This is a genomic window from Hymenobacter glaciei, from assembly GCF_039539585.1.
In the GTDB taxonomy this organism is placed as follows: domain Bacteria; phylum Bacteroidota; class Bacteroidia; order Cytophagales; family Hymenobacteraceae; genus Hymenobacter; species Hymenobacter glaciei.
In genome coordinates this window covers 1-101,723 of record NZ_BAABDK010000005.1, presented here as the reverse complement: position 1 = coordinate 101,723, position 101,723 = coordinate 1, and the positions used below count along the sequence as shown (strand labels likewise).

Below are 101,723 nucleotides of genomic sequence, written 5' to 3'. Positions count from 1 at the left end.
CAGTGCGCGCTGGACGATGACTACCGCCACCGCTGCCTCCAATTTTAATGCGTTTACCCTGGGGGAGAGCCCCAAACCCCCGCCGCCATGCCCAGGCTGAAGAAGCCCGGTCATCTGCCTCAGGTTCCGCAGCCTGAAAAAAGGCCGCTACACCCTCATAAGGTCGGCTTCGCCGAGTAACTAATGGGGGCCTCAGGCCGCCCCCCAAACCCCTTGGCCGAGGCATATAGGGTGTTCTGTCAGGTCGCCCGCGCTGGCCGCCAACTCTATCCCGCTTAGTGCCGCCTCAGTTCAGCGGCAGCAGCTCGCAGGGCCGCCCCAGCCGCCGCGCTGCCCGGTAGGCGCTCAGGGTGCCCTTGCTGCGCCAGTCCCACACCAGCAGCACCCGGCCGGCCCGGCTCACTATTTCGGCGTTGCGCACATGCGGCGCAGCGGCCCCGTGGGCGGCATAGTCGGGCCGTAGTTCCAGCAGCGCCACGCCGGCCCGCCGCGCCCACCCGGCCGCCAGCGTGTCCACGCCCGCCGCCCCGCCGCTCACCACCTGGTCCAGTTCCCCAGCCGCCAGCAGCGCATCCAGGCGCACCAGTAGGGCGGGGCAGCTGGCTACGCTTCGGCTGCCTACTACTGCCACGCTGTGCTTTTTATCTTTTTCCATGCTTAAAGATACGAATAATTAGCGTATAAAAGAACAACAACCTGCGCAAAATAAAAGAAAATATGTTGCTTATATGTACAGCAATTCAAGCGTTATAACGTATATTTGTATAGTAGTCCGGGATAGGCCCGGACGCCCGCAGTGCGGCAGGGCCCGGTCACACAGCACCCCCACGGCTAACACATACAGCCATGCAACCCAACCAACTTTTGCAGCTCGCCGCTGCCGCCTGGAAAGGCCCCGCCCTGTGCTCGTTCTCGGGCATTTACATTGCGCAGTCCGCCACCACCTATGGCAAGGGCGGCACCAGCTGGCACGTCATGCTCAGCCTGGCCCAACGGCCGGAGTGCCAGCCCTCGGGGGGCTTCGCCGGCTCTTCTCCCTGCCCGTTTGAGGCGCTGCGCCTGGCTTTCCGCGCCATGCGGGCCGCGCACCCCGGCTTTGCCTTCGCGGCCGTGTGGCAGGTTATCAAGGCCGAGGATGATTTTGCCGGCATCCCCACTCATGCCTAGCGTCGCCACTGCCCCAGCCGCGCCCATGGTGGGCGCGGCTGCCGGCAAGCTGGCCACCCTGCACGCCACTCTTGCCCGGCTGGAGGCCATGTTTCCGCCCCGCCCCCGGCCAGCACCCACGCCCATCGACCCGGCAGCCGTTGCTGCCCGCCACGCGCTGGCCCGTGCCCACTCCACCATGTTCGACGCCCGCGCTGCCAAGTATGCCCTTCGGGATGATTACCGCCCTCAGCCCGGCCGCTTTGCCCGGTTGCGCGCTGCCATCATCCGCTACCAGCAGGCCCGCGCCGCATACGCAACCGCTGCCGCCGCTTTCCACGCCAGCCCCGCCGGAGCCGCTTTGCAGGCCGCCCGCGCCAAGTACCCCCGCTTTTAGCCACCCGGCCCGCGCCCACATCGGCGCGGGCCACTAAGCCCCGCCAGCAATGCAATACGACCCGAAGGACGGCGCAAGCCAATCAACCGAGGCCGAGCTAAACGGCCTCAGCGGCGATGAAATGGCCGCTGATGAAGGCCAGGCCGCTTTCTACGAGCAGCAGGAGGAGTGGGAGCGCCAGGCCCACTACCACCACGAGCAGGAGCAGGAAGCGTGGGAGGAGGGCGAATACGAGCAGATGATTTTCGAGGTCGAAGGCTATTAGCGCCCGCCTCACCCAACCCATTCTTTCACCAGGGGCCGCCCCGCCGGGTGGCCCCACAGACAAGCCTCCATCATGCCTAAAACCGCTACTTCCTACCAGCCGCATTTGCTCGACCCGCACAGCGGCAACCCGCAGCCGGTCACGCCCAAAAACGGCCGCAGCTTCAAGCTGGCCGAGTTGTACGCCCTGCTGGATTGCCAGACCGTCGACGTGGTGCGCCTCACCGAGGAGCTGATTTTGATAATCGACGACGAGGGCAAGTTCAAGCACCCGGCTTACCTCAATCTGCTGGCCACCTACCTCTGGTACCAGCACCAGCCTGCCGCCCGTGGCCACGATAGCATCGTGGGCCGCGCCATCGTCTGCCACGACAAGCAATTCCGCTAAACCCCAACGGCGACGGGGCCGGCCGCCAACTGGCCCCACTTTTTTCACTCCCCAACCCATTTCTCATTATGGCAACCGCCACCACAACCCCCAAACAGGCCGCCAAGGCCGCTCCCGCCGCCCTCGTTACCGAGTCGGCCGCTACCCTCACCGCCAGCGCCCGTCCGGCCTACCTCGTGGCCAGCGTGGACGAAAGCACCGGCGAAGAAACCTGGTCGAACCGCTTCCGCTACCTGCCCGGCCACCCCCGCCAAGTGCGTTTCGACGCGAAGGCCGGCCAGTTCAACATCAACGGCACCGTGCCGTTGGGCAGCTCGATTAGCTTCATTCCCTTGGCGTGGCGCATTTTTCAGGACGACATTCTGAACATGGGCCGCAAGACGTGGGCCGAGCTGTATTTCGCCGACGACAAAGGCGCGGTTTGCGCCGTGCTGTTCCACGGTTACTCGGTTGAAAACCTGTACCGCCTGATTGAGCCGCTGTTTTACGACGACCTGACCCTGGCCGACGTGGTGGTAACCGTCACGGCCGCCAAGAAGGAGACGACCAAAGAAGGCAAGAAAGCCACCTATTTCATCGCCGAGTTCAGCTACACCGCCGCCGACCCTACCGAGGCCCAGGCCCGGAAAGACTTCGCCCGCGACTTTGAGCTGTGGCGCGCCGAAACCTACACCGGCCTGGCTGATGTGAAGCTGGCCCAGGGCTACACCGTGCCCCAACCCGACGCGCCGGCCCCGCGCTTGGGGCAGGAAACCGAACTCAAAGAAAGCATCAGCCAAGCCGCCTAATCAATCACCGGCCGCCCGCCCGCCGCGCTTTGTGGCGGGCGGGCTAGCCAAACTTTCCTCCTCATGCTACAACTCCCCGAACTCCGCCAGGAACTGCCCGCCAGTACGCCCGAAGAAGCCGCCCGCCTGACTGAGCTGGCCCAACTCCTCGCCACCATTGCTCCGCTGGCCGACCTGCGCGACCTCGCGCCCGCCGTGCGCCAGCTCTTCCCCGAACCGGCCTATGAAGTCGGCTGCGGCGGCTCCCACATCTGGCTGCACCGCGCCGACGAGCCCCAGCGCCTGGCCTGCGTCCTCGACCGCCATCAGTAAATCCTTTTGCCGCCATTAAACGCCCCGTCTCATGTTTACCAATGTCCAGCACCACCCCGCCCTGACCCAGGCCCAGCACCGCGCCTTACCCCACGTCAGCAACACGGACCTGAGCAACCTAAAAAACGAGCTGTTAGGCCTCACCCGCCGGCTCACCCGAAGGACAGCGCAAGCTAACCCCGTGGCCCTGGCCTACGGCTCCCACTTCCACACCGCCGTGCTGGAGCCCTTGCACTACGCCCGCACCGAGGAGCGCGGCATCAAGTGGGCCGACCTGGAGCAGCTGGCCCGCCAGGTACGCCGCCAACGCTACTGCCGCGACCTGCTGTATCGGGGCCAAGCCGAACAATCCTACACCGCCACCCACACGGCCACGGGGGTAGGGGTAAAGCTGCGCCCCGACCTGCTGGTACGCAGCCGCGCCGGCCGCCAGCTCACGCTCATCGACTTCAAAACCACCAGCAGCCCCGACCTGGCCCACTTCCTGGCTACCATCGAGAAGTACGACTACGACCGCCAGGCCGCCCTGTATCTGGACGTACTTGGGGCCACCCGCTTCCTCATCATCGGCGTGCAGAAGAAGGCCCCGCACGAAGTGTGGCGCGTCGAGCTGACCGCTACGCCCGGCCTCATCGAGCAGGGCCGCAAGAAGTACAACACCCTGCTGCGCCACCACGCCCGGCAAGCCCACCAGCTGCCCGAAGCCCCCGCGCCGTTTGAAACGCCCGCGCCGTTGGCGCTGGCCGCTTAACTTGCTGCTATTCATTTCACCCACTCTTTTTCTAAATGGCAACTTTCCAAATTTCCCGCACCAGCGGCCAGTACTGGTACCACCTGCGTGCTGACAATGGCGAAATTGTTCAATCCGGCGAGGGCTACACCAGCAAGGTCAGCTGCGAAACCGGTATCCAGAGCGTCAAAGCCAACTGCCATCCCCAGCGCTTCGATTCTTTCTTCAACGCTGGCCAGTACGGCTTCAACCAGATAGCCGCCAATGGCGAAATCATCGGCCGTAGCGAGAAGTACACCACCGCCCAGGCCCGCGACCACGGCCTCCAAGTCGTCATGCGCGAAGCTCCCGAGGCCCACGTTCAGGACATAGCCTAATACCAAGCCATTGCACATAAAAGAGCCCGCTGACAGCTTGTCAGCGGGCTCTTTAGGCTCTAAACAAATCCCTTTAGGGTACTACTCGCTTGCTTCCTCACGCAGCATCGACGCGCTAGTTACCGTCTTCGGCACTGGTGCCACGTCCTGTGCGGGCGCAGCATTCGGTACCAGTGCCTTTGCAGCCTGCGCGGGCAGCACAATCGGCGTACCCATCACCAACTCCCCAAAAAGTGGGTCATTAGGCAGGGGCTGCCCGCCGTTGCCATCCGGGACCTGGTTGAACAGTACCACTTCCTCACCGGGCGTGCTTTGCGCCAAATGGTCCTCCAGTACCTCCTGCCCGCTGTTGGCGTGCAGCGCCTGCGTGAGCAGCGTGTAGGTGCTCACGTCCACGTTGTAGAGCTGGTTCAGTGCATTCATCTGCATGGCCGCATCCTCGGCCGCGCCGATGGCATCCGAGAGCAGCTTGGTATAGCGCCGGGCTTTTTGGTCGGCTTTGGCCCGCAGGCTAATGGCGCGCTTCATGCGCCGCTTAAATTGTTGTTGATAGGCCGTAAGTGCCATGATAATGAAGGTGTAGAAGGTGAAATAAAAAACGGCCAGCCGCTGCCGACTGGCCGTTTCGTGCCGCAGGTGTCCCAGTTTAGGCCACGTACTCAATGGCCAGCGGGTTCGTGCTGTTGTTGTTGAGGGCGTAGAATTTGCCGTTAATCTGCTGGTAGAAGTTGATGCCCACCACACCCACTACCAGCGAAGCGGCCGCCGGAGCTGCCGGGAAGGTGGCCACCATCGCCTGGTTAGCCAGGGGTGCGCTGTTGATGGGCAGAATGCCCAGCGGCGCGGCCACCACGGCGTTGGTGTAAGTCAGCGTCTCCATGTCCAGCTCCGACGCAGCAAACACCACCTCGAAGTGCGTAGCGCCCTGCGGAGCCGCGATGTCCGATGCTGGATTCAGCGCCGGAATGCTCATCGTCACCTCCGAGCCGGCCCCCGTCACTTCATAGGGGAAGTACATGGTTTGGCCGATGCCCGAAGCCCCGTTGAAGTCGAAACCGAGCAGCGGAGCCGAGTTGCTGGCGTCAAAGACGCGCTGGCCCCGGTCGTTGGTGTCGTCGAGACCGATGACTTCGCGCATCACCTTCGTGAGCCGTGCGGCCAGGCGGCTGTCGCTGGCCGAGGCAATGGCCACGCGCAGCGAGTCGCGGAGCAGTTTGCTATACTTGGCAGCCAAGCCAAATTCAGCCGCATTTTCACGCGTACGGGCCCGGCTTGGGGCGCTGGCAAAAGCTGCTTTGTTGCTTTGCGGCTTCTGCGAAATGTTGCCATTTTTGTTGAACACCAAGCCACCCACGGTGCCCTGAATGCCTAAAATACCTGTCTGACGTGCCATTATAAAAGGTCGTTGTTAAGAGGTTATAGATTCGTTTTCGTCGTTGGCTGCTTGCGCTTATGCGACCTTGCTACCAGGTGCAGCCCACCCCGTAACGCCGCTGGTTTTTGTCGTTGAGTTTGCGCCGCTGGCTTATCGGCTGGCCGCGCCGCACGCTCCGTATCCGGCCGCTCATGTGCCCGCACCGTGCAGCCCCGTGGGGCCAGTTGGGCCACGCCGACCACCGCTGCGCCGCTACCCATCAGCAGGAGCAGCACCCGCGCAATCAGCCGAGCAATCCGTAAAAATTTCATGCCCCGAACCTACGGCCCCACGAGGAGGGTTGTATATTTGTCTAGCCAACTATACCCCACTAGTACCCACTATGCCCCAGGTTTGTATCTATCCCAAGGAAGCGGCGGCCGTCACCGGCAACGGGTACCAGGCCGGCAAGCGCCTCTTGCAGCGCATCCGGGTGCAACTCGGCAAGCCCACCCGCGCCCTGGTTTCCATCCAGGAATTTTGCGCCTACACCCACCTGCCCGAGCAAGAAGTGCGCGCTGCCCTCAACGCTAAATAAGCCGCCGCTGCACCGGGGCGCGACCGTAGCGGAAGCCTATCGGAAGCCTATCAGCAGTGGGAGCGAGGCCGCACCCGCCGCCCTTTGGCGAAAGCGCTAGCAGCCAATCCCACGAAAAAGAGCCACTCCCAGCCAGGAAGTGACCCCAAGTGCCGAAAAGATAGGTTGGCAACTGATGTCCCTCGGCAAAAGCAAAAGTATAATCAGCGTAGAATAAGCCAGAAATATCTTTCCTTTTCTAGCCCGGTCAAGCCCGACTGTCCGATATTCTGTCCGATATAAAAGCAAAAACCCCATTCACAAGCTGTGAATGGGGTTTTTCGTGGTCGTGTAAGGAGTCGAACCTTAAACCTTCTGATTCGTAGTCAGATGCTCTATCCAATTGAGCTACACAACCATTTTCCCCTGTTGGGAGCACAAAGGTAAGCGGAGAAAAACCGCCTGTGCAAGCTGCGTGCACATTTTGCCGCAAGAAAAATGGGCCAATGGCAGCAAGTGGCTAATAATCAGCCGGAGATTTTTTGCTCGTTTCCGGTGCTGCCCTGGCGCAATACCCGCTGCAAGGCTCTATTAAAGACGAAGTACAGGCCGAACAGCGAGGCCACCACCAGCCCCAGCAGCACTATCTTGCTCAGGGTACCTTCGTCGGGGTCTTTTAACAGGGCCAGCACGTCGGAGGCTTTGGTGCCCAGCCAGTAGAAGAACAGGCTGCGCGGCAGCATGCCCAGCACCGAAGCCGCCAGGAAGCGCTTACGCGGCACCCCCACAATGGCCAGCACAAAGGTCATGAGGGCAAACGGCAGCACCGGCGAGAGGCGCGTGAGCAGGATGAGCTGCCAACTCTGGTTCTGCAGCTCGCCCAGTACGGCCTCGGCCTTGGGGAAGAGGTGCAGAAAGTGCCGCAGCTTGCCGTGGTCGATGCGTTTGGCCAGCTCGTAGCCGATGGCAGAGGCCAGCGCATAGGCCAGCACCATGCCTAGCAGCCCCGGCCAGCCAAAGTAGTAGCCCGTTACGATGGCCACAAAAGTGGTAGGGGTAAGGGCAAATGCCATTGTGAAGGCAATAACCACGAAGTACAGCAGCGCCTGCCCGAGGCTGAGGTGCTCCAGCAAGTCCTGCTTTTCGTAGAGCAGCCCCAGCAGCGAGGCCGAGCCCAGCAGCGGCACAGCCACCAGCAGGAACATGGTGAGCAGTGTGGAAAAATTTTTCTTGAAAAGCTCGCGCAAAAATTTCATAGGCAGCGAAGGTAAGGGCAGGGCCGTCCATGCAAAGCTGCAATGCTCGGCCGGAGTAACTCCGTTTGTACCTGTACGCGCCACCCGGGTCGATGGCTACCCAGGCGAATGCTTATACCGTCCAGAGCCGCAGGCTCATCCAGCCATATGTGCCCAGCACGGCGGCCAACCAGCCCAGCGCGCCGTAGGTGAGTAGCAGGTACCAGGCCACCGCCGGGCGCTGAAACTGCTTAAAGTACCGCACCGTGAGCAGCACCCCGGCCAGGGTAAACGCCACGAACACCAACGGCCCCACCGAGGCAACCACGGCCGCCGTCGTCCCAAGCTCATTGGCGAAGCGCTGCAGCGCCAAGTTCGTAGCAACTAGGATGCCCAGCGCCAGTAGCGGCAGCAGGCGGGGGAGCAGCTGCGCCCGCGGAAGTTTGCGGCGCAGCACCCGTACCAAGCCTACTAGCGCCGCTAGGCTGCTGCTCACAATCAGCAGTGCGCTCAGGGCCAGCAGGGCCGAAGGCAGCCACCACCAGAAGCCCGCAGCCAGCGCGTAGCCGGCCTCGTTCAGGGGCATGGTGGTGACCAATATCCGCCGGCCTTCCCGGTCTTGTGCGAGGGCGGTGGTGGCAGCCAGCTCGTTGGGGCGGCGGAAGGTGAGCGGGCCGGTGGGCAGCAAGGTGTCGGTTTTGCCGATGAGGGGTTCCAGGAGCAGCAAATTTCCCTGCCGACGCAGGTTACGGCTGCCCACCAGGTAGTCGGTAATGCCAGCAAGCTCCTGCCGGGGCGCGGCGCCTCGGTAATGACCCAGATAGGGCGCCACGGCGGCGCCGTCGAGCGGCGCCGGGGGCGGCAACCGGCGCACGGGTAACTGCCGCAGCAGAAATGCCTGCACCAGTTGCTCCAGCTTCGGGACGCGCCGCTCCCCCCGGCCGTTGCTCGAGCAGGCGTAGCCCACGCCCAGCTCTCGGTTGTAGCCAAAGCCACTGATAAAGCCATTCATTGCGCCGCCGTGGCCCCGAAACAGGGCTTTGCCCAGCATGCCGAGCGGGTAATTAGCCAGGCCGTAGGCGGTGGGCAATCCGGTGCGGCTGGCCAGAGGCGAGTGGGCGGTTTCCAGCGCGCGCAGGCTGGCGGGCTGCAGCAGTGCCCGGCCGTTGGCGGTGCGTCCCTCGCGCAGAAAAAACCGCACCCACTGCGTCATGTCAGCCGCCGACGCACTCATCGAGCCGGCCGCGCCCGTATGAGTCGGCCGCAGAGGCAGCGACTCGTACTGGCCATTGGCATAGCGGTAACCTCGCGACATTTCGGGCCCCACGGTGAGGCGCCGGGCCGGGCTGGCGTCGGGCATGGCCAGCGGGCGCAGAAACTGCTCGGTCAGGTACTGCTCGTAGGGCTGGCCGCTGAATTTTTCCAGCAGGTAGCCGGCCGCTTCGTAGCCGGGATTGGAATAGCTTGTGCGCTCGCCGGGCCGCCAGCGGCAGCGCAGCTCCCGGCGGAACAGGGCCAGGCCGGCCAGTCCGTGCAGGTCGTTGGCAGTCAGGTTCTCAAAGTGGTTGGGGGCCATGTCGTTGAAGCCCGCCGTGTGCTCCAGCAGGTGCACCACGCGCACCGGGTCGGTGGCTTCCCAAGGGTTGTCTATAGGGATTTCGGGCGCGATTTTACGCACCTCGTCGTCCAGGCGCAGCTTGCCCTGCTCGATGAGCTGTAGCAAGCCAGCAGCGATGAACATTTTGGTAATGGAGCCGATGCGGAAGCGCGTGTGCGCCGTCACGGGCCGCTTGGCGGTCACGTCGGCCAGCCCCAGGCCGCCTTCAAATAGCACCGAGTCGTGGCTGACCAGCGTGAGCATGAGCCCCGGAATGTGCTCGCGGGCCATCACGTGGCGCAGCGAATCCTGCAGCTGCGCCAGCGAGCGAATGGCGGGAACGCCCGGCTGCGCCCAGGCCGGCACTGCCAGCAAAATGGCCAGCACGGCCATAAGTATTAGTTTGTTCATTGATGCAGAAAAAGGGAAGAAAAGAGTTTGCCAAAGCCATCAGCCAGCCGTAAGGCTGGGCCTGATCAAAAGCGTAGAATAATTCCAATATTACAAAGCCTAACACTGAGGAATGGCTGTTGCTTCGTTTCGGGCGCATTCCCCGACCTTTGTTGCCACGTTTGTTTTCACCGGCTCTCAGCCCCAACTGCCCACCCATGAAATTCGCCACCAAAGCCATTCACGCCGGCGTGCACCCCGACCCCGCCACCGGGGCCATCATGACGCCCATCTACCAGACTTCCACCTATGTGCAGTCCTCGCCCGGCAAAAACATGGGCTTCGAGTACTCGCGCACGCACAACCCCACCCGCTCGCAGCTGCAAGCCGCCGTGGCCGCCCTCGACAACGGCAAGCACGGCATCGCCTTCGCCTCGGGCATGGCCGCCATCGACTGCCTAATGAAGCTGCTGAAGCCCGGCGACGAGGTGATTTCGACCAACGACCTGTACGGCGGCAGCTACCGCCTCTTCACCAAAGTATACGAGCCCTACGGCATCAAATTCCACTTCGTGCCCATGCACGACATGGAAGCGGTGCGCGCTGTGGCCAACTCCAATACCAAGCTGATTTGGGTGGAAACGCCCACCAACCCGCTGCTCAACGTCATCGACATTGCGGCCGCCTCGGCCGTTGCCAAAGAGTGCGGCGCGCTGCTGGCCGTCGACAACACGTTCAGCACGCCCTACCTGCAAACCCCCATGGATTTGGGCGCCGATATCGTGATGTACTCGCTGACCAAGTACATGGCCGGCCACTCCGATACGGTGATGGGCGCACTGGTCGTGAACGACGACGAACTGCACGAGCGCCTGAGTTTCTACCAGAACGCCTGCGGCGGCACGCCCGGCCCCCAGGACTGCTTCCTGGTGCTGCGCGGCCTCAAAACCCTGCACATCCGCATGCAACGGCACTGCGAAAACGGCCGCGCCGTGGCCGAATACCTGCGCCAGCACCCCAAAGTGGAGAAGGTGTACTGGCCCGGCTTCGAAAACCACCCCAACCACGCCGTGGCGGCCAAGCAGATGCGCGACTTCGGCGGCATGTTGTCCTTCGTGCTGAAGGGCGACAACCAGGCCGACGCCATTGCCGTGCTCGAGAAGTTCCAGTACTTCACCCTGGCCGAAAGCCTGGGCGGCGTCGAAAGCCTGAGCGGCCACCCCGCCACCATGACGCACGCCAGCATTCCGGCCGAGCAGCGGCGCAAGTCGGGCCTCAGCGACTCGCTTATTCGTCTGAGCGTGGGCATCGAGGATGCCGAAGACCTGATTGCCGATTTGGCGCAAGCCATTGGCTAGCAATACCAGCTTCGGCTGATAAGGCGTTGGAAGCGCCGGGCTGCCTTTGCGGGCGGCCCGGCGCTTTTACATTTAGGCTTCCATCTTCTTTTCCTTTTTTCTGATGCGTCGTTTATTTCTGATGTTGCTGCTGCCGCTGGCGCAGCCGGTTGTTGCGCAGGTCGCGCCGCCTGCTCCCCCGCATACCATTCTGGTGCGCGGCGCGGCCGAACAGGAGTTGGAGCCCGAAAAGCTGGATTTGCTGCTCACCTACCGCTTTTCGGACAACGTGAAGGAAAGCGGCCGCACCCTGGAACAGGAGCAAGGCCTGCAGCAGGTGTTGAAGCAGGCCGGCATCGCCCCCGAAAAATTAGTGCTCGAAGATTTGAGCGCCAGCGGCTACGGCGGCTTCTCGAAAACCGGTAACACCAGCGTGGCCCTCACCAAAGTGTACCGCCTGAGCCTCGACAACCCCAAAATTCTCAACGACCTTATTCCGAAGCTGGTCCAAACCGGGGCCGACAATTTGCGGGTAACCAACCTGGAAAACACCCGGCTCGAAGCGGTGAAGGTGGAGGTAGCCGGCCGCGCTGCCGCCAATGCCCGCCAGAAAGCCCAGAGCGCGGTGAAGCTGGCCGGAGGCCAGCTGGTTGGTGTGGTGGCGATGGTAGAAATACTGTCCGATGACTCCGGCACCGACCCCTTAGCCAATTTCCGGCTGGGCTACGACAAGAAAAAGACACTTGGCAGCAGGTCCGATATGCAGGGAGAGACTGCCAGCATCTTTACTCCTAACCTGCGCAAAATCAAGGTGCAGGCAGTGTATGATGTTGTTTTCGAAATAAAGTAGCCCCGCCATCAGCCGGCCCGATAATGTCGCAAGCCCCGCCCATCGTCACCCTGCCGCTCTTCCCGGAGCTGGACCGCCTGCTGCTGGAACTGCTGTGGAGTCTGACCCCCGAGGACTGGCAGCGCCCCACCCTGGCCCGGCAGTGGACGGTGAAGGACGTAGCGGCTCACCTGCTCGATGGCAACCTGCGCACCCTCTCGATGCTACGCGACGGTTACTTCAGCGAAGCGCCCGACGACTCCAGCTACGCGGGCGTTGTGGCCTACCTCAACCGGCTGAACGCTGATTGGGTGCGAGCCGCCCGCCGCCTTAGCCCGGCTGTGCTGTTGGAACTGCTGGCACAGTCGGGAGCCGAGTACACGGCGTATCTGCACTCGCTCGACCCGTGGGCGCCGGCTGTTTTTTCGGTGGCCTGGGCCGGCGAAACCGAGTCGCTGAACTGGTTTCACATCGCCCGCGATTACACCGAAAAGTGGCACCACCAGCAGCAAATCCGCGCCGCCGTGGGCCAAACCGCGCCGCTGATGGCTCCGAAGTTCTTTCGGCCTTTCATCGAAACGATGATGCGCGGCTTGCCGCACGCCTACCGGGAAGTGCCCGCGCCGGTTGGCACCCGCGTGCAAGTATCGGTGAGGACAGACGCCGGCGGCACCTGGGAGCTGGTACGCGCCGCCGGGAGCTGGCAGTTGCAGGCCCCGGTAGCAGATGCGCCAGCCGCCGCTATCACGCTGGCGTCGGCCGATTCCTGGCAGCTCTTTACCAAGGGCTTGCGCGCGGCCGAAGCGCAGGAACGCGCCCAAATAACCGGCGATGAGCGCCTGGCGCTGGCTGCCCTCCGCCTGGTGGCCGTGATGGGGTAGGAGGGACGTACTTGGTGCTGAAGCGGCAATCTGGGGCCAGCGGTGTGGCGTAGGTGTGCCGGCTACTTCCCAACTGCTTATGGTTTTTCTGCGTCCGCTGCTGGTTTCATTGCTGCTTTTCTGCGGCAATAGTTGCGCCGTGCCGCCGTCGGCTACTACGAGCATGGCAGGCCCCGGCGTGTCGTTTCTGGCGCTGGGCGATTCCTACACCATTGGCGAGGGGGTGGCGGAAGCAGCGCGTTGGCCTGTGCAATTGGCTGCGCTGGCCCGGCAACAGGGCGTGGCCATGCAGCAGCCCACCATCATTGCCCGCACCGGCTGGACCACCGCCGAATTGCAGGACGCCACTGCCGAGGCCCGCCCTGCCCCGGCTTACGGGCTAGTCTCGCTGCTGATTGGGGTGAACAACCAGTACCGGGGGCAAGGTGTAGGCCGCTATCGGCCCGAGTTTCGGGCACTGCTGCACCAGGCCATTGGCTTTGCAGGCGGCCGGCCCGGGCGAGTAGTGGTACTGTCCATTCCCGACTGGGGCCAGTCGCCCTTCGGCCGGCGCCAGGGAGCCGACCCGGCCGCAACCGGCGCCGAAATCGACCAGTTCAACGCCGTGGCGCAGGATGAATGCCGCCAGGCCCACGTTGCGTACGTCAACATCACGACGCTGACCCGCGCCGCCACTACCGACCGCGACCAGTTCACCCGCAACGGCCTGCACTACTCCGGGGCGCAGATGCGGCAGTGGGCCGGGCGGGTGCTGCCGGTGGTGTTACCCATGCTGCGCTAAGCCCCCGCAACTGGTTTTTTGATGTAGGCACATTAAAAGGTCGTTAATCTCAAACCCTGCCGGGGCCGGCCTGGTATAAGGGCTGATTCTATTCAAATTCTGGTTTTTATTGACCTGCTTCGAGCCGGTTTTGCGCTTATGCTTTCCTTTATCAACTTGCGCCACTGGGCCCGAGTATTGCCCGGTGTTGCCTTACTAGGGCTTGCCGGTTGCGAACTAATTGAATTCAGCCCCAACGACCACCGAGTTGCTGAAGAATTCACCAACCTTACGGAGAAAAACCTGGCGAAGCTGGCTGCTCGGCCGTTGCCGGCCGGCGATACCCTCCGCTTCGTTTTTACCGGCGACTCGCAGCAGTTCTACGACGAAGCCGAGGCCCTGGTGGCCAGCGTGAACCAGCAGCCCGGCATCTCCTTATTGGTAGTAGCCGGCGACATTTCCGACTTCGGCCTGGCCCGCGAGATGCAGTGGGTGGATGAGAAGCTGCGCCGCCTGACGGTGCCCTACGTCACGGTTATCGGCAACCACGACCTCGTGGGCAATGGCCGCCCCGCATACCAGCACATTTTCGGGGCTTTCAACTACTCGTTTGTGTACGGCGACACCAAGTTTATACTGGTGGACACCAACGGCCGCGAATACAACTTCGACGGCACCGCGCCCGACATGGCCTGGCTCAACCCCCAGCTTGCCAGCTTCGATGGTGCGCGGCGCAAGGTGGTTATCTCGCACGTGCCGCCCAACAACGACGATTTCGACCCCGGCCTGCGGGTGCCCTACGTGCAGGCCCTGCGCGAAACCCCGGGCCTGGTGTTCGAGATGAACGGCCACAACCACTCCTACAGCATCTCGCAGCCTTATAACGACGGTGTAACCTACGTCAACTCCGACGCTTTTTCCGAGCGCCACTACCTGGTCGTTACCGTGTGGGGCGACAAGCAGTTTCGCATCAAACGGGTTAAGTTTTAATGAATACGCTGCTGCTTTCCGCCCTATTGCTAGCCGGCCTGTGCGCCGCTGCCAGCACCCCGCCCGATACTGCCGCGACTAGCCCGGCCACGCCTGCTCCCCGCGCTGCCGGTCGCCCTGGGCACCCCTGGTACCGCCCTACTCACCTGGCCCTGCAAACCGGCGGTGGCCTGGGCATGGTGGCCGCCGGGGCCGGCTACGAATTTTCGAAATCGCACCTCGAAGCCGACCTTCTCATTGGCTACGTACCGAAGCGTTATGCTGGCTCCACGCTCAGCCTGGCCTCGCTCAAGTTCCTGTATTCGCCCTTCCACCTGCCGGTGGGCGAAAAGCTGCAGGTGGTGCCGCTTACGGTGGGCGCGTACTTCAGCTACACCCACGGCACCCTCAACGACGAACTGAAAGGCCAGTATTCGAGCGACTACTACTGGTTTTCGACGGACACGCGCTACGGGCCGCTGCTGGGCAGCCGCGTCACGTTCCTGGCCCCGCCCATTGCCGCCACCGGCCAGCCGCGCAAAATCTCTCTGTACTACGAGTTGGGCAGCAACGACCTGTACCTGGCCAGCTACCTCAACAACCGCAACGGCGGCCTGGGCTTCGGCCAGCTGCTGACGTTGGCGCTGGGCCTGAAAGCCGACTTTTAGTAGGCGCAACCTTTTGGTGAAAGCACCGGTCAGGGAGGCAGCGGCGCAATTGCTGCTAGCATTAGTGCGTCCTTGCTTTCCGATGAAAAAGAATCTACTCCTGCCGCTGTTCCTGGTGGGGCTGGTGTTGCCGGCTGCGGCCCAAACCTGCGAGATTACGGGCCGGGCGGGCCTGGGCCTGATGCGCTTTGGTGGCCCCGATGCCCAGCCATCCTCACTCGTGCTGTATATACCGAATGAATCCGGCATCAGCTACACGAATAGCCCCTACGGTAGCCGGCTAGGCACTGGGGTGGCGCTGGGCCTGCGGGTGCAGCGCGTGGGCGAGCACCGAGGGCTGCTGGCGCTGGACCTGGGCTACGAGTGGCTGCGAAGCCGTACCAACATCACCCAAGTGGATTACTCACCAAGCGTGTACAGCTCGTTTCGGGGCACCTACAGCGCCGATGGTGCCACGTCTCTGTACTCCCAGAACCTGACGACTTTTCTGGGCCTGGGCCACCGGTTCGAGCTGGGAACCGTGGCCGTTGATGTCCTGGCAGGGCCGGAGCTGGCCTACGTTTTCAGCTTTCGCGAAAAAGGCAGCGGCACTTACGACGGCGGTAAGGGCTGGGCCACCGACCAGCGCGACCGCGCCTACAACCGCTTCGATGCCCGGTTGCGGGCCGATGCCACGGCCTGGTGCCACCGCTTGGGCTTCAACGCCAGCTATTCCCACGGCTTTATCAACTACCAAAGCGGCCTGAAAGGGGCCAGTCCGGAAGTGTACGCCCGCATCCTGCGCCTAGGGCTGGCCTACCGCCTGCATTAGGTGCGGCAAAATATGTGGGCCAACGCTGCGTCTTCAGCCGGAATGAGCCCCCAAACGACTTCCGCCCCGCGCCTGCAAGCCATTTACGATGGCAAAGCCTATCAGAATGCCGTGCCCACCACCGTGAGCCCACCCTCTGGCTACAGTGAGTTGCTGAAGCGCTGGCTGTTCGAGAAAGCCGAGCGGGAGCCCAAAAAGCCACTCGGTCCTTTCCCGGCCGACGCCAAAGCCCTGGCTGCGCCCGTGCCAGCCGCTGCCCTGCGCGCTACCTGGCTGGGCCACAGCACCGTGCTGCTCGAAATCGACGGCCACCGCATCCTCACCGACCCGGTGTGGAGCGAGCGGGTGTCGCCCACATCGTTTATGGGGCCGAAGCGGTTTTTTGCTCCCCCGCTGCCGCTGGCTGAGCTGCCGGAGCTGGATGCCGTGGTGCTCTCGCACGACCATTACGACCACCTCGACTCGGCCGCTATTCACTTCCTGGGGCGTACGGGTGTGCCGTTTTTCTGCCCGCTGGGCGTGGGCGCGCACCTGCGCCGCTGGGGCGTAGCGGCCGCCTGCATCACCGAGCTCAACTGGTGGGAGTCAGCCCAGCTGAGTGAGGATTTTACGATGGTGGCCACGCCGGCTCGCCACTTTTCGGGCCGGGGCCTCACCCGCAACGGTACGCTGTGGGCCTCGTGGTGCCTGCTGGGGCCCACACACAAGGTGTTTTTTGGCGGCGACTCGGGCCCGTTCGAAGAAGGCTTCCGGCAGATAGGGGAGGCCCACGGGCCGTTCGATTTAGTGATGTTGGAAATTGGCGCTTCCGACCCCGAGTGGGCCGACATTCACCTGGGGCCCGACAATGCGCTGGTGGCCCACCGGCTGCTGGGCGGCGGCCCGCTGCTACCGCTGCACTGGGGCACGTTCAACCTGGCTTTTCATGCCTGGCAGCAGCCGGTGCAGCGCCTGCTTGCGGCTGCCGGCCCGGAAGTGCCCCTGCTGTTGCCCGCCCCCGGCCAGCCAGCGAACATCGCCGCCGGGCCGCTGAATTCGCACTGGTGGGAGCGGTAGAAAAAGCTTGGCTGTAAACAATTGCGGCTGTCTCCGGGATAGTAACACTGCTTGCAATGCCGCTGCTGTTTCGTAAGCTTGTGAAATACCCGTTGCCAGGCCGCACACTGCTGCCGCCCGCTACTGCTGAAAGTGCCCGACATTATCCGGCTCGGCTTCCTGCCCGGCTCGGTTTGGTTGCCTTACCCTCCCTTCGTCACGTTCCCAGCCACGTTCCCCACGTTTCAATCGGCCCGGCCTTGGGCAGAAGCAGGACGAGTGCAGGCGTTGCAGTGATGGGTAATTGATTCCATCGTATTTTTTATTTGAATGTCACTCGTTAGTTTCTCACCAACCAGTTCCACCTTATGAAACACAGCTTACTTCTTCTCCTGTTTTTACTCTGCGGGCTGATGGCCCAGGCGCAGAAAGCCACCGTGAGCGGGCGCGTGGTGGGAGCACAGGGCGAAGCCCTGCCCGGCTCGACGGTGCTGGAACGTGGCACTACCAACGGCACCAGCACGGGTTCCAACGGCGAGTTCTCGCTCTCGGTCAATCCCGGCGCGACCATTACGGTGCAGGCCATCGGCTACACCACCCAGCAGATTCCGCTCAACGGCCGCACGACGCTTGATGTGCGCCTGGCCGCCGCCGCCCAGGATTTGAACGAGGTGGTGGTGACGGGCTCGCGGGCTACCGAGGGCCGCTCCAACATCCTCACCACGGCCCCGGTCGACGTGATTTCGGCCCGCGAAATCAAAGCTTTCGCCCAAACCGATGTGGCCCAGATTCTATCCTACGCCGCGCCCTCGTTTCAGAGCACGCGCCAAACCATTTCCGACGGCACCGACCACATCGACCCCGCCAGCCTACGCGGCCTTGGCCCCGACCAAGTGCTGGTGCTCGTGAACGGCAAGCGCCGCCACAACTCGGCGCTGGTCAACATCAACGGCACGGTGGGCCGCGGCTCGGTGGGCACCGACCTGAACGTGATTCCGACCGCCAGCATCAAGCGCATTGAGGTGCTGCGCGACGGTGCGGCGGCCCTCTACGGCTCCGACGCCATTGCCGGCGTGATTAACATTCAGCTGAAGGACGACTCGACCGGCGTGACGGCCAGCAGCACTGCCGGCCAAACCACCCAAAACGACGGCAGCGTGTTTCAGGCCGATGTTAACGTGGGCACCAGCCTGGGCAGCCGCGGCTTTCTGGACCTGAGCGGCCAGTTCCAGAACCATGACTACTTCAACCGCGGCCTGTCCGATACGGCCCCGCTCATTTACTTGGGCGGCAACAGCGGCCAGTACCCCGGCGGCACCGCCGCCGACACCGAGCAGAAGCGCCGCGACCTGAAGGCGCAGGACGACGCCCTGGTGGCCCAGCGCGGCTACGACCGCAACAACCTGCGCGTAGGCAGCGCCGCTACCCGCAACATTGGGGGCTTTCTGAACGCCGGCTACCAACTGGGTGCCGGTTTTGAGGCCTACGTATCGGGCGGGGCCACGTACCGCACGGGCAAGTCGGCCGGTTTTGCCCGCCTGCCCAACCAGCTCACGCAAATCGACCTTATCTCGTTTCCCAACGGTTTCCTGCCGTTCATCAACACCACTATCAACGACCAGTCCGTCATCACGGGATTGCGCAAAACCGTTGGCGGCTTCGCGGTTGATGCGAGCAATACCTTCGGCCGCAACCAGGTGCGCTACGACATCAGCAACACCGTAAACGCTTCGCTGCCGCAGGGCTTTGCCCAACGTGAATTTTACGCCGGCACGCTCACTTTTCTCCAGAACACGACCAACCTGGGCGTGGCGCGCAAGTTTACCGACCTGGGCCCGCTGGCCACGCTCAACCTGGCTTTCGGCGGTGAGTACCGCCGCGACCAGTTCCAGATTGAGGCCGGGGAACGCAATTCCTACATCAACGGCGGCCGCCTGATTGGGACCACGCCCACGGCGTCGGGCTCGCAGGTGTTTCCGGGCTACCAGCCCACCGACGAGGTGATTCGGCACCGCACCAATGTGGCCGGCTACGTGGACCTGGAAAGCGACGTAACCGAAAAATTGCTGGTGCACGTAGCGGGCCGGGTCGAGAACTACTCGGACTTTGGCAGCAGCGTGAGCGGGCAAGCCGCTGCCCGCTTCAGCATTTTCGACGGGCTGGCCCTGCGCGGGTCCTTTGGCAACGGGTTCCGGGCACCGTCGCTGCAGCAGCGCTACTTCACCAACGTGAGCACCCAGTTCATCAGCGGTGTGCCCAACCAGATTCTAACCGTGAACAACGAAAACCCAGTGGTTCGCAACGGCTTTGGCGGAGCCGGCCAGCAAGGGTTTGGCGTGGCCCCGCTCAAGCAGGAAAACTCGCACAACTACAGCTTAGGCCTCACGGCCCGCGTGGCCCGCACCGCTACGCTGACCGTGGACGCTTATCAGATTGATATCACCGACCGGATTGTGCTTTCGTCGTCGTTCACCCGCACCAACCCCACCGTCAGCACCATCCTAGGCACGTTGCCGGTGAGCCGGGTGCAGTTCTTCGCTAACGCCGTGAATACCCGTACCCAGGGCATCGATATTGTGGCCAACGAGCGCCTGGTGCTGAGCGAGAAAAGCCGCCTGACCCTGACGGCCGCGGCCAACTTCAACGAAACCGTGGTGCGCAGCTTCAACAGTACCTCCACCACTATCAACAACGACGCGACGCCCGGCACCACCAACCTGCAAAACACGCTGTTTGACCGGCAACAGCGCGCCCGCCTCGAAAACGGCAACCCGCGCAGCAAAATCAACCTTTCGGCGAACTACAACTACGGCATTCTGGGCATTGAGGCCCGTACCGTGCGCTTTGGCGAGGTGCAAACGAAGGACGCCGACCCGACCCGCTCGTTTCTGGACCAGACCTACGCCGCCAAGTGGATAACCGACCTCACGCTGAGCGCCCAGGTAACGAAGCAGGTGGGCCTGCTGGTGGGCGTCAACAACTTGTTTGATGTATACCCTGACCGCCTCATCCAGAACCCGCGCAACGACCCCAACAACTTCTCGGTAGACCCTGCCCAAAGCTATAGCTCGTCGCTAGACAACACCAACCGCGGCCGCTTTGTGTACAACGCCAGCCAGTTCGGCTTTCAGGGTGCCTACTATTTTGCCCGCGTGAACGTGGCTTTCTAAATCCGGCACTTCAGCTGAAGTTTGAAAGCAAAAAAGGCCCGCTCTGTTGCAGAGCGGGCCTTTTTCTTGTCTGGTAACCTACTAATGGCCGGTGTAAGCCAGCCGGGCCACCTGAGTGCCGTCGGGCGTGCGGGCGAAATACAGGCCGTTGGTCAGGGCCGGAGCGGGCCGCCACGTTAGGCTGCCATCGGCAGCGGTACGCAGTTGCGCCACTACGCGGCCCAGGCCATCGGTGATGGTGACCGACTGTTGCCCCGGGTTGGCCAACCGGAACTGCACCTCGCGTTCGAATGGGGTAGGGTAGGGGAGTTGGGCCAGCGCGAGCCGCTGCCGGGTAGCCAGGGCCTGGGTGGTTACCTGCACAGCTAGCGTTAGCTCCTCTGCACCGGCAATCGGGCAGGCATTATCGGTGGCTGCGGCCGTGAGAAAATAGCGGCCCGGGCGCTGATTGGCCGGTACCTGCCAGGTAAGCAGCGCCTGCCCATTGCCCAGGCTCTGGAAAGTGGCCCCGGGCACTATCCCCATAGCGGTGCTGCTTAGGGTGAGGGCCTGGCCGGCATCGGCATCGGCAGCGGTGAGCACCAGCGAAAGCGTCTGGCCGGGGTTCACCCGAATGGTCTGGCCCAGCAGCTGGGCGGTGGGCGCACTGGCCAACGCCACCCGGCTAAAAGCGGGCAGCTGGTTGCTGGAGCCCAGCTGCACGAAATACGTCATGTCGCGGGTGATGCTCCCAATGCGCTGCCAGGTCCCGGCTATTTTCCGGTATTCATCCACGCGGGCCGCGAGGCAGTAGCGTCCCTGCTGCGTGGGGCCGTTAAGCGTGAGCAGGGTGCCGGTGGCAGCATCGAGCTGGAAGTGTGGTGCCAGGGCCCCCGCTATAGGTGTGCTGCAAGCCGAATTGGTGCTGGGGCCCGCCAGGGGCTGTACCAACTGGTAGGCCAGCGAGTCGCCTTCGCTGTCGAAGGCACTCAGGCTGTAGCGCTGGTTGCTCTGCACCCCGGAAAGCTGAATGAGGCGGGCCAGGTTGAAGCGGGGCGAGGAGTTTGCCAGCCCCGTCGAGTTGTCCAGCTCGGCCTGCACGTACTGGCTTTGCGTAATTGCTTGCGCCATATTGAGGATGAGGCCGCTGCGATTTTCGCCGTTGATACTAAGCGTCCACTGGCCCGGAGGAAGTTGCACGTTACCTTCCAGCGTGCTCACTGAATACCTAATCGCATTGCCACTACAGCTGCTGCTGCTCACAATGTCTTGTTGGGTCCGCACAAGCATTGTTGTGAAACTTCCCGGGAGCGTTACGCCGCACTCATTCTTGCCGCAGCTCAGCATAATCTGGTCCTGAGTCGCAGTCACTCCCGGCGAGTTGTCCAAAAACAGCATTGCCGTGACGTGGTACTGATTGGGGTTAGCGGCCGTGCCGGCGTATTCGTAGCGGAGGTCGCCACCCATTAGGTGCGAGGCATGGGTGGCCAAAGCGCTACTCAGGCACAGCAAAAGCGCAGCAAGGCCGCGGAAGTGGAAAGGAGTTTTCATGTCTCAGCTAGGGTAAATAGCGAACGAAAAATACCCCTGGCAAAGGGTGCCAGGGGTATAAATGTAATTGCAAAATGCTGCTAGCGTGAGTTTACTTTCCGGCAGCCGAGTTGCCGTCCAGAATCTTGAACAGCTCGTTGAGCTTGGGCGTGAGAATAATCTCGGTGCGGCGGTTCATGGCCTTGTTCTGAGGCGAGTCGTTGGGGGCCACGGGCACGTACTGGCCGCGGCCAGATGCCGTAACGCGCTCAGGCGACACGCCCGCCGTGGTCAGCAAGCGCGCAATTTCGGTGGCGCGCAAGGCACTCAGGTCCCAGTTATCGGTCAGGCCGGCGGTGCCCCGTAAAATGGGCACGTTGTCGGTGTGGCCTTCCACTACTACGTTCACATCTTTCTGCTCTTGCAGCACGGTGGCAAGCTTTTTCAGCGCCTCCTGGCCTTTGGGGTCCACTTTGGTCGAGCCCGATTTGAACAGCAGCTGTTCCGAAAGCGACACGTACACCTTGCCGTCCTTCAGCTTCACCTGCAGGTCGCTGCTATTGAAGCTCAGGAGCGCCTTGCTCACGCGGGCCTTCAGGTCATCTACGGCCTTGTCTTTGTCGGCCAGGGCTTTGGTAAGCTCCGTGAGGCGGACTTCGCGGGTTTGCAGGTCGGCGGCGAGGCGGTCGTTGGCCGCTTTGCTTTTTTGGAGGGTGGTTTCCAATTCGCCCAGCTCGGCCTCGCGGCGGGCCAGGTCTTTGGCTACCTTGTTGTAGTCTGATGACTTATTGGCCAGCTCGCGGTCGCTGTTTTTCAGCAGCTTGTCGTAGCTGGTATTCAGGTCGTTGTAGAGGCTGCGGGTTTTGCGGTAGGCATTGCCGGTTTCGGTCGAGTCGGTGACGAGGCGCTTCTGGGTGAGGCGCAGCTGAGCCAGCTCGTCGCTGGCCTTTTGCAGCTGGCCGGTGGTGGCCTGCAGCTGGCGCTCGGCGGCGGCCTTGCCGTCGGCGTCGGCTTTCTGGCGGGCGCTCAGGTCATCGTATTTACGAGCGGTTACGCAGCCGGTGAGAGAAGGAGCGGCCAGCAGGGCCAGGCCCAGCAGGGCAGGGGAAAGGATTCGCACGGGGAACAACACGGAAAACAAGCCCATCGGCGGCCGGCCTGCCCGGCCGCGTTGGCCCGGCAAGGTAGCGCCCAGCAGCCAGGGTATGCCCGAAACGGACATAAGGGCAGCCTAAAAGTTGTTTCCTGCGTTGCAGTGGGCCGTAGCGACAAGCAATTGGTTCTCGCTTATCTTTGACGCCCGGTTTTTACTCTCCGCTGCTCGTTCGTTACGGGCGGTTCTCTCCTAAAAATAAAGCTGATAGCCACCCGCTAACAGCTAAACGCTAACAATATGGCCTGGTTCAAGCGCGTAGAAAAGGGCATCGTTACCCCCACCGACCAGAAAAAAGAAACCCCCGACGGGCTCTGGTATAAATGCCCCGAGTGCAAAACGGTGGCCACCATGGCCGAGCACAAGCGCCTGCGGTACGTGTGCGGCAACTGCGACCACCACGACCGCATCGACGCGGCTGACTATTTCGAGCTGCTCTTTGACCAAGGCGAGTTTACCGAACTCGACGCCAACCTGACGTCCGGCGACCCCCTGCATTTCGTCGACACCAAAGAATACCCCAAGCGCGTGGCGGCCACCGAGCGCAACACCGGCCTGAAAGATGCCGTGCGCACGGCCCACGGCCTGAGCTCCGGCCAGCCGCTGGTGGTGGCAGCCATGGATTTTAAGTTTATTGGCGGCTCGATGGGCTCGGTGGTGGGCGAGAAAATTGCGCGGGCCATCGACTACGCCCGTCAAACCCGCACACCGTTCCTGATGATTTCGCGCTCGGGCGGGGCCCGCATGATGGAAGCCGGCTACTCGTTGATGCAGATGGCCAAAACGTCGGCCAAGCTGGCGCTGCTTTCCGAAGCCGGCGTGCCCTATGTGAGCTTGCTCACGGACCCGACCACGGGCGGCGTCACGGCCTCGTTTGCCATGCTGGGCGACTTCAACATTGCCGAGCCCGGTGCCCTTATCGGTTTTGCGGGCCCCCGCGTTATCAAGGAAACCATCGGTAAAGACCTGCCCAAGGGCTTTCAGAGCGCCGAATTCGTGCTGGAGCACGGCTTCTTGGATTTTATCGTGGACCGACGCGAACTCAAGCAGCGCCTCACGGACTTGCTGGGCATGCTCCAGTCAGCGCCTGCGGCCGTGGTCGTGCCAAAACGTGCTGCAACAAAAGTGCACTAACACTGCGCTAAGGCCACTTTTACTATTTCGGCACACTTCTTGAAAAACCCGTTTCTGGTCCCAGAGCGGGTTTTTTCCGTATACGGGCCGAAACAACTAACCATTCTTTCATTTTCACATGAACACCTCCAAATCTCTGCTTTCCGTGCTGATGGCCTTTGTACTGCTATTCAGCTCCTGTGCTACCTCGCAACAAGCCAGCACGACGCAGCCCGACCTCTCAAATAACAACGGTACCGGTGCCCGCAAAACCGGCATGAGCAAAACTGCTAAAGGCGGCCTGCTGGGCGCTGGTGGCGGCGCCATAATCGGCGGCGTTGTGGGTGGTTTGCTCGGTGGAGGTAAGGGCACGGCCATTGGCGCCATCGTAGGTGCTGCAGCCGGCGGTACCACCGGTGCCATCATCGGCCGCAAAATGGACAAGCAGGCGGCTGACCTGCAAAACGACATGAAGAACGCCAAAGTAGAGCGCGTGGGCGAAGGCATCAAAATCACCTTCGACTCGGGCATCCTGTTCGACACGAACTCGGCTACGCTGCGGGCGGCTTCCGAATCCGACATCACCAAGATGGCCGCCATTCTCCAGAAATACCCCGACACCAACGTGCTAATTGAAGGCCACACCGACAACTCCGGTTCGGATGCCATCAACCAGCCCCTGTCGGAGCGTCGCGCTCAGGCTGTTGCCAACTCAACCGTTGCCAAAGGCGTGTCGTCGAGCCGCGTAACCACCCAGGGCTACGGTTCGACCCAGCCCGTGGGCGACAACACGACGGCAGAAGGCAAACAGGCCAACCGCCGCGTAGAAGTAGCCATCTATGCCAACGAGAAGATGAAAAAAGCTGCCGAAGAAGGCCGCTTGTAGTCTGCCCGCTAGCCAAGCCAATTGTTGAAAAGGCCGTCCGTATCGGGCGGCCTTTTTTATTTATTGTGCAGGAAAGGGAGCGTGGAGTGAACACAACCTGCCTGACCGCCCCCGCGTTAAAACCCCGTATTTTATCTCCATTCTAATTATCCCTTGTCATGAAGACTTTCAAAGCGTATTTCTTGCTCCTCGTTGCGTTTTTCGTGCTGCTGGGCAGCGCTCAAGCCCAGACGCCTAAAAAAGGCTGGAGCAACAAAGCCAAAGGTGCAGCCGTGGGTGGTGGGGCCGGGGCAGTAGCTGGTGGCCTGCTGGGCGGTGGCAAAGGCGCGGTAGTTGGTGCGGCGGCTGGTGTAGTTGGTGGCGGCCTGATTGGGCGCAAAAAGGACAAAAAGCAGGACCCCGCCCGGTACGAAGCCTATCGCAAAAAGAAGTAACGCGCTACCAGCGCGGTTAAATTTTTTGGGAAAAGGTCCTGCTGAGAAAGCAGGGCCTTTTTTGTTGTTCGTGGCGGGTGGAGCCATGTTCGTCTGGTACCGGCCGAAGCTCGTCGGCGCGAGTTTGGCAAGGTGGTTGCAAATGGCGTACTTGCCGCTCCATTGCACAAGCAGCGGTCAGTTTTCCCCAAATCCCTATTTAACCCATGAAATTCTTTCGTTCGTCCCTCGCTTTTCTTTTGGCATTGGTGCTGCTGGTAAACAGCTTTGCTCAAGCCCAAACTACTACCACTACGACGACTGTGTCGACGGCTAAGCCCAAAGGCATGAGCAAAACCCTGAAAGGTGGCCTGATTGGCGGCTTGGGTGGTGCTGTTGCCGGTGGTGTAGCTGGCCGCCTCATCGGCGGTAAGTCGGGCACGGCCAAAGGTGCCATCATTGGCGCCGTGGTAGGTGGTACCGCCGGTGCGCTTATCGGCCGCAAAATGGACAAGGCTGCTGCTGAGCTGCGCCGCGACCTGGAAGGCGCCAAAGTAGAGCGCGTCGGTGAAGGCATCAAAATCACCTTTGCTTCGGGCATCCTGTTCGGCACCAACTCGTCTAACCTGACCCCGGAAGCCGCTGGCAACATCGACCAGCTGGCCGCCACCCTCAAAAAGTACGCTGACACCAGCGTAGTAGTAGAAGGCCACACCGACAGCTCGGGTTCGGATGCCATCAACCAGCCCCTGTCGGAGCGTCGCGCTCAGGCTGTCTCGAACGAGATTCAGGGCCAGGGTGTAGATTCCGGCCGTATCACGGCCACCGGCTACGGCTCGACCCAGCCAGTAGGCGACAACGGCACTGCTAGCGGCAAATCTGCTAACCGTCGCGTAGAAGTAGCCATCTTCGCCAACGACAAGATGCAGAAGGCTGCCAAAAAAGGCCAGCTGTAAGCTCAAAACCAGTCGCAGCAAGTGCGGCAGAAGTTTCGAAAAACCGGCGACCGTTGTGGTCGCCGGTTTTTTTATGCCCATTGAGGTGCACCAGTCGGTTTGGTGGCAACCCTGGCCCGTGCTTGCCGGTAAACCTGGCCATGCCTGCACCAGACGCTACCTACTCCTCGACCGCCGCCGAAAAAGCCTGGGCCAACCACCAGATTCTGGACTATTTCTACGGCCACCTGCCGCCCGAGCCGCGCCGCACGCCCATGCGCGAGCTCATCTCCACGGTGCTGTCGCACCGCACCACCCACGCCGACGAGGAGCTGGCCTACGACCGCATGCTCGAAGCCTTTGGCGACTGGGCCGGGGTGGAGGCCGCCCCGACGCAGGAGTTGGCCCACGCCATCCGGACCACGCGCTGGCCCGACACGCAGGCCCCGCGGATTCAGGAAATCCTGCGCCGCATCCGGGCCGAAACAGGTGGGCCTTTTGAGTTGGATTTCCTGGCCGACTGGCCCACCGACAAAGGCATGGCCTGGCTCACCGATATGCCCGGCATCGGACTGAAGACGGCTTCGCTGGTGCTGCTGTTTAACTATCACAAGCCCGTGCTGCCGGTCGATACGCACGTGCACCGGGTAGCGCAGCGGGTAGGGTTTCTGGGGCCGAAAGTATCGGTGGAGAAGGCGCACGCGGTGCTGCTGGCTTTGATGCCCGCCGATGGCGAGACGCTGTTCAACTTCCACAAGCATAACTACTGGCACGGGCAGCAGATTTGCTTTTTCCTGAGGCCCAACTGTGCCCGCTGCCCGCTAAAGGGCTTTTGCAACTACTACCAGGAGCATTTCGGGGAAGCCACAGCCGAAGCCCTGGCAGCGACCCCAACGCAGTGGGACCCCGCCGCCTGGGGCAAGCTGCCCCACTAGCGCCGGGAGCTGAAAAGGGGGCGGCTATAGATGCGGACGGGTAAAATGTGTGACAATTGCTTGCTACATCCCGTGATTGTGTCACATGCCAGTATGTGACACAACTGGTGAAGACGTTGTATACTTGTCACGCTTCCTTTTTCCTTCCTTCCATGTCTCACCACATTCGTCAGTCACTGGGCCTCACGCAAGACCGTTTGGCCGCGTGGCTGGGCCTGCGGCGCGGTACCCTAGCCATGTCTGAAACGGAGCTGCGCGGCCTGCCGCTGGGCATGGGCTTGCCGCTGGCCCGGCTCGAACTGGCGTTGCTGGCCCAAGTGCTGCTGCCCGACGGGCAAGCCGAGCCCGCCCCGCCACCGCTGCCGCCGCCCCCGCCCGACCCGGCACCCCTGCGCCGGCGCTTGGCCGAGTGCCGGGACCGCATCCGCCATCCGCCGCCTGACCTACGCCCTGAACGGCTTGCGCGCCGAAGCTGCACCGCTCGAGCGGCGCTTGGTGGTGCTGCCGGCCCTGCGCGCCTATGCCGGCCAGGTAACTAACCCCGCCCGCGAAACCGCCTGGCTCGGCCTACTCGAAGCTGAGGCCGTGGACGGCCTGCGCGACCGTTGTGGCGCGGGCCCCCAGGGCTTGCTGGCTGCCCGCATCGCTGGCTTGGAGCGCGAGGCTGAGCTATTGCAGGCGCTGCTGCCGCCGTCGCCGGCACCGTAAGCAGTGGCCTGTAGCCGCAAAGTAGCTGCCGGGCAGAACGCCGCAGGAGGGGCGCACCCGCGTTCATCGAGCAGCCCCTGCCCGCTCGTAACCGTATAAAATTCGGGCTTTTATATTTTTTTGGATTGTTTTTCAACTGGAACGGCCTGGAATTGCCCGTGAGTGAGGCCCGTGTCTGGAAGCAGCCTGCCCAACTCTGCCAACCCCTGTCGAAGGCGTCGTTCCGGATGCTGGGGCAACTTGCTGGCCCTGGCCAAGGCGTCGGCGCCAGCCTACGACCACGCCGGCGAAATCGCTAGGTAACAGAGGGGTAATACTGACGACGCACGGGCTGTGTTAGAAGCGTAACGGGCGGGCAAAAAACGGGGTTTTTGAGGTGTTCTTGCGGATTGCAGGATTGGAATTGCCCGACGAGAGCCAATACATTTGGACCATTGGCAACCAGGAAAACCAAGGCGGCCGCCAGATTTCCCGTGCTAAATCTTCTACTTCCAAAATTCCCCATTCCATGAAAAGCAACTTATTACTCCTTGGCGCTTGCGCCCTTCTGGTAGGTGGCCGCGCCCACGCCCAGAACCAAGTCGTGACGCAGAACCACCGGCACACCTACGAAGCCACGCCCGTCTGGGCCGACGAGTTCGACGGCACGGCTGTGAATCCGGCCAACTGGAAGTTTGAGGGTACCGACGAAATCGGCAGGGTAAACAACGAATTACAATACTACCAGAAGAACGGGGCCAACGCTTGGGTGGCGAATGGGAAGCTGAGCATCCAGGCCCGCAAGGAGGCGATGGGCGGCTACCAATACACGTCGGCCCGGCTGGTATCGAAGGGATTGCAGAATTTCACGTACGGCAAGATTGAAGCCCTCATCGAAGTGCCGTTGAGCAATGGCATGTGGCCCGCTTTCTGGATGCTGGGAGCCAACGAGCCCACCGTCGGATGGCCCAGATGCGGCGAAATTGACATCATGGAGCGCGTCAATACGTCGGGCACGCTCTCTTCCACCCAGCATTGGTATGATGCCAGCGTGAACCGCCCCGGTGCTATGCCAGGGCACGTGTTTGCACCTGAACAATACAACATGCCGTCCGCAGGCGGCTACCACAAGTACACGATAGAGTGGGACGATGTATCCATCTCCACCTGGGTAGATGGCGTGAAGTACCACGAATTCCCCACTAATGGCGTGGTAAACCTCGCCAGTCCGGGCTCCAATCTTGGGATAAACCAAACGACAAACGCGACGGAGGCGTTTAAAAAACCGTATTATCTGCTGCTCAATCTGGCGGTAGGCGGCGACATGGCCTTTAATCAATGGACCAACGTCTGGAACGTGGACGAAAGCAAGCTGCCGGGCATCATGAACGTGGAATATGTGAAAGTATTCAAACAGAGTACGGGCACACCCCCACCCGCAACGGGGGTGGCTACCATGTACAAAGACTTTAACTATGGCGGCTATGCCATCCCGCTTCCGGTAGGAAACTACACCATGGCCAACCTGCAGGCGCGCGGAATTCTCAACGACGACGTGTCGTCGTTGAAGGTGGGTAGTGGCTACCAAGCGGTGTTGTACGAGGGGGATAATTTCATGGGAGCTTCCCTCACCATTACCGCCGACAACAGTTCTCTCGGCAACGTGCCCCTGAGAACCGGTACCTGGAACGACGTCACTTCCTCGGTGCGCATCCAAGCCGCCACCACCCCGCCGCCGTCGTCTTCCAGCCAGTTGCTGGAAGCGGAAAACGCAAACGTGAAGTCGGGCATGACGGCGGAAGCCTGCTCGGAAGGCGGCCAGAACATGGGCTACATTCAGGCCGGCGGCTTCCTGACTTTTAACAACATCAACTTCCCCACCACGGGCACTTACCTGATTGAGTACCGGGTGGCCAGCGGCGGGGCTGGCGGCACCATTTCCTGCGACCTGAACGCGGGCACCATTCCGCTGGGGGCCACCACCATCCCGGGCACGGGCGGCTGGCAGAACTGGACCACTGTGTCGCGAACGGTGAGCGTGAACGCGGGCACTTACAACTTCGGCGTCTACGCCCAGACCGCCGGCTATAACCTGAACTGGATTCGCATCACCCCGCAGAGTGCGCCCCAGCAGCTGGAAGCGGAAAACGCGAGCGTGAAGTCGGGCATGACGGCGGAAGCCTGCTCGGAAGGCGGCCAGGACATGGGCTACATCCAAGCCGGTGGCTTTCTGACCTTCAACAACATCAACTTCCCTACCACGGGCACCTACCTGATTGAGTACCGGGTGGCCAGCGGCGGTACCGGGGGCACGGTGTCGTGCGATTTGAACGGAGGCAGCATTTACCTGGGACCTACCACCATCCCCGGCACGGGCGGCTGGCAGAACTGGACCACCGTGTCGCGGACGGTGAGCGTGAACGCGGGCACCTACAACTTCGGCGTGTATGCCCAAACCGGCGGCTATAATATCAACTGGATTCGCATCACCAAGCAGGGTGCGGCGCGGGGCGTGGCCACGGCCACCGCGGTGAATGCTGCGGTGCGGGGCGCGCAGCCGCTCCAGGTATACCCCAACCCGGCAACGACGAGTTTCGTGGTCGACGGCCTGCGCGAAGCGGGCGAGCTGACCCTGCGCGACTACCTCGGCCGGACTTGCCTGCACAAACAGGTGGAAGCCAACGAGCGAATTGACATTAGCACGTTGCCCGTTGGAATCTACGTCCTCACGGTGCGGACTGCCGAGGGGCAGTTGGTTCAGAAGCTCGTCAAACAATAGGTGCCAGGGTCGCGCCACTCCGCGTGAGCAGGAAAAGGGCCGTCCTCCGGGGCGGCCTTTTTCGTTTGGGCGTAGCTTCGTGGCGTCAGCCGTTACCCGCCCGGCCACACGCGAAAGAAATGCGCCTCGTCAAGCACCCCGTTCTCTGCAACTATTACGTCACGTACCGCTGCAATGCGAAGTGCGCTTTTTGCGATATCTGGGAGAAGCCTTCGCCCTACATCACGCTCGAAGACGTGACCCAGAACTTGCGCGACCTCAAGCGCCTGGGCGTGTCGGTGATTGATTTCACGGGGGGCGAGCCGCTGCTGCACCGGCAGCTGCCCGAGTTTCTGGGCCTGGCAAGGGAAATGGGCTTCATCACCACCGTGACAACCAACGGCCTGCTCTATCCCAAGAACGCGGAAAAGCTGCGCGGCAAGGTCGACATGCTGCACTTTTCGCTCGACTCGGCCGACCGCGACACCCACGACCTGGGCCGGGGCGTGGCCTGCTACGATTTTGTGCTCGAAAGCATTCGCGTGGCCAAAGAGCTGGGCGAGCGGCCGGATATCCTCTTCACCGTCTTCCGCAAAAATCTGGCTGATTTGGAGGCCGTGTACCGCGACATCACCCAGCCCAACGGCCTCGTCCTCATCCTCAACCCGGCTTTTGAGTATGGCGACGTTGAAACCGGCGAGCAGCTCACGCCCGAGGAGCTGGACTACCTCTCGGCCTTTGGCAAGCGCAAGGGCGTGTACCTGAACGAGGCTTTTATCGAGCTGCGGCGCGACGGGGGCAACCACGTGGCCGCGCCCGTGTGCCGGGCCGCCAGCACCACGCTGGTCATCTCGCCCAGCAACGAACTGGTGCTGCCCTGCTACCACCTCGGCGAACAGAAATTCCCCATCGGCGGGCAGCTATATGAGTTGTACAATGCCCCCGAAACGCAGCGTCTGGCTGCCCTCGAAGGCCGCCTGCCGGCTTGTGAAGGCTGCACCATCAACTGCTACATGCAGCCCAGCTTCGCGGTCGAAACGAGTAAGTATTTTTGGCAGGCACTACCCAGTACGCTCAAGTATAATTGGGAAAAAGGGACGTGGAAGCGGTTGATTGGGGTAGCGTAGAACGTTATGTCGAGCGTAGCCGAGACATCTCGCGGGCTTTAGTAAACCAATCGTAAGAAAAGATTCACTCCTCCAAGCGAGATGTCTCGGCTGCGCTCGACATGACGTTCTCGCGCTAATTGATAACTACCCATGCCCGCCCTCATTCTCCCCGTTCACGGCATCACGCCTACTATTCCCGCCGACTGCTTTGTGGCCGATAATGCCACCATCATCGGCGATGTTGTCCTCGGAAATAAATGCACCGTCTGGTTTACCGCCGTTATTCGGGGCGACGTGCACAGCATTCGCATCGGCGACGAAACCAACATTCAGGATGGCGCCGTGCTGCACTGCACCTACCAAAAGGCTCCGCTCACTATCGGCAGCCGCGTCAGCATCGGGCATCGGGCGCTGGTGCACGGCTGCACGGTCGAGGACGACGTGCTCATCGGCATGGGCGCGATTGTAATGGACCACGCCGTGGTCGGCACGGGCTGTATTATTGCGGCGGGGGCGGTGGTGCTGGAAAATTTTGTGTGCGAGCCAGGCTTTCTCTACGCTGGCGTGCCCGCCAAAAAAATCAAGCCCGTGACGGAAGAACAGCAGGCCGGCCTGCGCCGAACCGCCGCCAATTATCAGACTTACGCCAGTTGGCTGAAGGAATAAGAATGCCCAAAAAAGCAAAAAAGCCCGCCTGTTTCATCAGGTGGGCTTTTTTGCTTTTCCATTCACAGGTTGCTACACCTCGTCGCTGAGTTCGCCGCGCGGGGCTTCGCGCTCGGCGGGGGTGGTGACGCGAAGCTGCACCAGCTCCACCACCCGGTGGGAGCGCTGCAGTACCCGAAACTCGTAGGGGTCGAGCACAGCCACGTCGCCTACTTCTGGAATGCTGCCGTAGATGACGTTGAGCAAGCCGCCCACAGTTTCGTAGTCTTCGCCCTCGGGCAGCGGGAAGGGGAGGTACTCGTTGGCGTCGGAGATGGGCGTGGCGGGGTTCACGCGGTATTCGTCTTCGGCCACTTTCTCCACTACGGGTACTTCGTTATCGTACTCGTCCTGGATTTCGCCGACCAGCTCCTCCATGATGTCCTCGATGGTGACAATGCCCGACACGCCGCCGAACTCGTCGCTCACAATGGCCATCACGATGTGCTTGCGCTGAAACTGGCGCAGCAGGCGGTTGATTTTCTTGGTTTCGGGCACGAAGTAGGGCGCGCGCATGATGCGGGCCAGCTCCACGGGCTCGCCGCGCCGGATGATGGGCAGCAGGTCCTTCACGTTGAGCACGCCCACGATGTTATCGATGTTGCCCTCGTACACTGGCATCCGCGAGAAGCCTTCGCTAAACACGCAGTCGAGAATCTGTTCTTCGGGCGCGTTCACGTCCAGGGCCGACAGCTTGGTGCGGGGCACCATAATCTGCTTCACCATGCGGTCGTTGAACTGAAATACGTTCTCGATGAGCTCGTGCTCGGAGTCCTGAATCTCGCCGCTTTCCTTGCTCTGGTCGAGCAGCAGGCGCAACTCGTCGGAGGTGTGGGCCTCGGTGCCGTGCAGGTTGGTGATGCCAATAAGTCCCAGCATGAAGTTGGAGGCCTTCGACAAAAACCACGTCAGCGGCAGCGTGATGTAGTAAAAGATGCGCAGCGGCAGGGCGAGGGCCATGCTCACCGACTCAGAACGCTGAATGGCGAGGGCTTTTGGGAACAACTCCCCAAACAGCACGTGCAGAATCGTGATGATAACCAAGCCTACCACCACCGATAGCGTGTGGGCCGCAGCCGGGGCAATTGTGAAACCCGATTTCTCGACTGCGCCCTTGATAAGCTCAGTGGTTACCTCCTCGCCCACGGCACCGAGCAGCAGGGAGGCGATGGTAACGCCCAGCTGCGTGGCCGACAGGTAGCCGTAGAGATTGTGTAAAATGCTCAGAACCAGCTTCGCCAACCGGCTGCCTTCCTTCGCTTTAATCTCAATAGCCGACATCCGGACCCGGATGAGAGAGAATTCGGCGGCGACGAAAAAACCATTCAGCAGAACCAGCAGAATGGTGAAGAATATTTTTAAACCCATGTTGGCGGCCCTCGCGACGCGGTCGGTCTGGGGGCCATTGTTGCTCAAAAGTACGCAGTTTGGCGCAGGTAGTTAGGGGGCGGGCCTACTGAGGGGTGCATTTGTTGCTTAGAAGGATGTAATTTTGTCGTCCGAAAGGCGTGTGAAAAGAAATGAATGGGGCAACGCAGCGTCTGTCCGGTGGGCCATCTGAGAACAGAAGCCGGCCTTTTCCGGTATCAGAGAGCCACGCGTGGAAAGTGACAACACGACAATCGAATCCCTCATGAAAAATTTTCGGATACTGCCCGTGCTGCTGCTCTGGCTGGGCCTGGCGGCATCGGCTACGGCTCAGATTATTACGCCAACTCACCTGAGCACCACCACGAGCAAGCCCACTGCCAAAGTAGGCGACGAAGTAGAGCTGATTATCAACGCCCGCATCGACGACAAGTGGCACCTCTACGCCTCCGATTTCAGCGATGAAGTGGGCCCGGTGGTATTTACCCTCAAGTTTAAGCCCAGCCCGGCCTATGCCCTGGTGGGCAAGCTGCAATCCATCAAGTCGCACCACGAGCAGGACGAAGTTTTCAAGGGCGAAGTGGCTTTGTGGGAAAAATCCGGCCAGCTGCGTCAGCGTATTAAGGTGCTCCAGCCTGGTCCGCTCAGCATCACCGCAGAGGCTGACTACCAAAGCTGCACTACTGTCGACGGCAAGTGCGTGCCCGGCAACGAAACCCTGACGTTCGGGCCGCTGACCGTGGCCGCAACGGCTGCCAAAGCCGCTGTAGTGCCGGCTGTTACTCCGGCGGCTGGTGTTGCAACTGCTATGCCCACAGCTGCCGCGCCTACAAGCGTTGCGCCCGCTACGCAGGCTCCCATTGCCGAAGCAGCCATTGCCCCAGTTGCCGACGATGCAACGCCTGCCACTGCGGCGGCTCCTGCAACTACCGCTCCTGCCGCAGCCAGTACCCCCGAGGCTGCCCCTGCGCCGGAAGTAGCTAACGTTGCCCTCGCGGCCGACCCCGTAAACAAAGCCGGCGGCCTCTGGGCTTTTGCGCTGCTGGCCTTCACGTTTGGCCTCGCCGCGCTGATTACGCCCTGCGTGTTCCCAATGGTGCCCATGACGGTTTCGCTTTTCACGAGCGGCAACGACAGTCGCCAGCGGGGCATTTTCAAAGCCCTGGTTTACGGGGCCAGCATCATCGGTATCTATGTGCTGATGGGGGTGCTTGTATCGGTGTTGCTTGGCGAAGATGGGCCCAACCTCATTGCCACGCACTGGCTGCCCAACCTGATTTTCTTCGTTGTATTCGTCGTGTTCGGCCTTTCGTTTCTGGGCCTGTTTGAAATCACTTTGCCTCACCAGATTGTGAATTCGGTGGATGCGCAGGCTGATAAAGGTGGCTGGGCCGGCATCTTCTTCATGGCGCTTACGCTGGTGGTGGTGTCGTTTTCGTGCACCGCGCCCATCGTAGGCAGCATCCTGAGCATGGCCGCGCGGGGCGAGCGCATCCAGCCCATTGTGGGCATGCTGGGCTTTTCGCTGGCATTTGCGTTGCCGTTCACGCTGTTTGCCATCTTCCCCTCGTGGCTGAAAAGCCTGCCCCGCTCGGGTGGCTGGCTGAACACGGTGAAAGTGGTGCTGGGCTTCATCGAGTTAATGCTGGCCCTCAAGTTCCTGAGCACCGCCGACCTGGCCTACCATTGGCACCTGCTCAACCGCGACGTCTACATTGTGCTCTGGATTGTGCTGTCGGCGCTGCTGGGCTTTTACCTGCTGGGCAAGTATCGCCTCTCGCACGATTCGCCCATCGACCACCTCAGTGTGGGCCGCCTGCTGATGGCCGTGCTGGCCTTGGCCTTCACTGTATACCTCGTGCCGGGCCTGTTTGGGGCCCCGCTGCCGCTGCTGGCCGGCTACCTGCCGCCCCAGAGCAAGCACGACTTCTCGGTAGCCGCCGCTGAGGGCGGCACTCCGGCTGTTGCAGCCAGCGCCGCATCGGCCCGTGAAATTCCCCGCTTCGGCGACTTCCTCGAGCTGCCCCACAACCTCAACGGCTACTTCGACCTGGAGCAGGCCAAGCGTGTGGCCCGGCAAGAGCACAAACCCATTTTCATCGACTTCACGGGCCATGCCTGCGTGAACTGCCGCAAGATGGAAGCCACCGTGTGGAGCGACCCGCAAGTGCTGAACCAACTGCGCAACGACTACGTGGTGGTGGCGCTATACGTCGACGATAAAACCGAGCTTCCCCAGAAGGAATGGTACACCTCAACGCACGACAAGCAAGTGAAAACCACCCTCGGCAAGCAGAACGCCGACCTCCAGATAACCCGCTACGGCGTAAATGCCCAGCCTTTTTACATTTTGCTCGACCCCAACGATGCAACCAACAGGCCTTTGGTTGCACCTATTGCCTACGAGCCCGACGTGGCGCAGTTCAACGCCTTTCTGCGGGCTGGTACCGAGCAATTTCGTAAGACAGCGCCAGTCGCTACCCGATAGGCCCGCCCGGGCATGGAATGTGATGATGGCAGTGAATTTGCTCTTTTGGCTAAAACACGAAGAGGCGGCCCCCACCCAGAGGCCGCCTCTTACCAGTGTTGAGGAGCGCACCCACCCAGATGCGCAGCCCCGTTTTCCCCTCTTCCCCTTCGCAACAAACCACAACCGTAGCAAAAGCGCGTACGCTTTTCATGAATTATCGGCCCGCGGGCTTCGCACGAAGCGAAGAACCAGAGAAGCTGAAGGATTCGGCTACGTTGCTGCCGTGGTAAGCTGCACAGGATTGCAACAAATGTAACGCCTTGCAATAACCAATACAAATAATCAAGGCTCTGAATTAAATAATTGCAATTAATTTAATTTTTAGCCGTTAACTTACGAATATTATCAAACCTTTCCTGCAAAAAATGGCTCGTAACTACGAACTTGATGACACCGACCGGCACATTCTGAACCTGCTTATTCAGGACGCGAAGATGCCCTACACCGAAATTGCCCGAAAAGTGAATGTGTCCGGTGGCACTGTGCACGTGCGGATGGCCCGTCTCGAAGAGATTGGCATCGTGCAGGGCGCTACCCTGCGCATCGACTACCAGAAGCTGGGCTACGGCGTAAGCGCCTTTCTGGGTATCTACCTGCAAAAGAGCTCGGAATACACGGCCGTGGTGAACCAGCTGCGCGAAATTCCGGAAGTAGTAAACATCAACTTCACCACCGGAGCTTACGGCGTATTCGCCCGCCTGCAATGCCGCGATACCCAACACTTGCGCGATGTATTGCACGACCGTATCCAGCCCATCGAAGGCATTCTGCGCACCGAAACGCTGATTTCGCTCGAAGAAGTGCTCAGCCGCTCCGCCGAATTAACCTAGCCGACGGCTAATACTTTATTTCACGAAACAGCCCGTTATGCTGCGATAAGCGCAGCATAACGGGCTGTTTCGTGAAATCCTTTGTCCTGATTAGATAGCCGAATCGGAAGCAGCTCCGGGTGCCTCAGGTTTTAGTGGAGTAGGCTGCGGAACAGGAGTGGGGTTAGTAAGCTGAGCTGTTTGCTGCTGGGCCAGTAATCCAATGAGCGCCTCAACCAAGCCGCCGCCTGCCCCAGTACCACCGCCGTTGGCCTGCACCTCGGGCACAATTTTCACCTGCCGGTCGCCGATAATCTGCATCAGCTGTAGGCCGGTGAACTCGCGGGTGCCAAGGCTTTCGACGCCCACGCGGTAGGCTTCGGCCTTGGCATTGCCGATAGCGCGAATGGCTTCGGCTTCGCCCACGCCCCGCAGGCGAGTGGCTTCGGAGTCGGCAATGGCGCGGAGGCGGGTGCTTTCGGCCTCGCCGCCGGCGCGCAGCTTGGCGGCCTCGGCTTCGCCGCGTACCTTTTTCACCTGAGCGTTGGCCTGGAGCTCGGCGATGTTTACGCCCTGCTCACTTTGCACAAGCGAATTCTGAATATCGGCGATGCTGGTTTCGCGCACCAGCGCCTGGCGCTGGGTTTGGGCCGCCTGCTGTACTTCGTAGGTTTTGCGCTGCTCCTCGGCCAGTTTGCGGTCGGTTTGGGTGGTCATCAGCTGCTGCGGCGGCACAATGTCGCCGATGAGCGTATCAACGGCCTGCACGTTGTACTCACTCAGGGCCGTGCGGATGTAGGACGAGGCTTCGCGCTGGCGCTCGGCGCGGTTGGTGAGGTAGTCGAGCACGGTGAACTCCTGGCTGGAATTGCGGAAATAGTTGCCCACGATGGGCTCCAGCACATGGTCGACCAGGTTTTTCATCGAGCCCACCCGGGAGATGACGCGTGGAGCATCGAGCGCGCCGACGTGGATAATCTGGGCTACGTCGAGGTTGAAGGAGAAGCCGTCGCGCGAGCGCACCGTGATGCTGCTCAGGTGGTCGTCGTAGCCGTGGGCCTCGGTACGCACGGCCCAGTTGAGCACGATGTTGGTGGTCGGAATCAACTCCACTTTCATGATGTGCGTGTTCAGAGGCTGGCGGCCGGGGTAAAGCGGCGTGGCCCAGATGCCTTTGTGGCCGACCTCAACGAGGTTGCCGTGGGTGAAATCAGCCCCGCTGACATCAACGGCCGGGCGGCCGACGAAGGAGATGACCACCCCAACGTGGCCAATGGGAATTTCCGTCATGGGCACCTGCTCGACCCGGGCAAACCACGGGTTCAGGTTCCAGGAGCCGGAGAGCAAGATTTGCTCCTGCAGGCCGCGGCTGCCGCCAGCCGAAAGAAATGCCTGCGCATCCTGGAAGTTGTTGTGGCTGGGAATGACGGGGCCGGCGATTTCGCCGGGCGTGATGGGTACGCCGTCGAGCGTAGTAACGATGCCCACCGCATCGGGGGCCACGCGGTAAATGAACAGCTCTTCGGGCCGCATGCCCATCGAGCCCGCGTTGCCTTGGGTGATGACCGTGAACAGGGCCGTGTTGATGCGGTAGGTGCCGGCCGTGAGCATGCCGATTTGCCGACCCTTCTCGCCGCCTTTGGTGAGGAAGGCGCGGGCATCCTGGTAGTTGTCGCAGTCGATTTCGCGGGCCAGGATGTGGCTGGGCGGGATGGGGTCGCCACCGTTGGCCACCACAAGGCCGATTTCGCCCTGCGGCACGATTATCACCGGCGCTTTGCTGACGGAAAACTGCCAGGGCCAAAGGAAGAAGTGCCAGCCAGGGGCGAGGGTATCGGCCTGGTAGCCGGCTTCGCCTTCGAGGGCAATGAGCCGGCCGGGGGCGAGGCTGCGCCGCGAGAATTTTTTCACGACCACGCCCACTTCCATCTCGCCGATGACGACGATGCCAAGCAGAGACTTAGCTAGTAGTAGAAGAATGAGCAGGCCGACAACGACGCCAACGGCGGCGTACGCCAGCGAAACAGTAATTGCTAAAAACATAGAAAGGGTGCAGGAAAAAGGAAAGCGCTTGAAAAAGCATGAGCAGCGGCTGAATCGGCAAGTCGCACCGGGCATTACAACGGCTGCGGATAAACCAGCCCGGCGGAATGCTGCCGGAAAGGTAGCATTCCGCCTTGGTACGGAGCCGGCCGTGTGCTACCCGGCGGCCCGGCGTAATTTTGTGTCGTGCCCATTGCTCCCGCTCCGCCCGCCACACTGCTCATCCAGACTGCCTTCATCGGCGACGTGATTCTGATGACGGCCCTGCTCGAATACCTGCGCCAGACCGAGCCTGCTACGCCCGTCGACGTGCTGGTGCGGCGCGGCAATGAGGGGCTATTGGCCGGCCATCCGCACGTGCGCCGGGTGCTGATTTGGGATAAAAAACACCGCAAATACGCAGGGCTGTGGGATTTGCTGGGCCAGATTCGGGCTGCCAAATACGGCCGCGTAGTCACGCTCCAGCGCTTTGCCAGCACGGGCTTTCTCACTGCTTTTTCGGGGGCGCCAGCGCGTATTGGCTTCGCTAAGAACCCGCTGAGTCGGTTTTTCACCCGCTGCGTGCCGCACGTCATCGGCGATGGCACGCATGAGGTTGAACGTAATCTGGCGCTGCTGCGCAGCAATGAAGAATTAGGGATGAGGAATGAGGAATTATCATCGGCCGAATTGCCGGCTAATTCCTCATTCCTCATTCTTAATTCTTCATTAAGCGAAGCGTACCGCCCCCGCTTATACCCCACGGCGGCCGACGAAACCGCCGTGGCACCTTACGCAGCGGCCGGCCCCTATATCTGCTTGGCACCTACCTCGGTGTGGTTTACCAAGCAATACCCGGAAGAAAAGTGGCTGGAGCTGCTGGCGGCGCTGCCCGCCGGCCTGCGCGTGTACCTGCTGGGTGGCCCCCCCGACGTGGCCGCCTGCGAGCACCTGGCCGCAGCGAGTGGGCGCGAAAACGTCATCAGCATTGCCGGGAAAATCGGGCTGCTGGCCTCGGCCGCGCTGATGCGTGGAGCGGTGATGAACTATGTGAACGACTCGGCCCCCATGCACCTGTGCTCGGCGGTAGGCGCGCCCGTTACGGCGGTGTTTTGCAGCACGGTGCCCGCGTTTGGATTCGGGCCGCTGTCGCCGGTTTCGTTCGTAGTCGAAACCACGGAGCCGCTGGCGTGCAAGCCTTGTGGGCTGCATGGGCACGCCGCCTGCCCGCTGGGGCACTTTCGCTGCGCGTATAGCATTGAAGTAACTCAACTCTTGGCCACGTTGCCGGTTGTGTAACACGTAGCACGCAGCCTTTGCTGCCTAGTGCGAGCGTGGCGAGAAGGTACCTCCGGGGCCACTCGCCGGATGCTCGCTTCGCTCGCGTACGCAGCAAGGGCTGCGTGCTACGGAGCGGCGTGCTACGTGCGCGCTACTGTACCTTTGTATTACTTATGCTTGATTACAACATCCACGAATATCCTAACGGTATCCGCCTGCTGCACAAGCAGGTACTGCACACTAAAATAGCGCATTGCGGGTTTTTGCTCGATATTGGCTCGCGCGATGAGGCGCCCCACCAGCAAGGCTTGGCGCACTTCTGGGAGCACATGGCTTTCAAAGGCACTGAAAAACGCAAGAGCTTCCACATCCTCAACCGCCTCGAAACCGTGGGCGGCGAGCTGAACGCCTACACCACCAAGGAAAAAATCTGTTTCTACGCCGCGCTGCTGAGCACACACTTCGAGCGCGCGTTTGAGCTGCTAACGGACCTCACGTTCAATTCCGTGTTTTCGGGCCGCGAGCTGGAGAAGGAGCGGGGCGTGATTCTGGAGGAGATGAGCATGTACCAGGATGCGCCGGAGGATGCCATCATCGACGATTTTGACACCGTGGTGTTTGGCGACCACCCGCTGGGCGTGAACATTCTGGGCACCCGCGAGAGCGTAAGCCGCTTCCAAACGGCCGACTTCCACGCCTTTTTGCAGGAGCAGATGCGCACCGACCGGCTGGTGTTCAGTTCGGTAAGCAACCTGCCGTTTGCCGAAGTGAAACGGCTGGCCGACAAGTTTTTGGCGCCGCTGCCGGCCCGGCTGGGGCCACGCACGCGCCGGCCAGTAGGGGGCTACGAACGCAAGTCGCAGACGGAAACCCGGCCCATTCAGCAGGCCCATTGCCTGATTGGCGGCCCGGCCTACTCGCTGAACGATGCGCGCCGCATCCCGTTCTTCATGCTGAACAACATTCTGGGCGGCCCGGGCATGAACTCGCGCCTGAACCTGGCGGTGCGTGAGAAGTACGGCCTGGTGTACACCATCGACAGCACGTATTCGCCCTACACCGACACTGGCCTGTTCGGCATTTATTTTGGCACCGAAGGCAAGCAGGTGAAGCGTACGCTGGGCCTGGTGCAAAAGGAACTGAAGCTGCTGCGCGAAAAATCCCTCACCACCAACCAACTGCACGTAGCCAAGCACCAGCTGATGGGCCAGCTCGCCATGAGCGAGGAAAGCAACAGCGGCCTGATGCAGCTACTGGGCAAAAGCACCCTCGACCTGGGACGGGTAGAACCGTTGAGCGAGATTTTTGCGAAAATTGAGAAGGTTTCGGCGGCCGAATTGCAGGAAATGGCCAACGAAGTGTTGACCGAAGAGCACCTGAGCGTGCTGCAATACGTGCCGGAAGGAAAGTAATGAGCCAACCCGTTTTCGGCCATGTGGGCAGCTACCGGCCGGGCGACACGTTCCGCAACCGCATCGATTTGTCGTTGAGTGGCGTGCACCGCCCGCGCCGAACCGGGGTGTGCGGTACGCAACTGCTCGGAGCGGAGAGCATCGTGCTAGCCGGCCAGTACGAGGAAGATAACTTCGGCGAAGACGAAATTCTGTATTCCGGCAATGGTGGGCGCGACCCCAAAACTGGCCGCCAAATCACCAACCAAGTGGCCACCACGGGCATTCTGGCCCTGCTGAAAAGCGCAGAAACCGGTCGTCCGGTGCGGGTATTGCGCAAGGTACCCGCTGAAGATGGTGGGCCTGAAGTGTACCGCTACGAAGGGTTATACCGAGTGGTGGGCTCCAGTTTTGGGCCGGGGAAGTCAGGATTCAACGTGTACGTTTTTCGGCTACACCATTACCACGTTGGCTGACGCGAAAGGCAACGCTATTACAACCATGACCGACCCGCTCGACATCTACGCCGCCCAGCACACCGCGCCCGAGCCGCCGCTGCTGGCCCAGCTCACCCGCGAAACGTACCTGCAGCTCCTGATGCCGCGCATGAGCAGCGGCCACGTCCAGGGCCGTTTCCTGAGCATGCTCAGCCACCTGATGCGGCCGTTGAGAATCCTGGAAATTGGCACGTTTTGCGGGTATGCCACGCTGTGCCTGGCCGAGGGACTGGCCGGTAACGGGCTGCTGCACACCATCGAAATAGAACCAGAGCGGGAGGCCCGCATCCGGCGCTACGTGGCGGCAGCCGGAATTACGGACCAGGTGCGGCTGCACATCGGCGCGGCGCTCGATGTTTTGCCGGGCTTGGTCGATGAAGTGTGGGACCTCGTCTTTATTGACGCAGACAAGCGGAATAACGCCGCGTACTTTGAAGCGGTGGTTGACCAGGTCCGGCCCGGTGGACTGCTTATCGTCGACAACGTGCTGTGGGGCGGCAAGGTGCTGCCCGCGCACGAGCTGAAAGCCGGTGACAAGGACACGCCGCTGGTGCGCGCCTTCAACGACCAGGTGGCCCGCGACGCCCGGGTGGAGCCGGTGTTTCTGCCGCTGCGCGACGGCTTGCTGCTGCTGCGCAAAATCTAGCGGCCGGGCGGGGCAGTTAATCCTGCTCGTCCTGTTGCTGTCAGACGAGTTTTCAAGGCCTTTCCTGCTGCCATGCGACACCTGCTTACCCTGCTTTTCGTGATGCTGGCCCTACCGGCCGCCCACGCCCAGGCCCCCACCACGGTGAGCGGCCGCGTGACCGACGGCAAAGACCAGTCGGCCCTGATTGGAGCCAACGTGCTGCTGATTCGATTGCCCGACTCGGTGAAAACTGGCGCCGCGGCTGATGCCGACGGCCGGTTTCAGTTTGATAATGTAGCTGCCGGGCGCTACGTGCTCGATGCCTCCTTCGTGGGTTACCAGGCGGTGCGCCAGTCGGTGACGGTTGCCGGCACGCCGGTGCAGCTGGGCACGCTGGCCCTGCCGGCCGGCGGCGTGCAGCTGAAGGGCGTGGTGGTGACGGGCGCGGCGGCTCAATCGGTGCAGAAAGGCGACACCACTCAGTTCAACGCCAAAGCCTTCAAAACCAACCCCGACGCCACCACCGGCGACCTCATCGACAAACTGCCCGGCGTGAGCCGCGGGGCCGACGGCAAGGTGCAGGCCCAGGGCGAAAACGTGCAGCAGGTGCTCGTGGACGGCAAGCCTTTTTTTGGCAGCGACCCCGACGCGGTGCTGAAAAACCTGCCCGCCGAGATGGTGGACAAGATTGAGGTGTTCGACCAGCGCAGCGAGCAGAGCCGCTTTTCGGGCTTTGATGACGGGAACACGACTAAGACCATCAACATCGTGACCAAGGTAGAATTCCGCAACGGCACGTTCGGCCGGGTGGTGGCCGGCGCGGGACCTGAACGCTACAAGGTGAGCGGCAACGTGAACAAGTTCAAGGGCGACGAGCGGATGTCGGTGCTGGCGCAGAGCAACAACGTGAACGAGCAGAACTTCGGCACTGAGGACCTGCTGGGCGTGGTGGGCAACTCCAACCAGGGCGGCGGCGGGCGCGGTGGCCAGCGCGGCGGGGGCGGGGCGCCGCAGGGCGGCAACGGCGGCAATGCTGGCGACTTCCTGGTGAACCAGAGCGGCGGCATCACCAAAACCAATGCGGTGGGCCTGAACTACTCGAACTCCTGGAACAGGAAAACCGACCTCGCGGCCAGCTACTTCTTCAATCGGGCTGATAATACGCTGCTCAGCAACACCAACCGGCAATATGTGACGGGCACGCGCTACACCCAGGATGCCCTCAGCAACAGCGTGAACACCAACCAGCGCTTCAACCTGCGGCTGGAGCACAAGCTGGACTCGGCCAACTCCATTCTATTCCGCCCGCGCTTCAGCTACCAGCAGAACGATGCTACGAGCCGGCTCGATGGACGCACGTTTGCGGGCGATGCGCCGGCGAGCAACATCACGAGCAACTACGCGTCGAGCAACCAAGGGCTGAACACCGGCGGCGACCTGCTGCTGCGTCACCGCTTCGCCAAAGCCGGCCGCACGGCCAGCCTTACCGTTGGTGGCAGCTACAGCCAGCGCACCAGCAACGCCACGCTGCTGACTGTGAACGACGCCTCGCCCCGCAGCAACCTCAACCAGGCCAACAACCTCACCCAGCACGGTGGCAGCATCAACACCAACCTGTCGCTGACCGAAGCGCTGAGCAAAACCGACGTGCTGCAAGGGAATTACGCCATCAACTACGCGCCGAATACCTCCAGCAAGTACACCTACGACGTGCTCACCGGCGACACCCGCCAGCTGAACGAGGGCCTGAGCAACGTGTTTCAGAACTATTACCTCACGCAGTCGGGCGGGCTCACCTACCGGCACATCACGCGCACCTACCAGGCCAGCTTCGGGCTGGCTGGGCAGTACTCGGAGCTGTACAGCGACGCGCAGTACCCGCGTCCCAGCATCGGGCGCTACAGTTTCGTGAACGTGCTGCCCAACGCCACGTTCAACTACCGCTTCACGCGTCAAAAAAACCTGCGCCTGATGTACCGCACCAATACCAACCCGCCCAGCGTGAGCCAGCTGCAGGCCGTGGTGAACAACGCGAACCCGCTGCAGCTCACCATTGGCAACCCGGCGCTGCGCCAGGAATACCAGCATTCGCTCAACATCCGCTATTCGGCCTCCAGCCCCGAGGTGGCGAGCAATTTCTTCGCGCTGCTGTCGGGCGCATTCACCCAGAACCCGATTTCGAACCGCACCATTGTGGCGGCCCGCGACACGATTGTGACGCCTGAAGGTGCGCCCAGCGTGCGCCTGCCCGCCGGTGGCCAGCTGGTGCAGCCCACCAACCTCAGCCAGCAGTACACGGTGCGCTCGCTACTGAGCTACGGCCGGCCCATCAAGGCCATCAAAACCAACGTGAACTTCAGCGCCAACGCCGGCTTCACCCAAACCCCCGGCCTGGTGAACGGCGGCCTGAACTACGCCCGCGTGCCCACGTTCGGGGCCGGCCTCACGCTAAGCTCCAACATCAGCTCGCAGCTCGATTTCACGGCCTCGACCACGTCGAACCAGAACTACGTGTACAACTCCCTGCAAACGCGGCTGAACTCCAACTACTTTTCGCAGGTGACGCGCTTCCGGCTGAACTGGATTGTAGGCCCGGGCATCAACCTGGCTACCGACCTTGTGCACCAGGCTTACTCGGGCCTGGCGGCGGGCTACAACCAGCAGTACCTGCTTTGGAACGCCAGCATCGGCAAGAAACTCTTCCCGGGCCAGCGCGGCGAAATCCGGCTCTATGCTTTCGACATCCTGGGCCAGAACCGCTCCATCCAACGCAACGTGACCGACGCCTACTACGAGGACGTGCAAACCACGATTCTGCAGCGCTACCTCATGCTGATGTTCACCTACAACATTCGCAGCGGCAACGTGGTGGCCCCCGAAGCGGGCGAAGGCGGCGGGCGCGAAGGCCGCGGTTTTGGCCGGCCCGGCAGTGGCGGTCGTCGGCCCGATGGTGGGAGCGGCCGACCCGATGGGGGAGGTGGAGGGCAGCCATAATGCTAAAAGCAAGGCGGAGAATCTGTGAAACTTATTCTCTCCTTTTGCCCGAATATGTTTCACGGCTTGAAACATATTCCCTACTTATACCTAAATATGTTTCATGGCTCCCGCCTGACTAGCCCTCTGGCCAAGGGAATGCGCACATTCGCCCAGAAATCAGGTTCTTTGTAGCTTCCGGGTTGGAAGCCGCCGCGTTGGTGGTTCCGCCCGTGCGTTGCTCATGCGAAATCCCGTTGCCTTTTTGCTGTTGATGGTGGCCCTGGCCGGCCCGGCGGCCGCCCAGAATACTGCCCCGGCCCAATCGGCTGGCGCCGTGCCCGCCGCTTTCGACGTGGCCGGCCTGCACCTCGTGCTCACCGACGAAGCCCGGCGCCTGGTACAGCAAAAGGCCGACGGCCTGCGCCGGCACCAGCCCTCGTTCCAGGCCCGGGTTGACTTAGCGGATGCTTCTTTCCCCATCATCGACCGCATTTTGCAGGAAGAAGGCGTGCCGCTTGATTTCCGCTACCTGGCTTTGCAGGAAAGTGCCCTGCAAGGCGATGCCCGCAGCATTCACGAAGCCGTGGGCTACTGGCAGCTGAAGCAGGAAACCGCAACCGGCCTGGGCCTGGCGGTGAACGCCGCCGTGGACGAACGCCAGCACCTGGCCACCAGTACCCGCGCCGCGGCCCGCTACCTGCAGCGCAACAACGCCGTGCTCCACAACTGGCTGAACGCCCTGCTGAGCTACAACCTCGGCGCCGCCGGCGTGCGGCCCTACACGTTGCCCACCGACACCGATGCCACCCAGGTCACCATCACGGAGGCCACGTCGCCCTACATACTCATGTTTCTGGCCCAGAAGCTGGCGTTTGAGCCCTACTGCGGCCAGAACCCCCAGCCAGCGCTGCGGCTCCAGGAGTTTCCGGCCGTGGCGGGGCAGTCGCTGTACGCCCAAGCGCTGCTGCTGCACGTTGACTCGGCCGCGCTGGCGGCGCACAACCACTGGCTGCTGGCCCCCACCGTGCCCGCCGATAAGCCCTACACGTTGATTGTGCCAGTGGGCGACATCACGCAGGCCGCCGGTATGGTGGCCAACCAGCGCCTGCAAAGCCAGGGCGAGCTGCTGAACCTGCCCGCAGTAGCGGCCAACTCGGCCGAAGTGCGCATCAACAACCTGCGCGCCCTGGTGGCCCTGCCCGGCGAAACCACCCAGGACCTGGCCCGCCGCGCCAACCAGCGCCTCGGTGAATTCCTGAAACACAACGAAATCACGGGGTTTGATGCTGCCATTGCCGGCCGGCCTTACTTCCTCGAAGCCAAGCGCGACGTGGGCGCTGTGGAATACCACGTGCTGCAACCCGGCGAAACCGTGTTCGACGTGGCTCAGAAATACGGCATGCGCCAGAAGGCCGTCTACAGCAAAAACCGCCTCGCCCGCAACGACGAGCTGCGCCCGGGCCGCCTGTTATGGCTGCAGCACGTGCGGCCCCGCGAAGTAGCCCCCGAATACCGCGCCCTCACCGAAAGCGCCAACCTCGAACGCCCATCAGCCACCACTACCAGAGTTGACGAGCTGGTGGACCAGGCCAACGAAGCCGTAGCCCTGCCGCGCGGTTCGGCTACCGAAAGTGGCCGTACGAAGATTAAAGTGAAAGTAAAAAACGCCGACGGCAGCGAATCCAAGCGCGTGATAACTAAGGCAGCGGGTGAAAACGCCATGCCAACGCGAGCCGTGCCGCCCGCCACCGAACCCGCCGATGGTTGGGGCGAAGTACTGGCCACGGCCCAAGCCACCGCGGCCCCGCCCTCGGTGCCCGCGCCGCGTCGTGCAGCCGCCCCTGCGCCATCGACTACTCCAGCCACCGCCCCGGTTGCGCCCGCGGCGCCCGATGCCGAAGAACCGGCTGCTCCTGAAACGCCCGCGGCGGTAGTTGCGCCCGCCGCTGCTACGCCAGGCTCGCGTCCGGTTGCGGCGGCTGAGCGGCCGCAGCTGCCCCCACCGGCCCCCGCGCCAGCCCCCGCGCCGCTGGCCGATGAGCAGCTGGCGACCGAAGCCAATAAGTTGTCGGAGCTGTCGTCCCCACCGCCGGTGCCAGTTCCGCGCCCGGTTGCCACGCCGCGCCCGGCGGCCGTGGAGACGCCGGCAGCTGTCCCGGCCGAAGTGCCCGCCGCCCGCCCGGCCGCAACTGCTGCTGCCGTGGCTACTCCCGCGCCGCGCCCACTGGAAACACCTGCCGCCCGGCCCGCAGAAGCTCCACCCACCGAGCGGCCAGTGGCATCCGCTCGCCAACCGGTAGTGGAAAAACCCTCGGCCGGCCCGCCGGCGATGGTGTACCGGCCGGCTCCGGCCGCCGCACCGGCTGCCTCAACGGTGGTGACCGCGCCGCTGCCGGCGCTTCCCGCGCCCGCCGAAGCCTTTCACCGCGTCGAGCCCGGCGAAACGGTGTTTGCCGTGAGCCGCCGCTTCCATGTACCACCCGCTACGCTCATTGCCATCAACCAAATGGAGGCTCCCTACAAGCTGGTAGCCGGACAGATGCTGCTGCTCAAGCCGGCCGGGGAAGTAGGCGCAGCGCTCAAGCCCCGGCCTGCGCCTCGGCCAACGCCTACGCCCGCCCGCGACCCGGCCGACCTCCGGCCACCCACCCACACCGTGGAGCCCGGCGAAACGCTTTACAGCATTTCGGTGCTCTACCACACGAAAGTGGCCGACCTGCAAGCCCTCAACGGACGGGCAGCGGCCGACACAGGGGTGAAAATCGGGGAGGTGCTGCAGCTGCCGGGCGGCAGCAAGTAGGCGTCGCTGCCTTGGCCGCGCGGTTTGAAAACGCAGCACTCAGGGAATCAGGCAGACGGGAAAAATGCTTTGGCAAAGCCCTCCGGCCGGGGGTATCTTTGATAATGAGGAATGAGGAATGAAGAATTAGGAATTGGTCATTAACCCATCTCTAATCTTTCATTCCTCATTCTTCATTCTTCATCAAGCCCAGCGTCCAATGCCCGTTTTCTCGCACCTTCACTCGCACACGCAATACTCGCTGCTCGACGGCCAGGCCAGCATTGGCGCCCTGATGAAGAAGGCCCAGAAGGACGGCATGCCCGCCGTGGCCCTCACCGACCACGGCAACATGTTCGGGGCGTTCAACTTCGTGGCCGAGGCCAACAAGTACAACGTGAAGCCCATTGTGGGCTGCGAGTTTTACCTGGTGGAAGACCGCCACAAAAAGGCTTTCAGCCGCGAAAAGGGCGAGCGCGACGTGCGCCACCACCAGCTGCTGCTGGCCAAAGACCAGGCTGGCTACCACAACCTGAGCAAGCTCTGCTCAATGAGCTTCATCGAAGGCGTGTATTCGAAGTTTCCGCGCATCGACCGGGAGCTTTTGGTGAAATATCACGAGGGCCTGATTGCCACCAGCTGCTGCATCGGCGCTGAGATTCCGCAAACCATTCTCTTCAAAAGCGAAGCCGAGGCCGAGGAAAAGTTGAAGTGGTGGCTCGACTTGTTCGGCGAGGACTACTACATCGAAATCCAGCGCCACGGGCTGATGAATTTCGACGGCACCGGCAAAAGCCAGGAAGACGTGAACCAAGTGCTGCTGGGCTTTGCGAGGAAATACAACGTGAAGGTCATCTGCACCAACGACTCGCACTACGTCGACCAGACCGACTACGCTGCCCACGACCTGCTGCTGTGCGTGAACACTGGCGAGGAGCACAGCATCCCCGTCGGCGACATGCGCACCAACTACTACACCCTAATGACCAGCGGGGGCGAGGTGAAGTACGACCTGCTCGACAACCTGCGCCGCGACCACGGCCGCGACGAGCGCGCCCAGAAGCAGCTGCGCCGCATCGACGAGGAGCTGCAGAAGCCCAAGCCGCACACCCGCTTCGGCTTCGCCAACGACCAGTTCTTCTTTAAAACGCAGGCCCAGATGAACGAGCTGTTCATCGACGTGCCCGAGAGCGTGGACAATACCAATGAGATTGTCGACAAAATCACGCCTCCGAAGCTGGCGCGCGACATCCTGTTGCCCAACTTCCCCATCCCCGCGCCCTTCGCCAACGCCGACGAATTCCTGCGCGAGCTGACCTACGTGGGGGCCTTCGGCCCGAGCGCCGGCAACGGCACCGTGACGATGACCAAGCCGCCGCGCTATTCCGAGCGCACGCCCGAAGTGGAAGAACGGCTTGATTATGAGCTGCGCATCATCCAAACGATGGGCTTTGCGGGCTACTTCCTCATCACCCAGGACTTCATTAACCACGGCCGCAACATTGGCGTGGCCGTGGGACCGGGCCGAGGTTCGGCCGCCGGCTCGGCGGTGGCCTACTGCGTGGGCATTACCAACATCGACCCGATTAAGTATTCGCTGCTGTTCGAGCGTTTCCTGAACCCCGAGCGCGTGTCGATGCCCGACATCGACATTGACTTTGACGACGTGAACCGTCAGAAAGTCATCGACTACGTGGTGAATAAGTACGGCAAAACGCAGGTGGCCCAGATTATCACCTTCGGCACCATGGCCGCCAAGTCGTCTATTAAAGATGTGGCCCGGGCCATGGAGCTGCCCCTGCCGCAGACCAACGACCTCACCAAGATGGTGCCCGAAAAGCCGGGTACGACCCTGGCCGGGGCCTTCGCCGAGAATCAGGAGTTGGAGTACATCCTGCGCGACACTTCGCCGGACAACCTCAAGGGCCAGATTCTGCGCCTCGCCGTGCAACTCGAAGGCTCGGTGCGCAACACCGGTATTCACGCGGCCGGCGTGATTATCGCCCCGGACGACATCACTAAGTATATTCCCGTTTCGACTTCCAAGGACTCGGACCTGCTCATCACGCAGTTCGACGGCAAGGTGATTGAGTCGGCGGGCATGCTGAAAATGGACTTTCTGGGCCTGAAAACCCTGACCGTCATCGTGGACGCCATGCGCCTGATTGAGCGTAACCACGGCGTGAAAATCGACATCGACGAGATTCCGCTCGACGACGAAAAGACCTACGCCCTCTACCAGCGCGGCGATACCATCGGCACGTTCCAGTTCGAGTCGGAAGGCATGCGGCAGTACCTCAAGGACCTGAAACCGACCAACATCGAGGACCTGATTGCCATGAACGCCCTGTACCGCCCGGGCCCGATGCAGTTCATCCCGAACTTCATCAACCGCAAGCACGGCCGCGAGGAAGTAGTATACCCACACGAGCTGCTGAAACCCATTCTGGAGTACAGCCAGGGCATCATGGTTTACCAGGAGCAGATTATGCAGACGGCCCAGATTCTGGCCGGCTACTCGCTCGGTGGGGCCGACTTGCTGCGTCGGGCAATGGGCAAGAAGGACATGAAAAAGATGGCCCTGGAGCGCGAGAAGTTCATCGAAGGGGCGAAAAACCTGCACGGCATTCTGGCCAAAAAGGCCAACGACGTGTTCGACGTGATGGAGAAATTCGCGGAGTACGGCTTCAACCGCTCGCACTCGGCGGCCTACTCAGTAGTGGCGTATCAGACGGGTTACTTGAAGGCGAACTACCCGGCCGAGTACATGGCCGCCGTGCTCACCAACAACATGGGCGACATCAAGAAGGTAACCTTCTTCATCGAGGAAGCCCGTAAGCAGGGCGTGCCCGTGCTGGGGCCGGATGTGAACGAGAGCCTCCTGAAATTCAACGTGAACCAGGAAGGCGCCATTCGTTTCGGCATGGGTGCCGTGAAGGGCGCGGGCGAGCTAGCCGTGGAAAGCATGGTGCAGGAGCGCGAGAAAACCGGCCCATACTCCGACATTTTCGACTTTGCCAAGCGCGTGAACCTGCGCACCGTGAACAAGAAAACTTTCGAAAGCTTGGCTCAGGCCGGCGCCTTCGATGGCTTCGACAAGCACCGCCGCCTGTATCTGGACGCACCGGCCGGCGACCAGAACCTGATTGAAAAGGCCATGCGCGTGGGCCAGCAGCACGCCGCCGCCAAAGAATCGGCCCAGCACAGCTTGTTTGGCGCGGGAGCCTTTGGGGCGGTGTCCGCGCCCATGCCCAAAATCCACGAGATGGAGCCCTGGAGTAAAACCGAGCAGCTGCGCCGCGAAAAGGAAGTGGTGGGCTTCTACCTCTCGGGCCACCCGCTCGACGCCTACAAGCTGGAGCTGGATGCCTACTGCACCTGCGGCCTGGAGAAAGTCGACGAAATCAAGAACAAGGAAATTGCGGTGGCGGGCCTGATTAACAACGTATTATTCAAGACCACCAAAACCGGCCAGCCCTTCTGCACCTTCACGCTGGAGGACTACGAGACGAGCATCAACCCGGCCCTGTTCCGCGACGACTACACCAAGTTTGCGCCCCTCATCAACCCGCGCAACTACCCCAACGAGCAGGTGCCGCCCATGTACGTGAAGCTAAAGCAGGAGCTGCGTCGCCACACCCAGGACCAGTGGGACCTGCGCATCCTCACGATGGAGCCGCTGGCCGACGTGGCCGAAAAGCGTAGCAAAGGCGTCCGCGTGCGGCTCGACCTGCGCACCGTGACCGCGCCCATGCTCGACCGGCTGGAGGAAGCTATTGAGCACGCCCCCGGGAGTAAGCGTCTCGAAATTCAGTTCGTAGAGCCGCACGAACACTTGGCGGTGGACATGTTCTCGCGCCGCTTTCAGATTGAGCCCAAAACCTTCATCGAGAAAATGAAGGAACTGGATATGGAAGTGTGCACGCTGATTTAAATGGCAGTAAATCACATACCCCTCGGAGGGGCCGGCATGCCGGGCATAGCGTTCAGATAGGGAATGGGCCCCTTCGTCTGGCAAGGATGACTCTACTGAACTTTCCGCCCGCCGCCCTGTTTTACCATCCAATCTGCTACCTTGCGACCCCGATGGCCGTATACGCCAGACTAATTCCTAACCCCAACCCAAATCGAAATGGGACACAAAGCAATTGAAATAACCGACGCCAACTTTGACGAAATCATCAGCGGCGATAAGCCTGTACTGGTCGATTTCTGGGCCGAATGGTGCGGCCCCTGCCGCATGGTAGGCCCTGTGGTGGAAGAACTGGCCGGCGAATACGAAGGCAAAGTCATCGTGGGCAAAGTTGACGTGGATGCCAACCCCCAGACCTCGATGAAGTTTGGTATCCGTAGCATTCCAACGCTGCTGGTCTTTAAAAATGGTCAAATCGTTGACAAACAAGTAGGTGCTGTGCCCAAGCACGTGCTCGCTCAGAAACTTGAAGCGCAGGTAACGGCCTAGCCGTTGCTGCCAATGCATAGAAAAAGCCCCTTGCCGGTTCCGGCAAGGGGCTTTTTCTATAAACAACCCACCAAAAAAAGTTAGCCGAACAGGTGCGTGGTGCGCCGGCGACGGGCTTTAGCTTCCAGCTTGGCTTTGGTTTTGAGGTGTTTCTGGTGGATGTGCAGTTGGCGGTCGCGCTTGGCCGGTGAGGTAATGGCTTTGCTGTCTTCGAGGCCCAGCAGCACCAGCATGCTGTGGTTCAGGCCCGCTTTGAACTTGTAGAAGCGGTAGGCCGAAGACTTCTTGACGGCTTTGGCGGCCTTTGCAGCTTTGGCGGCGGCGGCAACTTTTTCGCGGGCAGTGGCTTTGCGGGCGGTTTCGGTGGGGTCGTCGGTGCCGGGAGTGGTGGCACGGGCGCTGGGGGCAACCAGCGCGAGGCTGGCGGCGGCAAACAGAACGTAGAGAGCTTTCATAACTCGCAAGAGAAGAATAGTGAGGGATTCAGCAATGCGGGAAAGCCAAGTGGGTGAACAAAACCTTTCCGTTTTTTTCGGTACTAAAGTAATAACTATTTCTACTATATCAAAAAATAGATAAAAAAATCTCCGCATCTTGGTAGATGCGGAGATGACAATTTTGTTCTTTATTGGGCTATACACTGCTGCTTATTAATGGCGTACCTGAGCGTCGTGCTTCTGACGGTAGATGGCGCGGCTGGTCTGGTGCTCGTCCTTGCGGATGTCCTGCCGCTCGTCGCGCGTCACCACGCCGTCGGCCTTAGCAGCAGCTTTATCCTGGCGGATGTCGGCTTCGCGGCTTTTGAGGCGTGTGGCCTCGGCGCGGGTAAGCGCGCCAGATTTCACGCCTTGGCGAATGCGGGTTTGCTGGTTGTGCTGGCGGGCTGCGATGACCGGAGTGGCCGTCTGGGCCGAGGCCGAATAGGATGCACCGAGCAAGGCCAGGGCAGTGAGGGCGGAAAACAAAGTCTTTTTCATGGGAGGAAAGGGGGAAGTGAAATGGATGATGCCGGTTGGAGGGCGCTGGGCTGCGGTGGTTTAATCACCTGCCAGAATGCCCGCTCTACCGTCGAGGCTTGCGCTGCAAAAAATAGCTACATTGCTATCCAACCGCAGCGCTCGAAGCGGCGTACACGGCCACATTCACTCACCCCCATCACCCTTTTTCCTTATGAAGCGCATCCTCGGATTTCTCGTTTCCCTCAGCCTGCTCGGCGGGGCCGCCCAGGCTCAGACCACGGCCCCGGTCCAGACCCCGGCCCCGGCCGGCACGATGAGCACCAGCTCATCGAAAACAACCAAAATGACCACCACGGCCCAGACGCCGGCCACGCGCACGACCACCAAGTCGAGCACGATGACCAACCCGGCCGGCATGAGCAAATCGAGCACCACGACCAAGGGCGCGGGCACGATGACCAAATCGAGCACCATGACGACGCCTTCGGGCAACACCAAAACCTCGTCCTCGTCGACTTCGACCAGCACCAAGATGAAGGCCGACGGCACGCGTGACATGCGCTACAAGGAGAACAAAATGACCAAAACCACCACCGGCCCGGTGAAAGCCGATGGCACGCCCGACATGCGTTACAAAAACAACAAAACGTCGGTAAAAACCACCAAGACTAAAATGTAGTTTGCGGCAACAACTTGCCATAAAAGCCCTTGCTTCATTCGGAGCAAGGGCTTTTTGCTGCCTGCCGCCATCGGTTGCCTAACTTGCGGCACCCAACCCAACCAAGCTTTTGCCCATGCGCTACGCTCCCCTTGCTCCCGAGCTTTTTGTAGAAAACCGCCGCCGCTTCCGCGAGCTGCTGCCGCCGGCTTCGCTGGCCATTTTCCAGGCCAACGACGTGATGCCGACCAATGCCGACGGCACCTTGGCCTTTCGGCAGAACAACGACCTGTTCTACCTGAGCGGGGTGGACCAGGAGGAAAGCATCCTCGTGATTTTTCCGGATGCGCGCCTGCCTCAGCACCGCGAAATCCTGTTTTTGAAGGAAACCTCGGAGCATATTCTCATCTGGGAAGGCTACAAGCTGACCAAGGACGAAGCCCGCCAAAACTCCGGCATTCCGACCATTATGTGGCTCGAAAGCTTCAACACCGTGTTGCCCGCGCTGATGAACGAGGCCGAAAACGTGTACCTGAACTCGAACGAGCACATTCGGGCCGTGGTGGAAGTAGAAACGCGCGACGCCCGCTTCATTAAAAAGCTGCAGGCCCAATACCCGCTGCACACCTACCGCCGCGCTGCCCGCCTGTTGCACCAGCTGCGCGCCATCAAGAGCGCCGAAGAAATCCGGGTGATGCGCCAGGCCTGTGACATCACGGGTAAGGCCTTTCGGCGGGTGCTGGGCTTTGTGAAGCCGGGCGTGTGGGAGTTCGAGATTGAGGCCGAAATCGTGCACGAGTTCATGCGCAACCGCAGCCGCGGGCCGGCTTATGGCAGCATTGTGGCCAGCGGCAAAAACGCCAATGTACTGCACTACACCACCAACGACAACCAGTGCCAGGACGGCGACGTGATTCTGCTCGATTTTGGCGCCGAGTACGCCAACTACGCGGCCGACCTCTCGCGCTCAATTCCGGTGAATGGCAAATTCACGCCGCGCCAGCGGCAGGTGTACGACGCGGTACTGGCCGTGATGGACTTCGCCAAAACCCGCCTTGTGCCGGGTACCGAAATTGAGGAATATCACCGCCAGGTAGGCGAGGCGATGGAGCAGCAGCTCATCAAACTCGACCTGCTGAATGCTGCCGATGTGAAAAACCAGGACCCCGCCGCGCCGCTTTACAAGAAGTATTTCATGCACGGCACCAGCCACTACCTGGGGCTCGATGTGCACGACGTGGGCTACAAGTACCGCACCTTCGAGGCCGGCATGGTGTACACCGTGGAGCCGGGTATTTACATTCCCGAAGAGGGGCTGGGCATCCGTCTAGAAAATGACATTCTGCTCACGGCCACAGGAAACGAGGATTTGATGGCAGATATTCCACTCAAAGCCGACGATATAGAAGCGCTGATGGCCAAGTAGCACGCAGCCTTTGCTGCGTTGCTGAGCGAACAAGGCAGAAAATACGTAGCCCGTAGCTTTTGCTACGGCCCTGAGCTTCCGCTTGAGCGGCCTGGGCCGTAGCAAAAGCTACGGGCTACGTTTTCTTATGACGCAGCAAAGGCTGCGTCCTACTTGCTGGTGGCCTGTACGAGTTGCGGCAAGTACTTGGCCAGGGCCTGCACCTGGCCGCGGGTAAAGCTACCATCCACGGCCACGAGCACAAACGAGTCGGCCGCGTCGGGCAGCTTGCCAAGAGCGGCAAATTCGGATACTTTGTCGCCGGATGCGCGCACCGACACTTGGTAATCGCTGCCGCCCGCGCCGCCCACCGAGAGGGGCTCGTACTTGTTTCCCTTGAGGATGCCCTCGGCTTCCTGACGCAGGCCTTGGTTGGCCAGCTCGCGGGCGGTGGCGGTGGTAGGCGCGAAGCTGATGACCTTGGCCGACCGGATGCTGGTAATGGCGTTGGTGAGGTCGGAGCCGCCGAGCAGCTTGGCGGCCTTCACCAACGCCAGGCGCTGGAGCAGGTCGGCTGACCATTCGGTGGTTTTGAAGCCTTCGCGGCCATCGTATTTGGAAAAGAACGAGGCCACGGTACGGGCTGGGGTGCCCGGGCCGCCGGCGCGGCAACCTACCAACAGTAAAAGCAGGAACAGAACGGGGAAGCGGAATTTGGTCATCATGCGGCAAAAGTGCAGCCCGGGCCGGGAAAAGCAGCGCCGGAAGTTCGGCGCTGGCCCATGGGTGGTACGGTGCCGCGCCTCCGCTAGTTGGCTGTTAGGCCGCTTTGGGGCTTACTGAAATACCACTGTGTTCATAAAAAACACTTCCCGGTCGGGGCCGCGGCTCACGCGCACGTGCTGGTAGCCCAGGGCCACGAAGCGGCCGCCGTACCAGGGCAGCAGGTCGTACTGGTCGGTATCGGTGGCGCGCTCCAGGCTCTGCTCGGCGGGGCCCGTACCGGTGCTGATGGGCACGTGCAGGTCATTGGGGGCACTTTCGCCGCGGTTTACCACTTTGTAGCGCAGCTTGTTCTCGTCGAGGTACGCCAGCACCAGGCGCCCATCGGGCAGCGACTGCAGGCGCACGGCTTCTTCGAGCTCGGTGCGGCGCAGGTTCTCCACTACAAAAATGTTGTCCCAGATGAGGTTGCCTTTGCGGTCGAAGCCGCACACAAGCGCATGGGTGGTCTGGTAGCCGTCGAAGGCCCGGTTGCTGCCATAGGGCGAGTAGCCGCCGGGCGAATACCCCGACCCCGACCCTCCATACCCATAGCCCGATGAATTGTACTGATTGCCATAGGTGCCGAAAGGGCTGCCGTAGTAGGTGCCGTAGTTACCATAGCGGTAGTGGGGCAGGTATACCTCAGCAACGAGCACGTAGCCGCCTTCGCGTTGCGGCAGCAACTCGTGCAGCAATAGGCGGTAGTGCCAGCGCATGGGCGACACCGAGCGCGCCAGTCGCCGCTCCACGCGCCGCCGCAGGCGCGCCTGCTTGGTGGGCTTCAGGTAATCAAAAAAGTGCTTGAGATGCAGGAAGTCGTAGAAGCGCAGCGGAGCCTTCGCAGCACCCACCACTCCCGGCGCCGGCCGGCTCAGGTCGGTGGCAAAAAGGCCCTGGGCATAGGTGGGGTCGCGTAGCGAGTAGGTGCCCATCAGCAGGCGGGCGGTGGTGTCTTGTGGGGGCGTTACCTGGGCCGTGATGAGGCTGCGCTCGCTCTCGGCCTGCACAAACTCGGAGCTCACCAGCTGGCCCTTGTCCGTCAGCTGCTTGAGTAGCAGGCGGCTTTTGCGGCCGTTGGTCTGGCTCAGCACGTACTCGGCGCGGCGGGTGGCGGCATCGGCCACGAAGGTGAGCTGGGTGGGCACGTTCTCGTACACCGAGGGCAGGTATTGCATCTGGCCGGTGGCCACGTCGAGCAGCAGGGCGGTTACGTGCAGCTGGTCCTGCAGCACCACGGTGGCAAACAGGCGGCCGTCGAGGGCTTTGAGCTCCACCACTTCGCGGCTGAGCTTGGTGTCGAACTGCTGGCTGCGCGTCTGGCCCAGATGGCCGTTATAAGCCGCTACGAAAAGCCGACCCGTGGTGTGGCGCGAGGCAAACAGGGCGTACACGGTGGTGCCCTCGGCGCACATTCGCACGAAGCTGAACTCGGTGGCGACTTTCAGCGGGGTTTCCTGGCGCAGGTGCAGGTCGGGGCCGTACTGCTGGAAGCTGAAATCGGTGCGGCTCGACAGCGGGTGTTCGCGGCCCACCAGCAGCACTACGGTGCTGTCGGCGGGCAGGGCCTGCACGTGCACTTCGCTGTCGCGGTCGGTCAGGGGCAACTCGGTGCGGGCCGTTTGCACGGGTGCATTGGCCGGTGGAGCCGTTTGCTGGGCTGGGGCGCGCAGTGGCAGCGCCAGGGTTCCGCAGCAGGCCAGCAGCAGGGAAAAGTAGCGGTGTTTCATACCCAAAACCGTGAAAATGAGCAACTGAATTCCATGTGTTTTTAACGCGGACGCTCGTTTAAAGATACACCGCTGCTGGTCGTTTTCGTGCCCTCCCGTGGGTTATTTTGTGCCCAGCTCCAGAATGGCGTCAAACTCCTCGGGCCGCACCGGCAGCACCGACAACCGCGACTGCCGAATAAGGGCCAGCTCGCCCAGGCGGGCGTCGGCTTTCAGCTGGGCCAGCAGCACGGGTTGGGCCAGGGGCTGCACCGGGCGCAGCGGCACGGCCACCCACGGCGAGCCGGCTTCGGCGGTGGCATCGGGGTGGGCCAGGCCGGCTACTTCGGCCACGCCCACTACGGCTTTCTCGCTCACGCTGTGGTAGTACAGCACGAGGTCGCCGGGCTGCATCAGGTTGAGGTTGTTGCGGGCCTGGTAGTTGCGCACGCCGGTCCAGGCAGTGCCGTCTTCCTGCACAAAAGTGGTCCAGGAGTAAGCTTCGGGTTCCGATTTAACGAGCCAGTGTTTCAAGAAGCTAATGGGTAAAGAAGAAAATGAGGGGATGGGCAAACATAGCAACGGCCGGCACAGGCATGATGCCGGCCGGCCGTTGGTTTGCATACCGCAAAGAAAAGAAAATCCAGGTGAGGCTTACGGCGCGAAGCCCTAATCGAAGCTGATGATGTTGGCTACCAAGTTGGCCCGGTCGCCGCCGGCTTAAGTCGTTGAGCCAAATTGCTGGTAATGGGCATAGCGCAAATCCAGCGACTTCAGGCCCTGGGCGTTTTTGCCCGGCACGTGGAGCCGGCGGATGCCGTACGCCGACGAGTGGCGCAGGCCCAGGCCTTTTTTATTAGCCGTAAAAGCCGACGGGGTATAGTCGGAAGTACATCATGCACGGGCTACGGAGTGCTGGGCGAATGGCGCGAAATAGTCGGCGGCCCGAGAAGTAGTCGTGCTCTGTGAATACGCCGCGGCCGCCTTCTACCTCGCCGTGGTTGTTGGTTTGCTGGCAGTTGCCGCCACTAATGTTGATGGTGGTTTCATCGGCCGCACGGCTCACCGGCGTCGATGGTCAGGGGCGTGCCCCTCGAGGTGGTTGGGTTTTTCGTGGTGCCGTTCTGGACCAGGGCCGGAGCACTACAAGCCAGTAGCGGAAAGAATGGCCCGCCAAGGAGTCGAGCTAGTGCCAGGGAACTACTTGCACCCGCCGCCAGCTTTGCTGCGGTTGGCCCGCGCTGGTGTTTTGGAAATGCAATAACAAATGCCCTGAAGCCCCTTTACAGCGTGGGTACCACCTTTTTCAGATAAGCCTCAAATGCTGCTGGGCCGCCGGCGATGTAGCCGGTTTTGGCCAGCACCTTGCCCTCCGGTGAGACAACAACCGCCAGTGGGAAGTCGCCCTCGCGGTTGAGCTGGGCCGCCGCCGCTTCGTTCAATTTCAACTGAGCGGCGGTGGGCTGGTTTTTCTTCAACCGTGGAAAATCGAAGTGCGCCAGCACCAGCTTGTCCTTCGCGTAGGCCATAAACTCGGGCTTGGCAAAAACTTCCTGCTCGTACACCATGCAGGGCTGACACCAGTCGAAGCCCGAGAAAACAGCCAGAATGGGCCGGTTGGCGGCTTTGGCGGCAGCCTTTGCCGCGTCAAGGTCGGCCAGCCAGCCAACTGGCATTTCGGTTGTAGCAGGCGCGGGCGTTGGAATAGTTGCTACAACTACCTGGGGCGCGGAAGTAACGGGCGAGGTGGGCTGTGGTGCGGCTGTTGGGCTAGGCGCTGCTGTCGCTTTGCTCTTCGCCACTGCCCCGGTTGCGCTGGCGGTTTTGGTTTTGACTTTATCGTTTTTGGCCTTGATGGTCGTTTTTTGAGCCAATGCGGGGCCGGCACCCAGCAGCACCAGCCACAAGGCCAGGATGCGAGCAGAGACGAAAACGGGAATAATTTTCATGGCAAACTGATAGGGTGAATGGCCGCAGACCAGCTGCGGTACGACGGTAAATACCGGTGCGCCCGGTACAGGTCAACAATGCCGGGCGGCCGTTTCACCTTTCAGGTTACCAAAAGTCCGGCCACATCATACAGGCCCCGTGAATAGCAGCCCAGGGCCGGTAAACCACCGTGCTGCACCTCCCATTTCTGCTTTGGGACAGGCGAGCACATTGCTACGGCAGCTGCCGCAACTTGAGCACTTGTTTATGGAGGGACAGGATTTCCAGGGTGTAGTCGGGCGACTGGCCATCGGTGAGGTGAATGCGCAGGCGGGATTTGCCATCCGGTGTCCAGGTGCCGGGCCGGCCGGCCAAGCCATCGGTGGGCGCAATGTCGAACTGCTCGAAGCGCCCGTAGGCTTTCAGGGCGAAGCCGGTACGGCCCCGGGCTGGCGGAAACGTGTACGTATTGGGCCGGTACACCAGCGTGTCGCCGTGGGTTTCTTCGTGCGAGGCCAGCCAGGTGCCTTCGAGCTGCTTCATAGAGGTAGGGGAGGAGGTTACGACGGCCGGCTTGTGCTTCTGGCAGGCGCCCAGCAGGGCCAGCGGCAGCAGGTAAGCGAAGAAGTTGGGTATGCGCATGGAGAAAAGAACCGGTGGAACGGCAAGGTACGGACGAGGTAAGGCGGTGTACCTCGTGCTGGGGTGTACGACGTATTGCTTGATGCGGCACGCTGGTACCCTCGCCAAATGCTCGGGAACCACGTAAACCCTCGCACAAGCTACCTTCGCGCCTCTTAAACAACCCTTGCCCTGTGGATAACCGCGCCCTGACCCGCGCCTTCAAGCTGGCTGCCCAGCTGATGGAGCTGCACGACGAAAACCCGTTCAAAATCCGCGCCATGGAAGGCACGGCCACCGCCCTTGATGCCCTGGGCTTTCCGGTGGCAGAGGTGGAGCGGGCCGGCCTGCCCGACCGCACCGGCCTAAGCAAAACCGCCGCTGCCAAAGTAGCCGAGCTGCTCGACACCGGCACGTTCTCGGATTTGCAGCGCCTGCTCGAGACAACGCCGCCCGGCGTGGTCGAAATGCTGGGAATCAAGGGCATTGGTCCGAAAAAAATACGCAGCCTGTGGCGCGAACTGGGCCTCGAAACCATTGAGCAATTGCGTGAAGCCGCCGAAACCGACCAGGTAAGCAAGCTCAAAGGCTTCGGCAAGAAAACCCAGGATAGCATTCTGGAGGCGCTGGAGTTTGCTGGGCAAAGCAAGGGCAAGCTGCTCTATCCGCAGGCCGAAAAACTGGGCGACGAGCTGACCCAACTGCTGCGCGACGGCCTGAAAACCGAACAGGTGGCCGTGGCCGGCGAAGTACGCCGCCGCCTCGAAACCATCGAATTCGTGTGCCTGGTAGCTGCTACCGACAAGCCGGCAAAGGCGCACGAGCTGCTGAACGCCACGGCCGGCCTCATGCCCGACCCGCGGCGCTCGGGCCCGTTTGCCTGGCGCGGTACCGCCAGCGAGTCGGGCACGCAAGTAGAAGTGCTGCTGGTGCAGCCGGAAGATTTTACCACCGAGGTTTTCCTGCATTCGGCGGCTGAGGCACATCTGAGCGAGCTGCTTCCCAGTTCACCAATTGCCAATTCCACCTTGCGCCAATGGGCGCGGCGCGAGAAATTCCAGCAGGAAGAAGCCCTCTACGAGAAAGCCGGCCTGCAATTCATTGTACCCGAGCTGCGCGAAGGGCTGGGCGAAATTGCCCTTGCCGCCGAGAAAAAGCTGCCCCATCTGCTCGAAGACGACGACCTGCGCGGCTCGCTGCACAACCACAGCACCTACTCCGACGGCAACCACAGCATCCGCGAAATGGCCACCTGGCTGCGCGACCACGGCTACGAGTACCTGGGCCTGTGCGACCACAGCCAGGCCGCTCACTACGCCAACGGCCTGGGCGTAGAGCGCATCCGCCAGCAGCACCAGGAAATCGACCAGCTGAACGCCGAGCTGGCCCCCTTCCGCATCTTCAAAGGCATTGAAAGCGACATCCTCGGCGACGGCTCGCTCGACTACTCCAGCGAGGTGCTGGCCAGCTTCGACTTCATTGTGGCCTCGGTGCACTCCAACCTGAAAATGGACGAAGCCAAAGCCACTAACCGCCTGCTGCGGGCCATCGAAAACCCATACACCACCATGCTGGGCCACCCCACCGGCCGCCTGCTGCTGCGCCGCCAGGGCTACCCCATCAACTACAAAGCCGTGATTGACGCCTGCGCCCAGCACAACGTCATCATCGAAATCAATGCCAACCCCTGGCGCCTCGACCTCGACTGGCGCTGGGTGCGCTACGCCCTCGACCAGGGCGTGCAGCTCAGCATCAACCCCGACGCCCACCACACCAACGGCTACGAAGACATGCGCTACGGCGTACTGATGGGCCGCAAAGGGCACCTCACCAAGGAGATGACGTTTAACGCCAAGTCGGTGGAGGAAGTAGCAGCGTATTTCGAAGCGCGTAAAGCCAACATCACACCGCCGCTTGAGTACAAGCAGTCGTTGTTTGAGTAGCGTGAAAGTTCTCGTTCTCCGCTTTTCATCCATTGGCGACATTGTGCTTACCACCCCGGTGGTGCGGGCGCTGGCGCAGCAGGTGCCGGGGGCGGAAGTGCATTTTGCCACCAAGCCCGGTTACCGCGGCCTGCTCGAAGCCAACCCGTACGTGGCCAAAGTGCACACGCTCAGCAGCAGTCTGCGCGAGCTGGTGCTGGCACTGAAAGCCGAGAAGTTCGACTACATCGTCGACCTGCACAACAACCTACGCACCCGGCTCATCAAGCTGCAACTGGGCGTGAAATCAAGCAGCTTCGACAAGCTGAACTGGCAGAAATGGCTGTTGGTAAACTTTAAAATCAACCACCTGCCGGATGTCCACATCGTGCAGCGTTACCTGGCCGCGGGCGCGGCCCTGGGGATTAAAGACGACGGCAAGGGCCTCGACTATTTCATTCCGCAAAGCCAGGAAATAGACTTGGCTACGCTGCCCGCACCATTTGCCAGCGGCTATGCTGCCGTGGCCATTGGCGCACAGCACGCCACCAAGCGCTTGCCGCTGGAGAAACTGGTGGAGCTGTGCCGGCAGCTTGCCCCCCGCCCCCTCATGCTGCTCGGCGGCCCCGAAGATGCAGCCGTGGCCGAAGAGGTGATGGCCGCCGTCAAGCAGCATTCACTCACTCATCCATTCGCCCATTCGCCCATTGCCAACGGCTGCGGGCAATTTTCACTGCATCAGTCGGCTTCGTTGCTGCGGCAGGCTGCTTTTGTGGTGAGCCACGACACGGGGCTGATGCACATTGCGGCGGCTTTCGGCAAGGATATTTTCAGCGTCTGGGGCAACACGGTGCCCGAATTTGGGATGTATCCGTACCGCACCGATTTCAAGGTGTTGGAAGTGCCCGGCCTGAGTTGCCGGCCCTGCTCAAAAATTGGCTTCGCCAAATGCCCTCAGGGACATTTTAAGTGCATGCGCGAGCAGGTACTGGCGCTGGATTGGCAGCCAGTAGCCACCGCGGAGTAGCTCAGGCGGCCGGGTAGCAACTTCAGCATTAGTAAGCAGCCGGGCATTGTTCCTCAAGGCTTCGAGCCTAAATTAGGGTGCGTCCCGCAGCGCCAGACCAGCTATTCGCCTCAAGATTGCCAACTTAGTACGCTACATTTCAGGCCGGGCAGCCCCCTTGCATCCATTGCCTTCCACCAAAACTGTCTTTACCATGGCCGAGACCGAACCCTGCCAGCACCTAACGGCCCTCACCAAGCTCAAAACTGCCCCCGAATATGCTTGCCCCGAATGCCTGGGCTTGGGCGATACCTGGGTGCACCTGCGTGTGTGCCAGCAGTGTGGCCACGTCGGCTGCTGCGACTCTTCACCCAACAAGCACGCCACCAAACATTTTCGCGCCAGCCAGCACCCGGTCGTTTCCTCAGCCGAGCCCGGCGAGCAGTGGCTCTGGTGCTATGTGGACGAGGAAATGGCGGATTATTAGCTATGAAAATGCTCTGGTGCTGGCGCTGCCGGCAAGAAATGCCCATGTTGGAAGCCGACGAGTTTGCCTTGGTACATCAGGCTCTAATGAAAGGGATGGTTGTGGTCGAAAGCGAAGCCCGGCAAAGAGGGCGTGTGCTCAATCCCATGCAATTAGATGGCTTGATTGACCGCCATCACCAGCCCGTGCTGGAAATGTACCGTTTGCTCACAGGCTTGGTTGAAACAAACCCAAACGCCGTGTGGCACCACGTAGTTGACCAGTACGGCCCGCCTTGCCCGCAATGCCACAAGCCGCTACGTACCCCGAAAGCCAGGTTTTGCGTGGCCTGTGGCTTTGGCAAAGAGGATGTCACGCCTGACTCGCTGCCATTGTTACAGCGCTGGCCGGAGCTGTTCAGGAGTGGATGAAATAAAAAGCCCCGACTCTATTCCAGAGGCGGGACTTTTCATGCCTCAACGATATTAGCTGAGAGATGATTAGCTGTGCCGAATTTCGTTCGTTGCAGGCTGACACGCCGCTTTACTGGCAATGGCAGACCTATTTAATCACCCCAAACCCGCAGTAGCTGTGCAGCACCGCCGGCAGCTTGATGCCCTCGCTGGTCTGGTTGTTCTCCAAAAGGGCCGCGACGATGCGCGGCAGCGCCAGCGCCGAGCCGTTGAGCGTGTGGAGCAGTTGGGTTTTGCCCCCGTCGGCCTTATATCGGCACTTGAGGCGGTTGGCTTGGTAGGTTTCAAAGTTCGAAGCGGAGCTTACTTCCAGCCAGCGGCCCTGGGCGGCACTCCACACTTCGAGGTCGAAGGTGAGGGCGCTGGTGAAGCCCATGTCGCCGCCGCAGAGGCGCAACACCCGGTAGGGAAGCTCGAGCTTTTGCAACAGCCCTTCGATGTGGGCCACCATCGTATCAAGAGCGGCGTAGCTGTGCTCCGGCTGGATAATCTGCACGATTTCCACCTTGTCGAACTGGTGCAGGCGGTTGAGGCCGCGCACGTCGGCACCCCACGAACCGGCCTCGCGGCGGAAGCAGGGCGTGTGGCCGGCAATGCGAATGGGCAACTTCTCGACCGGAATAATCTCGTCGCGGTAGATGTTGGTCAGCGGCACCTCGGCCGTGGGGATGAGGTAGAGGTCGTCCTTGGCGTCGTGGTACATCTGGCCTTCCTTGTCGGGCAGGTTGCCAGTGCCGTAGCCGCTGGTTTCGTTAACCAGAATGGGCGGCTGCATCTCGGTGTAGCCGGCAGCCCGGGCTTCATCGAGAAAAAAGTTTATGAGCGCGCGCTGCAAACGTGCTCCCTGGCCCTTGTACACCGGAAAGCCCGCGCCGGTGATTTTCACCCCTAGCTCGAAGTCGATGATGTCGTGCTTCTTAATCAGGTCCCAATGCGGCACCGCATCGGGGCCCAGCTCGGGCTTGGCGCCGTGCTCGCGCACAATTTCGTTGTCGGCGGCGGCGCGGCCTTCGGGCACGCTGGCATGGGGCAGGTTGGGCAGTTTATAAAGAAGCTGCTGTTGTTCTTTCTCCACCTGGGCCAGCTCGGCGGCCGCCGATTGCGTGTGCAGCTTGAGTTCGGCGGTGCGGGCCTTGAGGGTTTCGGCCCCGGCTTTGTCGCCGGCTTTCATCAGGCCGCCGATTTGCTGGGCGAGTTTGTTGGCTTCGGCCTGGGCCGAGTCGTGGCTGGTCTGGAGCTGGCGGCGGCGCTGGTCGAGGTCGAGAATGGCGGCTACGTCGGCGGGGCCGGTAGCGTAGCGCTTTTTGGCGAGGCCGGCCAGTACGAAGTCGGTCTGGTCGCGGAGAACGGAAAGTTGCAGCATGGGAGGCGATTGGGTAACGGGGCAAAGGTCGCAAGGAAAACCCGACCCTGCCACTGCCCTGGCCAGCCGCAATGTGCAAGGGGACGAAACTTATTTTCGTGGCTTGCGTGTAGAGGGCTGGACAGAAAGGCTATCGATTTGGCCGTTTGCCCGTAATGCGCTAACATTGCGGGAGCAACCGGCCGCCGTGGTCGGGTCAGCGAGCCACCGGGCTCGTCTTCGGCCCGCCTTTTTGCTGATTTTCCAGCGGCCCGTCCTGCACCTCATCTTCCTGCCTATTCATCTCGCGCCGCGCGCCGCTACTCCGTAGTTCGTCCGGACCCCGCGAATGTCCTGTTCCTGCGGCGCTGCCGCCGCGCCTTAGCTGGCCATTACGTGCCCTTTACGGGGCATTCCGGGCCGCCAGCCCCCGAGCTCCCCGCCGATGTTCTCCCCTTATTCCCTTTATGCACACCATTAACGAGTTGAAGGACCGGCTGCTGTCCGACCTCAAAGAAATTGCCGAGCAACTGAACGTTGGCAACTTCAAACGCCTCAGCAAGCAGGATTTGATATACAAAATCCTCGACCAGCAGGCCCTGAACCCCGGTGCCGCCGAAGAGGCTCCTGCTGCGCCCGCCGCTTCAGCCCCGGCAGCTGCTGCCAAAGCTGCTCCTGCTGCGCGGCCGGCCCGCAATGCTCCCCGCCGCCCGGCTCCCAGCACTGCCGAGCAACCCTTCTCCGATGTTGCGCCACCCGCAGCGAAAGCCTCATCAGCACGTGCCTTACGCGGTGCGGCGGCCGCTGCTTCGGCCACGCTGGCGGCCCCCGCTCCAGTTGCTGAGGCCCCAACCACCGAGATTTTGGACTCCATCGAGGGCCTGGCGCTAGTCCCGGCCTCGCATGCCACCGGTGCTGCCCTGGCTGATGCTCCAGAAACGGAAGCCCCTGCGGCTCTTTCGGCCCCGGCCCCTGCTGAAACATCTGACGCGCCAGTTGCTGAAGCCAGCACTGCCCCAGACGACCGTGCTGCGGAAACTAACAATAATGCCGCCCGCGCCGACCGCCCCCGCCGCGAGCGAGTGGACCGCGCCGGCCGCCCCATTACCGAGCAGCGCGCTGCCGAGATGGCAGCCGAAAAAGCTGCTGCCGAAGCGGCCGCCGCTGCCAACCCTACTACGCCTGAAACCGGCACCGATGGCCGCGAAGGCGGTTTTGGTAATCGTCGCGATGGTGGCAATGGCTTTGCCGACCGCCGCGAGAACCGCGCCGACCGTTTCGAGCGGGACAACCGCGACGTGCGCGACAACCGCAGCGACAACCAGCCCCGCGCCCCGCGCCAGGACCAGCAGCCCCGCGAAAATCGCAACGACCAGCCCCGCCAGCAAGACCAGCCCCGGCCGGACCAGTCGGCCCAGAACCAAGGGCAAGGCCAGAATCAGAACCAGGGCCAGCCCCGCAACGACCAGCCGCGTGGCGAAGGCAACAACCAGAACCTGACCCGCGAGGAGCGCTACGCCCAGCGCGAGCTACAGCGCCAGCAGCGCCGCCAGAACCCCGACGGCTCGCCCCGCACCGACCAGGGCCAGAACCAAAATCAGAACCAAGGCCAGCCGCAGGGCCAGAATCAGAACCAGCAGCCACCGCGCCCGCAGCGCCAGGAACTGGATTTGGTGGTGCCCGGCGGCGGCACGTTCGAGCTGATGCCCGATGGCGGCTATGGCTTCCTGCGCTCGCCCTACTATAACTACCTAAGCTCGCCCGACGACGTATATGTGTCGCCGCAGCAGGTGAAGCAGTTCGCCATGAAGCCCGGCGACACGGTGGTCGCCACCATCCGGCCGCCGCGCGAGGGCGAGAAATACTTCGCCCTGGTGGGCGTGGACAGCATGAACGGCCGCACCGTGGAGGAAGTCCGCGACCGGGTGCCGTTCAGCCACCTCACGCCGCTGTTTGCCGACCATCGCCTGAAGCTCACGACTAAATCCACGCAAATCAGCACCCGCGTGCTCGATTTGTTTGCGCCAATTGGCAAGGGCCAGCGTGGCCTGATTGTGGCCCAGCCCAAAACCGGTAAAACGGTGCTGCTGCAGGAAATCGCCAACGCCATTGCCGAAAACCACCCCGAAGTCTACCTCATGGTGCTGCTCATCGACGAGCGCCCCGAGGAAGTAACGGACATGGCCCGCACCGTGAAGGCTGAAGTGCTCAGCTCGACCTTCGACGAAACGGCCGACCGCCACGTGAAAATTGCCGAAATGGCCCTCGACAAGGCACGCCGCCTCGTGGAGTGCGGCCACGACGTGGTGATTCTGCTCGACTCCATCACCCGCCTGGCCCGGGCCTATAACACCGTGCAGCCCAGCTCGTCGCGCATCCTCTCGGGTGGTATCGACGCGGGCGCGCTGCAAAAGCCCAAGCGCTTCTTCGGCGCGGCGCGCAACGTGGAAGGCGGCGGTTCACTCACCATTGTCGCCACGGCCCTCATCGAAACCGGCTCCAAAATGGACGAGGTGATTTTTGAGGAATTCAAGGGCACCGGCAACATGGAATTGCAGCTCGACCGCAAGCTGGCCAACAAGCGCGTGTTCCCGGCCATCGACATCCCGGCTTCCGGCACCCGCCGCGAAGACCTGCTGATGAGCAAGGACGAGCTGAACCGCGTGTGGGTACTGCGCCGCTTCATGAACGACATGAGCGCCACCGAAGCCATGGAATTCCTGAAGGACCGCATCAAAGGCACCAAGGACAACGAAGAATTCCTGCTGGCCATGAACGGCTAATACCGATAGTTTGACTACAAGAAGGCCCGTTGCAGCAATGCGGCGGGCCTTTTTGTATGCGAAGCGGTGGATGCTACAAAGCCGCCCGGTCGCGGTGGGTTTGGGGAACTCCACTGGGAGTGGAGTGGGCAAGGCAGTAACTTTCCGTAGCAGCAGTAAGATAGCGCCTGGCTATGCTAGGTGAGTACCGGCAACGGCGTTAGCGGCCAACGGGGAGCCTGTGCGCCGGTTAAAATCCATCCCTGGTGGATGAAGCCGATATAAAAAATGTTTTGTTTTTCAGTGCCGAATGCCTCGTACTAAGAGGATATAAAAAAGCCCACTGACGTGAATCAGTGGGCTTTTACTAAAATAACAATAGCAAAACTAAATAAGGGTAACTCTAAGAATTGTCTATAGATAGTAATTAGCAGTCACAGGGCAAACCCACGCCATATCAAATTAATTCACGGGCCTGATAAAAAACAGCGGCTTTTTATTGCAAAGGGGTGGGCAACGCAACAGAGGCTACTTTTGGGCTTAAATTTCTCCGCTGATGACTCCCGACTTGTCTGCCGCTCTGCCCGAGCTCCTCTACCTCCACGACCCCCTGTGCGGCTGGTGCTACGGTGCTAGTCCGGCCATTACCGAATTGCAGGCGGCCTTTGCGGGTCGCCTCGAAGTATCGGTTTTGTGCGGCGGCATGGTGGTGGGCGACGATGCTGGCCCCATTTCCGAAACCTGGGACTACCTCCGCCAGTCGCTCGATGAAGTGGAAGCTGTGACGGGCGTGCAGTTCGGGGAGGGCTTCCGGGCATTGGGCGACGCTGGCACTTACCGCTACGATTCGGAGCCGCCGAGCCGGGCCATCGTGGCTTTTCGCCAAATAACGCAGGACCCCGCCCGCACCGTGGCCTTCGCGCACGCGGTGCAGCAGGCGCTATTTCGCGACGGCCACGACCTGAATGAAGTGTGTACCTACAACGTCTTGCTGGAGTCTTTTGGCGTGGATGTCGCCGAGTTTGCGCGCCGCTGGGTTGCGCCCGAAACGGCACAGGCGGCCCGGCAGGAATTTGCGGCGGTGGCACGCATTGGCGTGCAGGGCTTCCCTACGGCCGTGGTACGGGTGGGGGAGCAGGGCTACGTGCTGGCCCGCGGCTACCAGCCCTACGAGCAGCTGCGTGCCGGGCTGGAGCAGCTGTTGCGCGAAACGATGTAGCGTGGCTTGTGGACTTGATTCCACATTCAGGCGTTTATACTTCCGCGTTTTAAGTGTAAAAAACGGAGCAAGGGCTCCGTGCTACCGTGCTACACCTACCGCACACGTACGGTTTGTTTTTTTAGCGGCGACCAAGCGATGACGCGGCGGTCTTCCTTGCCCTTGAGGTACTCGAAGCCAATGGCATCGGGGCGCTTCTGCAGGTCGCTCCAAATTGTGCGGTTCATGTTTTCAATGCCACTACGGAAGGGCATTGTAGTCATTACAGCCGGGGTATGGAACTGTGAAGGCAGGAAAAAGCGGTCGATGCGCCGGAGTACGAATGTTTCGCGGTCAGAGCGCGTGGCGCTGGGGGCTTTCATCTCATAAACCAAGGACGCTTCAAGGTCAGGTTCGGTTAGGATTTCGCGGAAGATGACTTGGCCGGTGGGGTCGGTAATGGTGAGCTCGCCGGTACCTTCCAGAATGGACGGACCACGGAATACCAGCCGAAACAAGTCGGGCGGGCCGGCCGAATGACTGAAATTGTGACGCTCGCGCACCTGCCGCAGCGTGTCGTGCAGGGCCGAAACGGCTTTGGCGCGGGCGGTGTCGGGTGCGGGCAGGGCCTGGGCGGTACCGGGCCCCTGGCGGTCGGCCGCTCGCGATACCGTGCCTTCATTTACGGCCGAAGGAGTGGAGTTGCAGGCCGCCAGCAGGGGCAGGAGAACAATCCAGAACACTTTCATGAGCGCAGAAGTTAAAATTCAACCAGTATACAACGACTGAATACGTGCCTGAGCATCGGTTCGATTGTTCAGAAGATGGGTGCAAGTGATGTTACCGCCACAGCAGCATGGCGATAAAGGCCGCGCTCAGGCACAGCGACGACACCTGGTTCATGCGCATGGTGTGCTCGAAGTCGGCAGCGGCCTCATCGTGCCACACCGCCCAGGCCCAGCGGCTGAACAATGCCACAACGGGCCCAGTGGCCACCAGAAAAATCAGCAGCGGGCGAATTTCCTGGCGCAGCCAGTAAGCCAGGCCCAGCGCGCCCGCTCCGGCCAACAGCCCGATGGCCGCAAAAATGAAGGTGCCCCGAATGCCCAGCCGCAGGCTCAGGGTACGGTCGCCGCGCCGCGCATCTTCTTCGTGCTGATACACCTGCGTGAGCGGATAAGAGCCGCACAAAAACAACGTGCTCACCAGCGCCAGCAGCAGGTTGGTTTTCTCGAAAAGCTGGGTTGAAGTGGCCCCCACGCCCACCTGCGTCATTAACAGCGTGAATGCGCCCTGGAACACCACCACCACCAGCGTGCTCAGGAGCGGGTATTTTTTCAGCCGAATGCCTTCGTAGCTGTACGCCTTCGACACCAGTAGGTACACCACAACCAGCGCGGCAAATGGCCACCCGAGCAAGGCCGCGCCCGCGACGGCCAGCGCATCGAACAGCCACACCAGATGCAGGAGCTCGGGCGTGACTTTGGGCGGTGCTTTCAGGCCCCCAATGCTGCCTTCGTCCTTGTCGTAGTAGGAGTTGTAGCCGTTGGAAGCCGGGTAGGCCAGCAGGTGCAGCACCACGAACACGCCTACGGCCCGGCCCCCGCTCCACGGCCCGCGCAGCGCACTCAGCCCAAACCAGAACACGGGCATGAGGTACACCGAAAATGGGATACGCAGCAGCGGCAGCGCCTTTTTATAATTGGCAATGAGCAAGGAGCAATGAACAAGTACGCGTGAAACCGAAACCAAGCCGCCACCGGCTGCAAAGTTGAGCAAAAGTGGCAATAGGTACTACAAGCTTTTGCGGTATGAAGCGCTGCCCACTGCCAACTGGTCGTTGCCAGCAGGCCAACCTACTAAGTACGTTACCTGCGGGCCCCACCAGTGACGCTTGCGGCCGGCTTGCCACACAAAGGCCCCTTCCGGGTCGGCGGCGTGGGCCAGGGCCAGTAATTCGGCGGGCGAGTACATGCGCAGCACCGACACCACGCCATCCCAAATGGTGCAGAGCGGGATAAGCGGAATCAAATAGGTGAACACCAGTCGGCTGAACCTGAATGGCCGAAAAAACGGCGTGAGCAACAGTTGCGCCACCGGCAGCACCGTAACGGCCAGCAGTAGCTCGAGCCAGTGCTTGCCCGCGCCCTCAAACACGCCAATGCCGGTGTTGCCGCGCACGGCATCGCGCAGCAGCGCGGTGGCAGCGGTGGGGGGGAAGTGATGGAAGGCCGAAAAGATGGTGCGGAAGCCCACCAGATGGGCCGGTACGGCCAGCGCATCCACCGGCCGGGGTTCGAAGCTGATGACGCCGTGGGTGCGCTGGGCAGCAGCAGCCCAGGCGGCGGGTTGCGGATATAGGTCGGTAAAGGTAGTCGTGACCCCGGGCTGGCCCTGGGCGTGCAGCGTCTTCAGCAAGGTTTCGGTGCCGCCCCCGGCACCCGCGCCCAACTCCAGCAGGTGCGACTGGCCGCTGCGGCGCAATCCCTCGGCCAGCAGCGGGACAATGGGCCGATAGGTGCCCAGGGCCGAAATCATGAAATGCAGGTAATCCATCATCCCGGCCCGTATCACGTCCGGAAACCACGACAAATCCTCAAACTCGAACAACCGCAGGCGTAGGCGCATAGGCCCATTTGTACGCAGAAACTGCTGCCAGTGCCAACTTTGGCGAACGCAACCCGTGTAAAAAAACTGCACAGGCAAGCCAATTTCCGGCTGTGACGCTCAATCACCTCGTGGTTTAGGATAGGCTCTCAGGCTTTCGCTGCGTTTATGCGCCTTGGTGGGGCAGCAGGGGCCACCGCGCCGCCCGCGGTTGCCACCGGAGCAACAGCGGCGCCGCCGCTTGCTGCCGAACGGGGCGGGGCCGATATACCCACAGCGCTGCCGCCAACGCTGTGCCCAGGTAGGGCCACGAAAAGCGCAGCAGGCTACTGGCCGGCCCAATGGGCAACAGTTGCAGCAGCGCAGAATTGCCCAGCGCAAAAATCAGCAGCACTGCTGCCAGTACCAGCAGCCGGCAGCGCCAGTTGGTGCATCGCCGCTGCGCCAGTGCAAAAACCGGTATAGCCAGCGGCACCGTAGCCAGCGACACCAACGCCGCCATCAGGCCCACCACCAGCGGAATGGCAAAGTCTTCGGGCGAGTAGCGGCAAAAATCAATTAACAGCCAAGTAGTGCCGCCTAAGTTGCTGAGCAGCCAAACAAGAAACGTTCGGGAGGTAGCCGTAGGGTGGTTCGACAATTGAGCAGAAGTAGGCATATGGCAAAGCGTTAGGGGGAGTTGGCTTCCATCCCGGTGATGTAGCGGAAGCAGCTGCAACGCGTTTCCGGCTTATCCTTTTGGAGAGTTGATTTAGCTACGGCATACTGATAATGAGTGGATTGTGTGAATGGCAAGTATATTTTTGGGAAATAAAATTTCCGGAATAGCTCGCCTCAAGCTGCCGGTGTTACTGCCTTAAACTATTGATTATCAGTTTTACAACTGCGCCGCTTTCGATGGCTCAACCCGTAGGCGGGCCGCTGTTCCACTTTCGGGAATTGCTGATGCGCTGCTTGTGCGCCAATGGCCTAGTGCCGTTGCCAGCAGGGCACCGGCGCCCCACGGCCACAGCCCGTTCGGACCAGGCCACGAGCGTAGCGGCCAAGTAAACAAAACTCCCAAACCAAATACTGCCAACGTGCAGCCCAGCGCCCACAGCAATGGTCGTTCCCGCAACCACCGCGGTGGCCGGCTCACCAGCCACCATTGCAACGGGCGCAGCAACCAGGAGAGGGCTGCCGCTACCGCCGCTGAAGCCGCCAGGTAGCACCAGTCGCTTTTGTGCACCAAGCCATTGGCCACTGCGTAGCAGGTGCAGCCGAGTAGCAAAGACTGCTGCCATAGGCTGAATGATACATTGGGTTTCATGCTGTGGGTTCCGCAATGTCATCGCCGGAATTATCGGTTCGAAAAAGCCCTTGCTTGTACACCAGCGCCGCTGCTCCCAGCGCAGCCAGCCAATAAGCCCAGCCGCCTAGCAATACGATGCCGGTTAGCGAAAAGTCCTCATTCACAACACTCTTGCCAGCAATAAACACAATGAGTAGGAAGAAACCCGTGACGACGGCCGCAGTAGCCAGCACCCGGAGCCAATAGTTCGCAATGCATAGCAGACGCTGGAACGCCCCGTATGCCAGCGGTATTACAACAAGCGAGGCTCCTGCCGCAATCAGCCCCACGAGCCCCGCGATTAGCCCCATTTCAGAGTCCGACGAATTGTTATTGTGGTCAAGTGCCACTTGCAGCTTCAAAGACACAAAGACCCCGATAAAGCCGGCCACATTCGTCCAAAACCGCAGTCGGCAGGCCTGTCCCCAAGTGCTGGTATTCGTCGAGGCGCTCATTTTCAAAAGAAAAAAGAAGTGTGAGGCAAAAGTATCAAATCTTTTCTTCAACTTTGCATCACAAAGCACTTCGATACTTATGAAGCCCGCCGCTACGCCCGACCCGCTTGCTCAACTCTCCGAAATCCGCGCTATCATGGAGCGCAGCTCGCGCTTTCTGTCTCTCTCGGGCCTGAGTGGGGTAGGAGCAGGCGTCGTAGCGCTACTGGGCGCGGCGGCTGGCCACTTCTATCTCCAAAGCGAGTTTCCGGATGGTTACCTGCGTCTGCTGAGCGCTTCGCCGGTTGAGCGACAGGCGGCCCTGCCAGCGCTGCTGCTGCTGGCCGGCGGCATGATTGGGGCCGCGCTCCTGGTGGCCTTTTATTTCACGCGGCGGCGCACCCACCGCAGCGGCCAGACGCTGTGGAGCGCTCCGGCCCGCCGCCTGGCAGTGGCATTGGCAGTACCGCTGGTGGCAGGTGGCCTGTTTTGCCTGCGTTTGTACCTGGGCGGCGATGCTGCCATGGTGGTGCCCGGCCTGCTGCTCTTCTACGGCTTGGCGCTGCTCAACGCCAGCAAGTACACGCTGGACGAAATTCGCTGGCTCGGCCTTACCCAAATTGGGCTGGGGCTGCTGGCCATGCTGCAACCCGGCTGGGGCTTGATTTACTTTGCGCTCGGCTTTGGCCTGGGCCACATCGGCTACGGCCTGCTGATGTACAACCGCTACGAGCGGCCGGGCGCGGCCGGCACCTCGGCGGCCTAACCCCCGGTATCTGCGTGAAGCACCTCATCCACACCCTCAACAAAGCCTTCGACCACCGTGTGCGCCTCGGCGTCATGGCCGTGCTCATGGCCAACGAGTCGGTGAGTTTCAACGACCTGAAGGAAGCCCTCGACCTTACCGACGGCAACCTGGCCAGCCACGTAGCTGCCCTCGAAAAGGCCGAATACGTGCTCGTGAGCAAGCAATTTGTGGGCAAAAAGCCCAACACCACCTACACCGCCACCGCTGCCGGCAAAACGGCGTTTCAGCAGCACCTCGCCACCTTGGAGAAATTGCTGCGGCCGTAGTTTTTAGAAACAAGGGCCTAGCTGCGCTCTTTTTTTTGCCTTTACACTTTGAAACACAAAGTTCTTTAACAATGAATCCATCCTTGCAACCTGCGGGTGAGTGGTCGCTCCCGACTACCGCCGCTACCACCGCTCGCCCCCCGCTCACCGCCGCCCAAAAGCTGCTACTGCCGCTGGGCGTCGTTTTATTCGATTGGCTGTTCTGGCGCGAGCGGGGCGGCGTCAACATGCTTGTGTTTAATGTCTTTGTGGTGGTCGCGCAACTGATGCAACTGCCGCGGCACGCGGCTGCCCGGCGCTCGGGCTACTTCTGGCTGATGGCGTTTGGCAGCTTGCTAAGCGGCGTATTCATGGCCATGTACGGCTCGGCGGTGGCGGCGCTGGCCTGCGGAGTATCGGTGGTGTTGCTGCTGGGCTACGCCAACCAGCCATCGCTGAAGCTGCTGCTCTTCGCGGCCCTGACCGGCCTGGGCAGCGCGGCCGAAGCCTGGCTGCGGGTGCTGCGTGGCGTTCGAGCGCCCCGGCCCGCTGGCGCTGGCGTGCGGCGCAGCTGGTTTTACGGCCGGTTGCTGCTGGTGCCACTAGGCATTCTGGGCGCGTTTCACCTGCTGTTTGCCGTCGCAAACCCGGTGTATGCACGGCTAAGCAGCCGGGTGCTGGCCGTGCTGGGGGAGTGGCTGGTGCGCCTGCTGCCCGATATTTCGCTGGGCCACCTGCTGTTTTTGCTGCTGGGGTTTGCCGTGACGGCGGCTGCGGTAGTGGCAGTGCCAGTCTACTTCTTTGCCGACCAGGAGTCGCACTTCGGTGAGTTTGTGCGGCGGCAGCGCGACCGGGTGGCCTCGTTTGCCGTGCGCCGGCCCGACTTCCGCCCGAAAACGACTAAGGCGCTCGACTTGCGCAAGGAGTACCTGGTGGCCGTTGCCGTGTTTGGGCTGGTAAACGCGCTGCTGCTGGTGGTGAATGCCATCGACGTGCGTTGGCTGTGGTTTGGGTTCGCGCCGGCACGCGGGTTCGACCTGGCGCAGTTCGTGCACGAAGGGACTTACGTGCTCATCTTCAGTATTCTGCTAGCCATGGGCATTGTGCTCTGGTACTTCCGGCGCAACCTCAACTTCTACGCGCCGGGGCTGCGGGCGCTGCGCTGGGGAGCTACCGTGTGGGTGCTGCAAAACGCGGTGCTGGCCGTGTCGGTGGGCCTGCGCAACTACTACTACATCCTGAACTGCGGCGTGGCCTACAAGCGCATCGGGGTGTGTTTTTTCCTGCTGCTGGTGTTTTTTGGGCTAGCTACCGTGCTCGGTAAAATCTGGCAGCAACGCTCGGCCTACAGCCTCGTGCGGCTGAATTCGCTGGCCGTGTATGCGGTACTGCTGCTGCTGGCCGCTGGCAACTGGGAAGTCTGGATGACGGAATACAACCTGCAGCCGCGCTTCCGCAGCGTCGACATCGGCTTCCTGCTCGACATGCCCGACCGCACCCTGCCCACACTGCTGGCCCGTCGCGGGGTCCTCAACCACACCACCCAACTCACCGTGAATGCCGAATACGGCATACCCTCCGTCATCGACGCGCCCGAAGCCCAGCGCCGCCTCGACCTGGCCGTGGTGGCCGCCCGCGCCAACTATGCCGAGTACAGCCACTGGCAGGGCTTCACCTGGGCCGATTATGAAGCAGCGCAACAGCTGGGCGGTCGTGAATAATCCCTTCTCCATCGAAATGCCGCTAACGCCGGCCCGGCAATTTATCGCCAGTTTTTGCTGGACAGTCGCCTGTATTGTCAGCTGGCTGGCCTTTATCAGCCTGATGAGAACTCTCTTCGCCACGGAAACGGATTTCTCAGAGTTTCTAACCTTCTGCGGTTGCTTGTTAGGCAACCTGCTGATTTGGTGGCGCGGGATTAGCGTTTTCTGGCTTTCTTCCGAGGGCGGTCGCTTATGGGTCCAGGTGCTGGGCTTTTTATGGTGCGGGGTGATACTTCTGTTCCAGGTGGCCTGCTCCATCATTTTGCTGATATGGGCAGCTACGGCTTTTGATAACACTCCCCATGTCATGTGGTACACGTGAGAGTTGCCTTTACGTCGTGTTGCAACGTGCCAAGTCTTCCTTCTAATTTATTTCAAGTCCACATGAATACGCTCCCCCAATTCGCTCTCACCTTCCTCGGCATCCTGTTCTGCATCGGCGACGTGGCTGCACTCGGCGTACTGCTCACCTGGCAGGAGCGGGCTCCCTCGCCCGACCTGCGCTGGCGGCGCCTCATCCGCGGCGTGCTGCCGGCCACCGTGGTGCTGCTGGGCCTGCTGCTGCTGGCCTTCACGCAGCTCATGCTGCTGTGGTCGCGGCAGTAGCGACGGATAGCCCGACCGGGCTTTTCTCATCAACTCCCATCTCATCCTAACTCATTTCCACTCATGCTCGCTTCCCTCCAAACCCACGTCCCCAAGCCGCTGAACGGCTTTCAAGTGCTGGCCCGCCAGATTATCGTGCACGCCAAAACCTCGTTTCTGATTCCCATTTTACGCCAACTCTACGGCACCGCTGATGCCCGCGCACAATTCAACTACCTGCAAAGCCTGCCGGCCGGCTCCCTTGGCCGGGGTGTGGCCGATGTTCTGCACGCCAACGACCTGCGCCTCATTCCGCACTATGAGAACCACGACCTGAAGCACGTGTTGCTGGGCTATGACATGACGCCCGACGACGAGCTCAAACTCAAAGCCTTCATGCTCGGCAACGGCGATTGGTCGATAATGTGCCTGGGGTTTCTGTTGCTGGCCGTGCTCACGCCCGAAGTGTGGCCCGCCCTACGCCAGCACTACTACCGCGGCCAACGCACCCAGCCCATCGTGGCTTGGACGCTTGCCACCTACGCCACACAATCCACTGCTGCCCTCCGCCAGCAAATCGGGCTGCCCGCCGCCGATGATTGCGCACTGGCGTAGGTATTTGCCTCCTGCGCCCACCTTGCCGCGCTCGTTGTGGCTGACAGGTAGCGGGCTGTTGCTGGCCCTGCTCAGCTACTGGTTTCGGGCCGAGTTATGGCCCAACCACCCAACTGCTGGCAAGTGGAGCTTAGCGGTGTTGCCCTGTGGGATGGTAATAGGTGTGATGCAGGTAATGAGTACGCTGCAGCGTTGGTCAGCGGCTGTATTCAGCTCCACATGGCTGCGTTGGGTAATTCGCGCCGGGGCAACGGTGGCGTACGTAGTAGCAGCGCTGGTGGTAGTGTTGATATTGGTAGTGACCCTGATAGTGCTGGCATTGTTGTCCTGAATGCGGCAGTGACTGTAGACAAGACAAGCTTTGTCATGGTGCTATCCGGCGTTTTCCAATATTGGCAGTTCCTTGCAAATTGACTCTTGCGAAGGCTAATGCCTTGCCATCTTTCTGGAACTGGTGTTGCTAAAGGCCGTGCAATCAGGCGCTAGTCAGGCCGTCGACGGATGCGGTTTATAAACTGAATCAGCACTAATTCAAGTTTATTGACTAGCTTGGCGGCCCATAAAGCGTCCCACGCCGGGAATCGCCTTTCTCGCCTCTTCGCAAGCTCTCGTCAATATGCCCCGTACGCTGCTGCTGCTCGTGCTTTTTATTGCCTTGCTGCTGGAACTGGCCCTCACGGGCGGCGCTTTTTTCGCCCCGGCTTTCACTTTGAAGCAGTTTGGCGTCGTCTACAGTCCAGCTACTACCTTCCTTACCTACATCATGGGTTGGCTGCTGCTGTTCGTGTCGCTGGTAGCGGCCGTGGCGTTGGTGCAGGTGCAGAGGCGGCGGCCGGGCTTTGCCACCTGGTGCTACCTGCTGGGCTTGTGGTGGATAGGCATTGGCATCGGCATCTACTTCGCCTTTGGCAAGCCCGACAACCTGCTGCTCGACTCGGTGAAAGGCCTGCTCATTATCATTCTCACCTGGCGCTGCCAAGCCGCCCGCCTCATGGCCCGCCGCTACTAGCGCCGAATCAGTATCTTAGCGGCGTCCGGTTTATCCGCCCGGGCTTGTGCCAATGCCCGCTTCGCACCTGCATCCACCTCCTGCTATTCCCACACTTACGCGTCCGGGCCGCATTTTGGCCGGAGCCCAGGTGCTGAAAGAAACCCTAAGCATCATTTTTCTGGGCCTGCCGCTGGTGCGCGAAGCGCCGCTGGTGCTGCTCTCGGCGTTGCCCGGCGTGGCGCTGTACCTATTGCACTGGCATCTGGCGCTGGGCCGGGCGGGCCGTATTTTCGCCGCCGCCATCTGGGCCTTCACGCTGATTGATGAGCTGTGGGGCCTGTTTCTGTTTCAGGAGCTCGACTCGCCTACTCGGGGCCAGATTCGCATGCTGCACGGGAGCTACTTCCTGGGCCTGGGCATTATCCTGCTGGCCCTGGGCGAGTTGGCGTGGCGCTGGCAGCGCAACCGCGTCCGCGCCCGCCGCAACGTGTACCACCAGGCGCTGCTCACGGCGCGGCACCGGCGCTAATTGCCGGGCTGGCTGTCTGGTTGTAGCGCGAACTTTTAGTTCGCGGCCCCGCACCGTTTGGGTTTGGGCCGATGCGCGGAGACGCGAACTAAAAGTTCGCGCTACGGTGAGGCGACTGGTATATTTGTCGTTCTTCGCAGCGGGGTTCTGGCCCCGCTACCCACTTGCTGCCTCGTATGGCCGACCTCAAAACGTCCCCTTCCGCTCCTGCTCCTGGCTCAAAGCCAACCAAGTCGCGCCGGCGCTGGCCCGTGCTGCTAGCCAGTTGGGCCTGGGTAGGGTTTGGGGTGATTGTGATACTGTTTTTGGTGTACCCGTTTCTGGTGAGCACCAATTTCCTGTTTCTGTTCGGCAAGTCGCCCAGCCTGTCCGACCTCGAAAACCCCAAAGTCGAGCAGGCTTCCGAAGTGTACACCTCCGATGGCGTGCTCATCGGCAAGTACTTCCGCGAGAACCGCTCGCCGGTGCAGCTCAGCCAGATGTCGCCCATTCTCATCAAGGCCCTCATTGCGACCGAGGACGTACGCTTCTACAAACATTCGGGCATCGACCTGGAGGCAGTGCTCGGCGGGGCGATTTCGTCGCTGCGCGGCGAGAAGCGCGGCGGCTCCACCATCACCCAGCAGCTGGCCAAAAACCTCTACAAAATCCGCCGCCAGCAGAGCCGGGGCGGCTTGGGCTACATTCCGGTGGTGAGCACCATTGTGGCCAAAACCAAGGAGTGGCTCACGGCCGTCGACCTCGAGCAGCGCTACACCAAGGAGGAAATCCTACGCATGTACCTGAACACCGTGGAGTATGGCTCCAGCGCCTTCGGCATTAAAGTAGCAGCCAAAACCTTCTTCAACACCTCGCCCGACAGCCTCAAGCCCCAGGAAGCGGCCATGCTGGTGGGCGTGCTCAACAACCCCACGGCCTACAACCCGAAGTTCCACCCCGCCGCCGCCAAGCGTCGCCGCAACGTGGTGCTCGACCGCATGGGCCAAGCCGGCGTGCTCCCCAAAGACCAGATTTCCGCCCTGAAAGCCACGCCCGTCGAACTCGACTACCACGTCGAGCGCCACATCGACGGCCCCGATACCTACTTCCGCGGGGCGGTGAGCCAGTTCGTGGATGCCTGGTGCGACAGCACCGGCCACGACATGTACCGCGACGGCTTGAAAATCTACCTCAGCATCGACTCGCGCATGCAGGCCCACGCCGAAGAAGCCCTGCACGAGCGCATGAAGTCCCTGCAGCGCCAGTTCGACAACTTCTGGCGCAACCGCGAATCCAACCCCTGGGTGGACGACGAAGGCCACGAAATCCCCGACTTCATCCTCACCCAGATGAAGCGCACCGAGAGCTATAAAACCCTCGCCAACCACTTCAAAGGCCAGCCCCAGCGCCTCGATTCGGCCCTGAACGCCAAGCGGCCGATGAAGGTGTTCACCTGGAAGCACGACGACAACGACACCACGCTTGTCATGTCGCCGCTCGATTCGCTGGCCTACTACAAGCACTTCCTGCAATCGGGCATGATGTGCATGGACCCCTTCACCGGCCAGATTAAGGCCTGGGTGGGCGGGCTCGACTACCGCTTTTTCCAGTACGACCACGTGCGCCAGGGCAAGCGCCAGGCCGGCTCCACGTTCAAGCCATTCGTCTACCTCACCGCCCTCGACAACGGCTACACGCCCTGTGACCGCATCCGCGACCAGCGCGTCACCATCAAGTACACCGAAAACGGCGAGGCTATGGAGTGGCAGCCCGACAACGTGACCCGCGAATACACCGGCATCAACATGACGCTGCGCCACGCCATGGCCCGCTCCGTAAACTCCGTAACGGCCCAATTGACTGAAAAAGTAGGCTGGGACAACGTGGCCAAATACGCCCACAAAGTCGGCATCACCTCGCCGCTGCTCTCGGTGCCCAGCATCGGCCTCGGCTCGGGCGGCGACGTGAGCGTGTACGAAATGGTGGACGCCTACAGCACGTTCATGAACACCGGTTTCCGCTCCGAGCCGCGGCTGGTTTCGCGCATCGAAGACCGGAATGGCAACGTCATCAAGCAATTCGACCCCGCCCAGAAGCGCGCCATCTCGGCCGAAACTGCCTGGCTAATGACGTATATGCTGCGCGGCGGCATGGAAGAGCCCGGCGGCACCTCGCAGGCCCTCTGGGACTACGACCTCTGGCACAACGACAACCAGATTGGCGGCAAAACCGGCACTACCAGCAATTACTCCGACGGCTGGTACATGGGCATGACCAAAGACCTGATGACCGGCGTGTGGGTGGGCGGCGAAGACCGCAGCATCCACTTCGTGGGCTCGCAGCAGGGCGAAGGCGGCCGCACCGCGCTGCCCATCTTCGGCAAGTTCCTGGAGAAGGTGTACAAAGACAAAGACCTCGGCTACACCTACGGCCACTTCCCCAAACCCGCTGGCAAAATCAGCAAGAAATATACCTGCGTGTCCGAATCGGAGCCCCGCCGCAGCCGTGCCGAAGCCGTCGACACCATCGCCGCCGATAACCTGCTCGAGCAAATGAACAACGGCGGCACCGTGCCCGACAGCGTAAAGGGCGGGCGTTAGACCTAAAAAACAAGGCCCGCTTTATTAGCGGGCCTTGTTTTTTAGGCTATCAACTACGCCTCGGAGTTCAATTATTTTGAACAGCTTGTCGCGCTCTGATTCCTGAAGCTTCCTGAAATCTATCGAGCCTATTCGGGTGCCCATATCATACTCCCCAATCAGGCCATCAAGTAGCACGTAAGTTGCATTTTTGAAATTTTCCGAGTCTTTATAATCTCGGATATTCAACTCTAAGCCAAGCTTTGCCGAATCTTTTGTGTAACGGAAGAAGATGTCATCATAGGCAATTTTCATCCCTAGGCCTTCGTAGTTTATTTCGATGTCATCACCTGGAGTACGCTGTCTAAACGCGCTGAATTTCCAGTTCTTAATACTTGGGGCTTTGCTCACTAATGCAGAAACAGCCGGAAAGGAGCTGACAATGCCATCCGCAGATATTGTCAATTCTTTGACATGATTTTTTTGAACCGGGATAAATTCAAAAGTCAAATTCTCATCTATTGCATGTAGTTCTGTGCCAAGCTCACTGAACAATTCTTCCCGATTGCCTGACTCTGAATAGTAGCTGGATTCGTGAGTCTTGAACCAATCCCAAAAATTCTCTTCCTTCGTTTTGCTATTGCATGAGGTTAGCCCGGTAAGCAACGCAAGAGAGAACAACGTTAAAAGTGGCTTTATCATGATTTTATAAGCTGCCCGCGTTTAAGTCTTGGGTATACACAAGTGCCGTCAGCAAGCGTGGTTGCATTAGTTGGGCGCACAAGCAAGCCGCTTTAAACAGGAAAAGGACGAGTAGCAGGGCAATGCGCATAAGCAAAGCTACTCGCCAACCCCATCGGAACGACCTTCGGAGCCATCGGCCAGCTTGCGGGGCCATCGGATGCCCATCCGGAGCCATCGAAACGGTTTCCGGAGCCATCGGCCAGCTTGCTGGGCCATCGGACGCCCTTTCGGAGCCATCGGCTGGCTTGCTGAGCCATCGGAACGGTTTTCGGATGCGTCGGACGCCCTTTCGGAGCCATCGGCTGGTTTGCTGATGCGTCGGACCCATCTCCGGAGCCGTCGGCGGCGCGTTGAGCCAGCCCTACTCCCCGCCGTACAAGGCCGTCAGCGCCCCGCGCAGCTCCGGGTACTCGTACCGGAAGCCTTGCGCCAGCACCTTGGCCGCGCTCACGTTCTGCGAGGCCAGTACGATGTCGCTCATCTCGCCCATCGCCAGCTTCAGGCCGAAGGCCGGCACCTTGGGCAGCAGCAGCGGCCGGTGCAGCACGCCGGCCAGCACCTCGGTAAAGGCCTGGTTGGTGGCAGGGTAGGGGGCCACCGCATTGTACGTGCCCTGCCACTTCTCATCCTCCAGCATGGCAATAAACAGCCGGCACAAGTCGTCGAGATGAATCCAGGACATGTATTGCTTCCCGCTGCCCAGCGCCGCGCCCGCGCCCAGCTTCATCGGCTTGGCAATTTGAGGCAGTGCCCCGCCCGCCGTGCTCAGCACCACACCAATGCGCGGAATCACCGTGCGGATGCCCAGCGCCTCGATGGGCGCGGCTGCCAGCTCCCACTGGTGCGATACATCGGCCAGAAAATCGTGCGTGGGCAGTGCCGGGGGCGTTTCTTCGGTTACCAGCTTGTCGCCGGCATCCCCATAAATCCCCACCGCCGAGGCCGAAATCACGGCCCGCACGTGGTGGCCGGGCTTCGCCAGCTCGTGGGTCAGCAGCGCCAAACCGCCCAGGCGGCTGGTCATAATCTCGCGCTTGCGGTCGTCGGTCCACTTGCCGTCGGCCACGCTCGCCCCGGCCAGGCTCACGATGTAGTCGGCGTAGGGCACGGCCGCCTCGTCAATTGTCCCGGCATTCACATCCCACCGGAAGCTGCGGAAGTGGCTGCTCTTGGCGGGCTCGCGGCTCAACAAAGCCACTTCATAGCCGCTATCAATCAGCATTTCGGCTAGCCGGGTGCCAATCAGGCCAGTGCCACCGGTGATGAGAACCTTCATTTCGTTAGTTATCAGTTGTTTGTTGTCGGTTGTTAGATTCTGGTTGCCGAATGCCAAGCATAATTATCAAAAAAGCCTGACAACTGAGAACGAGCAACTGACAACTATTTTCCTATTTGCCGCAGAAACTCCCGCCGCAGGGCCTCATCCGAGGCAAAGCGGCCGCTGTATTCGCTGGTGAGGGTACTGCTGCTCGTGTCGTTCACGCCGCGGCTCATCACGCATAAGTGGTCAGCTTCGATGAGTACCGCGACATCGTCGGTTCCCAGGCTCTGCTTCAACTCCTCCGAAATCTGGCGCGTCAGGCGCTCCTGCACCTGCGGGCGGCGCGCATAGTACTGTACCACGCGGTTCAGCTTGCTCAGGCCCACCACGTGGGTGCCCGGCAGGTAGGCAATATGGGCCTTGCCAATGATGGGGACGAAGTGATGCTCGCAGCACGAAAACAGCGTGATGTCGCGCTCCACCAGCAACTGGTGGTAATCGTAGCGGTTCTCGAACAGGCGCACGTCGGGCCGGTGCTTGGGGTCGAGGCCTTTGAACCATTCCTGCACGTACATCTTAGCCACGCGCCGCGGCGTACCGGCCAGGCTGTCGTCGGTCAGGTCGAGGCCCAGCTCGCGCATAATGGCCTCGAAATGGCCGCTGATGGCCGTAATCTTGTCCTCCTCACTCCGCGCGAAAGCATCGGGGTGGAGGGGAGTGCGCAGGCTGGCGGGCAGCTGCGAGTCGGGGGCCGGGCGTTGCCCGGAAGCGTTATCCATGATATTCGACAAAGTTACGGTCCGTCTCGTAGAGCGTGACCGATAAGTCCAGTTCGGCGGCCAAGTGGGGCCGCAAGCGCTGCCAGATTACCACCGCGATATTCTCAGCCGTAGGGTTCAACGTGCGGAATTCTTCCGTGTCCAGGTTCAGGTTGCGGTGGTCGTAGCGGTCCAGCACCTCCTGCTTGATGAGGTCACTCAGGCGTTTGAGGTCGTACACGTAGCCGGTTTCCGGGTCGACGGGGCCAGTTAGGCGCACCGTCAGGTTGTAATTGTGGCCGTGATAGTTGGGATTGTTGCACTTGCCAAAAACCGTTTGGTTGTGGTCGTCGCTCCAAGCAGGGTTGTGGAGGCGGTGGGCGGCATTGAAGTGCTCGGTGCGGCAAACAGTGATGTGCATAGGCGAACTTAACCCGGTAATCCATTCTTTGTTCGCACCAGGAAGTAGTACCTGCAGATAAAAGGATTAATTCCACTCAAAAATTGAATCTATGGAACTTTAACTTTGACTAAATGAATAAAAACGATGAAAATGTAAAAAAATAGGGCGGTACGCGGATTTGCATCGAATAAAGGTCCTAAATTTGAAAAGCCGGATAACGTTACCCTCCTAACCAATTAGCCGACTCTCTTTTCTTTAATGCTTTCTTTAGTTGTTATCCCCATGAAACGTAGTTTACTCATCCTACTTCTTGTATGCGTGGCAGCGCTGAGCGGTTATGCTCAGAAATCTCCTGTAGATGAAGCTGATAAGTCTATAAACAGTATTCCTCGCAAAGGCCAGCAGGTAAGCATGCAGCTCGACAACCGTCGGGTAGAAGCTGCTTGGTTGAAGCAACTGAGCGACAAGTTCGGCAGCAAGGTGAAGAACAACAAAGGCGTGCTTACCCTCGACGGTGTCGTTATCGAGGAAATTGCACCTAACCCTATTCGCGTCATCAGCAAGGTAGATGCTTCGCCAACTGGCACTACCGTGTGGTGGAGCATTGACTTGGGCAACGCTTACTTGGGTAAAGAAGCTACGCCCGTGCAGTGGAAATCGGCTGAAAAATACCTCAAGGATTTTGCTCGCATGATGTACCGAGATGACTTGGCTTCGCAGATTACTGATGCCGAAAAAGCACTGGTGAACTCGCAGAACAACCACTCGGCTGTGATTGCAAAGCAAGAGACCATCAAGAAGGATATCGATAAGAACAAAGCCCGTAAGCTCGAAATTCAGCAGATGTTGGCTTCAAACGCCGCCGAACTGCAGCAGCTTAACAACCTCATCGACTCCAACCTGAAAGAGCAGGAAGCTGCCCGTGCCGACATTGTGAACATGCGCATCGCGCTGGAATCGGTGAAGGAGCGCATCAACAAGATTGAGTAGCCTCAGCGCTACGCGAATTCATTCGCAGCAGGCCCCGCCGGTATCCGGCGGGGCCTGTTTGTTTTTGGGGCAGTGCCAACCCTACCGGCTAAACTACGTTCGCACTAATGGCAGCGCCTGCTGCCACCTTTAACCCAAGCCAAGACACTCACCCATGGAAAAGACCGAAGTTCAAAACCAGGTACATCTCGATAGCGCCATTCACCTTCTCGCTGGCGACCTCTCTGAAGCAACCGACCGCTCCGGCCTGGACAACCAGTTTCAGCGCTGGATTGAGGACCTGAAAGCTGCCAATAACCCCGCCTTCCACCAACTGGTGGTCGACCTGCAAGCCCTGAAAGCCCACTTCGGCAGCGGCACGCTCGACGTGGACGTGATTGCCCCGTTGCTGGCTCGCCTGGGTACCAATACCACCCAGGCCGCCAACTTTGCCGAAGGCAACACTGCCCCGCGCGTAGCTAAACTTGGCGAAACGCTTTCGGCCGTGGCCGCGCAGTTGAAAGGTGGCTCGGTTGCTCCCGATGGTACTGTGCCGCAGGACATGTCGTCGCACAACTAAACGGGTTGTTAAGCGCCAAACGGTGCTGATACTAACCTAAAAAGGCCGGTCCCACGCGTGGGACCGGCCTTTTTGTTATTCGACAACCCGAAGGTTGCGACAATGCTTAGGCTACAGGAGCCTTGGCTACCTGGTTCAAGCGACGCTCTTTGATACGAGCCTGCTTGCCCGACAGGCCGCGCAGGTAGAACAGACGGGCGCGACGTACTTTACCGCGACGGATAACTTCGATTTTCTCGATGTTAGGCGACAGCAGGGGGAAGATACGCTCGGTACCAATTTGGTTCGAAATCTTGCGAACGGTAAAGGTTTCGCCGTTGGAGCTCGGGTTACGACGCTGCAGCACCACGCCCTGAAACTGCTGGATACGCTCCTTAGCACCTTCGCGGATTTTTACGTGCACGTTCACGGTGTCGCCGGCGGCGAAGAGAGGGAAGCTGGCGCGGCGCTCCTGCGATTCGGCCTGGATAAAGTCAAGTAGTACGCTCATGGCTGAGAAAATTGCGAAAGACGGCGCCGCCGTCGGGAATTAGTATTTTATCGAAACGGAGCGCAAAGATAGTGCTTTCCGGTGATGATAGCAAGGGATTTGTCGAACAACAGACAGCTTGTTACCTGATTTGCTGTTAATTCAACAGCAGTGCCGGTCGAAGCAGCTGCTAAGCGAGTAAATCGGGTCGGCGGGCCTGCGTGCGAGCCAGGGCTTGGTCATGGCGCCACTCCTCAATTTTGGGGGTATTGCCCGAAAGCAGAATCTCCGGCACCACCTGCCCGCGCCACTCAGCGGGCCGGGTGTAGATGGGCGGCGCCAGCAAGTCGTCCTGGAAAGAGTCGGAGAGGGCCGATTCTTCGTTGCCCAGCACGCCGGGCAGCAGCCGGACCACACTATCTACCAAGATAGCAGCACCGAGCTCACCACCGCTCAATACGTAGTCGCCCACGCTTATTTCGTGGGTGATGTACGTCTGGCGGATGCGCTCGTCGATGCCTTTGTAATGGCCGCAAAGCATGATGATGTTCTGCATCAGCGATAAACGGTTGGCCAGCGGCTGGCGTAGCGTTTCACCGTCGGGGGTGAGGTAGATAATGGCGTCGTAAGTACGCTCAGCCATCAACTCGTCCATCCAAGCGGCAATGGGCTCTACCCGCAACACCATGCCTGCTCCTCCGCCAAACACGAAATCATCAATCTGCCCATGCTTGTTGATGGCTTTGTCGCGCAGCTGGTGCACATGGATTTCGGTCAGTCCTTTATCCTGCGCTCGCTTCACGATGGAATGGGCAAAGGGACTAACCAGCAACTCCGGGAGGCAGGTGAGGATATCGATTCTCATGATGTAGCGCGGAATTTTAGTCCGCGAGTCAGTCTATTCGTGCGAAGTGCGTTCACTCGCGGATTAAAAGTCCGCGCTACTCGGCTTCGTCCTGCTGGCGGGTGCTAGGCTTAAGGTACACGTCGAGCAAGCCCTCGGGCAGGTTCACGTATATCTCCTTTTTCGTGTGGTCGGCGTGGCTAATCAGCTCATCGACTACCGGAATCAGGACTTCCTGTCCCTGGTAGCGCATGGCCAGCATGTCTTGCTGGGGTAGTTCGTAGAAGTTCTCCACGGTGCCCAGGTTGCCTAGGTTTTCATCAACCACGATGAAGCCGATGACATCGTGGAAGTAGAACTGGTCATCTTCGAGTTCGGGCAGGGCGGCGAGGGGCAAGTGCAACTGGGAACCGCGCAGGGGCTCGGCTTCTTCGATGCGGTCGATGCCGCGCAGCTTGAGCAGAACCTTATTGCCGGACTGGGGCTGCACTTTCTCGATGTGGTGCTCCACCAGCTTGGTGGGGGCACCGGCCAGGGTGAGGTACACCGTTTTGAGCTTGGTGTAGGCCGAAACATCGTCCACGTCGAAGTGCGCCACTAGCTGGCCGCGCAGGCCGTGGGTTTTGATGAGGTAGCCGAGCTGATAGGTTTCGTCGAGCGTCATGATGATGGGGGAGGGGATAACGAAAAAGCGTTTGGGGGTTGCCAGCCGAACCGGCTCACAACTCCCAAACGCTTTCGGTTTTCAGGTACCTAAAAACTACTCGGCAGCAGCTTCGGTAGCTTCTTCGGCCGGAGCCTCGGTAGCTTCTTCAGCGGCAGCCGGAGCAGGCGCGTTAGCAGCCAGCAGCGCGGCAGCTTTCTGACGCTGAGACTCGGCGCGAGCTTCTTTAACCTTGGTTTCGGCGTCGAAAGCAGCTTTCTTGGCAGTAGCCTTGGCATCATCGAGGCCAGTACGCTTGCCTTCGATTTTGGCGTCCTTCTCGTCTTTCCAGGCGCTGAAACGCTGGTCAGCAACTTCCTGCGTGATGGCGCCCTTGTCGACACCCAACTGGAGGTGACGACGGTAGAGTACGCCGCGGTAGCTAAGCATGGCCCGAACGGTGTCGGTGGGCTGAGCACCGGTCATCATCCAGTAAAACGCACGGTCGGCGTCGTAGTTGATGGTGGCGGGGTTGGTTTGGGGATTGTAGGTGCCGAGTTTCTCGATGAAACGGCCATCGCGGGGAGCGCGGGCGTCAGCTACTACAATGTCGTAAGTTGCGGCCTTTTTGCGGCCACGGCGGGCGAGGCGGATTTTAACTGCCATAAACCGGTGGGGTTGTGTGACGGAGCTCGTCCGTCGGGTTAGGGTTTCCCGAAATTGGGAGTGCAAAGGTAGCGTTTGTTCAGGGCATTAGCTAGGCTTGGTCATAAAAAAAGCCCTGGCGCGGGGCCAGGGCTTTTGTATGGTATCAGGCAGGGGTTACGCGGCCATGGCTTCGCGCTTGGGCTTGGCCAGCTTGGACATCGTGTTCAGGTTCATGTTTTTGCGCTTCACCTTGATGATGCCTACTTTATCGAGGCCCCAGATGGCAACGTAAGTGGGGTCGAATTCCCACCATTTCACGCCGAAATTGACGCGCATGGGCAGCTTGTGGTGGTTGTTCTGGAACAACTCGCCGAAGGCCAGGAAATCCAGCGCCAGGGTGTTGCGCGACTTGTCGCGGTTGTCGAAGTTCTGGTAGCCGTATTTGTGGCCGCCCCAGTTCACAATAGCACCGTGGATGGGGCCCATTAGGAAGTGGATGGGCAGCAGCAGGTACTGCCACCAGGCCGTGGCAAAATTGATGTAAAACAGCACGTAGGCCGTGCCCCAACCGAGGCGCGAGTACACCGTGCCGCCGAATTTATCGAGCCAGTTCCACTCCGGAATGTCGCCTTCGAAGCGCTTGGCTCCTTCGTGCTCGTTGTTCACCACATCGTTGTAAATAATCTTGGTCTTCCACATCATGTCGAACGCATTGTTCGAGAAGTGGGGCGAGTGCGGGTCCAACTCGGTGTCGGAATAGGCGTGGTGCATGCGGTGCAGCAGTGCATAGGCCCGGGGCGAGAGGAAGCTGCTGCCCTGGCAGATGTAGGTGAACAGGAAGAAGAACTTCTCCCAGAATTTGTTCATCGTAAACATCTTGTGCGCCGCATAGCGGTGCAAATAAAACGTCTGCGTGAACAGCGATAGGTAATAGTGCGAAACGAAGAAAATCAGAATAGCCATAAAAGCTGGAATAGGGAAGCTGACCGCACAAGCAAAAGAGCTTGGCTTAGGTTCAGCTTTAACAATACAAAATTACGGCCGCGGTAAGCGCAATGGGGTGTTTGGACCAGGAAGGCCAAAATCTTGCACGCATTGCTGAGCGAGTTCGCCATTCCGCTATAGCTGCTGGAGGAGGTTGCCCAGTCCGAACGGCGACGCAGCAAAGGCTGCGTCCTATGGGCTACTTGTAATATTCGCGGGCTGCATCCCAGTGCGGGGCGTCGGGCAGCGGAGCCACCAAGGTTATCACCTCTTTGGTTACGGGGTGCTGTAACTGCAGTTGGCGAGCATGCAGGGCAATGCTTACGTCGGGCAGTGGAGCAATGAAGCCGTACTTCACATCGCCGATTATGGGGGTGCCCAGGCCGGTGGCCAACTGGGTACGAATCTGGTGGGGGCGGCCCGTTACGGGGTTTATCTGGAGCAGGTAGCGGTTGCCAGCCATGCCCAGCAACTCGTAGCTTAACTCGGAGCGCAGGCCCTGGCTGTGCTTCTCGGGGTAGGCCTTGGTGACGTTGCGGATGGTATCCTTCACCAGCCAATGCACCAAGGTGCCATTTTCTGGTACGGGCGGGCGGCCGGTGAGGGCCCAATAGGTTTTATGAATATTGTCGTCCCGAAACATCTCATTCAGGCGGCTTAGCGCTTTGCTGGTTTTAGCCAGGATTACGATGCCCGAAACCGGCCGGTCGATGCGGTGGCACACGCCCACGAAAGCCTCACCGGGCTTCTTGTACTTGAAGCGCAGGTACTCGGCGGCTTTTTTGGACAGCGGCTCGTCGCCGGTGGCGTCGCCCTGCACCAGGATGCCGGCGGGCTTGTTGATGACGAGCAAATGGTTGTCTTCGAACAGAATTTCTCTGCCTTCGGACCAGAGGTTGGGACGATTCACGCGGCGGGAACGGGCGGAAATAGGTTACTCGCAGGAGCGGGCCGGGGCCCCTCAGGGGCTACCGCACGTCGTCAGACCACACTCACCGGGCGCTCCGCTCTTGCTGTTGATGCGGCGAAGATACGAAGCTGGGCGGGAGTGCGGTGTTCGGCGGTTGGGAACGGTTATCATCTGTCATCTTGAGTGCAGCGAAGGGCCTTATCGCGCTCGAACAACCGTTCTAACGTGATGGGGGCCTTCACTGCGTTCGGGTTGACAGCCCGAAGCCTAGTACCCTTCCTCCTTGCTCGGAAACTCGCGACTCTTTACATCCGCTACGTAATGCTGCACGGCTTCGGTCATCACGTCGTGCAGCTCGGCGTAGCGACGCAAAAAGCGCGGCTTGAACTCCTTGGTGATGCCCAACAGGTCGTGCACTACGAGTACCTGGCCGTCGACGTCGGGTCCGGCCCCGATACCAATGACGGGGATGGTAAGCTCTTCGGCTACTTGCTTGGCCAGAGAGGCGGGAATTTTTTCCAGTACCAGCCCGAAGCAGCCGATTTCCTGGAGTAGGCGGGCGTCTTCGAGCAGCTTCTGGGCCTCGGCTTCTTCCTTGGCGCGCACGCTGTAGGTGCCAAACTTGTAGATGGACTGCGGCGTGAGGCCCAGGTGGCCCATCACCGGAATGCCGGCCGTGAGAATGCGCGTAATGCTGTCCTTAATCTCGGCTCCGCCTTCGAGCTTGATGCCGTGGCCCCCCGATTCTTTCATGATGCGGATGGCGGAACGCAGGGCCTCCGACGAATTGCCCTGGTAGGAGCCAAAGGGCATGTCGACCACCACAAAAGCCCGCTTCACGGCGCGCACCACGCTTTGGGCGTGGTATATCATCTGGTCGAGGGTGATGGGCAGGGTGGTCTCGTGGCCGGCCATGACGTTGGAGGCCGAGTCGCCAACGAGCAGCACATCGACGCCCGCGCCGTCGAGAATCTGAGCCATCGAGTAGTCGTAGGCCGTGAGCATGGAGATTTTTTCCCCCCGCTCCTTCATGGCGAGCATCTGGTGGGTGGTAACGAGTTTGATTTCCTTGTGCTGGGACATGGGGAATGGCGCGCGAGGCGAGAGGACGAAGTAAGTAGCCGTTTGGCGGGGCAAAGCTGGCAACAATTTCGTTACCCGGCATGGCATGGGCCGCAAAAAGCCCCTGGCCGAAGCACAGGGGCTGAAATAAGGACAGAAAACAGTTGGCTCGTTGGTTCAGGCAGGAAAACGAGTGTCCGAAGACTGGGTAGGTACAGTGACGTTGGGAGCCAAGTCGATGGTGTCGAGTGAAGTAACCTCATCGATGAACATTTCGCTTTGCAAACGGGGGCTGGATTCGGCCAGCAACTCGGTGAAAAAGGTAGTCCTACTCACGGTTGGTGCCGTTCGCAGCTGATGAAAGTCAGTTGAGTTCATAGCAGGGAAAAGGTTATAAGAAAACCGAATAAACTGCTATCAAAAGAAAAAAGATGCCGCTCTTTCGCGGAGGGATTACTTTCCCCCGCCAATGAGCCTAAATACCCGACCGACGGCAAATCGGAGTCGGTGTGCCGCAGCGCTGCTATTGGTACTGGGCCTGGCGGTTACGGTTCAACTTAAGGTCCTGCAACAGGCTGCTTTTGGCCGCAATGGTGAAGTTGTAGCCCTTTAACTGACCAAATGGGAACCAAGTGCCCGTGATTTGCCAGCAGTGCAGGTCGCGGCTAAAATTAACACTGGTAAAGCCCATGCTCTGGGAAACAAAATCATAGCTCAAATTAGAACTGAATTTGAGGTTTGGCGTTAACTTAATTGAGCCTGTTGCTCCCATTGTATTCAATGCTAGAATGGGTGGACGTTGGTTGCTTGACGTGAGTGGAACCGTGTTGGTGGTGTAGCCGGCCGCGTAAGTCAGGTTCAACTCCCACGGAATATCGAAGTCAACGTAATCGGCGTAGAAGTTAGGTGGGCCCACGGTACCCAGCGTAGGGTCGTTGCTAGGAGCCACAGCCCGGCGCACTACGCTTTTCTTGGTGCCGGTAGTGGGATTGAAGGCGTAGGATGTCTGGAAGCTGGCCGAGGAGAGTCGCAGCAGCTTGCGATTATTTGCTTGAAATAGGTATTTGTCAATCTCTACGCCTTGGCTATTGCGCTGATAAGGCGAGAAACTGGCTCCACTAGTCAGCATAAGCTTCTTGGCAATCTGGGTGCGGAACTGCACGTTCAGGTCGGAGAGTTTTCGCACCTCAGCCGCGAAGTTGTAGCTCATGTTGAAATCAAGCCCGTCGATGAGGCTCACCTTGCGGAAAGGGCTGGTGCCGGTGGTGTCCTTGTCGTCGCGCACCTTCATCTCCACATTGTTTTGCAGGCCGAAGGAAATCTGCTGCTGGCGCGCGCTGCCAGGCACGCCGTACAAGGAGCCTTCGTAGCTGTTGAAGGAGTAAGTGTTGAGCACTGCGTCGGTGAGGTACTGCCTGTTATTCCCGGTTACAGGGATGTTCCCGTTGGCGTCCTTGAAAATGTCGCGGCCGCGCTGATACACCGGAGTATTTTGGGGGTAATAGTTGCCGGCCGTGTAAGCATCGGGCGAGAAGTTATAGGAGACGCTGGGTGTCAGCTTATGGCGCAGGGCCTGGATTTTGTGGGTGCCGCGCCGCACCACCGTGCCGTAGACGGTGGTATTGAGGGTGGCACCCAGCGAATAGGCCCCGATGCGGTTGAAGCCTCTCACGGTATCAATGCGTACAGCCTCAGCCAGCGGCTCGTAGGAGTATTTCAGGCGCTGGCCGTACCATACTTCGCCGTAACTTACAGAAGGGTTCAGCTTGATGTGCGGGCCGAGTGAATAAGAGCCCACGCCAATGTTGAATTGGTGCTGCATCCCGTTGCGGCCGTTGCTGAGCAAGCGTCCCACGTTGCCAAACGAGAAGGGAATACGCGTGAGCTCTGCCCCGCCGCCTAGTAGCGGGAAGCCGCTGCTAAGCGTACGCGGAGCCACGGCGTTGCTGAATTCGTTGCGGGCCGTGAGGTTGTAGCTGATGGTGAACTGCTCGTAAAGCATAGTCCCGAGTTTGCCGCCGGCCCCAGGCTTAATGCCAAACCACTGGTAGGGGTACTGCCGGGCCACGCCCACGCTAACGTCGGGCAGCGTGAACGTCATGGTGCCGTCGGTGCCCTGGGCCTGGCTCATCTTCACATCGAAGTTGATGGGCAGGTAGCGCAACTGCTTCGAGTAGCCGATGCTGGAGCTGTACTGCGTGGAGAGGTAGCGGCGTGCGTCGAGGCTGTTTATGCGGTTGAAGCTGCTGGTGCCGGCGTTCACACTGGCTGAGAAGCGCCCGCCGCCGGGCTTGGCCACGGGCGAGTGGTACCAGCTAACCCAGAACGAGTTGCTGGAAGGCGGTTGGATGTAGGTCTGGCCCACGTTGGCCGAACCGTCGTTGCCAAGCAGAATGGGGTTGGTGGGCCGGTTCGAAAAGCGCAGGTTGAAGTTGCCGTTAAAAGTGTAGCGTTTTAGGTAAGAAAAATCGGCTGTGGCGCCCCAGCCGCCGAATTTCTGGTTGTTGCCGGCGTAGATGTCGCCGGTGAGGCGCACGCCGATGTAGTCGTTAGGCGCGAAGTAGTAGCCGCCGTTGGTGAGGTAGTAGCCCCGGTCGGAGGCCTGCCCGAAGGTGGGAATGAGCACGCCCGAACCCCGGCTCTTGTTCGGCATCGGGAAAAAGCCAAACAGAAAACCCAGCGGGGTGGGTACGTCGCCAATCACGAGGTTGAAGGGCCCAGTTACTACTTTCTCGCCCGGAATCACTTTCATCTTCTTCGCCTGAATGTAGAAGTGCGGGTGTTCGAGGTTGCAGGTGGTATAGCGCCCGTTTAGCCCGTTGATATCGCCATCGGGCAGACGCTTGATGGTGGCCGCGCTCACGAAGCCCTCGCCTTGGGTCGTCACCGCATCCGTCACACGCGCTTTCTTGCTCTTGAAATTGTAGGCGATGTTGCTGGCTGTGTAGAGGCTGGCGCCGTCCTTGAGCACGGGGCGGTCTATCAGCCGGTTTTTTACCGAATCCATCCGACCTTCGGCCTCCATGGTGTTCTGGCCATAGTTTACCGTGATGAGGGCAGCCTTGAGGTCGGTGTCGCCGTAGTCGACATTGGCCTTGTTGTAGAGGCGGGCCACCTTCTTCGTCACGTCGAACTGCATCGAGTCCTTGGCGGTGTATTTGATGGTGGTGGCTATCTGTCCCTTGGGGCGGGCTGCCACTTGCAGCGAGTCGCCCCGCCGGGTGGTGTCGTTTACCAGGGCGGTGCCGCCGCCGGGCAACGGGCGGGCCAGCGTATCGGGTACGGGCTTGTGCGAGGTGCCGGGCACGCGCGGCTGGCCGGTGTTGCGCACGCCGGGCGGCGGCGGCCCCACCGGGTCGCGCGGGTCGACGGAAATGTTACGTACCGGCGGGGTAGGGGCACTGCCGGCGCGCTGGCCGGGCTTAGCGCGGGGCAGCGGCCGTTTCGGCGCTATGGTAACGGTGTCCTTATCGGGCAGCGAGGGCACCGCCAGAATGGCTTTCACGCGGGCTTTGCGGGCCTGCACCTTGGCCTTGTGCTTGGATTTGGGCGCGGGCGTGGCCTGCCCAAAGGCGGGGCTGGCCATCGGCAGCACGACTCCCAACAGCAGCAGCGCCGACAACAACCGGCCGGCCCACTGCCGGGACTGGCCGTGGTAGAAGCGCCGCAAACCGGCATCGGCGAAAAGACTAAACCAGACGGGCAAAGTATAGCAGCAGTTAAATTTGTTACTTTTGGGGCTTATACAAAGGTAGCAGGTCGCTACCGCCCCTTCAACGAACACTGTGCGGATTATTGTCATCTGGGCCAGTATGGCCCTGCTGCTGCTGGGCGCTGGCACCGGCGAGTGGAAAGCCGAAGCTCAAACCACGCCCGATTCTAGCCGTGCCGCTACTCCGGCCCCCGATTCGGCCCGGACGCCGGACCTGCCCAACGCGCCCTACCGCTACCACCTGCGCACGGTGGTGCTCGACGCCGGCCACGGCGGCAAAGACCGGGGCTGCGCCGGGGCTTCGGCCCGCGAAGCCGACGTGGCACTAAGCCTCATTCTGGCCCTGGGCAAGCAGATTCAGGAGAATATGCCCGACGTGAAGGTGATTTACACCCGCAAAACCAACGTCTTCATCGAGCTCGACGAGCGCGCGGCCATCGCCAACCGCAACCACGCCGACCTGTTCATTTCCATTCATTGCAACGCTGGGCCCAGCCAGAGCCACGGCACCGAGGTCTGGACCATGGGCCTGCACAAAACCGACGCCAACCTAGGCGTGGCCCAGCGCGAAAACTCGGTTATTCTGCAGGAAAAGGATTATAAAAGCCGTTACGATGGCTTCGACCCCCGCTCGCCGCAGTCGCATATTCTGTTCTCATTGTTTCAGTCGGCCTACATCACCAACAGCCTGCGCTTTGCCCAACGGGTGGACCGGCAACTGCGCACCGGTGTGAAGCGCCCCAGCCGCGGCGTGAAGCAGGCGGGCTTTCTGGTGCTCTGGAAGTCGACCATGCCGTCGGTGCTCATCGAGTCGGGCTTTCTTACCAACCCCACCGAGGAGCGTTACCTCAACGATAAAGCCAACCAAACGTATATGGCCGCGGGCATCTACCGGGCGTTTCGCGAATACAAGCGCGAGCTTGAAGGCGGCTAACCGAATGGTTGCATGAGCAAATAACCGGCTGGGCAAGCGAAAAGGACCGCCACTCCGTATGTTGTTTCCCTTACCCTGCCTCCCTCGTTCCTCACAATCACACCTATTTTCTCGTGTCTAAAGAAATAAAAGTTGGCCTGCTCGCCATTGTAGCTATTGCGGCCCTCGTTATCGGCTACAATTTCCTGCGCGGCAGCAACGTCCTCTCCTCCGACCGCACCTATTTCGCCACTTACCCCAAAGTAGATGGCTTGAACGTAGGGGCCATAGTGGTGCTCAACGGCATTAAGGTGGGCCAGGTAAAGAGTATGGAGCTGGAGCCCACCAAGGGCAACTCCGTGCGCGTGGCGCTAGAGCTCGACAAGGAGCTGGTGGTGGGCGACTCCACCACCGCAAGCTTGGGTGGCACCCTACTGGGCTCGAAGGGCATTACCCTTACGCTGGGCAAAAATTCAAAAAACTATAACGGGGGCGAAGAAATTCGCACCGTTACGCCTTCCAGCATTGCCGATGCTTTCCAGGCCAAGGCGTTGCCCGTGCTTGATACGGTGGGAGCCACGCTGGCCAATATCAACGGTTTCCTGAATAAAGACGCTCAAACCAACATTCAGGGTACGCTTTTGGGAGCCCGGGCCAGCGCCGAGGCACTGCAGAAGCTCTTGGTAGCCAACCAGGCCAACATCAACACCATCACCCGCAATTTGGCGCAGATGAGCACGGCGCTAAACAAAACCACTGGCAAGCTCGATAAAATTGCCGTCAACTTCTCGCAACTGTCCGACTCGCTGAAGAACGCGCCCGTGGGCCCGGCCCTGCGCCGCCTCAACGCGACGCTGGCCGATGCGCAGACCACCGTGAAAAGCCTGAACACCGCCCTGAACGACCAGTCGGGCTCGATGGGCAAGCTGCTGCACGACTCGACGCTGTACCGGAACCTTACCGCTACCACGGCCGCTTCCAACGACTTGCTCGTCGATTTCAAGGCCAACCCCAAGCGCTATGTTCACTTCTCGGTGTTTGGTGGCGGCAAGGACAAGAGCAAGGTAGAAACCACGAAAAAGCCCGACGGTAGCACCACGACCGAGGTGAAAAAAGTGGATGGTGCCTCTACTGTGAAGTAGGACACGGCCTTTGCTGCGTTGGCATCGGAAAGTTCCCCACCGCTATGTTGTAGCCGCCCGACGCAGCAAAGGCTGCGTCCTACGTACCTTTGAAATCCGCTCTCGGGCGGATTTTTTTGTGCCCTCCCACCAAATTCCCACCCAGCTCTTTTTATGAACGTCGAGTTCAACCGCAACGAAGACCAGCTCAAACAACTCAGCTTTAATCTTAGTCAGAAGTTTCAGAAAGTAGCGCTTGGCGGCGGCGAGAAGCGCATTGCCGCCCACAAGGCCAAGGGCAAGCTCACGGCCCGCGAACGGATTGCCTACCTGCTGGATAAAGGCAGCGCCCAGGTAGAAATTGGCGCCTTCGCGGGCGAGGGCATGTACAAAGAGGAGGGAGGCTGCCCCGGCGGCGGCGTGGTGGTGGTCATCGGCTACGTGGCCGGGCGGCAGTGCGTGGTGGTGGCCAATGATGCCACCGTGAAGGCCGGCGCCTGGTTTCCCATTACGGCGAAGAAGAACCTGCGCGCCCAGGAAATCAGCATCGAAAACAAGCTGCCTATTATTTACCTCGTCGACTCGGCGGGCGTGTACCTGCCCATGCAGGACGAGATTTTTCCGGATAAGGAGCACTTCGGCCGCATCTTTCGCAACAACGCGGTGATGAGCAGCATGGGCATCGTGCAGATTTCGGCTATTATGGGGCCTTGTGTAGCAGGGGGCGCGTATCTTCCCATCATGAGCGACGAGGCCATGATTGTGAATGGCACCGGTTCGGTATTTCTGGCGGGCTCCTACCTGGTGAAGTCAGCCATTGGCGAAACCATCGACAATGAGGCGCTGGGCGGCGCGAGTATGCACTCCGAGATTTCGGGCGTGACGGACTACAAGTTCGATACGGACGAAGAGTGCCTGACGCACATTCGCAACATCTTCGACAAAATGGGCGGACAGGCCACGGCCGGTTTTAGCCGCGCCACACCGGCCAAACCCGCACAGAACGAGCAGGAAATCTACGGTATGCTGCCCTCCGACCGGGTGAAGCCTTACGACATGATGGACATCATCAATCGCTTGGTCGACAACTCCGAGTTTGAGCCCTACAAGGACTTGTATGGCCAGACGCTCATCTGCGGCCTGGCCCGCATCGATGGCTGGGCTGTGGGCATTGTGGCCAACCAGCGCAAAATCGTGAAGAGCAAGAAAACCGGCATGCAGATGGGCGGCGTCATTTACTCGGACTCGGCCGATAAAGCGGCACGCTTCATCATGAACTGCAACCAGAAGCGCATCCCGCTGGTCTTTCTGCATGATGTATCGGGCTTTATGGTGGGCAGCCAATCTGAGCAGGGCGGCATCATTAAGGACGGCGCCAAGATGGTGAATGCGATGAGTAATTCGGTGGTGCCCAAGTTCACGGTCATCGTGGGCAACAGCTACGGCGCTGGCAACTACGCCATGTGCGGCAAGGCCTACGACCCGCGCCTCATTGTGGCCTGGCCCACCGCCCAGCTGGCCGTGATGAGCGGCGCGGCGGCGGCCAACACCCTGCTGCAAATTCAGGTAGCTTCGCTCAAGGCCAAAGGCGAAGTCATCACCCCCGAAGCAGAAAAGGAACTACTTGACCGCATCAAGGCGCGCTACGAAGAGCAGCTCTCGCCTTATTACGCCGCGGCCCGCCTCTGGGTCGACGCCGTAATCGACCCGCTGGAGACGCGTAAAGTTATTTCCGAAGGCATTGCAGCGGCGAACCACGCGCCAATTGAGAAGGCTTATAACGTGGGGGTTATTCAGGTGTGAGAACATGACGACCTTAAGGCTCAGCATCCCCAACAGCGCATCGTTCGGTAAGCGAATACTGAACGGACTTTTCGCCGCGCTTTTTGTATTGGCGGTGGTGTTGGCGGGGGTGCTGGTGCTGCAGCATCAAGCATTTTTCCGGCCCCACTTTTTTGCCTGGGGTATGGCTGGCCTTCTGTTCGTTGCAGTGTGTGGGGGCTTTGCCTTGGTTTTTGCCGATGAGGCACTGGGGGAAAAGAGTTACCTGCTGATTTCCGAAAACAGTTTTCAAATCGGGGAAGAGGCTTTTTCGCTTAGCATGCTGCGGAAAGTAGCCGTTGTGGTGCGAGGCACAACGGCTGGTACGACTAATGCTTCCGGGTACGGCAACCGCATTGTTCTCTCCACCGTGGCCCGCCAGAAAATCGTCCTGGATTTTTTGCTGAAGTCGAGAGAGGAGCTTGAAACGCTGAAAAAGCTGTTGCGAATGTGGCGGGAGCAAGGCATCCGGCTGAAGGCACGTGGTATGGGCCTTGACTGATTGGCTGGGTATAAAATTGATTTGTAATCAGTTTATTAATACATGAACTACAATTTCTTGGCAACCGGAACGGATAAAACCCAGATTTTTGAGTTCATTTTTGAAAACACAGACGTGCAGGTTTTTGACTTGTCTTCCGAATACAGCCAGAAGGTTTGTCGATACAAAAGCACCGCCGAAATAGCTGCAAAATTTGATTTGGAAAACGGTGGACAGTTTGCTGTGACGCTTCAGCTGTGGAGTCCCCGTTTTGGTGGAGAGGCCGCATTTAGGAAAATCAACCTGCGGCCAAAGTATTGCGAAGGTCACACCTTTCGGTATGCGACGAGCGGATGGGGACTGATTCAGCTGTATTTAGGTGGTTGCCAGAAAAACAACCTTCATCATTCTCATATTGGCCATTTCAATGAGAAAGGAGCTTTGGGAAGAGTGGATGATGACAAAGAGCTGGCAGAAGTAAAGCGCTGGAACTGGAAAGAAATAGCCTCAACTTCCGGACGACTGAGGCGGCAGATTGGTAAAATGGCGGTTGGGAAGTTTGATGGTATGGACGTTTTGCCTGGTGCTGATGCTCTAAGTAAAAGTGGCATAGAGCTGCGATACTAAATGGCCGGCGGCAACGAAGCGTAAGACGAGGTGAACCATGCGCCGATGGAGAAGGTGTATAATGTGAGAGTTAAGTAGGTCGGATGAATTAGTTTGCATTATGCTCGTTATTTGCGGAATGAGTCGAGTAAACAC

At 60.6% G+C, this 101,723-nt stretch carries 99 protein-coding genes, 1 tRNA gene and 1 pseudogene; 64 read left to right on the top strand and 37 right to left on the bottom strand.

Annotated elements, in window-relative coordinates:
* Positions 1–286: 286 nt before the first annotated feature.
* Positions 287–658 (bottom strand): annotated as a pseudogene (locus tag ABD837_RS03915) (SLOG family protein); the annotation flags it as partial.
* A 188-nt stretch (positions 659–846) separates the two neighbouring features.
* Between ABD837_RS03915 and ABD837_RS03910 the strand changes: the two are divergent.
* The 8 genes from ABD837_RS03910 (at position 847) to ABD837_RS03875 (ending at position 4,402) form a co-directional block, all read left to right on the top strand.
* Positions 847–1,167 carry a hypothetical protein gene (locus ABD837_RS03910; RefSeq protein WP_152560014.1) on the top strand — a complete coding sequence of 107 codons (321 nt, stop codon included), beginning with the start codon at positions 847–849 and terminating at the stop codon, positions 1,165–1,167.
* Positions 1,160–1,543, top strand: coding sequence for a hypothetical protein (locus tag ABD837_RS03905; protein ID WP_345050514.1), 384 nt, complete (start codon positions 1,160–1,162; stop codon positions 1,541–1,543). Before ABD837_RS03910 ends, ABD837_RS03905 begins: the two co-directional genes overlap by 8 nt.
* A 49-nt stretch (positions 1,544–1,592) precedes the next feature.
* Positions 1,593–1,808, top strand: coding sequence for a hypothetical protein (locus ABD837_RS03900; protein WP_035565318.1), 216 nt, complete (start codon positions 1,593–1,595; stop codon positions 1,806–1,808).
* Positions 1,809–1,880: 72 nt separating this feature from the next.
* A complete protein-coding gene (locus ABD837_RS03895) occupies positions 1,881–2,195 on the top strand; it encodes a DUF3846 domain-containing protein (RefSeq protein ID WP_345050511.1) in 315 nt (104 codons plus the stop codon).
* A 68-nt stretch (positions 2,196–2,263) separates the two neighbouring features.
* Complete coding sequence (locus ABD837_RS03890) at positions 2,264–2,983, top strand: hypothetical protein (RefSeq protein ID WP_345050510.1); 720 nt, start codon at positions 2,264–2,266, stop codon at positions 2,981–2,983.
* Between the two features lie 63 nt (positions 2,984–3,046).
* On the top strand, positions 3,047–3,295 hold the full coding sequence (locus ABD837_RS03885) for a hypothetical protein (protein WP_345050507.1): 249 nt from the start codon (positions 3,047–3,049) through the stop codon (positions 3,293–3,295).
* 31 nt (positions 3,296–3,326) lie between these two features.
* Complete coding sequence (locus ABD837_RS03880) at positions 3,327–4,046, top strand: PD-(D/E)XK nuclease-like domain-containing protein (RefSeq protein ID WP_345050504.1); 720 nt, start codon at positions 3,327–3,329, stop codon at positions 4,044–4,046.
* A 35-nt stretch (positions 4,047–4,081) separates the two neighbouring features.
* A complete protein-coding gene (locus ABD837_RS03875; protein ID WP_035565332.1) occupies positions 4,082–4,402 on the top strand; it encodes a YegP family protein in 321 nt (106 codons plus the stop codon).
* An 81-nt stretch (positions 4,403–4,483) separates the two neighbouring features.
* On the opposite strand, the gene ABD837_RS03870 is transcribed toward ABD837_RS03875, so the two are convergent.
* Positions 4,484–4,969 carry a hypothetical protein gene (locus tag ABD837_RS03870; RefSeq protein WP_345050500.1) on the bottom strand — a complete coding sequence of 162 codons (486 nt, stop codon included), beginning with the start codon at positions 4,967–4,969 and terminating at the stop codon, positions 4,484–4,486.
* A gap of 79 nt (positions 4,970–5,048) precedes the next feature.
* Positions 5,049–5,795 (bottom strand): hypothetical protein, encoded by a 747-nt coding sequence (locus tag ABD837_RS03865; protein ID WP_345050498.1) that lies wholly within the window; start codon positions 5,793–5,795, stop codon positions 5,049–5,051.
* A gap of 364 nt (positions 5,796–6,159) precedes the next feature.
* Here ABD837_RS03865 and ABD837_RS03860 point away from each other — a divergent pair, with 364 nt between their 5' ends.
* Complete coding sequence (locus tag ABD837_RS03860; protein WP_035565337.1) at positions 6,160–6,354, top strand: hypothetical protein; 195 nt, start codon at positions 6,160–6,162, stop codon at positions 6,352–6,354.
* 323 nt (positions 6,355–6,677) lie between these two features.
* Here the strand turns inward: ABD837_RS03860 and ABD837_RS03855 are convergent.
* The 3 genes from ABD837_RS03855 to ABD837_RS03845 form a co-directional block, all read right to left on the bottom strand.
* A tRNA-Arg gene (locus ABD837_RS03855) sits at positions 6,678–6,751 on the bottom strand.
* A 109-nt stretch (positions 6,752–6,860) separates the two neighbouring features.
* Positions 6,861–7,589 carry a TVP38/TMEM64 family protein gene (locus ABD837_RS03850; RefSeq protein ID WP_345050492.1) on the bottom strand — a complete coding sequence of 243 codons (729 nt, stop codon included), beginning with the start codon at positions 7,587–7,589 and terminating at the stop codon, positions 6,861–6,863.
* Between the two features lie 112 nt (positions 7,590–7,701).
* Positions 7,702–9,576 carry a serine hydrolase domain-containing protein gene (locus tag ABD837_RS03845; protein ID WP_345050489.1) on the bottom strand — a complete coding sequence of 625 codons (1,875 nt, stop codon included), beginning with the start codon at positions 9,574–9,576 and terminating at the stop codon, positions 7,702–7,704.
* Positions 9,577–9,773: 197 nt separating this feature from the next.
* On the opposite strand from ABD837_RS03845, the gene ABD837_RS03840 reads away from it, so the two are divergent.
* The 9 genes from ABD837_RS03840 to ABD837_RS03800 all read left to right on the top strand — a co-directional run bounded on the left by ABD837_RS03840 (position 9,774) and on the right by ABD837_RS03800 (position 20,015).
* Entirely contained in the window at positions 9,774–10,913 is a 1,140-nt protein-coding gene (locus ABD837_RS03840) for a cystathionine gamma-synthase (RefSeq protein ID WP_345050487.1), read from the top strand.
* Positions 10,914–11,016: 103 nt separating this feature from the next.
* Positions 11,017–11,742: an SIMPL domain-containing protein gene (locus tag ABD837_RS03835; RefSeq protein ID WP_345050484.1), complete on the top strand. Its 726-nt coding sequence runs from the start codon at positions 11,017–11,019 to the stop codon at positions 11,740–11,742.
* Positions 11,743–11,765: 23 nt separating this feature from the next.
* Positions 11,766–12,602 (top strand): maleylpyruvate isomerase N-terminal domain-containing protein, encoded by an 837-nt coding sequence (locus ABD837_RS03830; protein WP_345050482.1) that lies wholly within the window; start codon positions 11,766–11,768, stop codon positions 12,600–12,602.
* A 79-nt stretch (positions 12,603–12,681) separates the two neighbouring features.
* On the top strand, positions 12,682–13,383 hold the full coding sequence (locus ABD837_RS03825) for an SGNH/GDSL hydrolase family protein (RefSeq protein ID WP_345050479.1): 702 nt from the start codon (positions 12,682–12,684) through the stop codon (positions 13,381–13,383).
* A 138-nt stretch (positions 13,384–13,521) separates the two neighbouring features.
* On the top strand, positions 13,522–14,352 hold the full coding sequence (locus tag ABD837_RS03820; protein ID WP_345050476.1) for a metallophosphoesterase family protein: 831 nt from the start codon (positions 13,522–13,524) through the stop codon (positions 14,350–14,352).
* Positions 14,352–14,999 (top strand): hypothetical protein, encoded by a 648-nt coding sequence (locus tag ABD837_RS03815; protein ID WP_345050473.1) that lies wholly within the window; start codon positions 14,352–14,354, stop codon positions 14,997–14,999. The genes ABD837_RS03820 and ABD837_RS03815 overlap by 1 nt, the downstream gene beginning before the upstream one ends.
* Before the next feature lie 82 nt (positions 15,000–15,081).
* On the top strand, positions 15,082–15,810 hold the full coding sequence (locus ABD837_RS03810) for a hypothetical protein (protein WP_345050471.1): 729 nt from the start codon (positions 15,082–15,084) through the stop codon (positions 15,808–15,810).
* A gap of 42 nt (positions 15,811–15,852) precedes the next feature.
* On the top strand, positions 15,853–16,866 hold the full coding sequence (locus ABD837_RS03805; protein WP_345050468.1) for an MBL fold metallo-hydrolase: 1,014 nt from the start codon (positions 15,853–15,855) through the stop codon (positions 16,864–16,866).
* A gap of 347 nt (positions 16,867–17,213) precedes the next feature.
* Positions 17,214–20,015 carry a TonB-dependent receptor gene (locus ABD837_RS03800; RefSeq protein WP_345050465.1) on the top strand — a complete coding sequence of 934 codons (2,802 nt, stop codon included), beginning with the start codon at positions 17,214–17,216 and terminating at the stop codon, positions 20,013–20,015.
* Between the two features lie 81 nt (positions 20,016–20,096).
* Here ABD837_RS03800 and ABD837_RS03795 read toward each other — a convergent pair whose 3' ends face one another.
* Both ABD837_RS03795 and ABD837_RS03790 read right to left on the bottom strand, forming a co-directional pair.
* Complete coding sequence (locus ABD837_RS03795) at positions 20,097–21,545, bottom strand: T9SS type A sorting domain-containing protein (RefSeq protein WP_345050463.1); 1,449 nt, start codon at positions 21,543–21,545, stop codon at positions 20,097–20,099.
* 91 nt (positions 21,546–21,636) lie between these two features.
* The gene (locus tag ABD837_RS03790; RefSeq protein ID WP_345050460.1) at positions 21,637–22,746 is read right to left on the bottom strand and encodes an OmpA family protein; all 1,110 of its coding nucleotides are present in this window, start codon (positions 22,744–22,746) and stop codon (positions 21,637–21,639) included.
* 171 nt (positions 22,747–22,917) lie between these two features.
* Between ABD837_RS03790 and accD the strand changes: the two genes are divergently transcribed.
* The 10 genes from accD to ABD837_RS03740 all read left to right on the top strand — a co-directional run bounded on the left by accD (position 22,918) and on the right by ABD837_RS03740 (position 32,179).
* On the top strand, positions 22,918–23,811 hold the full coding sequence (gene accD / locus ABD837_RS03785; RefSeq protein ID WP_345050457.1) for an acetyl-CoA carboxylase, carboxyltransferase subunit beta: 894 nt from the start codon (positions 22,918–22,920) through the stop codon (positions 23,809–23,811).
* A gap of 118 nt (positions 23,812–23,929) precedes the next feature.
* Positions 23,930–24,676 (top strand): YiaD family glycine zipper/OmpA-like lipoprotein, encoded by a 747-nt coding sequence (locus ABD837_RS03780; protein ID WP_345050455.1) that lies wholly within the window; start codon positions 23,930–23,932, stop codon positions 24,674–24,676.
* Positions 24,677–24,834: 158 nt separating this feature from the next.
* A complete protein-coding gene (locus ABD837_RS03775; RefSeq protein WP_345050452.1) occupies positions 24,835–25,110 on the top strand; it encodes a YMGG-like glycine zipper-containing protein in 276 nt (91 codons plus the stop codon).
* A gap of 206 nt (positions 25,111–25,316) precedes the next feature.
* A complete protein-coding gene (locus ABD837_RS03770; protein ID WP_345050450.1) occupies positions 25,317–26,045 on the top strand; it encodes a YiaD family glycine zipper/OmpA-like lipoprotein in 729 nt (242 codons plus the stop codon).
* Between the two features lie 140 nt (positions 26,046–26,185).
* Positions 26,186–26,959 carry an endonuclease III domain-containing protein gene (locus ABD837_RS03765; RefSeq protein WP_345050447.1) on the top strand — a complete coding sequence of 258 codons (774 nt, stop codon included), beginning with the start codon at positions 26,186–26,188 and terminating at the stop codon, positions 26,957–26,959.
* Between the two features lie 152 nt (positions 26,960–27,111).
* Positions 27,112–27,498, top strand: a complete 387-nt coding sequence (locus ABD837_RS03760; RefSeq protein WP_345050445.1) for a hypothetical protein — start codon at positions 27,112–27,114, stop codon at positions 27,496–27,498.
* Positions 27,458–27,667 carry a hypothetical protein gene (locus tag ABD837_RS03755; RefSeq protein ID WP_345050444.1) on the top strand — a complete coding sequence of 70 codons (210 nt, stop codon included), beginning with the start codon at positions 27,458–27,460 and terminating at the stop codon, positions 27,665–27,667. Before ABD837_RS03760 ends, ABD837_RS03755 begins: the two co-directional genes overlap by 41 nt.
* Positions 27,668–28,175: 508 nt before the next feature.
* Positions 28,176–30,425: a carbohydrate-binding protein gene (locus ABD837_RS03750; RefSeq protein WP_345050442.1), complete on the top strand. Its 2,250-nt coding sequence runs from the start codon at positions 28,176–28,178 to the stop codon at positions 30,423–30,425.
* 119 nt (positions 30,426–30,544) lie between these two features.
* Positions 30,545–31,531 carry a radical SAM protein gene (locus tag ABD837_RS03745; protein WP_345050440.1) on the top strand — a complete coding sequence of 329 codons (987 nt, stop codon included), beginning with the start codon at positions 30,545–30,547 and terminating at the stop codon, positions 31,529–31,531.
* A gap of 132 nt (positions 31,532–31,663) precedes the next feature.
* Positions 31,664–32,179 carry a gamma carbonic anhydrase family protein gene (locus ABD837_RS03740; protein WP_345050437.1) on the top strand — a complete coding sequence of 172 codons (516 nt, stop codon included), beginning with the start codon at positions 31,664–31,666 and terminating at the stop codon, positions 32,177–32,179.
* A gap of 72 nt (positions 32,180–32,251) precedes the next feature.
* Here ABD837_RS03740 and ABD837_RS03735 read toward each other — a convergent pair whose 3' ends face one another.
* On the bottom strand, positions 32,252–33,586 hold the full coding sequence (locus ABD837_RS03735; protein WP_345050435.1) for a hemolysin family protein: 1,335 nt from the start codon (positions 33,584–33,586) through the stop codon (positions 32,252–32,254).
* A 265-nt stretch (positions 33,587–33,851) separates the two neighbouring features.
* On the opposite strand from ABD837_RS03735, the gene ABD837_RS03730 reads away from it, so the two are divergent.
* The gene (locus tag ABD837_RS03730) at positions 33,852–36,074 is read left to right on the top strand and encodes a protein-disulfide reductase DsbD family protein (protein WP_345050433.1); all 2,223 of its coding nucleotides are present in this window, start codon (positions 33,852–33,854) and stop codon (positions 36,072–36,074) included.
* Between the two features lie 407 nt (positions 36,075–36,481).
* Entirely contained in the window at positions 36,482–36,946 is a 465-nt protein-coding gene (locus ABD837_RS03725) for an AsnC family transcriptional regulator (RefSeq protein ID WP_345050431.1), read from the top strand.
* A gap of 90 nt (positions 36,947–37,036) precedes the next feature.
* Here ABD837_RS03725 and ABD837_RS03720 read toward each other — a convergent pair whose 3' ends face one another.
* Positions 37,037–38,968, bottom strand: coding sequence for an SPFH domain-containing protein (locus ABD837_RS03720; RefSeq protein ID WP_345050429.1), 1,932 nt, complete (start codon positions 38,966–38,968; stop codon positions 37,037–37,039).
* Positions 38,969–39,154: 186 nt separating this feature from the next.
* Here ABD837_RS03720 and ABD837_RS03715 point away from each other — a divergent pair, with 186 nt between their 5' ends.
* From ABD837_RS03715 to trxA, 8 genes are all read left to right on the top strand, one after another.
* The gene (locus ABD837_RS03715; RefSeq protein WP_345050427.1) at positions 39,155–40,246 is read left to right on the top strand and encodes a glycosyltransferase family 9 protein; all 1,092 of its coding nucleotides are present in this window, start codon (positions 39,155–39,157) and stop codon (positions 40,244–40,246) included.
* A 155-nt stretch (positions 40,247–40,401) separates the two neighbouring features.
* The gene (locus tag ABD837_RS03710; protein WP_345050424.1) at positions 40,402–41,640 is read left to right on the top strand and encodes a M16 family metallopeptidase; all 1,239 of its coding nucleotides are present in this window, start codon (positions 40,402–40,404) and stop codon (positions 41,638–41,640) included.
* Positions 41,640–42,095 (top strand): YDG/SRA domain-containing protein, encoded by a 456-nt coding sequence (locus ABD837_RS03705; RefSeq protein ID WP_345050422.1) that lies wholly within the window; start codon positions 41,640–41,642, stop codon positions 42,093–42,095. Before ABD837_RS03710 ends, ABD837_RS03705 begins: the two co-directional genes overlap by 1 nt.
* Positions 42,088–42,762 carry an O-methyltransferase gene (locus ABD837_RS03700; RefSeq protein ID WP_345050420.1) on the top strand — a complete coding sequence of 225 codons (675 nt, stop codon included), beginning with the start codon at positions 42,088–42,090 and terminating at the stop codon, positions 42,760–42,762. Before ABD837_RS03705 ends, ABD837_RS03700 begins: the two co-directional genes overlap by 8 nt.
* Positions 42,763–42,834: 72 nt before the next feature.
* Positions 42,835–45,738, top strand: coding sequence for an outer membrane beta-barrel protein (locus ABD837_RS03695; protein WP_345050419.1), 2,904 nt, complete (start codon positions 42,835–42,837; stop codon positions 45,736–45,738).
* A 223-nt stretch (positions 45,739–45,961) separates the two neighbouring features.
* Positions 45,962–48,520 (top strand): LysM peptidoglycan-binding domain-containing protein, encoded by a 2,559-nt coding sequence (locus ABD837_RS03690; RefSeq protein ID WP_345050417.1) that lies wholly within the window; start codon positions 45,962–45,964, stop codon positions 48,518–48,520.
* Positions 48,521–48,719: 199 nt separating this feature from the next.
* The gene (gene dnaE / locus ABD837_RS03685) at positions 48,720–52,433 is read left to right on the top strand and encodes a DNA polymerase III subunit alpha (RefSeq protein ID WP_345050414.1); all 3,714 of its coding nucleotides are present in this window, start codon (positions 48,720–48,722) and stop codon (positions 52,431–52,433) included.
* Between the two features lie 198 nt (positions 52,434–52,631).
* Positions 52,632–52,961, top strand: coding sequence for a thioredoxin (gene trxA / locus ABD837_RS03680; RefSeq protein WP_092677057.1), 330 nt, complete (start codon positions 52,632–52,634; stop codon positions 52,959–52,961).
* A gap of 80 nt (positions 52,962–53,041) precedes the next feature.
* Here the strand turns inward: trxA and ABD837_RS03675 are convergent, their stop codons facing one another.
* Together ABD837_RS03675 and ABD837_RS03670 are read right to left on the bottom strand one after the other, a co-directional pair.
* Positions 53,042–53,416: a hypothetical protein gene (locus tag ABD837_RS03675; RefSeq protein WP_345050409.1), complete on the bottom strand. Its 375-nt coding sequence runs from the start codon at positions 53,414–53,416 to the stop codon at positions 53,042–53,044.
* 195 nt (positions 53,417–53,611) lie between these two features.
* On the bottom strand, positions 53,612–53,938 hold the full coding sequence (locus ABD837_RS03670) for a hypothetical protein (RefSeq protein WP_345050407.1): 327 nt from the start codon (positions 53,936–53,938) through the stop codon (positions 53,612–53,614).
* Positions 53,939–54,131: 193 nt separating this feature from the next.
* On the opposite strand from ABD837_RS03670, the gene ABD837_RS03665 reads away from it, so the two are divergent.
* Together ABD837_RS03665 and ABD837_RS03660 are read left to right on the top strand one after the other, a co-directional pair.
* Positions 54,132–54,599, top strand: a complete 468-nt coding sequence (locus tag ABD837_RS03665) for a hypothetical protein (protein ID WP_345050405.1) — start codon at positions 54,132–54,134, stop codon at positions 54,597–54,599.
* A 115-nt stretch (positions 54,600–54,714) separates the two neighbouring features.
* Entirely contained in the window at positions 54,715–56,004 is a 1,290-nt protein-coding gene (locus ABD837_RS03660) for an aminopeptidase P N-terminal domain-containing protein (RefSeq protein WP_345050403.1), read from the top strand.
* A 149-nt stretch (positions 56,005–56,153) separates the two neighbouring features.
* Here ABD837_RS03660 and ABD837_RS03655 read toward each other — a convergent pair whose 3' ends face one another.
* The 6 genes from ABD837_RS03655 to ABD837_RS03630 all read right to left on the bottom strand — a co-directional run bounded on the left by ABD837_RS03655 (position 56,154) and on the right by ABD837_RS03630 (position 61,025).
* Positions 56,154–56,708 carry a DUF4252 domain-containing protein gene (locus tag ABD837_RS03655; protein WP_345050401.1) on the bottom strand — a complete coding sequence of 185 codons (555 nt, stop codon included), beginning with the start codon at positions 56,706–56,708 and terminating at the stop codon, positions 56,154–56,156.
* A 111-nt stretch (positions 56,709–56,819) separates the two neighbouring features.
* Positions 56,820–58,475 (bottom strand): hypothetical protein, encoded by a 1,656-nt coding sequence (locus tag ABD837_RS03650; RefSeq protein WP_345050398.1) that lies wholly within the window; start codon positions 58,473–58,475, stop codon positions 56,820–56,822.
* Positions 58,476–58,577: 102 nt separating this feature from the next.
* Complete coding sequence (locus ABD837_RS03645; RefSeq protein ID WP_345050396.1) at positions 58,578–58,988, bottom strand: EVE domain-containing protein; 411 nt, start codon at positions 58,986–58,988, stop codon at positions 58,578–58,580.
* Between the two features lie 322 nt (positions 58,989–59,310).
* Complete coding sequence (locus ABD837_RS03640) at positions 59,311–59,520, bottom strand: hypothetical protein (RefSeq protein ID WP_345050394.1); 210 nt, start codon at positions 59,518–59,520, stop codon at positions 59,311–59,313.
* A gap of 217 nt (positions 59,521–59,737) precedes the next feature.
* Positions 59,738–60,403, bottom strand: a complete 666-nt coding sequence (locus ABD837_RS03635; RefSeq protein ID WP_345050392.1) for a thioredoxin family protein — start codon at positions 60,401–60,403, stop codon at positions 59,738–59,740.
* Positions 60,404–60,617: 214 nt separating this feature from the next.
* On the bottom strand, positions 60,618–61,025 hold the full coding sequence (locus ABD837_RS03630) for a hypothetical protein (RefSeq protein WP_345050390.1): 408 nt from the start codon (positions 61,023–61,025) through the stop codon (positions 60,618–60,620).
* A gap of 173 nt (positions 61,026–61,198) precedes the next feature.
* Between ABD837_RS03630 and ABD837_RS03625 the strand changes: the two genes are divergently transcribed.
* The 4 genes from ABD837_RS03625 to ABD837_RS03610 all read left to right on the top strand — a co-directional run bounded on the left by ABD837_RS03625 (position 61,199) and on the right by ABD837_RS03610 (position 64,829).
* The gene (locus ABD837_RS03625; RefSeq protein WP_345050387.1) at positions 61,199–62,947 is read left to right on the top strand and encodes a DNA polymerase/3'-5' exonuclease PolX; all 1,749 of its coding nucleotides are present in this window, start codon (positions 61,199–61,201) and stop codon (positions 62,945–62,947) included.
* 1 nt (position 62,948) lies between these two features.
* The gene (locus tag ABD837_RS03620) at positions 62,949–63,953 is read left to right on the top strand and encodes a glycosyltransferase family 9 protein (RefSeq protein WP_345050385.1); all 1,005 of its coding nucleotides are present in this window, start codon (positions 62,949–62,951) and stop codon (positions 63,951–63,953) included.
* Between the two features lie 193 nt (positions 63,954–64,146).
* On the top strand, positions 64,147–64,419 hold the full coding sequence (locus tag ABD837_RS03615; RefSeq protein WP_345050383.1) for a UBP-type zinc finger domain-containing protein: 273 nt from the start codon (positions 64,147–64,149) through the stop codon (positions 64,417–64,419).
* Between the two features lie 2 nt (positions 64,420–64,421).
* Complete coding sequence (locus ABD837_RS03610) at positions 64,422–64,829, top strand: hypothetical protein (protein ID WP_345050381.1); 408 nt, start codon at positions 64,422–64,424, stop codon at positions 64,827–64,829.
* A 130-nt stretch (positions 64,830–64,959) separates the two neighbouring features.
* On the opposite strand, the gene serS is transcribed toward ABD837_RS03610, so the two are convergent.
* Entirely contained in the window at positions 64,960–66,234 is a 1,275-nt protein-coding gene (gene serS, locus ABD837_RS03605; protein WP_345050379.1) for a serine--tRNA ligase, read from the bottom strand.
* A 446-nt stretch (positions 66,235–66,680) separates the two neighbouring features.
* Here serS and rho point away from each other — a divergent pair, with 446 nt between their 5' ends.
* Both rho and ABD837_RS03595 read left to right on the top strand, forming a co-directional pair.
* Positions 66,681–68,996, top strand: a complete 2,316-nt coding sequence (gene rho, locus ABD837_RS03600) for a transcription termination factor Rho (protein WP_345050376.1) — start codon at positions 66,681–66,683, stop codon at positions 68,994–68,996.
* A gap of 535 nt (positions 68,997–69,531) precedes the next feature.
* On the top strand, positions 69,532–70,194 hold the full coding sequence (locus ABD837_RS03595; protein ID WP_345050374.1) for a DsbA family protein: 663 nt from the start codon (positions 69,532–69,534) through the stop codon (positions 70,192–70,194).
* Positions 70,195–70,289: 95 nt separating this feature from the next.
* Here the strand turns inward: ABD837_RS03595 and ABD837_RS03590 are convergent, their stop codons facing one another.
* From ABD837_RS03590 to ABD837_RS03575, 4 genes are all read right to left on the bottom strand, one after another.
* The gene (locus ABD837_RS03590; RefSeq protein WP_345050371.1) at positions 70,290–70,922 is read right to left on the bottom strand and encodes a hypothetical protein; all 633 of its coding nucleotides are present in this window, start codon (positions 70,920–70,922) and stop codon (positions 70,290–70,292) included.
* 91 nt (positions 70,923–71,013) lie between these two features.
* On the bottom strand, positions 71,014–71,889 hold the full coding sequence (locus tag ABD837_RS03585) for a UbiA family prenyltransferase (protein WP_345050369.1): 876 nt from the start codon (positions 71,887–71,889) through the stop codon (positions 71,014–71,016).
* Positions 71,890–71,967: 78 nt separating this feature from the next.
* Positions 71,968–72,801 carry a class I SAM-dependent methyltransferase gene (locus tag ABD837_RS03580; protein WP_345050366.1) on the bottom strand — a complete coding sequence of 278 codons (834 nt, stop codon included), beginning with the start codon at positions 72,799–72,801 and terminating at the stop codon, positions 71,968–71,970.
* A 145-nt stretch (positions 72,802–72,946) separates the two neighbouring features.
* Positions 72,947–73,438 (bottom strand): hypothetical protein, encoded by a 492-nt coding sequence (locus tag ABD837_RS03575; protein WP_345050364.1) that lies wholly within the window; start codon positions 73,436–73,438, stop codon positions 72,947–72,949.
* 239 nt (positions 73,439–73,677) lie between these two features.
* Here ABD837_RS03575 and ABD837_RS03570 point away from each other — a divergent pair, with 239 nt between their 5' ends.
* Entirely contained in the window at positions 73,678–73,830 is a 153-nt protein-coding gene (locus ABD837_RS03570; RefSeq protein WP_345050361.1) for a hypothetical protein, read from the top strand.
* A gap of 255 nt (positions 73,831–74,085) precedes the next feature.
* On the opposite strand, the gene ABD837_RS03565 is transcribed toward ABD837_RS03570, so the two are convergent.
* Positions 74,086–74,571 (bottom strand): hypothetical protein, encoded by a 486-nt coding sequence (locus ABD837_RS03565; RefSeq protein WP_345050358.1) that lies wholly within the window; start codon positions 74,569–74,571, stop codon positions 74,086–74,088.
* Between the two features lie 73 nt (positions 74,572–74,644).
* On the opposite strand from ABD837_RS03565, the gene ABD837_RS03560 reads away from it, so the two are divergent.
* From ABD837_RS03560 to ABD837_RS03515, 10 genes are all read left to right on the top strand, one after another.
* Positions 74,645–75,310, top strand: a complete 666-nt coding sequence (locus tag ABD837_RS03560; protein WP_345050356.1) for a hypothetical protein — start codon at positions 74,645–74,647, stop codon at positions 75,308–75,310.
* A 14-nt stretch (positions 75,311–75,324) separates the two neighbouring features.
* Positions 75,325–75,618 carry a winged helix-turn-helix domain-containing protein gene (locus tag ABD837_RS03555; protein ID WP_345050354.1) on the top strand — a complete coding sequence of 98 codons (294 nt, stop codon included), beginning with the start codon at positions 75,325–75,327 and terminating at the stop codon, positions 75,616–75,618.
* 71 nt (positions 75,619–75,689) lie between these two features.
* Positions 75,690–77,318: a DUF4153 domain-containing protein gene (locus ABD837_RS03550; protein ID WP_345050351.1), complete on the top strand. Its 1,629-nt coding sequence runs from the start codon at positions 75,690–75,692 to the stop codon at positions 77,316–77,318.
* Positions 77,284–77,682, top strand: a complete 399-nt coding sequence (locus ABD837_RS03545) for a hypothetical protein (RefSeq protein WP_345050349.1) — start codon at positions 77,284–77,286, stop codon at positions 77,680–77,682. The genes ABD837_RS03550 and ABD837_RS03545 overlap by 35 nt, the downstream gene beginning before the upstream one ends.
* 62 nt (positions 77,683–77,744) lie before the next feature.
* Positions 77,745–77,966 carry a hypothetical protein gene (locus ABD837_RS03540; protein ID WP_345050347.1) on the top strand — a complete coding sequence of 74 codons (222 nt, stop codon included), beginning with the start codon at positions 77,745–77,747 and terminating at the stop codon, positions 77,964–77,966.
* A 63-nt stretch (positions 77,967–78,029) separates the two neighbouring features.
* Entirely contained in the window at positions 78,030–78,560 is a 531-nt protein-coding gene (locus tag ABD837_RS03535) for a hypothetical protein (RefSeq protein WP_345050345.1), read from the top strand.
* On the top strand, positions 78,541–78,891 hold the full coding sequence (locus ABD837_RS03530; RefSeq protein ID WP_345050343.1) for a hypothetical protein: 351 nt from the start codon (positions 78,541–78,543) through the stop codon (positions 78,889–78,891). Before ABD837_RS03535 ends, ABD837_RS03530 begins: the two co-directional genes overlap by 20 nt.
* 285 nt (positions 78,892–79,176) lie before the next feature.
* Positions 79,177–79,569: a hypothetical protein gene (locus ABD837_RS03525; RefSeq protein WP_345050341.1), complete on the top strand. Its 393-nt coding sequence runs from the start codon at positions 79,177–79,179 to the stop codon at positions 79,567–79,569.
* A gap of 52 nt (positions 79,570–79,621) precedes the next feature.
* On the top strand, positions 79,622–80,080 hold the full coding sequence (locus ABD837_RS03520) for a hypothetical protein (protein WP_345050338.1): 459 nt from the start codon (positions 79,622–79,624) through the stop codon (positions 80,078–80,080).
* A 176-nt stretch (positions 80,081–80,256) separates the two neighbouring features.
* Positions 80,257–82,659: a transglycosylase domain-containing protein gene (locus ABD837_RS03515; RefSeq protein ID WP_345050336.1), complete on the top strand. Its 2,403-nt coding sequence runs from the start codon at positions 80,257–80,259 to the stop codon at positions 82,657–82,659.
* Between the two features lie 24 nt (positions 82,660–82,683).
* Here ABD837_RS03515 and ABD837_RS03510 read toward each other — a convergent pair whose 3' ends face one another.
* From ABD837_RS03510 to ABD837_RS03495, 4 genes are all read right to left on the bottom strand, one after another.
* Positions 82,684–83,340 (bottom strand): hypothetical protein, encoded by a 657-nt coding sequence (locus tag ABD837_RS03510; RefSeq protein ID WP_345050334.1) that lies wholly within the window; start codon positions 83,338–83,340, stop codon positions 82,684–82,686.
* 403 nt (positions 83,341–83,743) lie between these two features.
* A complete protein-coding gene (locus ABD837_RS03505; protein ID WP_345050331.1) occupies positions 83,744–84,658 on the bottom strand; it encodes a TIGR01777 family oxidoreductase in 915 nt (304 codons plus the stop codon).
* A gap of 104 nt (positions 84,659–84,762) precedes the next feature.
* On the bottom strand, positions 84,763–85,422 hold the full coding sequence (gene folE / locus ABD837_RS03500; RefSeq protein ID WP_345050329.1) for a GTP cyclohydrolase I FolE: 660 nt from the start codon (positions 85,420–85,422) through the stop codon (positions 84,763–84,765).
* Complete coding sequence (locus ABD837_RS03495) at positions 85,415–85,822, bottom strand: 6-pyruvoyl trahydropterin synthase family protein (RefSeq protein ID WP_345050327.1); 408 nt, start codon at positions 85,820–85,822, stop codon at positions 85,415–85,417. Before ABD837_RS03495 ends, folE begins: the two co-directional genes overlap by 8 nt.
* Before the next feature lie 264 nt (positions 85,823–86,086).
* On the opposite strand from ABD837_RS03495, the gene ABD837_RS03490 reads away from it, so the two are divergent.
* Together ABD837_RS03490 and ABD837_RS03485 are read left to right on the top strand one after the other, a co-directional pair.
* The gene (locus ABD837_RS03490) at positions 86,087–86,794 is read left to right on the top strand and encodes a hypothetical protein (RefSeq protein ID WP_345050325.1); all 708 of its coding nucleotides are present in this window, start codon (positions 86,087–86,089) and stop codon (positions 86,792–86,794) included.
* Between the two features lie 154 nt (positions 86,795–86,948).
* Positions 86,949–87,353: a hypothetical protein gene (locus ABD837_RS03485; RefSeq protein ID WP_345050322.1), complete on the top strand. Its 405-nt coding sequence runs from the start codon at positions 86,949–86,951 to the stop codon at positions 87,351–87,353.
* A 106-nt stretch (positions 87,354–87,459) separates the two neighbouring features.
* Here ABD837_RS03485 and rplS read toward each other — a convergent pair whose 3' ends face one another.
* From rplS to ABD837_RS03440, 9 genes are all read right to left on the bottom strand, one after another.
* On the bottom strand, positions 87,460–87,843 hold the full coding sequence (rplS, locus tag ABD837_RS03480) for a 50S ribosomal protein L19 (RefSeq protein ID WP_345050320.1): 384 nt from the start codon (positions 87,841–87,843) through the stop codon (positions 87,460–87,462).
* A 169-nt stretch (positions 87,844–88,012) separates the two neighbouring features.
* Entirely contained in the window at positions 88,013–88,687 is a 675-nt protein-coding gene (gene trmD / locus ABD837_RS03475; protein WP_345050317.1) for a tRNA (guanosine(37)-N1)-methyltransferase TrmD, read from the bottom strand.
* Positions 88,688–88,763: 76 nt separating this feature from the next.
* On the bottom strand, positions 88,764–89,330 hold the full coding sequence (gene rimM, locus ABD837_RS03470; protein ID WP_345050315.1) for a ribosome maturation factor RimM: 567 nt from the start codon (positions 89,328–89,330) through the stop codon (positions 88,764–88,766).
* Positions 89,331–89,426: 96 nt separating this feature from the next.
* On the bottom strand, positions 89,427–89,975 hold the full coding sequence (locus ABD837_RS03465; RefSeq protein ID WP_345050312.1) for a 30S ribosomal protein S16: 549 nt from the start codon (positions 89,973–89,975) through the stop codon (positions 89,427–89,429).
* Between the two features lie 156 nt (positions 89,976–90,131).
* Positions 90,132–90,920, bottom strand: coding sequence for an acyl-CoA desaturase (locus ABD837_RS03460; RefSeq protein ID WP_345050310.1), 789 nt, complete (start codon positions 90,918–90,920; stop codon positions 90,132–90,134).
* Between the two features lie 220 nt (positions 90,921–91,140).
* A complete protein-coding gene (locus ABD837_RS03455) occupies positions 91,141–91,851 on the bottom strand; it encodes an RluA family pseudouridine synthase (protein ID WP_345050306.1) in 711 nt (236 codons plus the stop codon).
* A 267-nt stretch (positions 91,852–92,118) separates the two neighbouring features.
* Positions 92,119–92,934, bottom strand: coding sequence for a 3-methyl-2-oxobutanoate hydroxymethyltransferase (gene panB / locus ABD837_RS03450; protein ID WP_345050304.1), 816 nt, complete (start codon positions 92,932–92,934; stop codon positions 92,119–92,121).
* Positions 92,935–93,090: 156 nt separating this feature from the next.
* Positions 93,091–93,291 (bottom strand): hypothetical protein, encoded by a 201-nt coding sequence (locus ABD837_RS03445; protein ID WP_345050301.1) that lies wholly within the window; start codon positions 93,289–93,291, stop codon positions 93,091–93,093.
* Between the two features lie 145 nt (positions 93,292–93,436).
* Complete coding sequence (locus ABD837_RS03440; protein WP_345050298.1) at positions 93,437–96,619, bottom strand: putative LPS assembly protein LptD; 3,183 nt, start codon at positions 96,617–96,619, stop codon at positions 93,437–93,439.
* 79 nt (positions 96,620–96,698) lie between these two features.
* Here ABD837_RS03440 and ABD837_RS03435 point away from each other — a divergent pair, with 79 nt between their 5' ends.
* The 5 genes from ABD837_RS03435 (at position 96,699) to ABD837_RS03415 (ending at position 101,588) form a co-directional block, all read left to right on the top strand.
* The gene (locus ABD837_RS03435) at positions 96,699–97,559 is read left to right on the top strand and encodes an N-acetylmuramoyl-L-alanine amidase family protein (protein WP_345050295.1); all 861 of its coding nucleotides are present in this window, start codon (positions 96,699–96,701) and stop codon (positions 97,557–97,559) included.
* 113 nt (positions 97,560–97,672) lie between these two features.
* Positions 97,673–98,680, top strand: coding sequence for an MlaD family protein (locus ABD837_RS03430; RefSeq protein WP_345050292.1), 1,008 nt, complete (start codon positions 97,673–97,675; stop codon positions 98,678–98,680).
* A 153-nt stretch (positions 98,681–98,833) separates the two neighbouring features.
* On the top strand, positions 98,834–100,462 hold the full coding sequence (locus ABD837_RS03425) for an acyl-CoA carboxylase subunit beta (protein WP_345050291.1): 1,629 nt from the start codon (positions 98,834–98,836) through the stop codon (positions 100,460–100,462).
* A gap of 4 nt (positions 100,463–100,466) precedes the next feature.
* Positions 100,467–100,982 (top strand): hypothetical protein, encoded by a 516-nt coding sequence (locus ABD837_RS03420; protein ID WP_345050288.1) that lies wholly within the window; start codon positions 100,467–100,469, stop codon positions 100,980–100,982.
* Positions 100,983–101,024: 42 nt separating this feature from the next.
* Positions 101,025–101,588, top strand: a complete 564-nt coding sequence (locus ABD837_RS03415) for a hypothetical protein (protein ID WP_345050285.1) — start codon at positions 101,025–101,027, stop codon at positions 101,586–101,588.
* The last annotated feature ends 135 nt before the right edge of the window (positions 101,589–101,723 follow it).

Coding starts and splice junctions, on each gene's coding strand:
- ABD837_RS03890 (WP_345050510.1), top strand. CDS start 2,264: ATGGCAACCGCCACCACAACCCCCAAACAGGCCGCCAAGGCCGCTCCC.
- ABD837_RS03725 (WP_345050431.1), top strand. CDS start 36,482: ATGGCTCGTAACTACGAACTTGATGACACCGACCGGCACATTCTGAAC.
- trmD (WP_345050317.1), bottom strand. CDS start 88,687: ATGAGAATCGATATCCTCACCTGCCTCCCGGAGTTGCTGGTTAGTCCC.
- ABD837_RS03530 (WP_345050343.1), top strand. CDS start 78,541: ATGATTGCGCACTGGCGTAGGTATTTGCCTCCTGCGCCCACCTTGCCG.
- ABD837_RS03830 (WP_345050482.1), top strand. CDS start 11,766: ATGTCGCAAGCCCCGCCCATCGTCACCCTGCCGCTCTTCCCGGAGCTG.
- ABD837_RS03550 (WP_345050351.1), top strand. CDS start 75,690: ATGAATCCATCCTTGCAACCTGCGGGTGAGTGGTCGCTCCCGACTACC.
- ABD837_RS03545 (WP_345050349.1), top strand. CDS start 77,284: ATGAAGCAGCGCAACAGCTGGGCGGTCGTGAATAATCCCTTCTCCATC.
- ABD837_RS03590 (WP_345050371.1), bottom strand. CDS start 70,922: ATGAAAGTGTTCTGGATTGTTCTCCTGCCCCTGCTGGCGGCCTGCAAC.
- ABD837_RS03520 (WP_345050338.1), top strand. CDS start 79,622: ATGCCCGCTTCGCACCTGCATCCACCTCCTGCTATTCCCACACTTACG.
- ABD837_RS03780 (WP_345050455.1), top strand. CDS start 23,930: ATGAACACCTCCAAATCTCTGCTTTCCGTGCTGATGGCCTTTGTACTG.
- ABD837_RS03495 (WP_345050327.1), bottom strand. CDS start 85,822: ATGCACATCACTGTTTGCCGCACCGAGCACTTCAATGCCGCCCACCGC.
- ABD837_RS03595 (WP_345050374.1), top strand. CDS start 69,532: ATGACTCCCGACTTGTCTGCCGCTCTGCCCGAGCTCCTCTACCTCCAC.
- ABD837_RS03445 (WP_345050301.1), bottom strand. CDS start 93,291: ATGAACTCAACTGACTTTCATCAGCTGCGAACGGCACCAACCGTGAGT.
- ABD837_RS03860 (WP_035565337.1), top strand. CDS start 6,160: ATGCCCCAGGTTTGTATCTATCCCAAGGAAGCGGCGGCCGTCACCGGC.
- ABD837_RS03570 (WP_345050361.1), top strand. CDS start 73,678: ATGGCTCAACCCGTAGGCGGGCCGCTGTTCCACTTTCGGGAATTGCTG.
- ABD837_RS03910 (WP_152560014.1), top strand. CDS start 847: ATGCAACCCAACCAACTTTTGCAGCTCGCCGCTGCCGCCTGGAAAGGC.
- ABD837_RS03630 (WP_345050390.1), bottom strand. CDS start 61,025: ATGCGCATACCCAACTTCTTCGCTTACCTGCTGCCGCTGGCCCTGCTG.
- ABD837_RS03760 (WP_345050445.1), top strand. CDS start 27,112: ATGTCTCACCACATTCGTCAGTCACTGGGCCTCACGCAAGACCGTTTG.
- ABD837_RS03615 (WP_345050383.1), top strand. CDS start 64,147: ATGGCCGAGACCGAACCCTGCCAGCACCTAACGGCCCTCACCAAGCTC.
- ABD837_RS03670 (WP_345050407.1), bottom strand. CDS start 53,938: ATGAAAAAGACTTTGTTTTCCGCCCTCACTGCCCTGGCCTTGCTCGGT.
- rplS (WP_345050320.1), bottom strand. CDS start 87,843: ATGAGCGTACTACTTGACTTTATCCAGGCCGAATCGCAGGAGCGCCGC.
- ABD837_RS03740 (WP_345050437.1), top strand. CDS start 31,664: ATGCCCGCCCTCATTCTCCCCGTTCACGGCATCACGCCTACTATTCCC.
- ABD837_RS03885 (WP_345050507.1), top strand. CDS start 3,047: ATGCTACAACTCCCCGAACTCCGCCAGGAACTGCCCGCCAGTACGCCC.
- ABD837_RS03660 (WP_345050403.1), top strand. CDS start 54,715: ATGCGCTACGCTCCCCTTGCTCCCGAGCTTTTTGTAGAAAACCGCCGC.
- ABD837_RS03540 (WP_345050347.1), top strand. CDS start 77,745: ATGAATACGCTCCCCCAATTCGCTCTCACCTTCCTCGGCATCCTGTTC.
- ABD837_RS03765 (WP_345050447.1), top strand. CDS start 26,186: ATGCCTGCACCAGACGCTACCTACTCCTCGACCGCCGCCGAAAAAGCC.
- ABD837_RS03805 (WP_345050468.1), top strand. CDS start 15,853: ATGAGCCCCCAAACGACTTCCGCCCCGCGCCTGCAAGCCATTTACGAT.
- ABD837_RS03895 (WP_345050511.1), top strand. CDS start 1,881: ATGCCTAAAACCGCTACTTCCTACCAGCCGCATTTGCTCGACCCGCAC.
- ABD837_RS03665 (WP_345050405.1), top strand. CDS start 54,132: ATGAAGCGCATCCTCGGATTTCTCGTTTCCCTCAGCCTGCTCGGCGGG.
- ABD837_RS03825 (WP_345050479.1), top strand. CDS start 12,682: ATGGTTTTTCTGCGTCCGCTGCTGGTTTCATTGCTGCTTTTCTGCGGC.
- ABD837_RS03735 (WP_345050435.1), bottom strand. CDS start 33,586: ATGGGTTTAAAAATATTCTTCACCATTCTGCTGGTTCTGCTGAATGGT.
- ABD837_RS03510 (WP_345050334.1), bottom strand. CDS start 83,340: ATGATAAAGCCACTTTTAACGTTGTTCTCTCTTGCGTTGCTTACCGGG.
- ABD837_RS03720 (WP_345050429.1), bottom strand. CDS start 38,968: ATGTTTTTAGCAATTACTGTTTCGCTGGCGTACGCCGCCGTTGGCGTC.
- ABD837_RS03730 (WP_345050433.1), top strand. CDS start 33,852: ATGAAAAATTTTCGGATACTGCCCGTGCTGCTGCTCTGGCTGGGCCTG.
- ABD837_RS03610 (WP_345050381.1), top strand. CDS start 64,422: ATGAAAATGCTCTGGTGCTGGCGCTGCCGGCAAGAAATGCCCATGTTG.
- ABD837_RS03525 (WP_345050341.1), top strand. CDS start 79,177: ATGCCCCGTACGCTGCTGCTGCTCGTGCTTTTTATTGCCTTGCTGCTG.
- ABD837_RS03635 (WP_345050392.1), bottom strand. CDS start 60,403: ATGAAAATTATTCCCGTTTTCGTCTCTGCTCGCATCCTGGCCTTGTGG.
- ABD837_RS03820 (WP_345050476.1), top strand. CDS start 13,522: ATGCTTTCCTTTATCAACTTGCGCCACTGGGCCCGAGTATTGCCCGGT.
- ABD837_RS03490 (WP_345050325.1), top strand. CDS start 86,087: ATGAAACGTAGTTTACTCATCCTACTTCTTGTATGCGTGGCAGCGCTG.
- ABD837_RS03880 (WP_345050504.1), top strand. CDS start 3,327: ATGTTTACCAATGTCCAGCACCACCCCGCCCTGACCCAGGCCCAGCAC.
- ABD837_RS03650 (WP_345050398.1), bottom strand. CDS start 58,475: ATGAAACACCGCTACTTTTCCCTGCTGCTGGCCTGCTGCGGAACCCTG.
- ABD837_RS03900 (WP_035565318.1), top strand. CDS start 1,593: ATGCAATACGACCCGAAGGACGGCGCAAGCCAATCAACCGAGGCCGAG.
- ABD837_RS03850 (WP_345050492.1), bottom strand. CDS start 7,589: ATGAAATTTTTGCGCGAGCTTTTCAAGAAAAATTTTTCCACACTGCTC.
- ABD837_RS03535 (WP_345050345.1), top strand. CDS start 78,030: ATGCTCGCTTCCCTCCAAACCCACGTCCCCAAGCCGCTGAACGGCTTT.
- accD (WP_345050457.1), top strand. CDS start 22,918: ATGGCCTGGTTCAAGCGCGTAGAAAAGGGCATCGTTACCCCCACCGAC.
- ABD837_RS03515 (WP_345050336.1), top strand. CDS start 80,257: ATGGCCGACCTCAAAACGTCCCCTTCCGCTCCTGCTCCTGGCTCAAAG.
- ABD837_RS03695 (WP_345050419.1), top strand. CDS start 42,835: ATGCGACACCTGCTTACCCTGCTTTTCGTGATGCTGGCCCTACCGGCC.
- ABD837_RS03795 (WP_345050463.1), bottom strand. CDS start 21,545: ATGAAAACTCCTTTCCACTTCCGCGGCCTTGCTGCGCTTTTGCTGTGC.
- ABD837_RS03810 (WP_345050471.1), top strand. CDS start 15,082: ATGAAAAAGAATCTACTCCTGCCGCTGTTCCTGGTGGGGCTGGTGTTG.
- panB (WP_345050304.1), bottom strand. CDS start 92,934: ATGTCCCAGCACAAGGAAATCAAACTCGTTACCACCCACCAGATGCTC.
- ABD837_RS03835 (WP_345050484.1), top strand. CDS start 11,017: ATGCGTCGTTTATTTCTGATGTTGCTGCTGCCGCTGGCGCAGCCGGTT.
- ABD837_RS03420 (WP_345050288.1), top strand. CDS start 100,467: ATGACGACCTTAAGGCTCAGCATCCCCAACAGCGCATCGTTCGGTAAG.
- ABD837_RS03580 (WP_345050366.1), bottom strand. CDS start 72,801: ATGCGCCTACGCCTGCGGTTGTTCGAGTTTGAGGATTTGTCGTGGTTT.
- rimM (WP_345050315.1), bottom strand. CDS start 89,330: ATGACGCTCGACGAAACCTATCAGCTCGGCTACCTCATCAAAACCCAC.
- ABD837_RS03505 (WP_345050331.1), bottom strand. CDS start 84,658: ATGAAGGTTCTCATCACCGGTGGCACTGGCCTGATTGGCACCCGGCTA.
- ABD837_RS03750 (WP_345050442.1), top strand. CDS start 28,176: ATGAAAAGCAACTTATTACTCCTTGGCGCTTGCGCCCTTCTGGTAGGT.
- serS (WP_345050379.1), bottom strand. CDS start 66,234: ATGCTGCAACTTTCCGTTCTCCGCGACCAGACCGACTTCGTACTGGCC.
- ABD837_RS03865 (WP_345050498.1), bottom strand. CDS start 5,795: ATGGCACGTCAGACAGGTATTTTAGGCATTCAGGGCACCGTGGGTGGC.
- ABD837_RS03870 (WP_345050500.1), bottom strand. CDS start 4,969: ATGGCACTTACGGCCTATCAACAACAATTTAAGCGGCGCATGAAGCGC.
- folE (WP_345050329.1), bottom strand. CDS start 85,422: ATGGATAACGCTTCCGGGCAACGCCCGGCCCCCGACTCGCAGCTGCCC.
- dnaE (WP_345050414.1), top strand. CDS start 48,720: ATGCCCGTTTTCTCGCACCTTCACTCGCACACGCAATACTCGCTGCTC.
- ABD837_RS03800 (WP_345050465.1), top strand. CDS start 17,214: ATGAAACACAGCTTACTTCTTCTCCTGTTTTTACTCTGCGGGCTGATG.
- ABD837_RS03845 (WP_345050489.1), bottom strand. CDS start 9,576: ATGAACAAACTAATACTTATGGCCGTGCTGGCCATTTTGCTGGCAGTG.
- ABD837_RS03465 (WP_345050312.1), bottom strand. CDS start 89,975: ATGGCAGTTAAAATCCGCCTCGCCCGCCGTGGCCGCAAAAAGGCCGCA.
- ABD837_RS03840 (WP_345050487.1), top strand. CDS start 9,774: ATGAAATTCGCCACCAAAGCCATTCACGCCGGCGTGCACCCCGACCCC.
- ABD837_RS03815 (WP_345050473.1), top strand. CDS start 14,352: ATGAATACGCTGCTGCTTTCCGCCCTATTGCTAGCCGGCCTGTGCGCC.
- ABD837_RS03655 (WP_345050401.1), bottom strand. CDS start 56,708: ATGATGACCAAATTCCGCTTCCCCGTTCTGTTCCTGCTTTTACTGTTG.
- ABD837_RS03710 (WP_345050424.1), top strand. CDS start 40,402: ATGCTTGATTACAACATCCACGAATATCCTAACGGTATCCGCCTGCTG.
- ABD837_RS03705 (WP_345050422.1), top strand. CDS start 41,640: ATGAGCCAACCCGTTTTCGGCCATGTGGGCAGCTACCGGCCGGGCGAC.
- ABD837_RS03485 (WP_345050322.1), top strand. CDS start 86,949: ATGGAAAAGACCGAAGTTCAAAACCAGGTACATCTCGATAGCGCCATT.
- ABD837_RS03745 (WP_345050440.1), top strand. CDS start 30,545: ATGCGCCTCGTCAAGCACCCCGTTCTCTGCAACTATTACGTCACGTAC.
- ABD837_RS03690 (WP_345050417.1), top strand. CDS start 45,962: ATGCGAAATCCCGTTGCCTTTTTGCTGTTGATGGTGGCCCTGGCCGGC.
- ABD837_RS03560 (WP_345050356.1), top strand. CDS start 74,645: ATGAAGCCCGCCGCTACGCCCGACCCGCTTGCTCAACTCTCCGAAATC.
- ABD837_RS03575 (WP_345050364.1), bottom strand. CDS start 73,438: ATGCCTACTTCTGCTCAATTGTCGAACCACCCTACGGCTACCTCCCGA.
- trxA (WP_092677057.1), top strand. CDS start 52,632: ATGGGACACAAAGCAATTGAAATAACCGACGCCAACTTTGACGAAATC.
- ABD837_RS03775 (WP_345050452.1), top strand. CDS start 24,835: ATGAAGACTTTCAAAGCGTATTTCTTGCTCCTCGTTGCGTTTTTCGTG.
- ABD837_RS03905 (WP_345050514.1), top strand. CDS start 1,160: ATGCCTAGCGTCGCCACTGCCCCAGCCGCGCCCATGGTGGGCGCGGCT.
- rho (WP_345050376.1), top strand. CDS start 66,681: ATGCACACCATTAACGAGTTGAAGGACCGGCTGCTGTCCGACCTCAAA.
- ABD837_RS03790 (WP_345050460.1), bottom strand. CDS start 22,746: ATGTCCGTTTCGGGCATACCCTGGCTGCTGGGCGCTACCTTGCCGGGC.
- ABD837_RS03675 (WP_345050409.1), bottom strand. CDS start 53,416: ATGAAAGCTCTCTACGTTCTGTTTGCCGCCGCCAGCCTCGCGCTGGTT.
- ABD837_RS03875 (WP_035565332.1), top strand. CDS start 4,082: ATGGCAACTTTCCAAATTTCCCGCACCAGCGGCCAGTACTGGTACCAC.
- ABD837_RS03460 (WP_345050310.1), bottom strand. CDS start 90,920: ATGGCTATTCTGATTTTCTTCGTTTCGCACTATTACCTATCGCTGTTC.
- ABD837_RS03415 (WP_345050285.1), top strand. CDS start 101,025: ATGAACTACAATTTCTTGGCAACCGGAACGGATAAAACCCAGATTTTT.
- ABD837_RS03425 (WP_345050291.1), top strand. CDS start 98,834: ATGAACGTCGAGTTCAACCGCAACGAAGACCAGCTCAAACAACTCAGC.
- ABD837_RS03770 (WP_345050450.1), top strand. CDS start 25,317: ATGAAATTCTTTCGTTCGTCCCTCGCTTTTCTTTTGGCATTGGTGCTG.